The following is a 108,274-nucleotide window of genomic DNA, read 5'->3' as shown; positions in this document are numbered from 1 at the left end:
CCGCGTTCAACCGGTTCTGGATCGTCGCCTGCGACATCGACGGATCGAACACCGACACATTCGGACCCAGGTCCGGATTGTTCGGGTTGTTCGGCGGGGTGCTGGTCGGCGGGTTCGTGGTGCCTCCCGGGAGCGTCCACTGCTGGTTGGCGCTCGCGAAGCAGTCCCACAGCTGCAGCTTGGTGCCGTCGGCCGAGCTCGGCCCGGTGGCGTCCAGGCACTTGCCGAGCGAGCGCAGCGTGCCGTCGCTCTGCTTCGACCACTGCTGGGCGTTCGTGCCGTTGCAGTCCCAGATCTGGATCTTCGTGCCGTTCGCGGTGCTGGCGGCGTTGACGTCGAGGCACTTGCCGAGCGCGCGGATCGTGCCGTCGTCGCCGACGGTCCACTGCTGGGCGTTCGTGCCGTTGCAGGTGTACAGCTGCACCTGGGTGCCGTTGGCGGTGCCGGCCGCGGCGACGTCGACACACTTGCCGCCGTAGCCGGTGATCTGGCCGGTGGTGGCGGCCGAGGCGGTGGTCATGGCGATCACGCCGGTGCCGGCCACCGCGAGCACGGTCGCGGCGATGGCCAGCCCGAGGCGTCGTCTGGAGATGGGCTTCACGGGGGTCCCTTCTGGGCGGGGCGCCCGCGCAGGACCCGTTTCGGGGGTGGGGTACCGGGGCGGGCGGGAGCCGTCCTCCGCCGCGTCGGTGGGTGACGACGGAGGAACAGATCTGTGAAGTTGCCTTACAGATCCATCGGAGGCTATTCCTGCCCCGGTGCGCAAGTCAATACGCGACCCGAATTAAGGGAGTGAGCTGCGGATTTAAGACTTCGCCAGGATATCGCCGGCGCCGCCCGCGGTCTCCTGCACAGCCTCCAGGTACGCCTTCATGTCGGTGTTCGGCAGCCCGGTGCCGGCCACGACGACCGTGTTGCCGACGATGAGGACCGGGTACAGCTTCGCCTCTTCCTGCGCGTACGCCTTCGCCGCGTTCGCCGCCTTGAACTCCACGAAGATGGCCTGCTGGCCACGGGACGGCATGAAGTCGCCCTTCTTCTTGTAGCAGTCGAACTGCTTGAAGTTCGCCACGGCCGAGCGGTACTTCGACGGCACGCCCGTGGAGTTGTTGTCCCACTTGCCGACCGGGCACAGCTCGTCCTTGGTGAACAGGTCACCGGTCAGCTGCGCGATCTTCTCGAACTGCAGGCCCTTCCCGGCGGCCGCGCTGCCCGACGGCTTCGCGCTCCCGGACGGCTTCGCGCTCCCGGACGGCGCGGCGCTGGCATCGGCGGAGGCGGCCGCGGGGCTCGCAGCGGCCTTGTCGTCGGTCTTCTTGTCGTCGCCCCCGCAGGCGGCGGTCATCAGCAGGGTGGCACCGGCAACGGCGGTCGCGATCAGCAGACGCTTCATGGGGATCCGATTCCTTTATGTGGTGGCGCGATGGGGGTTCTTGCCTTGACGCCCAAGAACTTATTCGCGCCGCCCCGCCGTTGAATCCCGGATGTATGCCACCCGACAACCAACGTGGCGACGGTCACTTGGTTCGCGGGCGACGGCTCGGGCGGGTTGTCGACAGTTGCGGCCCGGACGACCACGGTGACCCGACATCATGTGGGCATGGAGCAACCGGACTGGCATGGACCGCTCACCGAGGCGTACCAGCACGCGACCCGCTTCCTGGCCGGCCTTCCGGACCGCCCGGTCGGCAGCCGCGCCACCCTGGAGGAGCTGCGGGCGGCGCTCGGCGGGCCGCTGCCCGACGGCGGCACCGACGCGCGGGAGGTCGTTGCCCGGCTCGCCGAGGCCGCCGACCCGGGGATCGTCGCGTCACCGAGCGGGCGCTTCTTCGGGTTCGTCATCGGCGGGGCGACACCGGCCGCGCTCGCGGCGGACTGGCTGACGGCGACCTGGGACCAGAACGCCGGCCTGTACGCCGCCGGACCCGCCGCCGCCGTCGTCGAGGAGGTAGCCGGAGGATGGCTGCGGGACCTGTTCGGGCTGCCGGCACAGGCGTCGGCCGGGTTCGTCACCGGGGCGCAGATGAGTCACGTGACGGCGCTCGCGGCGGCCCGGCACGAGGTGCTGCACAGGGCCGGCTGGGACGTGGAGACGGGCGGCCTGCACGGCGCCCCGAGGATCGCGGTGCTCGCCGGCGCGGACCGGCACTCGACGGTCGACCGGGCCCTGCGGTTCCTCGGCATCGGCACGGCGGCGCTGGTACCGGTGGACGTCGACGACCAGGGCCGCATGACCCCCGGCGCGCTGCGCGACGCCCTCGCCGGCCTGGACGGTCCGATCATCGTCTGCGCCCAGCTGGGCAACGTGAACACCGGCGCGTTCGACCCGATCGGCGAGCTCTGCGACATCGCCCACGCCGCCGGGGCGTGGGTCCACGTCGACGGCGCGTTCGGGCTGTGGGCCGCGGCCAGCACCCGCCTGCGCCACCTCGTCACCGGCCTCGAACGCGCCGACTCGTGGACGACGGACGCCCACAAGTGGCTCAACGTCCCGTACGACTCCGGCCTCGTCTTCTGCGCCCACCCCGCGGCGCACCGGGCAGCCATGGGCGTCCGCGCCGCCTACCTGGTCCACGCCGGCGGCGACGAGCGCGACGCGCTGGACTACAACCCCGAGTTCTCCCGCCGTGCCAGAGGTTTCTCCGTGTACGCCGCGCTGCGCGCCCTCGGCCGCACCGGTGTCGAGGCCCTGATCGACCGCGGCTGCGCACTCGCCGCCCACTTCGCCCGGCGCATGACCGGCCACGTCCTCAACGACGTCGTGCTCAACCAGGTCCTGGTCGGCTTCGGCCCCGACACCCCCGCCCTCGTCCGCCGCGTCCAGGCCGAAGGCACCTGCTGGGTCAGCGGCACCACCTGGCACGGCAGCCCGGCCATGCGCTTCTCCGTCAGCAACTTCACCACCGACGAGTCGGACATCGACCGCGCCGCCGACACCATCCTGCGCCTCGCCACCTGATGCTGCTGCCCGCACCCCGAGCGCAGGGTCACCGGCTTCACCCGACGGGCACCGGCGCCTCCTGCCGCTCGACCGCTGGCTGGGCCTCGTCGTGCAGCTCCAGCAGATGGTTCTGCGCGGCCCGCCTCAGGTCCAACGACGCCGTGATGAGCTGACGGCTCACCGACTCCGCGGCCGGGTCGCCGCCGGCCCGCTCCGCGATCCACTCCGCGTGCAGCAGGTAGCAGTGCACCAGCGGCTGACCGTAGTAGTAGCTCATCTGCCGCAAGGTCATCTGGTACGCCCGCAGGAACGTGACGCTGAGGAACCCGGACAGCGCCGTCCCGACCGCGGTCAGCACACCCGAGGTGACCTGCACGCTTGCGCTGCCGGCGGCAAGGATCGCCGCGGACCCTGTGAGCAGCACGACCAGGGTCGCGCCGACCGCCACGAGGCACGCCACGAACGACACCCGCGCCTGGCCGAGCGCCGTCGAGCTGAATCGGTCCATAAGCCTGAAGGTGGCCGCGCGAGGTGAACCGGCCTGGACGTGGCGGGCCGGGCAGGCCAGGTGGACTACGGTCGGGAGGCGCGGCGGAGCAGTTCGGCCATCGGCAGGGTGGCCGCGCCGAAGGCGACCGCGTCCGGGCCCAGCTCGCACAGCTCGATCGACACCTGGCCGAACGGGTGCTCCAGGGCCTGCTCCCCCGCCGCCGCGCGGATCTGGGGCAGCAGCCGGGCGCCGAGGGCCAGGCCGGCCCAGCCGCCGAGGACGACCCGCTCGGGGTTGAACAGGTTGACCAGGTTGCCGATGCCGGCGCCGAGCATGCCGGCGGTCTCGGACAGGATGGCGTCGGCCTCGGGGGTGCCGGCGTCGATGAGGGCCGCGACGTCCGCGAGCTCGTCGGCGCTGCGCACGAGGTTGGGGTCGAGCTGCAGGTAGCGGTCGAGGATGCCCTCGGCGCCGACATACGCCTCCAGGCAGCCCTTGGCGCCGCAGCGGCACTGGCGGCCGCCGTAGACGACGGTGGTGTGGCCCCACTCGCCGGCGCTGCTGCTGGCGCCGCGGTAGAGGGTGCCGTTGGTGATGACGGCGGCGCCGACGCCGGAGCCGACGAGGACGATGACGGCGTTGGCGGCGCCGCGGCCCGCGCCGAACCACATCTCGGCCTGGCCGAGGGACTTCGCGCCGTTCTCCACGAAGAGCGGGGCGGTCAGGCCGCCGTCGCGCAGCAGGCCGTCGAGGGTGATGCCGCGCCAGCCGATGGTGGGGGCGTGCACCCGCACTGGGTCGGACTGCTCGACGGTGCCGGGCACGCCGATGCCGATGCCGATGACGTCGGCGGGGTCGGTGCCGCCGAGCACCTCGCGGATGCCGGCGAGCAGTTGCCCCGCGACGGCCTCCGGGTCGGGGCGGGACGACGGCAGCGGCTCGTCGACGGTGGCGAGCCGGGTCATCGACAGGTCGAACAGCTCGACCTTGACGCCGGTCTCGCCGACGTCGGCGCCGACCAGCCGGCCGAAGTCGGGGTTGACCCGCAGCAGCACGCGCGGCCGGCCGCCGTCGGAGTCGATCTGCCCGGCCTCGATGATGAGGCCCTCCTGGAGCAGCTCGCCGGTGACGCTGCTGGCGGTCGCGGCGCTCAGCCCGGTGATCCGGCTCAGGTCGTGCCGGCTCAGCGGCCCGCGGAAGAACAGCTCGGACAGCAGCGTCGACCGGTTGCGCCGGCGCATGTCACGGGTCGTGGCCCGCTCGACCTCGATGCGCACCACCGCCGCGAACCCCTCCCCCGACCACTGCCACTTGTCGGTAAATCGTGTCATGTGGGCGTTCCCGCGTCGACACCGTGGGTCCTCAACGCCTCCTGGCACGTCTGGCGATCGCCGCGACCAGCATCAACGTGACCACGGTGAAGGCGCCGAGCAGCAGCGGGGCACGCGGCGCCGACAGGGCCGGGGGCGCCGGCGGTGCCGCCCCGAGCGGGCTGGCCGGAGCCGCGGCCCTGCTGGGCGGCGCCGGTTTCAGCCCGCTCGGGTACCGCAGGATCACCGCCGGACCGTCCTGGTCGGAGACGGTCAGCAGCCCCGTCGCGTCGGGGGTGTAGGCGATCGCCTCCCCCTGCGGCTCGTCGGGCAGCGGCGTGACCGTCGCCTTGCCCGACGTGATCGCCTTGGCGACGTCGCCGCCGGTGACCTCGAACTCGTACGCGTCGGCGTAGGTGCGCACCACGGCCCGGGTGCCGTCGGCGGACACGGCTGCGCCGGTGACCCAGGCGACGCCGAGGAAGCCCCACGGGTTGGACGTGCCGGTGCGCCGCGGCTCGAACGCGCCGACCTTGGTCAGCTTCGCGCCCTCGGTGTTGTCGGTCGGCAGCGGCGTGTTGAGGCGGAACACCTCCCCGCTGGCGTCCTTGGTGACGATCACCGGGCGCCCCTGCCCGTCGATGAGCAGCGCCTCGGCGTCGCGGGGCACTCCGTCGGGATACACCAGGCGGTGGATCTTCAGGGCCTTGGAGCCGGCCGCCATCGTCCACAGCGCGACGGTGCTGCGGCGGGTGCCGGAGCCGCCGGTCATGGGCCCGTTGTCACCGATGTCGGCGATCCACACGGTGCCCTTGCGGTCGACCGCGAGGTCCTCGGGGTCGCGGGCGGTGCGCGGGTACGGCACGCTGCCGGTCACCCTGCACGCCTTGTCCAGCGTGAACACGCGGGTCTTCGCCGGGTCGGGATTGCTGTCGTTCTGCACCAGGAAGCCGGTCGCGGTGACCGCGAGGCCCGACACCTCGGTCACGGTGGGGTCGGTGATCCGGCAGACCTCGACCGGCGCCCCGGAGACCTGCGTCGGCGCATGCGCCGAAGCGGGCGCCGGCGCACTCAGCACCGGCAACGCCGGCGCGCTCAGCACCAGCAACGCCGCCGCCCCCGCCGCAACCCGCATGCCTGCGAGTCTCCCAGAATCGCGCCGCCGATGACCGGCCATCCGGTTTGGGTGACGATGCGTCAACCATTCGGTTACCGAATGCAGCCGACACGTCGGGGGAAATGCGCGGAGGCTACGGCCCAGATATGACACATTTCGGGCATGAAGACATGGGGGAACACGCATGGCGGCCGCATGAGCGGCCCGCAGCGCAGCGGAGGGCTGCGAATCATGGGCTCAGGGTGGAGCTCAGGCCGGCGCCGCAGCGCAGCGGAGGTGACGGCATGAGCGGGCCGCAGCGCAGCGGAGGGCTGCGAATCAGCAGCTCAGGGTGGAGCTCAGGCCGGCGCCGGAGCGCAGCGGAGGTGACGGCATGAGCGGAGGTGCCGGCAGAAAAGCCGTCCGGCCGGCAGTCCTGGCAGCCGCGGCGCTCGGGGTGACGCTCAGCGCGCTCGGCGGTGCCGGCCCGGCGTCGGCCGCGGCCCACGGTTCCGCCGCGGCGAGCCGCCCCGCCGCGGAGCCGCCGGCCCAGGCGGTCCAGCCGGCGGAGGCCACCGCGCCGGTGATCGTCGCCCGGTACACGTTCGACGCCGCCAGCAACGGCGCCACCGTCGCCGACGACTCCGGCCACGGCCACACGCTGACCTCGTCGGCCGGGCACGGCGGCAAGGTCCGTCTCGCCGAGCGCCTGACGGGCCGGGCGGCGGACTTCCCGGCCCGCTGCGCGGGCGCCAAGTGCCCGCACGCCGTATTGCAGACGCCCGACGCCCCGGAGCTCAACCCCGGCACCGGCCCGATCCGCTACGGCGCGACCGTCCGCCTGACGAAGAAGGAGACCGGCTCCGGCCAGAACATCGTGCAGAAGGGGTACTCGGCCTCGGGCAGCCAGTACAAGCTGCAGATCGACGGCGCGGCCGGCCGCCCGAGCTGCGTGTTCGCCGACGCGGCGGTCCGCGCGATCCACGTGGCGCTGTCCGACGTGTCCGTCTCCGACGGCGCCTGGCACCGCCTGGAGTGCCGCCGGGCCGGCACGTCGCTGACCCTGCTGGTCGACGACGCCGTCCACGGCACGACCACGCTGCCCGCGGAGCTGTCGGTGGTCAACACCGTGCCGCTCAGCATCGGCGGCAAGGGCAACGGCAGGGACAACGACCAGTTCCACGGCACGCTCGACGACGTCTGGATCGCCCGCGGCTGACCGCGATCGGGCTGCAGAGGGCGCCCCGCCCGGGGCGCCCCCTGCGGTCATGCCCGGCGGGCCCGCGGCACGAAGATCGCGATCACCACCGCGGCCGCCAGCATCGCGGTCAGCACGGCGAAGGCGTACGTGTACCCGGACTCCAGCGGCACGCCCGCCGGGGTCTCGTGGGAGGTGATCGCGGCGCTGGCCACCGCCGCGCCGAGGGAGCCGCCGATGGTGCGGATGTTGGTGTTCATGCCGCTGGCCACGGCGGTCTGCCCGGCCGGGACGGTGTGCACGATGAGGTTCACCATGGCGGTGAAGGTCAGGCCGAGCCCCACGCCGAAGACCCCGGTCGCGACGGCGACCTGCCAGTACGCGTCGTGAAACAGGGTGAGCCCGCCGCAGGCCAGCGCCGCGGTCAGCGTGCCGAGCAGCAGCTGGACCTTCGTCGGCACGTACGCGGTCAGCGGGCCGCTCACGAACCCGGCCACGGCCATCGTGACCAGCATCGGCAGCATGGCCAGCCCGGCGCCGGTGACGGTGGTGCCGAACCCGTACCCGGTCGAGCGCGGGGTCTGCAGGAACTGCGGCAGGAAGGCGTACGTGGCGAACATCCCCGCGCCGAACAGCAGCGCGACGAGGTTGGTCGTCCACACCGCCGGCAGCCGCATCATGTGCATGTCGATGAGCGGCTCCGCGGAACGCAGCTCCACCAGTACCCACGCGACGATGAGGATCAAGGCGGCGATCAGCGGCACGACGACCTTCGCCGACGTCCACCCCCAGGCCGGGGCCTTGCTCAGCGGCAGGATCAGGGCGACGAGCCACCCGGACAGCAGCGCCCCGGCGAGCCAGTTGATCCGGCCGGGCGCGCGCACCGGCGACTCGGCGACGAACCGCAGCGCGAGGGCGAACGTGCCGGCCACGACCACGGTCGGGATCCAGAACAGCGCCCGCCAGCCCAGTGCGGCGACGATCGGCCCGGCCAGGACCACGCCGAGGCCGCCGCCGGCGGCGATCACCGCGGAGAGCCCGCCGATCGCGGACACCACCCTGGCCGGTGGCAGTTCGTCGCGGAGGATGCCGAACGAGATCGGGAACACCGCGCCGCCGAGGCCCTGGATGACCCGCCCGATGATGAGGACGCCGACGTTCGGCGCGGCGGCGGCGATCACGCAGCCGACCGCGATGGCCGCGAGCGCGACGAGGAGGGTGCGGCGCTTGCCGTACATGTCGCCGATGCGCCCCATGATCGGGGTGGCGACGGCGGCGGAGAGCAGCCACGCGGTCAGGACCCAGATGACCGTGCTCTGGCTGGTGTGCAGGTCCCGCTGGATCGTCGGCAGCACCGGGCTGACCAGCGACTGCAGCATGGAGAACGCGGCCGCTGCGGCGGCGAGCGCGACGAAGGTGAACCGGCTTGCGGTCACCGGCGCGGTGGCGACGGGTGGCGGGCTGAGGGTGAGTGCGCGTGTCATCGGATTTTCCCCCGGACGCGGTACAGTAGTGGAGGTACGCCTCCACATTATCGGAGGGGTGCCTCCGGATCCAACCGATGCCGCGTGCTGGAGATCACGATGTCCGCCGAGTCCCCCGTGGCCGTCCGCCGGCCGCAGCGCGCCGACGCCCGGCGCAACTTCGACGCCCTGCTGGCCGCGGCGCGTGAGGCGTTCGGCGAGCACGGCACCGAGGCCTCCCTCGAGGACATCGCCCGGCGCGCCGGGGTGGGCATCGGCACGCTGTACCGCAACTTCCCCACCAGGCAGGACCTGTTCGAGACCGTGTACATCGGCGAGATCGAGCAGCTGTGCCGCACGGCCGACGAGGTCGCGGACCTGCCGCCATGGGAGGCGCTGGTGTCGTGGCTGCACCGGTTCGTGGCGTACACGGCGACGAAACGGGCGATCTCCGAGGCGCTCAACCGCGACTCGGCGATGTTCCGCCACTGCCGCTCGGAGATCTACCGCGTCGGCGAGCCGCTGCTGGCCCGCGCCCAGGCGGCGGGCACCGTGCGCCCCGACGTCACGTTCGACGACACCCTGCGCATGATCAGCGGCCTGACCGCCGCGGGGTTCGTCGACGCCGCCCAGCGCGAGCGGGTGTTGGGCATCGCCCTGGACGGCCTGCGCACCCGCTGACCGTCCGGCCTCCGGGCGGCGGTCGCCGACCTCACGGAGCCGGTCAGGAAGCGAGGTCAGAAACGGGCCAGGAAACGGGACCAGAAACGGGGCCAGGAAGCCGGTCAGGAGGCGGGGTCAGCGGTGCGGGCGGTGATGAGCCACAGCGCCGACGGGATGCGGTAGCCCGTGCCGGGCTCGCGGAAGCGGGCGAGCAGCTTCGCCGCGCCCGCGCGGGCCGCACCCTGGGCGTCCGGGGTGGCCTTCCGGTACGGGGCGCCGGCCGGGCCGAGCTCGATCAGCCACTCCGCGACGTCGTCGGGGTCGTCGGGGGCCGTCATGACCACGTCGTGCGGTTGCGCGGCGATGCCGGTGAACCCGGCGGCCGTCAGCACCCGCGCGATCCGCTCCGGGTCGGCCAGGGCGAACGGCCCGGGCTCGGCACCGACCGGCAGCGGGGGCAGCGCGTCCAGGTGCGGCGCGGCGCCGAGCATCGCCGCGGGCATCCAGGCGTTGCCGGGGCCGGCCCGGAAGACGGTCGCCGCGAGCCGGCCGCCGGCGCGCAGGCAGCGGCGGACCGTGGCGCAGCCAGCGACCGGGTCGGCGAGCAGCATCAGGACCATCCGCGAGTACGCGGCGTCGAACGGCCCGCCGGGCACGACGTCGAGGGCCTCGATGTCGGCAGCGACGAACCGCGGCCCCGGGAACCGGGCGCGGGCCGCGTCCACCATGGCGGCGGAGAGGTCGACCCCCACCGCGGCGCCGGACCGTCCGGCGGCGGCGGCCAGCTCGGCGGTGGTGCCACCGCAGCCGCAGCCGACGTCCAGGACCCGCTCCCCCGGCCGCACCGCCAGGGCCCGCAGCGCGACCTCGCCGAGCGGGCGGCCGCGCAGGTCGTGCCGGTCGGCGTGCCGGATCCAGCCCGGCGCCGCCGCCTCCCAGAAGGCGGCCGGGTCCATCAGAACGGCATCTCGTCGCCGACCACCGCGAACGAGCTGAAGCCCGCCGCCTTGCCCGGGTCGAAGCCGTCCTCCTGCGCGGCGAGTCCGGCCGCCTTCATCAGCCGCTCCGATTGGAACCGGCGGAACGCGGCCTCGTCGACCCAGATGTTGAGCACCCGCCAGCCCTCCTCGTACGGGCCCGAGACGTGCGCGACCAGGCCCGGTGGCCGGTCCGGGCCGAGGTGGCGCTCGACCATGCGGTACTCGCGCTCGGACACACCGGGCATCTGCTGGACGACTCCGTACACCGCGCGTCTCTTTTCATTGGAGGAAACCTCTATCGAATAGAACACTACCCTGACGTGATGGTTGTCAAGAGGCGGTACGACGCATCGGGGCGGCAGCGGCAGGCGCTGCGGACGCGGTCGGCGATCCTCGACGCGGCCGGCCGGCTGTTCGTCCGCGACGGCTACGCCGCGACCCCGCTCACCGCCGTCGCTGCCGAGGCGGGCGTGGCGGTGCAGACCGTCTATGCGGCGTTCGGCACGAAACGGCAGCTGCTGTCGGACCTCGTTGACCGCACCATCGCCGGCGACGACGAGCCGGTCGCGCTGCCGGACCGGCAGTTCGTGGCGGACATCCAGGCGCTGCCCGACCCGCGCGACAAGCTGACCCGCTACGCCCGGCACCTGACCGAGACTCATGCCCGGCAGGCCGAGGTGATGCTCGCCCTGGCCGGCGCCGCCACCGCCGACCCCGACGCGGCCGCGATCCTGGCCAAGAACGAGCAGGAGCGCCGCATGGGCATGACCCGCTTCGCCGCCGAGCTGGCCGGCACCGGCCGGACCGACCCGGCGCTCACCGTCGAGCAGATCGCCGACGTGCTGTGGCTCGCCATGGACTGGCACAACTACGACTGGCTCGTGCGGCGCCGCGGCTGGTCCACTGTGGACTTCGAGCGCTGGTACGTGCGCACCACCGCCGCGGCGATCCTCGTCGACTGAAGTCGTCCGGGCGACCCGGCGCGGGGCGGCGCATCCTCCGTCTGTCCAATGTAGATGTCCGCAAGGCGACAACCACGCGGGGGGCGCAGGCGCAAGGATTCCGCGTGTGATGACACGAGCGCTGCTCCCGATCGCCGTCGCGGCGATCGCCCTCGCCGGGTGCTCCTCCGAGGACCCGGCCGACACCACCGCAGCACCAGCGAACACCGCCGCGTCGAGCGCGGCGCCGGCGGCCGGCCCGTCGAGCGCCGCGGCGCCGTCGAGCGCGGACCCGGCCAACGCCGGCGAGGGCTGCCCCGTCGACGCCACCACGCTGCAGAAGGCGTTCCAGGCCAACGCCGAGGTCGCCGGGTCCATCCTGCTCGGCAAGGGTTTCAAGGACATCAGCTGCTACCAGGGGTACGCCACCGCCCTGACCCAGCCGGAGGCGATGGACACCGCCGTGGTCGTGTTCAAGTACGACGCGGCGAAGAAGACGTGGGCCGCCGTCATGGGCGGCACCGACAACGTGTGCCAGGCCAACGTCCCGGCCGAGATCCGGCCGCACCTCAAGAACTGCAACTGACCACCCATCGGCGGCGCAGGCCGGGGGCTGCGCCGCCGAGCTACCCGCCCGCGCGCTCGCGGGCCGGGGAGACGCTCGGCGTCAGCCCGGTCGCGAGGTCGGCTGCGGCGTTCTGGGCCCCTCGCCGGCGGTCGGCTCGCCGGTGCAGGTGGCGCCGGCGGTCAGCTCGCCGGTCTACGTTGGTGGCATGGATGGCGCCGAGGCGCGGCGGTTGTTCGAGCGGTTCCGGCTCGAGCTGTGGCACGACCGCCACTGGGACAGCGAGTTCACGCCGTCGCCGCACGCCCCGGGCGCCGCGCTGCGCGAGCTGGTCGACGTCGTCGCGCGGGTGGCCCCGCACCCGGCCGGCGACCGGCTCGTCCCCCGCTGGCTGCGCGACGACGCCCTCGACCGCGCCGCCGACCACCTGACCCGCGTCCGGCAGGCCGTGCCGCCACGGCCCTGAACGTCAGGACCGCGAGCCTGCGGCTACGAGCGCGGGCGGGTGGTGGAGTACAGGTGGCTGTCGGGGAACTCCTCGGCGGTGAGGACGCGGCCGACGACGATGACCGCGGTCCGCAGGATCCCCGCCTCCCGGACCTGCTCCGCGATGTCCGCCAGCGTGCCGCGCAGGATGACCTCGTCCGGGCGGCTGGCGCGGGCCACGACCGCGGCCGGGCAGTCGGCGCCGTACCAGGGGATGAGTTCCTCGACGAGCACGGCGATGCGCTGCACGGCCAGGTGCAGCACGAGCGTGGCGCGGCTGGCGGCCAGGGCCGGCAGCTCCTCGCCGGGCGGCATCGGGGTGGCGCGGGCGGCGGTGCGGGTGAGGATGAGGGTCTGCGCGACCCCGGGCACCGTCAGCTCGCGGCCCAGGGAGGCGGCCGCGGCGGCGAAGGCCGGCACGCCGGGGACGATCTCGTACGGGACCCCGGCCGCATCGAGGCGGCGCAGCTGCTCGGCCATGGCGCTGAACACGGACGGGTCGCCGGAGTGCAGGCGGGCCACGTCGTGGCCGGCGGCGTGGGCGGCGGTCAGCTCGGCGAGGATCTGGTCGAGGTCGAGGTTCGCGGTGTCGACGAGGCGGGCGCCGGGCGGGCACACGTCGAGGAGCTCGACCGGCACGAGGCTGCCCGCGTACAGGCAGACCGGCGTGCGGGCGAGCACGTCACGGCCGCGGACCGTGATCAGGTCGGCGGCGCCCGGTCCGGCACCGATGAAGTACACCGTCATCTCCACACCACCCATTGCGTCACCGGCATCATCGGCCGCCAGGCGAGGAACCCGCCGACGGGCGCGGCGCGCTGGACCGCGAGCCGGGTCAAGGTGCCGCCGTGCACCGCGTGGAGATCGGCCACGAGCCGCTCCGACTCGACGGTGACCGCGTTGACGACGAGCCGGCCGCCGGGGCGCAGCGCCGACCAGCAGCGCTCGAACACCCCCGCCGCGGTGAAGCCGCCGCCGATGAAGACGGCGTCGGGAGGTGCCAGGCCGTCGAGGGCGTCGGGGGCGGCACCGAGCACGGTGGACAGGTGCGGCACGCCGAGGGCGCGGGCGTTCAGAGCGACCCGCTCGGCGCGGACAGGGTCGCGTTCGACGGCGACGGCGCGGCACGAGCGGTGCGCGCGCAGCCACTCCACGGCGATGCTGCCGGAGCCGGCGCCGACGTCCCACAGCAGTTCGCCGGGGCGCGGGCCGAGGGCGGCGAGCGTGACGGCCCGGATCTCGCGCTTGGTCAGCTGGCCGTCGGAGGTGTACGCCCCGTCGTCGAGCCCCGGCACGACCGGCAGTCCACCGGTACCCCGGCAGGCGACGGCGACCACGTTGAGCGGTCCGGCGGCGGTGACGTCGTGGTGGACGCGCTCGTCCGGGCCGCCGAGGGACTCCAGGACGGTGACGTCGCTGGCGCCGAAGCCGGTCTCCCGCAGGATCTCCGCCACCTGCGGCGGGGTGCCGGCGCCGGCGCTGAGGACCAGGATCCGCCGGCCGTCGTGCAGGACCCGGCGCAGCGCGTCGACGCAGCGGCCGACGGCGCTGACCACCTCGACGTCGTCGAGGGGCCAGCCGAGCCGCGCGCACGCCAGGGACACCGAGGACGGGTGCGGCACGACGTGCACGTGCCCGGCGCCGAGCAGCCGCACGAGGGTGCCGCCGATGCCGTGGTACATGGGATCGCCGCTGGCCAGGACCACCACCCGGGCGGCGTGGTGCGCGGCGAGGAGCCGGGGCAGCGAGGGCACCAGCGGCGACGGCCAGGCCACCCGCTCGGCCGTGGTGACGCCGCCGACGAGGTCGAGCTGCCGGGCGCTGCCGAACACGACGGTGCCGGCGGCGATCGCGGCGCGCCCGGCCGGGGACAGCGAGCCGGCGCCGTCGGCGCCGATGCCGACCACGGTCACCGGCGGGGCGAGGGCCGCGACGGCCACCGTGGCGACGTCGGACGCCCGCTTCGCCGTGACGAGGACCGCGGGGCCGCCCGAGGCGGCGGCGGTGAGCAGGGCCGCGGCCTCGGCGACGCTCGGGGTGCCGGCGTGCGCGGCGACGGCCGCCGACGGGTTCGGCACCGCGACGTCGGCGAGCGCCCCGGCCGGGTGGGTGACGACCTGCCAGCCGTGCCGGTCCGCGACCCGGCGGGCCAGGTCGGCCCGGGTGTCCACGGTGGACAGTGCGATGACGGTGCCGTCCCGCGGCGGCAGGAGCGCCTCGACGTCGTCGGCGGTCGCGGTGGAGCGGGCGCCGAACCCGAGCACTAGCCGCATGCCGAGACCAGCCGGTGGGCCAGCTGCGGCGTGCCGGCCCAGTGCAGGTGCAGGTACGACGCGTGCACCGAACCGGCGGTGAACCCCTCCCGCACGGTGCCGGCCTCGCCCCGCCACGCCCACGCCGCGGTGGCGCCGGCCGGTGGGGTGACCGCGGTGCGGTGGAACTCGTGGCCGCTGACCCTGGTGCCGGCGGGTGCGAGGACGCTGTCGCCGACCGCGACCGCATCGCGGTAGCCGAGGGTCAGCTTCGGGGTCATGGCGGCGTCGACGGGCAGCACGCCGCACATCGGCCGGCCGTCCAGGGACCGGGCCAGCCACAGCAGCCCGGCGCACTCGGCGGCGACCGGCCCACCGGCGGCGGCCAGTGCGGCGACCGACCCGCGCAGCGGCGCGTTGGCGGACAGCTGCTCGGCGTACACCTCGGGGAAGCCGCCGCCCACGACGAGCCCGCGGGTGCCGGGCGGCAGCGCCTCGTCGCGCAGCGGGTCCACGGTGGACACCTCGGCGCCGGCGGCGGCCAGCAGCTCGACGGTCTCGGCGTAGCCGAACGAGAACGCGGGGCCGCCGGCGACCGCGACGACCGGCCGGCCGGCGACGGGCTCGGCGGTCAGCGGCGTCCACGGCGTGACGGCGAGCGGCGGCGCGCTGCGGGCGGTGGCGAGGACCGCGTCGAGGTCGACGCCGGCGGTCACCACGGCGGCGAGGGCGCGGACCGACTCGACGGCCTCGGCCTGCCGCTCCACCACGGGGACGAGCCCGAGGTGCCGCGACGGCGCGGCGACCGCGTCGTGGCGGCGCAGCACGCCGAGCACCGGCGTGCCGACCTCGGCGCACGCGTCGCGCAGGATCTGCTCGTGCCGGTCGGAGCCGACCCGGTTGAGCACCACCCCGGCGATGCGTACGCCGGAGCCGAACGAGCGGAAGCCGTGCACGACCGCGGCGATCGAGCGGGCCTGCGCGGTGGCGTCCACGACGAGGACGACCGGCGCGTCGAGCAGCTTCGCCACGTGCGCGGTCGAGCCGAACTCCCCCGCGCCGGTGCGGCCGTCGAACAGGCCCATGACACCCTCGACGACGGCGATGTCGGTGCCGGCCGCGCCGTGCGCGAACAGCGGGCCGATGCGCTCCTCGCCGACGAGGACCGGGTCGAGGTTGCGGCCGGGCCGGCCGGCGGCGAGCGCGTGGTAGCCGGGGTCGATGTAGTCGGGGCCGACCTTGAACGGCGCCACCCGCAGCCCGCGCGCGGCGAACGCGGCGAGCAGGCCCGTCGCCACGGTCGTCTTGCCGTGGCCGGAGGCGGGTGCGGCGATGACGACCCTGGCTACCACTCGATGCCCTGCTGGCCCTTGCGCCCGGCGTCCATCGGGTGCTTGACCTTCGTCATGTCGGTGACGAGGTCGGCGAGGTCTACCAGGTCGGGGTGCGCGTCCCGGCCGGTGATGACGACGTGCTGGTTGCCGGGGCGGTCGCGCAGCGTGGCGACGACGTCGGCGACGTCGACCCAGCCCCACTTCATCGGGTACGTGAACTCGTCGAGCACGTAGAACCGGTACGCCTCGGCGGCCAGGTCCCGCTTGATCTGCTGCCAGCCCTCGGCGGCCTCGGCGGCGTGGTCGCGCTCGGTGCCGGGCCGCTGGATCCAGGACCAGCCCTCGCCCATCTTGTGCCAGACGACGTCGCCGCCCTTGCCGGTCTCGCCGAGGGCCTTGAGGGCGGTCTCCTCGCCGACCCGCCACTTCGGGCTCTTCACGAACTGGAACACGGCGATCGACCAGCCGGCGCTCCACGCGCGCAGCGCCATGCCGAACGCGGCGGTGGACTTGCCCTTGCCCTGGCCGGTGTGGACGGCCAGGACGTGCTGCCGGCGGCGCTGGCGGGTGGTGAGGCCGTCGTCGGGCACGTGCTCGACCTTGCCCTGCGGCATGTTCAGCTCCCCGGGTGGATGGCGGCGGTGGACAGGGCCGACAGCGGGACGCAGTCGGCGGACAGGGCTCGGGCGAGGCGCCGGGCGAGGCCGAGCCGCACATGCCCGGACTCGCAGTCCACGACGACGGCGGGGACGCCGGCGAGCGCGGGGGCGACGGTCAACGGGTCCGGGCCGCTGGTGGCCCGCCCGTCGGTGACGACGACGAGCAGCGGCCGGCGGCGGGCGTCGCGGCGGCGCTCGCCGTGCAGCGTGCGGGCGGCCTGCAGCAGGCCGGCGGCGAGGGGGGTGCGGCCGCCGGTGCGCAGCTCGGCCAGGCGCAGGACGCCGACCTCGTGGCTGGCGGTCGGCTCCAGGACCGTCGTGGCCGACGCGCCCCGGAAGGTGATCATGCCGACCTTGTCCCTGCGCTGGTACGCGTCGCGCAGCAGCGACAGCACGGCGGTCTTGACCACGGTCATGCGCTGCCGGGCGGCCATCGAGCCGGACGCGTCGACGACGAACAGCACCAGGTTGGCCTCGCGGCCGACCTTGACCGCCTCGCGCAGGTCGCGGGCGTGCACCCGGGAGGCGCCGCGCAGCGCCGCGGCCCGCACCGTGTCGGGCAGGTGCAGCGTGACGAGCTTGCCGCCGCCGGGTTGCCGGGAGCGCACGACCCGGCCGTGCCGCCCGTGCGCCGGGGAGCGGCGGCCGGCGTGGGCGCCGTGCTGCCGGTTGGCCCGGCCGCCGATCTTCAAAAGCCTGGTCTTGTACGGTGCCTGCGCGAACGCCAGTTCCCCGGCGGGCTGTGTGACGGGCCCGCCGGACGGCGCCGGCGGCTCTGTGCCGGCGGGCGGCGGGGTGGCGTCGCCGCGCTGGTCACGGGGGTCGCCGTCGGGCGGTCCGGCCGGCCCTTGCGAGCCACCGTCCGCATCCCCGCCGCCGCTGCCGTCCGCGCTGCCGTCCGCGCCGCTGCCGCCGCTGCCCTCGGTGCCGTCGCCGTCCGGCGGGTCGCCGGCCGAGGACGGGCCGCCGGTGTCGGGGTCGCCGTCGGGGCGCTCGCCGCCGCCGTCGTCGTGGTCGTCGTCGGGGCCGCCGAGCTCCTGCTCCAGGATCTCCTCGAGGCGTTCCTGGTCGGCGCCGGGTGGGTCCAGGGGGTCGCGGCGGCGCCGGTGCGGCAGAGCGAGCCGGGCCGCGTCGCGCAGGTCGTCCTTCGTCACCACGGTCCGGCCGTGCCAGGCCGCCAGCGCGACCGCGGTGCGGGCCACCACGATGTCGGCGCGCAGCCCGTCGACCCGGTACGCCAGGCAGATCCGCGCGATGCGGTCGAGCTGGCGGTCCGGCAGCGACACCCCGGGCAGCGCCCGCCGGGCGGCGGCGATGCGGGCGGCGAGGGCGGCGTCCTCCTCGACGAAGCGGGCCGCGAAGGCTTCGGGGTCGTGCTCGTACGCCAGCCGCCGCCGCACCACCTCGGCCCGGGGCGCGGCGGTGGTCGGCGACGTCACCCCGACGACCAGGCCGAACCGGTCGACGAGCTGCGGGCGCGGCTCGCCCTCCTCCGGGTTCATGGTGCCGACGAGCAGGAACCTGGCGGCATGCTGGACGGAGACCCCGTCGCGCTCGACGTGGGCGCGGCCCATCGCGGCGGCGTCGAGGAGCAGGTCGACGAGATGGTCGGGCAGGAGGTTGACCTCGTCGACGTAGAGCACGCCGCGGTGGGCGGCGGCGAGCAGGCCGGGCTCGTAGGCCTTGACCCCGTCGCCGAGGGCCCGCTGCAGGTCGAGGGTGCCGACGACCCGGTCCTCGGTGGCACCGACGGGCAGCTCGACCAGGGCGGACCGGCGGCGCACGGCGCTGCTCAGGGGCGCGTCCACCGGATGCGGGCCGTCGGGGCAGGACCGGTCCGGCGCGGCGGGGTCGCAGGCGAACCGGCAGCCGGCGACGACGTCGACCTCCGGCAGCAGCGTGGCGAGGCCCCGCACGACGGTCGACTTGGCGGTGCCCTTCTCACCCCGGACGAGCACCCCGCCGATCGCCGGGGACACGGCGGTGAGCAGCAGCGCGAGGCGCAGGTCGGGCAGGCCGACCACGGCCGAGAACGGATACGGCGACGTCACGGGCACATCCTCCTCGAGCGGGTCCGCGCCCGCTGGGTCATGGAGCACGAGCGGCCGGAGTCTCCTGACTCCCGGATCGCCGCCGTCCCCCGACCTTCCGACCTGTGGCCGTGGCCCGTGCGCTGGAGGACGACTCCCCGGTCACAGTGGCGGGACCGTCCCAGAATCGCACTGGGTTCCTCCCTGTGACCGCTCGGGGTTCATCCTGTCCCAGGGCTCCCAGTGACGTCAACGTGACCCAAATCCTTGGCCGGCGGCGCGCGGGGCCGAACAGGGGACGTGTGGAGGACCGCGGCGCACGCCGTCCTGTGTGCCGTGCTGCGCCGGGCGGGGAAGGCGGCCAAACCGGCCCGGCTGGGCGCGGAGACGCAGCCGCTCGGAGGGCCTTACCCAAGGCTTTACCGGAGGGCGGCCTTGCGGCGTTTCTTCTCCGGCGGCACTGGAGCGCGGCGGGCGGCGAGCCAGACCATCGCGCCGACGCCCACGATGAGCAGCGCCGGGATCAGCCAGTCGGTGAGCACGAACGGGGTCGCCGGGGCGGGCGGCGGCGCGGCCTGCTGGGGGCCGGCGGTGGGTGCCGCGGCCGCTGGCGCGCTCTCCTTGCTCAGCGCCCGGGTCAGCGCCTCGGACGGCCCGGCCGTCGGGGCGGTCCAGCCCGCCGGCGCCGGCGTCACCGGCCCGCCGTACGTGAACCGCAGCTGCCCCTTCACCGCCTCGCCGTCGGAGGCGACCGACTGGTACGCCACGACGTACAAACCCTGCTCCGGCCAGTGCGAGACGGCCACCAGCGCCGGGAAGCCGGTGTTGTAGACCTTCGGCTCGAACTTGCCGTCGACGAGGAAGTACTCCTGGACCGGCTTGTCGAGGCGCTTGGGCTCCCCGCCGCGCCAGCCGCCGTCGACCCGCTGCCCGGACGGGGCGGTCACGGTGAACCACGCGAAGGACGCCGGCTGCTCGGTGAAGTACAGCGCCACGTCGGCCCGCGGCTGGTCGACCGTGCTGTCCTGGACGGGGTCCGACATGGCCAGCTGCCCGTGCGCGGCGGCGGGCACCGCGGTCACCACGAGGCCGAGCGCCGCGACGACGGCCAGCACCGCAACCCTGACGGCATTGACCGCAATGACGCTGCCCGATCGCATCGGCACATGATGCCGGGTTCCCCCATAGCCGACAAGACGCTAAATTCACGATCCTGACGAACCCCGCCGCCCCGGGAGCCTCCTTCGTGCCTGCCGCCCGCGCCACCACCACCGCCGCCGCCGTGTGCCTCCTGGCGCTCCTGGCCGGCTGCGACTCCTCCCCCGCCCCCGTGCCGTCACCCTCCGTCGCGCTGCCTTCTCCCACGGCCGCCGCCGTGCGGTCCGCCGCCTCGTCGCCGCCCGCCGCCTCGTCGCCGCCCGCCGCCTCGTCGTTGCCCGCCGTCGACAAGGAGGTCGTGGTCACCGTCGTCAAGCGCAAGGTGTCCCCGCCGACCAGCCGGGTCGAGGTCGCCAAGGGCAGCCTGGTGCGCATCACCGTCACCTCCGACGTCGCCGACGAGCTGCACGTCCACGGCTACGACAGGACGCTGCCCCTGCCGGCCGGGGCGCCCGCCTCGCTCGACCTGCGGGCCGACCGGACCGGGCTGTTCGAGGTCGAGACGCACGCGTCGCACCTCGTGCTGTTCCAGCTCGTGGTCCGTTGAACGCCGCTCTCCAGCCGGTCCTGGCGCACGGCGTCGGCGGCCGTCAGGACCTCCCGCTGACCCTCGGCCAGCTCCTCGCCGGTGCCGCCGCCGCGCTGGTCGTGTCGTTCCTGGTCCTCGGCGTCGCGTGGCGTTCGCCGCGGCTCGACCCGGCCGCCGGCCGCCCGCTCCGGCTCCCGACCGTGCCGCCGCTGGTCCCGCGCCTGATCGGCATCGCGCTGCTCGGCGTCCTGGCGTGGACGTTCACGCTGCCCGACACCGCCGACAACCCCGCGGCCGGCATCGTGTACGTGCTGTTCTGGGTCGGACTGGTCCCGCTGTCGCTGCTGCTCGGCCCTGTCTGGCGGGCGCTGAACCCGCTGCGGACCCTGTCGCTGGGCTTCACCGCCCGCCGGCCGTTGCCCGAGTCCGTCGGCTACTGGCCCGCCGCGGCCGGACTGTTCGCGTTCGCCTGGCTGGAGCTGGTCGCCCCTGACCGGGCGACCCTGCCGGTCCTCGGCACCTGGCTCGCCGTGTACGCCGTGGCGATGCTCGCCGGCGCCTTCGTCTACGGCCCCGGCTGGTTCACCCGCGGCGACGCGTTCGAGGTGCTCAGCGACCTCGCCGGCCGGCTGGCGATCATCGGCCGCCGCCCCGACGGCACCCTCGTGCTGCGCAACCCGCTCGACGGCATGGCCGGCCTGCGCCCCGCACCCGGCCTCGTCGCGGTCGTCGTCGTGCTGCTCGGCGCGACCTTCTACGACGCGATGTCCGGCGCCCTGTTCTGGCTGCGTTTCACCCAGGAGAACGGCCTGCCCGCCCCCGTCACCGGCACCCTCGGCCTGCTCGGCGTCGTGGGCGCGGTGGCTCTGGCGTACACCGTGGCCACCCGCACCGCGGGCCGGCGCGGCCACACGTCAGCGGAGCGCACCCCCGGCGAGCTGGCCCACTCGATCGTGCCGATCGTCGTCGGCTACGTCGTGGCGCACTACTACTCGCTGTTCGTCCTGGAGGGCCAGCGCACGGTCGCGCTGCTGCTGGGCGAGCCGGACTTCGACCCGTACAGCGGCGTCATCACCCCGACGGGCGTCGCCAACGTCCAGGTCACCGCCATCATCCTCGGGCACCTGGTCGGCACGGTCCTCGCCCACGACCGGGCCCTGAAACTCTTCCCCCGCGCCCAGGCCATGACCGGCCAGGTGCCGCTGCTGGGGCTGATGGTCACCTACACGGTCGCCGGCCTGCTGCTGCTCTTCACCGGCTGAGCCACCCGGGGTCACCGGCCCGGAAATGCTTGGTAGAGCGGCGCGAGGGAGGAGCGCCGCTCTACCAGTCCAGCGATATATGTATATCGAAGGGGGGCCTTCGAGCTAGTCCGTGCGAGGGCCTGTCCGGCCCTTTCGGTTGCTGCTGAGAAGAGCATGCCCCCCGTCACTTGGCGCCCACTTGGCGAACACTTGCGCCGTCGTGTCACCCACCCGACACTCGTGTCCGGTATCACCGCATCCTCCTCAGCCCTCCGCGACGGGGCCGGGCAGCGCGAAACGCCGGCCAGCCCGAAGGCTGACCGGCGTTCCTAGCGCAGTCGAGACGCACCCGAGCGCGCGGGTCAGGCGCTGCTGTCGGAGATCTCGTAGTTCGGGCCGTCCATGATGTCACCGAGGAAGCTCTCGAAGCGCTCGGTCAGCGACATGACCTGCGAGTCCGACGCCTCCTCGGAGGCGCCGAGCTCGGCGGCGCCGAAGCCCGCGGAGCCCTCCTGACCGTACGCGGCGAAGGTGTGCTCCGACTCGATCTCGGTGTGCTCGTAGCGGGTGTACTCGGTGATCTCGTAGTGGTTGCCCGCGGCATCCGTGTACTCGATGTGCTTGACGTTCTCGTACTCGGTGTGCTCGATGCTCTGGTGGTCCTGCTCGAGGATCCCGTACTGCGAGCTGTAGTCCTGCTCGCTGCCGCTCTCCATGTGGGCCTCCGCGAGGCCGCTGTGGGTCTCGCCGGTCTCGATCTCGCCGTACTCGCTCATGGGGGTGGTCCTCTCGGATTTCATCTCGGTGTTGCGCTGTTGGACCTAACGGTACGGCCACCCGACATGACCAAAATCCCGGAAACGTGCCACCCGCACATCAGCCGAACCGCCCGCCCCCAACACGTGACCGGCCGGCGGCCCGGACCGCCGGGTCAGCGGCCGAGACCCGCCTCGCGGGCCCGCACGATCGCTTCGGAGCGGTCGGCGACCTGCAGCTTCGCGAACACGTTCGAGACGTTGTTGCGGACCGTCTTCTGCGACAGGAACAGTGCCTGCGCGATCTGGGCGTTGGAGCGGCCGGCGGCCAGCAGCTCCAGGATCTCCCGCTCGCGGGCGGTGAGCTCGGGAAAGGCCGTTGTCGCGGTCGGCGGGCCGGCGGCGAAGAACTCGGCGATGCGGCGGGCCAGGGTCGCGCCGAAGACCGCGCCGCCGGAGGCGACGGTGTTGATGGCGCGCACGATCTCCTCCTGCTCGGCGCCCTTGACGAGGTACCCGCGGGCCCCGGCACGCACGGCGCTGAAGACGGTCCCGTCGTCCTCGGACATGGTGAGCACGACGACCCCGACGGAGGAGGCCTCGGTGGCGAGGCGGCGGGTCGCCTCGATGCCGTTGAGGTCGGGCATCTGCACGTCCATGACGACGACGTCGGGCAGCAGCTCGACGGCGAGGGCGACGGCCTCCGCCCCGGTGGCGGCGGTGCCGACGACGTCGATGCCGTCGACGGAGCCGAGCAGCACGGCGAGGCCGTCGCGGAAGATCGGGTGGTCGTCGGCGACCAGGACCCGGACCGGTTCATCGGCCATCGGGCACCTCCTGTTGTGCGCGGGTGGCAGATCCTAACGGCAAGGTGGCCCGCACCGTGGTGCCGCCGCCGGGCGGGCAGGAGATCTCACACCGGCCGCCGAGCTCGGCGGCCCGTTCGCGCAGCGAGATCAGGCCGACGCCGGACGGCGTGCCGACCGCGATCCCGCCGCCGTCGTCCACCACCGACACCACCAGGCTGTCGCCGGAGGACGAGACGGAGAAGTCCACCACGCACGACCCGGCCCGCGCGTGCTTCGACACGTTGGTCAGGGCCTCCGACGCGATGCGGTACGCCGCCACCTCCACCGCCGCGGCCAGCCCGGCCGGCAGGTCGCCGGTCACGCGGATCGTCAGCGCGGGCGTGCGCAGCCGGTCGGCGACCTGGTCGACCGCGCCGATCAGGCCCACGTCGTCGAGCGCGGGCGGGCGCAGGTCGTGCACCAGCCGGCGTACGTCCGCCAGGGCCGTCGACACGTCCTCCCGCGCCTGCCGCAGCACGTCGTCGGCGCGGGCCGGCGTGGACTTCAGCAGGTTGCGGGCGGTGTCGATGCGCAGCGCCACCCCGCCGAGCGCCGGGCCGAGGCCGTCGTGCAGGTCGCGGCGCACCCGGCGGCGCTCCTCCTCGCGCGCCCCGACGAGACGCTCCCGGCTGCGCTGCAGCTCCGCGGCCAGGTGACTGGAGCGGGCCGCGGCCGCCGCCTGCCGGACCACGTCGGCGAGGAGCCGCTCGTCGCGCGGCGACAGCACGGTGCGGGGACCGCCGGCGGGCAGGATCAGCCGTCCCACGGTTTCGCCACGGTACGTGATCGGCAGCGTCTGCGTGTCGGGGACCGCGTGCCCGTGCTCGGCGAGCAGCGTCGAGTCCCCGCCGCGGTGGACCTCGACGGCCACGTACGGCGCGTTGAACGCCTCGGCGACGCTGCGTGCCACGGCCAGCAGCTGGTCCTCGGGGCTGTCGGTGCGCTCCAGCTGCTCGGCGAGGCCGGACACGACGCGGTACGGGTCGTGCCGCCGCCCGAGCACCACCCGCTGCACGAGCTGCCAGAGGCGGTGGCGCAGCGGGCCGTACACGAGCATCACGACGAGCAGCCCGGCCAGCGCCGCACCCTGCTCGTCGAACAGTGTCGTCGCGGCGGCCAGCAGGACCGCGTCGACGGCGACGACGAGCGTGGCCAGGGCGCCGTAGAGGACGGTGCCGCCGAGCAGCCGGTCGATGTCCACGAGGCGCGGGCGCAGGATGCCGATCGAGATGGCCGCGCCGGTGACCATGATCGCCACGAACAGCCCCGCCGACAGCGCCGACTGCGGCAGCAGCAGCGCCGAGAGCATGACCAGCACGTCCACCACGCCGGCCCAGACGAGCCAGCGCATGCGGGCCTTGTCCAGGCCGGTGGCGTGCCGGTACCGGCGGAACACCACCACGAAGGGGACCAGCATGCTCAACGGCAGGGCCGCGTAACCGACCCGCAGCAGCGCCTCCCAGACGGCGTCGGGCAGCGGGACCGGGAGCAGATCGACGGACAGCTGGCGCAGGTGCGCCGGCTCGACCTCGGCGTCCGCGGCACCGGCGATGCGCGTCGGCACGAACAGCAGCGTCACCGGCAGGATCGCGGTGAAGCCGAGGCTGACGTACGAGGCCCAGCGCCACCGTCCGGCGGGCGGGCGGCCGTCGGGGTAGAAGATCAGCAGCAGCGGCAGCGAGAACAGCAGCGCCGCGCCGAGGCGCTGGTAGAGCCACCACGAGATGGTCACGCCGGGCAACCACGGGTCGTGCGCGGTGGCGTAGGCGACCCAGGCGGCGCAGGTGCCGTCGGCGGACCAGTGCAGGCCGGTGACGCACAGGATCCAGGCGACCGCGTTGCGCGGCACCTTGCGGGCCAGCAGCGCCCCCGGCACGGCGAGGGCCAGCCCGGCGACGCCCGAGATCCAGCCTGCCTCGATGCCGTCGGTGGCGCGGCGCTGCGCGCCGATCGCGACCTCCAGGACGATCGACATGACCGTCGCGGCGAGCGCGAGCAGGGCGAAGAGCCCGCCGGCGAGGGTGGTCAGGCGCATGCGCATGCGGCACATCGTGTCAGCCGCGGCGTCCCGAGGTCCCGAGGACCGGTGTCCCGTCCCGGCCGGGACACCGAAGGGGACGCGACCGGGGGCGCCGGGCCCTGCCGCCCGGGTCGCCGCGGGACGCAGGATTCTCGGCATACCCGGCGAGCCGCGCCGTTCACATAAAGGATCTGACATGAGCATCCGCACCGAACCCGTCCCCGCCCGCACCGACGTCCGCGACCTGCCGCAGCCCCCGGCCGCCATCTCCGTCCGCGGCGTGCGGGCCCTGGGCCTGGCCCTCACCGCCGGCACCGCGGCGTGGGCGACCAGCATGTTCACCGTCGGCAACAACCCGACGGACTCGCTGGGCTTGACCATCACCGACGTCACCGGCGGGCTCTTCCAGCTGGGGCTGTTCGCCCTGCTGGCGATCCAGGTCCGGACCCGCGCGACCGGCCTGACGAAGGTCGCTCGCGGCATGCTGGTCGTCGAGCACGTCCTGCTCGCCATCGCCACCGTGTGGAGCTTCCTGCACGCCGTCCCCGCGCTGCGTGACGCGGTGTGGCTGATCCCGATGGACGTGTTCTGGCCGCTGTCGATGCTCGGCATGGCCGTCATCGGCGTGAAGATCCTGTTCGCCGGCCGCTGGAAGGGCGTGGCCCGGGTGTGGCCCACGGTCGCGGAGAGCTGGGCCGTGATCACCGTGCCGGCGTTCGGGATCTTCGGCTCCCCGGTGGCGGACTACATCGGCGGCACCCACCTGGTCGTCGGCTACGCCGCGCTCGGCGTCATCCTCATGCTGCGCCCGCGGCTGACCGGTGCCCGCTGACCGCCGCCTGCTCCCGCACATCGTCACCCAGGAAGCCCTTGCCGGTCTCGGCGAGGGCTTCCTGCATGACGTCGATCAGCGGGGTGCCCCCGGCGCCGTCGGCGAACGCCTGCACGGCGACCCGCAGCGCGGTCAGGAACGCCGCGGCCGTCAACCGGGCGCGCAACGGTGTGCCCACCCCGCGCGCGGACAGCTCGGCCGTCAGGCCGTCCTCCATCGAGGTGTACGTGGTGACCTGCTGCGCGGCGAGTGCCGGGTGCCGCCGCACCAGCCGGACCTGGGCGATCCAGCCCGGATCGCGGGTGCTGAGCTCCTGGAACACCTCGACGGCGGCCGCGGTCAGCACCGGCCACGGCGCCTCGCTCCCCGGGCGGGAGCGCACCACGTCCAGCAGCCGCCGCATGCGGGCCAGGTCGCCGTGCAGGAGGGCCTCCTCCTTGCTGGCGAAGTAGTTCGAGAACGTCCGCCGCGACACCTCGGCGGCGTCGGCGATCGCCTCGACGGTGACCCGCTCCAGGCCGTGCTCGATCGCCAGCCGCACGGCAGCGTCATGCAGGGCCTGCCGGGTAGCGGACTTCTTGCGTTCGCGCAGCCCGGTGCTCACACCCCGAATGTTACCCAGTTCTCACCGGGCAAACTTGCGCACTGGGCAACTTTTACAGATGCTTGTAGAAGGCAAGTATTTGAGGAGGTGTCCGATGGAGCTGCGCGACGAGTTGTACGAACTGGTGAAGGCCCTGCGCGTGCTCAAGCAGCAGCGGCACCCGGTGCTGCCGGCGGGGACCGTCGGGCTGCTGCAGGCGATCGACCGGGTGCGCAGCGCCACCGGTGGTTGCCACCTGAAGCAGGTCGCCGCCGCCATCGCCCTCGACCAGTCCACCGCCAGCCGGGCGGTCAGCGCGGCCGAGCGCTCCGGGCTCGTGCGCCGGGTCGCCGACCCGCACGACGGGCGGGCCAGCCTCCTCGAGCTCACCGACGCCGGCCGCACCACCCTCGCGGACGCCGTCGCCTGGTACAGCGCCCTGCTGTCCGACGCCCTGCGCGACTGGAGCGACGAGGACCTCGAACGGTTCGGCGGCTACCTGCGCCGCTTCACGAACGACCTGCACGCTTCGCACCTGGAGGCAACACGATGAGTCAGACGAAGACCGAGGAGCCGATGAGCCATCGGCAGATCCTCGAGGCGCTGAGCGGCCTGCTGCTCGTGCTGTTCGTGGCGATGGTCAGCTCGACCATCGTCTCCACCGCCCTGCCGAAGATCATCGGGGCACTCAACGGCACGCAGAGCCAGTACACCTGGGTCGTCACCGCCACCCTGCTGACCGCGACCGCCTCCACGCCGATCTGGGGCAAGCTCGCCGACCTGTACAACAAGAAGCTGCTCGTCCAGATCTCGATCGTCGTCTTCGTGGTCGGCTCGATCCTCGCCGGGCTCGCCCAGAACGCCGGCGAGCTGATCGCCGCCCGCGCCTTCCAGGGCATCGGCGTCGGCGGCCTGCAGGCCCTCGTCCAGGTCGTCATCGCCGCGATGATCCCGCCGCGGGAGCGCGGCCGGTACAACGGCTACCTCGGCGGCGTGATGGCCGTCGCCACCGTGGGCGGCCCGCTGCTCGGCGGTGTCATCGTGGACACCTCGTGGCTCGGCTGGCGCTGGTGCTTCTTCGTCGGCGTGCCGATCGCCGTCATCGCGCTGTTCGTGCTGCAGAAGACCTTGCACATCGCCACCCTGCGCCGCGACAACGTGAAGATCGACTACCTGGGCGCCTCGCTGATCGCCGCCGGCGTCAGCGTCCTGCTCATCTGGGTGTCGTTCGTCGACGGCTCGTTCGCGTGGCTGTCCTGGCAGACCTTCGCCATGGTCGGCGCCGGCCTGGTGCTGCTCGCCCTCGCCGTCTGGGTCGAGGCCCGCACCGCGGAGCCGGTCGTCCCGCTGGACATCGTCCGGCAGCGCACCACCGCCCTGTCCATCATCGCCAGCCTCTCCGTCGGCATGGCCATGTTCGGCGGCGCGGTCTTCCTCGGCCAGTACTTCCAGATCGGCCGCGGCTACACCCCGACCGAGGCCGGCCTGCTCACCATCCCGATGATGGCCGGCGTGCTCGGCGCCTCCATCGTCGTCGGGCGGCTCATCACCAGGTCCGGCAACATCAAGCCGTACATCGTGGCCGGCACCGTCATCCTCGTCCTGGGCTTCGCCGCCCTGGCCACCATCGACCACCAGACGTCGCTGGTCTACGTCGGCGCGGCCATGTTCCTCGTCGGCGTCGGCGTCGGCTCCTCCATGCAGAACCTCGTCCTCGCCGTGCAGAACACCGTCCCGCTGAAGGACATCGGCGCCGCCAGCTCCACCATCGCCTTTTTTCGCTCCCTGGGCGGCACCATCGGCGTCTCGGTCCTCGGCGCCGTCCTCGCCCGCCGCGTCACCGACAACATCACGCACGCTCTGGCCGCCGCGGGGGTCCCGGCCGGCTCCGGCGGCGGCGCCAGCAACCTCAACCTCAACGCCCTCCCGCCCGCCGTGCAACACATCGTCCGGGCCGCTTACGGCGACGCGACCGGCCACATCTTCCTCATCTCGGCCGGCATCGCGCTCGTCGGCGTCCTCGCCGCGGCACTGATGCGCCCGACCGCGCTGCGCAGCACGCTCGACCTGGCCGCCCCGGCCGAGAAGGTCCCGGTCACGACGCGCTGAGCCCGCTCCGACGTGGGCGGGGCGGCCAACCCCTCGGGCCGCCCCGCCCACCACATCCACCGGCAGCCGCCCGTGCCCGGCTGCCGGTTCCCGTTTCCGCAGCCGCGGTGGTGCCGGCGGCGGTTCGCTCTGCTCTTGCGACGCCCGGCGCCGATCGGCATTGATCTTGCCCGGGTTGATCGAAGTCGCACGGTGGTCATCCAAATGGCCGCGGCGCGACTTGGATCACCACGGCTGTTCGGCGAGGCGGTGACCGCCGGGTGCCGCGGGCAGCCCTGCTGGCCGCTCACCCCGCCCGCGACGCCCGGCGCAGGCTCGCCGCAGTCCTGCAGCGCCGGCGCCGGTTCCCTTGATCTTGCGGGGTTGATCGAGGTCCCGTGGTGGCCATCCGGATGGCCGCGGCGCGACCTGGATCACCACGGGGGTTCGGCCTCGGCGGCGAGTTCCTGCGGCCGGTGCACGTACGCGGTCGTGAAGCACCTGCGACCGAGAAAGTCGTTGACGTGCCGGCCCTCCCGCAGCACCCGCCGCACCAGCGCCGGGAAGCCAGGGTCGTCGCGGCGCACCACCAGCAGCGGCGGCGCACAGCCCTACGGTTTGCGGCCGACGACGCCGTAGATCTGCAGGTCGGCGCTGACCGGGCGGTCGGTGGTCTCGTCGGGGCGCCAGTCGCCGACCGGGACGATGCCGGGCTCGACGATCTCCAGGCCGGCGAAGTACTGCTCGATGGCCGACCTGGGGCGGGCGCGGACATCGGTGCCGCCGGCGGCGAACATCTTCTCGTAGGCGGCGACGCCGTCGGGGGTGCTGAAGTCCATCGTGCCGTGGGTGACGACCAGGTGGCTGCCGGAGGGCACCGCGTCGAGCAGGCGGCGCACGACGGCGGCGACCTGCTCGTCGTCGTGGACGAAGTGCAGCGTGGTGACCAGCAGGATGCCGACCGGCCGGGTCAGGTCGAGGGTCTCCAGCAGGCTCGGGTGGGTCAGGATCGCCTCGGGGTCGCGGACGTCGGCCTCGATGTAGGTCGTCTTGCCGCGCGGGTCGCCCTGCAGCAGGGCGCGGGCGTGGACCATGACGATCGGGTCGTTGTCGACGTAGACCACGCGGGCGTCGGGGGCGACCCGCTGCGCGACCTCGTGGGTGTTGTCCGGGGCGGGCAGGCCGGTGCCAAGGTCGAGGAACTGCCGGACGCCGGACTCGGCCAGGAAGCGCACGCTGCGGCCGAGGAAGGCGCGGTTGGCCCGGGCCAGGGCGACCACGGCGGGGAACCGCGCGGCGATCGCGTCGCCGGACTCACGGTCGGCGGCGAAGTGGTCCTTGCCGCCGAGCCAGTAGCTGTACCGCCGGGCAGGGTGCGGGACGGTGGTGTCGATCCGACTCTGCTCCGTGCTGTCCACCCGGCGCGTCCTCTCCACCGTCGACCATAACGCTGCGTATCGAACCTAGTGGATCAGCGGACGGGACGCCAAGGCACGGAACGGTCACCGTGATGTGATCGAAGAGATGAGGCCGTAGTCGAGGGCCTCCTGCGCGGACAGCACCCGGCCGGTGGACAGGTCGTCCTCCACACGGGAGCGGGGCTGGCCGGTCGCGCCGGCGATGCGCAGGACCAGGTCCTCCAGGTCGCGCAGGTACCGGCCGGCCTCGGCGACGACCTGGTCGGCGGTGCCGCCCGGGCTGCTGACCTTCGGCTCGGACAGCCGGAACCTGGCGTGCGCGAACGCCGAGCGGGTCGCCGCGGCGCAGAACACCCCGATGGCGGCCCCGCCGACCTGGCCGACGGCGGTGGCGTGCACCGGGGCGTGCACGGCGTCGAGGGCGTCGACCAGGGTGAAGACCGCGGCGAGCTGGCCCTCCTCGGCCGCCAGATGCAGGCTGATCGGGTCGGGGCCGATGGCGTCGAGGGCGAGCAGCGTCGCCGCGACCCGCCCGGCCATCTCGGGCTCGATCGCGCCGCGCAGGAACACCATGCGGCGGCCGAAGAGCTGCTCGTCGAGCCAGGGCGCGGGCTGGGGCGGCGGCGCCGGCGGGTCGTCGTCCGGGCGCCGGTCGTAACGGAACCGCGAGCTGTGCTCCATGCGAGCGACCCTAGGCGACCGCGCGGCAGGTCACCGAGCGGCGCGGGGCCATTCCGCTGCCAGCGGAAGGACCGGCGCTCCACGCGAGGCGGATTTACCTGTTTTTCCCGACCTGCCACTTTCGGCTGGCACCATGCGGGGGTAGGTACAGCCCCACGACTTCTGGAGTGCGCATGGACGCCTCGCTCACCGAGTCCGGCCTCGCCCACCGGGACCTCGCCGAGATCGTCAACGAGGTCTGGGACGCGTACCTGCAACAGCCCGAGGCCCAGCCCACGGACCACGAGCCGGCCCTGGACGTCCGGCCGATCACCGCCGCGGTCTCGATCACCGGTGCGTGGGAGGGGCACGTGCGGGTGCTGGTGCCGCCGGCGGCGGCGCACGACATCACCGGGCTGATGCTGGCGATGGAGCCCGACGAGGTCAGCGACCGCGACGTCACCGACGCGATGGGCGAGCTCATCAACATCGTCGGCGGCAACCTGAAGAACCGCGGCGCGCAGCCGGCGAAGCTGGGCCTGCCCGTCGTCGCGACCGGCAAGATGCTCTTCCCGGCGACCCGCGAGACGCTCCGACTCGCCGTCGGCTGGCAGGACAAGCCCGACCAGCCGATCACGTTCAGCGTCCTGCACGTGCACCGGGAACGGCCGGTCACCACCCGGCTGCCGTGACCGCCGCTACCAGGGTGCGCTGCCGCACCAGGGCGGCCTCGATGCGTTCCGCCGGTGCCGGCGTGCCGTAGTAGTGGCCCTGGCCGTAGCGGCAGCCCGCATTCCGCACGACCTCCAGGTGCCGCTGCGCCTCCAGACCGGCGCGAGGTACGCCGCGACCGGGGTGGCGACCGCGGAGACACCGGCGGTGAAGACGCCCGCGGCGAGCGCGACGAGGCTGAACACGGCGCCGCGCGGCGCGGACCCGCCGGGCGCGGCACCCGCCGACGCCGGGACGGCCGCCGCAACGGCCTCCACCGCGCCGCCCGGCTCCGGGGCGGTCTGCGTCACGGCACCCGCCGACACCGGGACGGTCGGCTCCGCGGCACCCGGCTCCGGGGCGGTCCGCGTCCCGGCGGCTTCCACCGCGACGGTCTGCACGGTGGCAGCCGGCTCGAAGGCGGTCCGCGTTACGGCGGATTCCACCGCGGCGCCCGGTCCGGGAGCGGTCCGTGCCGGGGCGGCGCGGGCGAGGCGCAGCAACCAGCCGGCGTGCAGCGCGGCGGCCGCGGCGGCGGCCACGAGCACGACGGCGTTGGCGGGCAGCCCGAGCGGTGGGCCACCGAGCAGGACGGCAGCGGCCACGGTCAGTGTGAGCGGTGCGGAGGCCATGAGCATCCGGTTTCGTGATCTGTGCGCGCCACCGATACCCGGTCTCATCGCGTCGGTCCGTTCGCTCAGCGGGGGCCTTCTGGCTGCCCCACGCAACGACGAGCACCGACCCCGGTGACGTCACCGTCACCCGTTCGGACGAACTTCCGCCCGCTTTGCCCATTTTTATGACGATGCCTTGCCGGCCGGATGTGCGGCCGCCCGCCGGCTGGGTAAAGGGCCCGGGTTCGACCCAGAGTTGATCTTGGCCCGGAAGCGTCCGCGCCCCCGCCGGCACCCCGGCATGGCAGCATAGGCGGATGGGGACCGTCGATGAGGTGCGCAGCGTGGCGCTGAGCCTGCCGCGCACCACCGAGCACCTGATCCGCGACCGGGTCAAGTTCAGGGTCGGCAGGATCGTCTATCTGGCGTTGTCGCAGGACGAGACGACGCTCGGGTTCGCGTTCCCGAAGGAGGAACGCGACGCGCTCATCGCCACCGACCCCGCCCGGTTCTTCCTGCCGCCGGTGTCGGACCTGCGCTTCAACTGGGTCTGCGGGCACCTGGCCACCCTCGGCGGCGCCGAGCTGCGCGACCTGATCGTCGACGCGTGGCGCATGGTCGTGCCGAAACGCGTCTACGCCACCTGGGCCCGCTGACCACCCGCCCGCCGCCGGCACTCGGGCGCGCGCGGCGGGCGCCCGGCTGCCTAGACTCGCCGGGTGGAACTGGCCGTCCCGCCGTTGTTCGAGGCGCTCGCCGGCGCCCGCAGCATCCTCGTCGCCGGTGCCGGCGGCGGGTTCGACGTGTATACCGGCCTGCCGCTCGCGCTGGCCCTGCGGGCCCAGGGGCGCATCGTGCACCTGGGCAACCTGTCGTTCGCGTCGCTGGAGGTGCTCGACCTCGACACGTGGCTCGCGCCCGGCGTGGCGGTGGTGACCGCGCGGAGCAGGTCCTGGCCCGCATCGAACAGTTCCGGGCCGGGATCACCCCGCGGGTCCCGCGCGGCTACCCGCACTGACGCTCCGGGGTACCGTGCGGCCATGGAGTTCGACGGCGCGGACGGACGCGACCTGATGGCGACGGCGGCCGGCGAGCTGGCCGCGCGGGAGCCGGACCTGCACCTGCTGGAGGCGGCCTGCACCGCCCTCGCCGGCCGGATCGACCGCGGCGACATGATGATCGGCATCCTGCCGACCGGCGCCGCCGCGGTCGTCGTCGCCGGGCTGAGCACCGTGGCCACCGCCACCGCCTGGTCCACCCTCGGCCGCTGCTACCTCGGCGTCGACGGGGCGCTGCTGCCGCCGGTCGCGTCCCTGCCCGGCCACGCGCAGGGCTCCCCGCTGGACCGTGCCCGGGCGTGCTTCGCGCAGGCCGCCGCCCTCGGCGACCGCGACGGCGCGCTGCTGTTCGCCCGCGCGTGCGCCGACGGCCCACCGGACGCGCAGCGGGCCGCCCGCGAGCACCTGCGCCCGCACGCCGCCACCGACCCGGAGGCCCGCTACCGGCTCGGCCTGGTCGAGCAGTGGCTCGGCGACCCGTCCGCCGCCGTGCCGCACCACGAGTGGGCCGCCGCCCGGGGCAACGCCGACGCCGCGTTCGAGCTGTACGTCCTGCACTCCACCGGCGCCGGCGTCCCCCTCGACGAGGACACCGGCCGCACCTGGCTGCTGCGCGCCGCCGACCTCGGCCAGCACCGCGCCCTCTACAACCTCGGCGCCGCCCACGCCACCGGCTCCGGCTTCCCCGCCGACCTCACCGTCGCCGCCGCGTACTACCGCCGGGCCGCCGAGGCCGGCAACCCCAGGGCCGCCGCGACGCTCGGCTACCTGTACCTGACCGGCGGAGGCGTCCCCGAGGACGAGACCACCGCGGCCCGCTGGTTCGACATCGCCGACGCGCTGGGCTACCCGGTCGACGAGTGGCTCGACCAGCTCGGCCTGGACCGCCCTCAACCTCAGGGCGCCTGAGGAGGACCCCTATCGACCCCTGAACGGCCGGGGGGAACAGCCGGACGGGGTGCATCGGTGAGATATTGAGTTGGTGGACCATTTCACAACGGTTGCGGGCGCGCTGTCACACGCCCTTAACATCCGTTCATGACTGAGGCTGGCCGGTCGGGGCCGCACGAGCCTGACGAGTTGCGGCTGGGGGCAGACTTCGCCGGCGGCGACCTGGAGCAGTGGCAGAAGCTCGCCCTCGCGGTGCTGCGCAAGGCGGGCACCGCCGATGACGGCACGCCGCCGGAGGCGGTGCGGGAGCTGCTGGGCAGCGTCACGTACGACGGGATCGCCGTCGCGCCGCTGTTCACCGCGGGCGACGCCGCGGCGTTGCCGGCGGTCGGGTGGCCGGGGCAGACGCCGTTCATCCGGGGTGGCAGCGCGGCCCCGCGGGCGTGGGACGTGCGGCAGCGGCACGCCGACCCCGACGCGAAGGTGACCCGCGAGGCGATCCTGGCCGACCTGGAGAACGGCGCGACCTCGATCTGGCTGGACGGGATCGCGCCCGGCAGCATCCCCGAGGTCCTCGACGGCGTGTACCTCGACCTCGCCCCCGTCGTGCTGGACTGCGGCGCCGACACGGAGGCCGCCGCGGCGGTGTTCCTCGGGCTGCCGGGTGAGGACAAGCGCGGCAACCTCGGCGCCGACCCGCTCGGCTGGCAGGCCGAGACGGGGCACCCCGCCGACCTCGGCATGCTCGGCCGGCTGGCGAAGTCGCCGGTGCCGGTCGCGACCGTCGACGCGACGCCCTACCACGAGGCCGGCGGCAGCGACGCCGAGGAGCTCGGGTTCGCCGCGGCGACCGGGCTGGCGTACCTGCGTGCGTTCGTCGACGCCGGGCTGAGCGCCGGGATGGCACTGCGCCAGCTGGAGTTCCGCTATGCGGCTGGCGGCGACCAGTTCGCCACCATCGCGAAGCTGCGCGCGGCGCGGCGGATCTGGGCGCGGATCGCGACGGTCTGCGACGTGCCGCACCTCGGCGCGCAGGTGCAGCACGCGGTGACGAGCGCGGCGATGATGACCGCCCGCGACCCGTGGGTGAACCTGCTGCGCACCACCGTCGCCTGCTTCGCCGCCGGGGTCGGCGGCGCCGGCGCGGTGACGGTGCTGCCGTTCGACGCGCGGCTCGGGCTGCCTGACGGCTTCTCCCGGCGGATCGCGCGCAACACCTCGACGCTGCTGATCGAGGAGGCGAACGTGGCCCGGGTCGTGGACCCGGCCGGCGGCTCCTGGTTCGTGGAGTCGCTGACCGACGCCCTCGCGCACGCCGCCTGGGACGTGTTCACCGAGGTGGAGCGGGCCGGCGGGATGCGCGCCGCCCTCGACAGCGGGCTGGTCGCGGACCGGGTCGCGGCGACCTGGCAGCGCCGCGCCGAGCGGATCGCGCACCGCCTCGACCCGGTCACCGGCGTGAGCGAGTTCGCCAGCCTCGAGGAGCGCCGCCCCGCCCGCTCCCCCGCGCCGCCGCCACCGACGGGTGGACTGCCGCGGCACCGGTACGCCGAAGCCTTCGAGACCCTGCGCGACGCCGCCGACGGCTCCGGAGCGACGGTCAGCCTGGTGACTCTCGGCCCGGTCGCCTCGCACACCGCCCGCGCGTCGTTCGCGGCGAACCTGTTCGCGGCCGGCGGCATCCGTACCGTCCACAATGGACCGAACCCGGAGGTCGCCTGCATCTGCGGGTCCGACCGGGCCTACGCCGAGCAGGCCGAGGAGACCGCGCGGCGGCTGAAGGCCGAGGGAGTGCGCACCGTCTGGCTGGCCGGGAAACCCGCCGGGTACGCGCACGTCGACGACTACCTGTACACCGGCTGCGACGCCCTCGCGGTGCTGCGCCGCACGCACTCGGACCTGGGACTGGTGACACCGTGATCCCCGACTTCTCCGAGGTCGCCCTCGGCACGCCCCGCGTCGACCCGGCCGCGCCCCAGCCGGGCGAGGCCTGGCAGACCCCCGAGGGCATCGACGTCGCCGGCGTCTACGGGCCGCCGGACCTCGCCGGGCTCGACTTCCTCGACACGTACCCGGGCGTCGCGCCGTACCTGCGCGGCCCCTACCCGACGATGTACACCACCCAGCCGTGGACGGTGCGCCAGTACGCCGGGTTCTCCACCGCCGAGGAGTCCAACGCCTTCTACCGGCGCAACCTCGCCGGTGGCCAGAAGGGCCTGTCGGTCGCGTTCGACCTCGCCACGCACCGCGGCTACGACTCCGACCACCCGCGCGTCGCCGGGGACGTCGGCATGGCCGGCGTCGCCATCGACTCGATCCTCGACATGCGGCAGCTCTTCGACGGCATCCCGCTGGACAAGATGAGCGTGTCGATGACGATGAACGGTGCCGTCCTGCCGGTCCTCGCCCTCTACATCGTCGCCGCCGAGGAGCAGGGGGTCGCGCCGGAGCAGCTGTCCGGCACGATCCAGAACGACATCCTCAAAGAGTTCATGGTCCGCAACACCTACATCTACCCGCCGGCACCGTCGATGCGGATCATCAGCGACATCTTCCGGTACACCTCGGAGAAGATGCCGAAGTTCAACTCGATCTCCATCTCCGGCTACCACATCCAGGAGGCCGGCGCGACCGCCGACCTGGAGCTCGCCTACACCCTCGCCGACGGCGTGGAGTACCTGCGCGCCGGCCGCGACGCCGGGCTCGACGTCGACGTGTTCGCGCCGCGGCTGTCGTTCTTCTGGGCCATCGGCATGAACTTCTTCATGGAGGTCGCGAAGCTGCGCGCCGGCCGGCTGCTGTGGGCCAAGCTCGTGCGCGACTTCGGCGCGAAGAACCCGAAGTCGCTGAGCCTGCGCACGCACTGCCAGACGTCCGGCTGGTCGCTGACCGCGCAGGACGTGTTCAACAACGTGGTGCGCACCTGCGTCGAGGCGATGGCCGCCACCCAGGGCCACACCCAGTCGCTGCACACCAACGCCCTCGACGAGGCGCTCGCCCTGCCGACGGACTTCTCCGCCCGCATCGCCCGCAACACGCAGCTGCTGCTGCAGCAGGAGTCCGGCACGACCAGGGTCATCGACCCGTGGGGCGGCAGCGCGTACGTCGAGAAGCTCACCCACGACCTCGCCACCCGCGCCTGGCAGCACATCCAGGAGGTCGAGGCGGCCGGCGGCATGGCCCGCGCCATCGACGAGGGCATCCCGAAGCTGCGCATCGAGGAGGCCGCGGCCCGCACCCAGGCCCGCATCGACTCCGGCCGGCAGCCGGTGATCGGGGTCAACAAGTACCGGCCCGACGCCGACGAACCCATCGAGGTGCTCAAGGTCGACAACTCCTCCGTGCGCGCCCAGCAGCTGGCGAAGCTCGCCCGCCTGCGCGCCGAACGGGACGACGCCCGCACGCGGGCCGCCCTGGACGCGCTGACCGAGGGCGCCGCCGGCGGCGGCAACCTGCTCGAGCTGTCCGTCGAGGCGGCCCGCGCGCACGCCACCGTCGGCGAGATCTCCGACGCCCTGGAGAAGGTCTTCGGGCGGCACACGGCGCAGATCCGTACCATCTCCGGGGTGTACCGCGACGAGGCAGGCGACGACCGGCTCATCGGACGGGTGCGGGCCGCGACCGCCGACTTCGCCGAGGCCGAGGGGCGCCGCCCCCGCATCCTGGTGGCGAAGATGGGCCAGGACGGTCACGACCGCGGCCAGAAGGTGGTCGCGACCGCCTTCGCCGACCTCGGCTTCGACGTCGACGTGGGCCCGCTGTTCCAGACCCCGGCCGAGGTGGCCCGCCAGGCCGTCGAGGCCGACGTGCACATCGTCGGCGTCAACTCCCTCGCCGCCGGGCACCTCACCCTGGTCCCGGCGCTGCGCGACGAGCTCGCCGCGCTCGGCCGCGACGACATCCTCGTCATCGTCGGCGGCGTCATCCCGCCGCAGGACTTCGACGAGCTGCGCGCCGCCGGCGCCGCCGCGATCTTCCCGCCCGGCACCGTGATCGCCGAAGCCGCGCTGGACCTGCTGGCTCAGCTACGCTCCCGGCATGGATGACGCCGCCCTCCGCGACGGCGTCCTGGCCGGGCAACGGGCCGCGATCGGGCGGGCGATCACCCTCGTGGAGTCGACCCGCCCCGACCACCGCGCCCGCGCGCAGGAGCTGCTCGTCGCGCTGACCCCGCACGCGGGCCGGGCCCGCCGGATCGGCATCACCGGCGTCCCCGGCGTCGGCAAGTCCACGTTCATCGACGCGCTCGGCGTCACCCTGACCGGCGCCGGGCACCGCGTCGCCGTCCTCGCCGTCGACCCGTCCTCGACCCGCACCGGCGGCAGCATCCTCGGCGACAAGACCCGCATGGCCCGTCTGGCCGTCGACGACGCGGCGTTCGTACGCCCGTCGCCCACCTCCGGCACCCTCGGCGGGGTCGCCCGGGCCACCCGCGAGGCGATGACGGTCGTCGAGGCCGCCGGGTACGACGTCGTCCTCGTCGAGACCGTCGGCGTCGGCCAGTCCGAGACCGCGGTCGCCGGCATGGTCGACACGTTCCTGCTGCTCGCCCTCGCCCGCACCGGCGACCAGTTGCAGGGCATCAAGAAGGGCGTGCTGGAGCTCGCCGACGTGATCGCCGTCAACAAGGCCGACGGCCCCGGCGAGGCCGACGCCCGCAAGGCCGCCCGCGAGCTGGCCGGCGCGCTGCGCCTCCTGCACGGCACCACCGCCCGCCGCGGCACAGACCGCGCGGCACCGGCCGGCGGCGCCGACTGGCAGGTGCCGGTCGTGACGTGCAGCGGCCTCACCGGCGCCGGGCTGCCCGAGCTGTGGGCGCAGCTGGAGGCCCACCACGAGCACCTGTCCCGCTCCGGCGGCCTCGACCGCCGCCGCGAGGCGCAGCGGGTCGCGTGGATCTGGGAGACCGCCCGCGGCACGCTGCTGGACCGCCTGCAGGCCGACCCCGCGGTCCGCGAGCTCGCCCCGGACCTGGAGCGTCAGGTCCGCGCCGGGACGATGACCCCCGGCCAGGCCGCCGACGCGATCCTCGCCGCCTTCCACCTGCCGCGCTGAGTGCGGGCCGGTCCCGCCGCCGGACCGTCGCGGGCCGGGTCAGATCTCGACGGGCCTGCCCGTGGTGAGGTCGACGACGCTGATCGCCTCCATGGGGCACGACGCCACCGCGTCGAGGACGGCCTCGTCGTCCGGGGCGACGTCCGGCGCCACCGGGTGCGCCCGGCCCTCGGCCTCGTCCAGCTCGAAGCGGTCCGGGGCGATCCCCGCACAGCTGCCCGACCCGATGCACGTGTGATCCACGGTGATCCGCCACATACGTCCAAGTTATCGAACCGCGCCATTGTCCGCAGATCCTGCACCGGACCCAGCTGCTGTACGAGCCGTAGACGGACTCCGGCACGGGTGGCCGCGACTGATCCACGGCAGCGGGACCGCCCCGGGGCGTTGCGCACGGTCCGGGGCGGTCCTGCGGGCGGGAGCGGTCAGGCCTGCGCCGCGAGCGTGATCGAGCCGAGCAGCGCGGCGTCCTGCGCGAAGTCGGAGAGGACCACCTCGGGCGGGTACGGCAGCGCGTGGGAGAGCCGGTCGATCAGCAGCTCGCGCACCAGGTCGTCGCGGGCGACACCACCGACGAGCACCAGGCGCTGCGGGTCGAGCAGCAGGCAGCACGTCACGACGTGGCGGGCCAGCTCGTCGACCCGGGCGACCAGCGCGTCGCGGACCGGCCCGGGTGACGCCGCGGCCGTGCAGAGCCCGGCCGCGCCATCGGGCAGCGCGAGCCGGTCCGCCAGCTCGTCGAGGGCCCGCCCGGAGAAGTCGGTCTCCAGCAGCGGCTCCGGCGACGCCGGCCAGTCCGGCCCGGTGACGGCGTACGCGATCTCACCGGCCGCGCCGCGGTACCCGGGCACGACGGCACCGTTGACCGTGATGGCCGTGGCGACTCCCGTGCCCAGCCCGATCACGAGGCCCGGGTCGGCGTCGCGCAGCGCTCCCCGGTGCAGTTCGGCGAGGGCCGCGGCGTTGAGGTCGTTGGCGACCCGGACGCGGGAGACGCCCAGGTGCTCGCGGACGGCCTCGGCCAGGCGCAGTCGCTCCCAGCCCGGCACGTTCGGCGCGAGGTCGATGCCGTCCTCGCGGATCACGCCGGGCGAGGCGATCCCGACCGCGTGCAGGGTGCCGCCGGTGTCGGTGACGAGCTTCTGCGCCAGGTCCAGGGCGCGGTCGAGCGCCTGCCGCGCGCCGCGGGCGGCGAGGGTCGGCAGGCGCTCCGAGGCGAGCAGGCGGCCGTCGGCGTCGCCGATCCCGATCGCCATCTTCGTGCCGCCGAAGTCGATGCCCAACAACCGCCGGTCGGTGGGGGCTTCGAGGTTCACTGAGCGACCCTTTCCGCGACCGCGGTCGCGAGCTTCGTGTCGGCTGCGAGCAGCCGCTGCCGCAACGCGGCGACCTCGGCGAGCGTCGTGTCCAAGGTGGATCGCAGCTGGGCGACCTGGGCGCGGACGGCGGCCTCGCCAGGGCCGTCCGGCTGGGCGCGGCGCAGCACCAGCTCCGGACGCAGGGCCGCGTCGAGAAGGTCCTGCACGGCGGCGTCGCCGAGCGAGTCGATCCCGGCGACGGCGTGCGCCGCCTCCCGGATGCTGTCGGCGGTCCAGGCCGCGGGCGGCCCGGACCGGACCAGGCGGCCGATGACCGAGTGGGCGGCGCGGAACGGCAGGCCGTGCCGGGTCAGCGCGTCGGCCGCGGCGGTCGTGGTCGCGCCGGTCGCGACGATCGTCTCACCGTTCGGCGGCCGCAGCGGCTCCAGCCGCTCGAACAGGCCGCCGAGCAGGGCGAAGAACCGGTACGCGCGGTCGTTGCTCTCCCACAGCCGCACCTGCACGTCGGTGGTGGCGTTGTTGGAGTCCTCCCACCACGCCGCACCGACGTTGTTGAACACGGACGCGGCGTCGGCGGCCGTCGCGCCGGCCATCGAGACCAGGTGCTCCAGCACGACCGGGTTGCGCTTCTGCGGCATGATGCTGCTGCCCTGCGTGAACTCCTCGGGGGTGCGCACCCATTCCCAGGTCAGCCAGTCCATGAACGTGCGGGCCACGCGCGCCCCGGTGGCGAGCGCCTGCGCGTTGAGCGCGGCCGTGCGCATGAGATGGTCGGCGCCGGCCACCGCCTCGTACGAGTTGACCACCACCTCGTCGAAGCCGAGCAGCTCGGCCACGCGGTGGGAGTCGATCGCCAGGTCCGTGCCGGCGAAGGCGCAGGAGCCCAGCGGCGACCGGTTCATCTCGGCGAGCAGGCGCGCGTAGGCGGCGGCCTGGCCGGCGAGGGCCTCGGCGTATCCGGCGAGCACGTGCCCGATGCTGGTCGGCTGGGCGGGGCGGCGGTGGGTGTACCCGACCACGACCACGCCGGCGTACCGGTCGGCGCGGTCCAGCAGCACGGTGCCCGCCTCGCCGATCGCGGCGAGCACGCCGAGCAGCTGGTCGCGCAGGACCATCCGGAACACGCCCGAGTCCAGGTCGTTGCGGCTGCGCGCGAGCTGGACGCTGAGCTGCCCGGTCGGGATGCCGCATGCCTCGGCGAGCCGTTTCTCCAGCGTGAAGTACACGTCCTCGACCGAGCCGTCGTAGTCGAACGTCCCGGGCCGGTCGTCGCGGAGCTTGACCAGCCCGCGCAGCATCTGCGCCGCCGCGTCGGCGGGCACGAGGCCCTGCTCGGCGAGCATCACCACGTGCGCCTCGCTGGCCTTCACCATCGGCCCGTAGAGGTAGGTGGCGTGATGGTCGAAGACGACGCGGAGGTGGTGCTGCTGGTAGGTGGTCAACGGGTGATGCGTCATGCGTTCCCCTCGTGTCGTTGTGATGCCGGATCCGCGCCGGGCGGGCCGGGCAGCGGCGCCGCGACCCATGCTCGCGCGACGTCACCGAGCCGGGCGGCGGCCATCTCGCGCACCCGCCGGCCGGTCGTCCCGGTGGCCAGCGAGACGTGGCCGGACCAGCCCTGCCACGGCTCGGGTCGCGACTCGACCAGGACGTACGGATGGGCCGTCGGCAGCTTCGGCCGGGGCGGCAGGTCGGGTGCGACGCCCAGGTGCACCGCCGCCGCGTCGAAACCGAGCACGGCCGACGTCTCGTAGGCGCCGCCGTGGCCGCGGGAGGGCAGCTCGCCGAACAACGCAGTCGTCTCCCCGGCGTCGATGAGCTGGAACCAGTTCATCAGTAGCAGGCTCGCCAGCCGCCGGCCGGACACCCACTCCATCGCCGCCCGTACGGTGGACATGTTGGCGTCGTGCCCGTTGACCACGAGCACCCGCGGGAAGCCCGCGGTGACGATGCCCTCGATCACGTCGCACAGGTACGCCACGGCGATCTCGGGCCGCACGGCGATGGTGCCGGGCCACGGCCGCGTCTGTCCCGGGCACGCCGTGTACGGCACGGCCGGGAACGACACGGCCCGCAGCCCGGCGCCGTCCAGTTCGCCCGCGAACCCGTCGGCCAGGATCAGGTCGGTGCCGAGCGGCAGGTGCGGGCCGTGCCACTCGACCGCGCCGACGGGCAGGACCGCGAAGTCGGCCGCCGCGGCGACGCGCGCCAGCTCGTGCCCCGGCAGCCGGCTCACCGGGAGGAGCCCGCCGTCCGCCTGCCAGGCTTCGATCAGTTCGTCCATTGCTCCGCCTGTCGCGACGCGCCCCGGCCGCCGCTCTCCAGCCGGCCGGAGAACCACATCACCACGAAGATCAGCAGGACCTGCAGCATGCCGTACGCGGCGGCCGTGCCGATCTCGAAGGAGTACATCCGGTTGTTGATGGCCACCGAGATCGGGACGGTCGAGGACGTGTAGATGAGCACCGACGCGACGAACTCGCCCACGCCGTGGACGAACGCCAGCAGCGCGCCGACGATGACGCCCGGCAGCATCAGCCGGACCGTGATGTTGAGGAAGGCCCGCAGCCACGTCGCGCCGAGGCTGCGCGCGGCCTCCTCCAGCGACGGGTCGATCAGCGCCAGCGACGCCGAGCTGGCCCGGAACACCAGCGGCAGGAACCGCACGAAGTACGCCAGCGGCAGGATCCAGAACGTGCCGATCAGGGCCTGCCCGAAGCTGAACGAGTTGCCGGTGCTGAACGCCGAGATCAGGTTGATCGCCACGACGGTGCCGGGCAGCGCCCAGGCGATCATGACGCCGATGTCGAGCAGGCTCCTGCCGACGAACCGCAGCCGCCGCACCGCGTAGGCGATCAGCACGCCGATCACGACGCACCCGGCGGTGGCGAGCAGGCTCATCTGCAGGGAGTTCAGGATCGGCTGGAACGCCTTCGGCTCGGACACGATCGTGACGAAGTTGTCGACGGAGTACGCGGACGGGATGATCTCCGTGGTCCACGACCCGTCCTCGGAGAACGCCACCAGCGCGATCGTGGCGACCGGTGCCAGCAGCACGATCGTCGCCAGCACGGAGGCCACCGGCGCGAGCCAGCGCCCGATCGGGCTGGAGATCTCCCGGCGGCGCGCGGAGATGCCCTTGGACTGCGACAGGTAGCTGCGCCGCCCCTCGTACCAGCGCATCAGCAGCAGGAAGGCGATCGACACCAGGCCCAGCGCCGAGGCGTACGTCGAGGCCATCGGCAGGTCGCCGTTGGTGCGGTTGATGTAGATCTGCATCGTCATGGTCTGGTCGACGCCGAACAGCAGCGGCGCCGTGTAGGACGCCAGCGACGTCATGAAGACCAGCAGCGACGCGGACACCAGCGCGGGGGTCAGCATCGGCAGCAGCACCGTGCGCCACACCCGGACGCGCCCGGCGCCCAGGTTGTACGCGGCCTCCTCGACCGACGGGTCCATTCCCGCCAGCGCGGCGGACGCGGCCAGGTAGAAGAACGGGTACATGGTGAAGGTGTGCACGACGAGCACCCCGGCGATGCCGTCGAACGCGAGCACCGGCTTGTCGGCCCCGAACAGGTGCTGCAGGCCACGCGGCAGGATGCCGATCTCGCTGTACAGCAGCTGGAAGGAGATCGCACCGATCAGCGGCGGCAGCGCGGCGGGCACCAGGATGAACGCCTCGATGAGGCCGCGGCCGCGGAAGGAGAACCGCTTGAGCAGGAACGCCATCGCGACACCGACGACGGCGCACAGCAGCACGCTGGCCGCCGAGATGACCAGCGACGTGACCAGGGAGGTGCGCGCGACACCGGACGAGGTGAAGAACTGCGTGTAGTTGCTGACGCCGTCCTCGCTGACGCTCTCCACGAACGTGGCGAGCATCGGCTGCACCACGTAGCCCCAGAGGATCAGCACGAGCGGGGCCACCATCAGGTACGGGAACCATGCCGCGTTCGCGCCACCGGCCAGACGGCGGGCCAGCACGGCCCGGCGGGACGAAACAGTGGTCGACGCCGCGGTCACGGCCGGACCACCCACAGCCGGTCGGCGGACAGCCGCAGGCCGATCCGGTCGCCGACGTCGACGCGGTCGGGCACGTCGACCGCCGCGACGGTCACCTCACCGCCCTCGTCGGTGCCGATGTCGACCGTCAGGTGCGTGGCCATGCCGGTGAACTCGACGGCGGTCACGCGTCCGCGGATCACGCCGGGGTCGTCGGCGCCGGCCAGCGCGATGTGCTCGGGCCGGGCGGAGACCAGCGCGGTGTCGCCGGCGCGCAGCCCGTGCCCGTCCGGCGCGCCGGCCGCGATGTGACCGCCGCCGGGCAGCGCCACCTCGACCCGGGTGGCGTCGGCGGTGGTGACCGGCAGCGACAGCACGTTGCTGCGGCCGATGAAGCGCGCGACGAACGCGTTGGCCGGCTGGTGGTACACCTCGCGCGGCGCGCCGATCTGCTGCACGCGACCGGCCTGCATCACGGCGATGCGGTCCGACATGGCCATCGCCTCGGCCTGGTCGTGGGTCACGTAGATGGACGTGGTGCCGGCGGCGCGCTGGATGCGCCGGATCTCCGTGCGGGTCTCCTCGCGCAGCTTCGCGTCCAGGTTGGACAGTGGCTCGTCGAGCAGGAGCATGCGCGGGCGGATCACCAGCGCGCGGGCCAGTGCGACGCGCTGCTGCTGGCCGCCGGAGAGCTGCTCGATGCGCCGCGACCCGTAGCCGTCGAGGTGCACCTGGGCCAGCGCCTCGGCCACCTGCCGGTTCCTGTCGGCCGCGGAGATCTTGCGTACCTTGAGCCCGTAGGCGACGTTCTGCGCCACCGTCATGTGCGGGAAGAGCGCGTAGTTCTGGAACACCATGCCGGTGTCGCGCTTGTTGGGCGCGAGCCGGGTGACGTCCTGACCGCCGAAGCGGATGTGCCCCAGGGTGGGGAAGTAGAACCCGGCCACCATGCGCAGCGTGGTCGTCTTGCCGCACCCGCTCGGCCCGAGGAGCGTGAAGAACTCCCCCGCGCCGATGGTGAGGTTCACGTCGTCGACCGCGGCGGCCTCGCCGGACGAGGCGAAGCGTTTGCTCACCGACTCCAATTCGACGTCGATCATCTTTCCCTCTCTGCACTTCCATCGATGCCTGGCGGTCAGCCGGCGCGGAGCATCCGGTGGGCCGGGCCGTCACACCGCGACGGCCCGGCCCGCAGGCTGGTCAGCCCTTGTTCTTGATCTCGGCGTTCCAGTGGGTGATCCACTGGGTCTCGTTCTTGGCGATGACGTCCCAGTCGACGTCCATCGGCTTCAGGTTGAGGTTGGCCAGCCACTGCGGCTGCTCGGAGATCGGCACGGCGGGGATCTGGAAGAAGTCCTTCGCCAGGTTGGCCCGCAGCGCACTGTCGAACAGGAACTCGATGAACGTCTTGGCGCCGTCGGTGTTGCCACCCTTGATCACGGCCACGCCGTCGACGAGCACCGGCGCGCCGGACGCCGGCATCACGTACCCGAACGGCATCTTCGACTGCTCGGCCTGCAGCAGGATGTCCTGCAGGTTCCAGGCGCTCACCACGCCCTGCTCGCGGGACATCTTGACGTACAGGTCCGTCGGGTTGGCGGCGTATTCGCCGGTGTTGGCGTCGAGCTTGCGCAGCCAGTCGTAGCCGGGCTGCGGGTTGCTGCCGTCCTTCGACAGGCGCTGGATCATCGAGGCGTAGATGGACCGCATGGTGCCCGACGCGGCCACGTCCCGGATGATGATCTTGTCTTTCCACTTCGGGTCGATCAGGTCGTCCCAGTCCTTCGGCGCCTGGTCGGCCGGGATCGCCTTGTTGTTGTACATGATGACCTCGGGCAGCAGGATCTCGCCGAACCAGCGGCCCTGCGCGTCCTTGTACCGCGCGTCCATCTGCGCCGCGAAGGACGGCTGCCACGCCTCGAGGAGGCCCTCGCCGGCACCGGAGGAAAGGCCCTGCTGCGTGCCGCCCCACCAGACCGAGCCCTGCGGGTTGGCCTTCTCGGCGCGGGTCCGCTCGAGCACCTCCTGGGCGCCCATGTTGAGCACCTCGACCTTGCCCTTGTACTCCGGGTACTTCGCCTCGAACTTCTCGACGACGAAGTCGGTGACCTTCTTGTCACGGGCGCTGTAGACGACGAACTTCTCCGCCTTCTTCGCCGGGGTGCCCGACGCAGACGCAGCAGGCGAATCGTCGTCTCCGCTACCGCAGCCGGCCAGGCCGGCCACTAAGGTGCCGAGCGCAAGGGTGAGGGCAACGCGACGTCTCATGACTTCCTCCGCATGCAGAAATGGGGTGCTACCGGTGGCTTGTGGTGAGGGAAGGGCCGGGTAGTCGTACCGCGGCCGACAAGGCGTAACTGATCGCGCCGTGCAGTGCCGCCTGGTCTCCGAGCACGGCCCGGCGCACCTCGGTGGGGGCGGGAACCCTGGCGGAGACCAAGTCCTGGATGTATTGCAGTGCCGCGTCGTCGAGCTGCGCCGCCGCACCGCTGAGCAGCACCCGGCCCGGATCGACGACGCAGGCGCAGGAGATGATGAGCCGGGCCCAGGCTTGCAGCACCTCGTTGAGGTAGGTGCGGGCCGCGGCGGAGGTGGACGCGAGCTGGATCAGCTCGCTGACCGGCGCCTCCGGACGCCGGCCGGGATGCAGCGCGACGACCTGCTCCGCGATCGCGTTGGCCGACCAGCGTGCCTCGAAGGGGCCGACACCGCTGTAGGCGCGGCCCACCTCCTGATCCAGCGGGAGGAAACCCACTTCCCCCGCCGCGCCGCTCGCCCCCCGCCGCACCCGGCCGTCGAGGATGAGGCCGGCGCCGATGCCGTCCGCGACGTGCAACAGCAACAGGTCGTCGACGTCCTTCCCGGCGCCGGCCATCCGCTCCCCCGCCGCCATCAGGTTGACGTCGTTGTCGACGACCACCGGCACGCCGAGCTCCTGCTGCACCGACTGGCCGATCGGCCGCGCCTCGACGAGGCCGACCGAAGGTGCCAGCCGGACCGCGCCGTCGGACGACACCCCCGGCACGGCGATCGCGACCCCGCACAGCGAGGGCCGGTGCTCGGCGACCAGCTCCGCCACGAACTGGCAGACCGTCTCGACGACATCGAGGCCGAGGCGGGACGTGCGGTGGGCGATCACCGTGCCGTTGCTGTCGGCGATCTCGCAGGTGATGCGGGGTGGCTCGAGAGAAACCGCGGCCACCAGCTCGGCGCGCGGGTTGAATTCGAGCATCGCGCGGGGCCGCCCGGTCGTGTTGCCGCCCGGGCCGCGCTCGATCAGGTATCCCTCGGCGATCAGGTCGCGCACGAGGGCCGTGAGCGTCGCCGCGGGCAACCCGGTGAGCTCGGCCAGATCGACCCGGGACAGCACGCGCGCCTCCCGGGCAGCCGAGATCACCGACTGGCGCTTGATCTCACGCGACCGCTCCCGGCTGACCGGGCTGATCGGTGCTCTCCCCACGGTGATCACCCTTTCTTACTAGTGCGAAGAAAATCGAGGGTCAAGTCACGGAACGATCTCGAAGGGCCACCCAGGGCCCGTGGGCAGCAGCGCGCCGACCACGGCATGATGGCCGTCCATTCGTATAAACGGACGGTAATGCGGACAGATCACGAAGGCAAATATGGACACATGTGGGCGCATCGCCACTCTGTCCAGCATCGTCGGCAAGTGATTCTTTTTATAGTGAAGAAAATGCCCGCGTGGGTGTTGACAGCACTTTCGGAAGATCCCTAGCGTTACGCCCAACACCCTCCCAGCGCTGACGGGCCTTTCCGGGCACTGCGACACCTCTGCTGACCGTCCATTGTGGACGGTCACTTTGCGCGCGATGGCTCTGTGTTCGCGCACTTATTTTCAAATCCGAATTATCCCCGGGCAACCCGCCAGCGGACCAGGAGTACCCCCGCATCCACCACTCAGGAGGTATGACCCTATGAGATGGCGCGCCAAAACCGTGATCGCCGCGTGCGGTCTGCTACTGATGGGCCTGGCAAGCCCTGTGCAGGCCAAACCGGGCGCACCGATCGACCTGGACATCATGTTCATCGGTGCGCACCCGGACGACGAGGCCGGACAGCTCGGCATGTTCGGGTACTGGAACGAGTACCACAACATGCAGGCCGGGGTCATCACGATGACCCGCGGCGAGGGCGGCGGCAACGCGGTCGGCCTCGAGGAAGGACCCGCGCTCGGCATCCTGCGTGAGGCCGAGGAGCGCAAGGCCGTGGGCTGGGCCGGCGTCAAGCACGTCTACAACCTCGACGCGCTCGACTTCTACTACACCGCGAGCGCGCCGCTGTCCGAGCAGATCTGGGGCTACGAGCGCGCGCTGTCGCGCATCGTGCGGACGATCCGGACCACCAAGCCGGAGGTCATCGTCACGATGAACCCCTCGGCGACGCAGGGCAACCACGGTAACCACCAGGAAGCGGCGATGCTCGCCGTCGAGGCGTTCTACGCCGCGGCGGACCCCAACGCCTTCCCGGAGCAGATCAAGAAGGAAGGGCTGCAGCCCTTCCGGCCCGCCCGTCTCTTCCAGACCGGTGGCAGCGGCACCAGCTCGAACGGCCAGGCCTGCGAGACCACGTTCACGCCGGGACAGTCGACGAACACCATCTTCGGCACCTGGCAGGGCTACGAGTCGGCCCGGTACGACGGCACCCGCTGGAACCAGGTCACCACGTGGGCGCGGCGCGAGTACGTGTCCCAGGGCTGGGGCAACAGCGCGAACCCGCAGAGCAACCCGGCGAACATCGGCTGCAACCGGATCACGATGATCGACAGCCGCACGCCGTACCCGGACCCGAACGTCGGCGGCACCGCCGCGCTGCAGGGCACCAGCATCCGCGCCGAGGGTGGGCTGCCGCTCGGCACCGAGCTGCACGTGCGCTCCGCGTGGGAGGTGCTCGCCGGCCAGTCGTTCGAGGTCAAGACCCACGTGCGGGCGACCCAGGCGATCCCGGGCGCGCAGGTTTCCCTGCAGGCCCCGGACGGCTGGACCGTCACGGGCGACGGCAACATCGGCACCATCACGCCCAACAACAAGGAATCCGTCGCCACGTTCACCGTCACCCCGCCGGCGACGCTGGTGGCCGGCCAGCGGTTCAAGCTCAAGGCGACGATGACCACCCAGAAGGACGGCACCGGGAGCAACACCACGGTGGTCCAGGCCACCGCCCCGGTTCGCGGCACGCTCGAACCGCTGCCGGAGGTCGGTGACTTCCGTGAGTGGACCGAGACCAACCGCGTCCAGTCGCTCGACGCGCTGATCGAGTCGATCCTGAGCATCCCCAGCGGCGGCACCCGGCCGATCCGGGTCGACCTCACCAACCGCAGCAACCAGGTGCAGTCCGGCGCGGTGAAGCTCAACGTGCCCGCCGGCTTCGCCGTGGCCGAGGCGCAGCAGAGCTACAGCGGCCTGCAGCCCGGCACGCGCGGCTCGGTCACGTTCACCGTGACCAACACCGACGCGTCGCTGCCGACCGCCAACCGGGCGCCCAACGACGGGCGCTACCCGGTGCAGATCGAGACCAGCTACGTCGGCGGCAGCGCGGTCGAGGCGGGCGTGCTCAACATCGTGCCGGTCATGAGCATCCCCAAGGCGACGACGGCCCCCGTCGTCGACGGCACGGCGAACCCGGGCGAGTACGGCGGCCAGGTCATCGACATCTCGACCCGCTGGGAGGGCACCGCGACCTCGGCCGCGGACATCTCCGGCAAGGCCCGGCTGACCTACACCGACGACGCGATCTACGCGCTGTTCGAGATCACCGACGACGTGCTCGGCTCGGTGCTGCCGGCGGAAGACTGCAAGCGCCCCCGGCGCAACGACAACATCGAGTTCGGCATCGACCCGCGTGGCGGCTCGGCGAACACCTCCACGGTGTTCAACGTGGCGCTGTTCCCGATCACGAACGACCCGGCGAACGGCAACCCGCCGTGCTTCGCCCGTGAGCGGGACAACCACCAGGGTGGCCCGGAGACCGCGCCCGGCCTGCAGGTCGCGTCCGTCGTCAGCAGCGGCCCCTACACCGGTTACCGCATCGAGGTGAAGGTGCCGTTCAGCGTCCTGCCCGACAACGTGGACGCCTCGAAGATGGGCCTGAACATCCTCGTGAACGACTCCGACACGCAGGACCTGTCGTCGCAGACCCGCGTCGGCTGGTCGACCTGGAGCGGCGTGCGCGCCGACCCGTGGCGCTGGGGCGTCGCCAAGCTCGAGGGTTACCAGACCCAGCCGTCGTCGCCCAAGGCGCCGATCATGCCGGACACCGCGGCGATGAGCGTGAACTCGCCGCAGACTGTCCTGCAGTCGAGCACGGACAAGGTCGCCCCCGGCGGCTGGGCCGCGCTGAGCGACGACACCATCAAGATCAAGGAGGTCACCAAGAAGCAGAACGGCTTCGAGGTCGAGCTCAAGACCCGCCAGGCGGGCACCGCCCGGGTGTTCGTCTGGGACGGCAACGCGATCCTGGCTGAGGCGACGGTCGAGTTCGACCGCAGCGGCTCGCGCGACGTGTGGCTGGCGACCGGCGCCCTGCCGGCCGGCACCACGCTGCTGGTCTCGTACCAGTCCGGTGACGCCACCACCGGCATCGCTCAGCCGCTGAGCTGAGCAACACCACGGAGGGAGGGGTCGGCACCCGCCGCCCCTCCCTTCGTGGTCAGCGCCGCCTGATGTCCGGCGGCGCGCGAGGCTCTCCATGCTCGGCCGCGGCCGCGGGGCCGCGGCTGAGCCGCTCGAAGCCCTCGAACTGCGCAGCAGGCCTGAAACCTGCTCATGGACCTCAGCAACGGTCCAATTCCTGATCCGGGACCGGGATGCCCGGTCCACCGCCGCGACCGTCGAGTGCTCGCCACGTCCTGCCTCCTGTCGCTGCGTCAGCTGACGGCGTGCGACGACTCCCCGCCCGCCCATGGCCAGAAGCCGCCGTCTTCAGGCTGGTCTCAGCTCCGGGCAACCGCCTGCGCAGCGGACGCACCGGCGACGGGCAGGGCAGGCCCGCCACGGCACCGCCTCCAGACATCCACGCAACGACGCAGTGCATTCCGGCCCCTGCGGAGAACAGGCGAGCCGGCCCCCGCCCGCTGGGCGGCAGCCGGGCCGACCCGGCCAGCTCCGGGACACGGAGGCCCGGCCGCCGAGCTGCCGGTGGCCGGGCCGAAGCGCCCGAAGGACGTCCGTGCTCACGCGCCGCGGGCGGCTCCCTCGGCACCGCCGGCGTCCGCGGCGACCGCGGCCTCCTCCAGCGGCGGGGTCAGCTCAGGGGAGATGACGTCGGTAATGGTGTGCTCGCGCAGGTGGCGGTTGCGCCGCGGCTCCTGGCGGGTCTTCGTGTCGTTCAGCCGGCGGCGCAGCTCGTCGCGGACCTCGTTGACGGCCGTGTGCAGGTCCTCCTCCACCGAGGTCGTCACGATCTTCGGGTGGCCGGCGACCCAGCACTCGAGGGTGACCTTCTGCCCGCGGGCACCCCGGTCCTTCACCAGGATCTCCAGGTCGGTGGCGTCGGCGTGGAACGCGGCCAGGCGGCTGTCGAGCGTGGCGAACTGCTCGGCGATCCAGGCCCTGTCCCCCTGGGAGAAGCCGGCGCCGACGCGCAGGCAGTCCTTGATGGTGGCCGGTGCGCTCGTGGCACTTCTCGACATGTCCGAGACCCCTTCCGTTGCTTACCTTGACGATCACCGCATACCCCGCCGCGACCCTCTTCATGTCCCCTAAACCTTCCTAGGAGGCTAGCCTAGCACCTCCGCAACACCGCACCACGCCCCGCAGCACGATGCCCCAGCGCCGTCACAGCGGGTGGGCTGGGGGGTGAAGTCGCAGGTGATTAGGGTTGCCGCGGCCCCGTTCGTAGGCGCTGACCGTGCCGGCGCGGGCCACCGCCGAGCCGTGCGGCAGGGGCCGGGCACCGCATTTCCCGCGGTAGGGGCGACTGTTCCGGCCCGAATCCGTCAGCTCACCCGGCAGGCGGCCGATGGAGGGAACAGTATGTCCAGACCTCCGTGGATCGCCGCCGCCCTCGTGGCGCTCGCGGTCCTTCTGACCCCGACCGTGGTGCTCGGCACGCCCTCACCGGCTGCGGCCAGTGAGGGCGGCGACTCGGCACTGATCAAGAAGCTCGACGAGACCAACCGGGCCTACCTCGACGCGCAGAACGCGCTCGCCGCGTCGCTGGTGCGGCAGAAGGACCTGGCCACACAGCTCGCGGCGGCCGAGCCGAAGTACACCGAGCTGCGCGAGGAGACCCAGTCGCTGTCGGTGGCCGCGTACCAGAACGGTGGCGGGCTGCGCGGCGCGGCGACCCTGCTCAACAGCGGCACGCCCGGGGCGTTCGCCGACCGGGTGAGCACCCTGGAGGTCATCGCCCGGGAGCACGCGGCGAAGCTGCGGCAGGTCGAGGTGCTGCGCGCCGAGCTGGTCAAGACGAAGGCCACCATCGACGCCGAGATCGCCACCCAGCAGGCGAGCATGGCGGTGATGTCGAAGCAGAAGGCCGAGCTGGAGCAGGCCCTCGCCGAGTCGAAGAACGCCGTCGACACGTCCACCACCTGGAGCGGCAACGTGCCGGCCGGTGCCGCGCAGCCCGCCCCGCGCCGGGCCGACGGCTCGTGGCCGGCCGAGTCGTGCGGTGCCGACGACCCGACCACCAAGGGCTGCCTCACCCCGCGGACGCTGCACGCGCTGCAGCAGGTACAGAAGGCGGGGTTCAAGCACTTCGTGTCGTGCTGGCGGGCGCCGGGCGACCCGTACGAGCACCCGAAGGGCCGCGCCTGCGACTTCGCTGCCGACGCCGGCGGCTTCGGCGGGGTCGCCACCGGCTCCTCGAAGGAGTACGGCACGCGGCTGGCCGCCTGGCTGGTGAAGAACGCCTCCGCGCTCGGGGTCATGTACGTGATCTGGTTCAAGCAGATCTGGACCCCGGCGGGCGGCTGGCACGCGTACCACAGCGGACAGGGCGACCCGAGCAGCGACCACACCAACCACGTCCACCTGTCGATCTACTAGCCGGCCCGGGCACGCAACGCGGCCAGCAGCGCCTCCACCGCCGGCAGGGCCGCCCTGCCGGCGGTGACGAGGGCGTCCAGGCGGCGCGCCCCGGCGACCGGCAGGTCGGTCACCCGCAGCCCGTCCGGCGGCACCCCCCGCAGCGCCAGGTCGGGCGCGATCGTGGCGCCGTGACCGGCGGCGACCAGGGCGAGCACCGCGGGGTAGTCCACGCACAGGTGCACCCGCCGCGGGGTGAAGCTGCGCGAGCTGCTGCGACACCGCCGACGGCGTCACGTGCAGCGCGGCGGCGGCGCCGGCGAGGGTGCCGCGGCGGGCGATGGCGGCGAGCACCGCGAGGCGGCGCGGATCCAGGTTCAATGTGCAGCCCAGCTTCAGTGCAACTGTAGGAATTCTCGTTCACACGTTAGCTGTGCTGTCTGCAACGATGCATTGCGTGAGCGGCCGCAGCGCAGCGGAGAGCCGCTCGCCATTGGAACAGTGCTGGCGCCCGTCGGCGCCGGAGCGAAGCGGAGGTGGCGGCGTGAGCCGCTTCATCGAACTCAACCATCCGATCCACGCCGGCCTGGAGACGTATCCGGGCATCCCCGGGCCCGTCATCACCGACTTCCTGTCCCGCGAGGACGCCCGCGGCCGGTACGCGCCCGGCACCGACTTCCAGATCGGCCGCATCGAGCTGATCGCCAACACCGGCACCTACCTCGACACGCCGGCACACCGGTTCGAGGGCCGCGGCGACCTCACCGACGTGCCCCTCGACCGCGTCGCGGACCTGCCCGGCCTGCTCGTCGACGCGACCGGCGAGCGTGGCGTCGGCGCGGCGCTGCTGGCCAAGGCCCTGGGCGACGGCACCGATCTCGCCGGTGCCGCGGTCCTCGTGTGCACGGGCTGGTCCCGGCACTTCGGCACCCCCGCCTACGGCGCCCCCGACGCGCCGTTCCTCACCCGTGACGCCGTCGAGTGGCTGGCGCAGCGGCGCCCGGCGCTGGTCGGGATCGACTCGGTCAACATCGACGACGTCGCCGACCTGACCCGCCCCGCGCACACCGGCCTGCTCGACGCCGGCATCTACGTGGTGGAGCACCTCACCGACCTGGACCGGCTGCCGCTGGACGGGTTCCGGTTCTCGGCGGTGCCGCCGCGCATCGCCGGCATGGGCACGTTCACCGTCCGCGCGTTCGCGGTGCTGTCATGATCGCGCTGATCGGCTGGGCGGGCGCGGCCGGCCTGCTCGCCGCGTACGCGCTGGTCTCCGCGAAACGGATCGCCGGGGACGGCGCGGTGTTCCAGACGCTGAACATCGCCGGCGGCGGCGCCCTCGCGCTGAACTCGGCCGTCAACGGCGCGTGGCCCTCGGCGGTGCTCAACGTGATCTGGGTGGCGATCGGCGCGGTGGCGATCTTCCGGCTGGCCCGGCGCCGATCGCGTCAGAGCCGCCCGGAGTACCAGGGCGCCCTGACCCGGTAGAACACGAACTGTCCCGGCCCCGAGGCGCAGGCCACGTACGTGTGGCTCCAGGTGCAGGTGGAGGGCTCAACGTCGACGTCGCCGAGCTCGCGGGTCGCGCCGTCGTCCGCCTGCACGCCCAGCCAGGGGAAGGCGCCGGCCGGCGGGTCGGTGGGCAGCAGCAGGTAGCTGCCGTCGTCGAGGCGGGCGGGCCGCTGCCCGGGCCAGCGGCGCATCACGTGCCCGGTGTCGTCGAGCAGGACCGCGCCGGTGGCGTCGCGCAGCATGAGCCGCTGCCCGACCGGCAGCAGGGTCCTGGCCCCGTCGATGTCGATGCGGTACTCCACCCGGCCGGTGCGGATGTCCAGCGCGGTCACCCGGCGCGCCTCGACCGCGCAGACGAGCCGCTCGCCGCAGGTGACCAGCTCGCCGAGCTTCGCCTGCTGGTCCGGTGACGTCCAGGTCCACTGGGCCTTGCCGAGCTTCAGGCGGTCGTGGGCGTGGACCCGGTACCCGGTGCCGTTGCCGGCGACGAAGACCTGCTCGGCGTAGGGGTACACGATGTCCTCGGGCCCGGCGACGCCCTGCGCGGTGTCGTCGGGCTTGCCGCTGGACAGGCTGAGCACCTCGACGCCGTCCCCGGCCACCGCCCTGACCAGGTGCGGGTCGACGGTGATCGGCTCGTCGATCGCGGCGCCGTCCAGCGAGGTCGGGACCTGCTGGTGGCTCCAGTTGTCGGTCAGCCAGAACCGGTGCTCGCCGGCCGGCTGGTCGAGGGCGGAGATCTGCTTCTGCGTGCCCACGTCGGTGGTCACGAGCTTGTGGTCCGCCGCACGGTACCGGACGAAATACTTCCCGACGAGCTCCCACCGGTCGTCCCGGTTGACCTCCAGGTTGATGAACGGCACCCCGTTGGAGGCGTTGAGCAGGGTGATCGTGCGCAGGCCGGCGCGGTCGGGGCGGCTCACCACGACGACCGAGCCGCGGGCGTAGGAGAACGACTCGACCCCGGTCAGTGACGTGTTGGTCCAGATCGGCGCGCCAGCCGGCTTCTCGACGTCGACGGCGCGCAGGTGGAAGTGCCCGCCGGCGGCCGGGTGGCCGATGAACGCCCGGTTGCCGTCCAGGAACGCGCGGATGCCGGGCTCGTCGGCGGCGCCCGGGAACGTGACCTCACCGATGCGGGTGAGCCGGTCGAACGCATACGGGTGCTGGTTGAACCGGTAGACGACCGCGCCGGCAGCCACGGCGACGACGAGGACCGCGACCACGGCCGCCGTCCACCGGGCACGCCGCGAGAGCCAGAGCGACCGACGCGGGCGCAGACCGTCGGCGAGCGTGTGCGTCCGCACCCGCCGACCCTACCGCGCCCGCGCCACGCCCTGGATGCGCGGGGTGGACCGCCCCGTGCTCCGCGCGGCCTGATCAGGAGAAGCTGTTGGGGCCCAGCAGCGCCTTGAGGTCGCCTTTGAGCGCGGTCGTCGGGTTGACGTGGTACGGCCCGAGCCGCAGCAGCGTGATCCGCGAGCCGTGGCTGAGCTTCACGTGCACCTCGGCCTTGCCCGGGTGGTTGAGCAGGATCTCCTTGAGCCGGTCGACCAGCGGCGGCGTGCACCGGTTCGCCGGCAGCGACAGCACCACCGGCCGGTTCTCGTCGGCGGCGGTGACGTCGGGCATCGACAGGTCCATCGCCATGAGGCGCGGCGTCTCGTCCCGCCGGTCGACGCGGCCCTTGACCACGACGATCGCGTCCTCGGCGATGTACTGCCCGACCAGCTCGTAGGTGTTGGGGAAGAACAGCGCCTCGACGGCGCCGCCGAGGTCCTCCAGGGTCGCCGACGCCCACGGCTTGCCCTGTTTGGTGATGCGCCGCTGCACGCCGGTGAGCATGCCGGCCAGGGTGATGACGGCGCCGTCGGGGACCGCCCCGTCCTCCGACAGACTGCTGATCGCGGTGTCGGCGGCCTTCGCGAGCACCGACTCCAGCCCGAACAGCGGGTGGTCGGACACGTACAGGCCGAGCATCTCCCGCTCGAAGGTGAGCAGCTCCCGCTTGTCCCACTCGATCTGCGGGATGGCCGCGGTCATGGCCGGCCCGGCGCTGCCGGCGTCGTCGCCGGCGAACGCGTCGCCGAACAGGTCGAACTGGCCGATCGCCTCGTTCTTCTTGATGTCGGCGTACGCGTCGATGGCGTCGGCGTGGATGGCGAGCAGCCCGCGGCGCGGGTGTCCCATCGAGTCGAACGCGCCGGCCTTGATGAGCGACTCGACGGTCTTCTTGTTGCAGGCCACCGCGTCGACCTTGGACAGGAAGTCGTGGAAGTCCTTGTACGGCGCGGCCTGCCGGCACCGCACGATCGCCTCGACGACGTTGTTGCCGACGTTGCGCACGGCGGCGAGGCCGAAGCGGATGTCCTTGCCGACCGGGGTGAACGGGCCCGCGGAGGTGTTGACGTCCGGCGGCAGCACCTCGATGCCCATGCGCCGGCACTCCGACAGGTACAGGGCCATCTTGTCCTTGTCGTCGCCGACGCTGGTCAGCAGTCCGGCCATGTACTCCGCCGGGTAGTTCGCCTTCAGGTACGCCGTCCAGTACGACACGAGCCCGTAGCCGGCCGTGTGCGCCTTGTTGAACGCGTAGTCGGCGAACGGGACGAGCACGTCCCACAGCTTCTTGATCGCCTCGTCGCTGTACCCGTTGGCGCGCATGCCGTCGCGGAACGGCACGAACTCCTTCTCCAGGACCTCTTTCTTCTTCTTGCCCATGGCCCGGCGCAGCAGGTCGGCCTGGCCGAGGGTGTAGCCGGCCAGCTTCTGCGCGGCGCGCTGCACCTGCTCCTGGTAGACGATCAGCCCGTACGTGGGGCCGAGGATCTCCTTGAGCGGCTCCTCCAGCTCCGGGTGGATCGGGGTCATCTCCTGCTGCCCGTTCTTGCGCAGCGCGTAGTTGGTGTGCGAGTTGGCGCCCATCGGGCCCGGCCGGTACAGCGCCAGCACGGCGGAGATGTCCTCGAAGTTGTCGGGCTTCATCAGCCGCAGCAGCGAGCGCATCGGGCCGCCGTCGAGCTGGAACACCCCGAGCGTGTCGCCGCGGGCGAGCAGCTCGTAGGCAGCCTTGTCGTCCAGCGGCAGGCCCAGCAGGTCGAGCTTGATGCCGTGGTTGCGCTCGATGTTCTTGACCGCGTCGTCGATGATCGTCAGGTTGCGCAGGCCGAGGAAGTCCATCTTCAGCAGCCCGAGCGTCTCGCACGTCGGGTAGTCGAACTGCGTGATGATCGCGCCGTCGGCGTCGCGGCGCATCAGCGGCACGTGCTCGATCAGCGGCTCGGCGGACATGATGACGCCGGCGGCGTGCACGCCCGTCTGGCGGATCAGGCCCTCGATGCCCTTCGCCGTCTCGACGACCTTCTTCACGTCGGGGTCGCTGTCGTACAGCGCGCGGAACTCGACCGCCTCGGAGTAGCGCGGGTGGTTGGGGTCGAAGATCCCCGACAGCGGGATGTCCTTGCCCATGACGGCCGGCGGCATCGCCTTGGTGATCCGGTCGCCGACCGCGAACGGGTAGCCCAGGACCCGCGCCGAGTCCTTGATGGCGGCCTTCGCCTTGATCGTGCCGAACGTGGCGATCTGCGCGACCCGGTCCTCGCCCCACTTCTCCGTCACGTACCGGATGACATCGCCGCGCCGGCGCTCGTCGAAGTCGATGTCGATGTCGGGCATCGAGATGCGGTCGGGGTTGAGGAACCGCTCGAAGATCAGCCCGTGCGGCAGCGGGTCGAGGTCGGTGATGCCCATCGCGTACGCGACGAGGCTGCCCGCCGCCGAGCCACGCCCCGGGCCGACCGCGATGCCCTGGTTCTTCGCCCACAGGATGAAGTCGGACACGACCAGGAAGTACGCCGGGAAGCCCATCTTGACGATCATGTCGGCCTCGTAGTCGGCCTGGCGCTGGTGCTCCTCGTCGATCCCGTCCGGGAACCGGCGCGCCATGCCCCGCGCGACCTCGGCCCGGAAGAACGACTCCTCGGTCTCGCCCTCGGGGACCGGGAAGCGCGGCATCAGGTTGCGCTCGACGAACATGCCGTCGATGTCGACCCGCTCCGCCACGACGAGGGTGTTGCGGCACCCCTCCTGCCACAGGTCGGAGCTGTCGACGGCGCGCATCTCGTCGGCGGACTTCAGGTAGTAGCCCGACCCGCCGAACCGGAACCGGTTCGGGTCGTTGATGTTCGCCGCCGTCTGCACGCACAGCAGCACGTCGTGCGCCTCGGCCTGCGACTGGTGCGTGTAGTGCGAGTCGTTGGTCACCACCGGCGGGATGCCCAGCCGCTTGGAGATCTCGGTCAGGCCCTCCCGGACCCGCCGCTCGATGTCCAGCCCGTGGTCCATGACCTCCAGGAAGTAGTTCTCCTTGCCGAAGATCTCCTGGTACTTCGCGGCCGCCTTCAACGCCTCGTCGAACTGGTCGAGGCGCAGCCGGGTCTGCACCTCGCCGGACGGGCAGCCGGTGGTCGCCATCAACCCGTCGGCGTGCTCGGCGATGATCTCCATGTCCATCCGGGGCCACTTGACGAAGTGCCCCTCGATCGACGCCCGCGAGTTGAGCCGGAACAGGTTGTGCAGGCCGGTCTTGTTCCTCGCCCAGATGGTCTTGTGCGTGTACCCGCCGGAGCCGGACACGTCGTCGTCCTTCTGGTCCGGCCGGCCCCACTTGACGCGCTGCTTGTGCAGCCGCGACTCGGGCGCCACGTAGGCCTCCACGCCCAGGATCGGGGTGACCCCGGCGGCCTTGGCCTGCTTGTAGAAGTCGTACGCCCCGTGCATGTTGCCGTGGTCGGTGATCGCGACGGCGGGCATGCCGAGGCGGTTCGCCTCCTTGAACATGTCCTTGAGCCGCGCCGCTCCGTCGAGCATGGAGTACTCGGTGTGCACGTGGAGATGCACGAACGAGTCAGCCATGCTGCGCCCCCTATTTTGCTGTCCCCGATGGTTCCGGCGGGTAGCCTAGCCACCGATCAAGATCGACACGCCGACGAGGCGATGTGATCCCTCTTCCGTCAAGCACAGACCCGGGCAAATCGACAGTGCCAATTTTCGCGACCTGTCCCCCTGTCCCGACAAGTTTCCGCTGCTCATCAACGATCCGTGACGATCACTTCAGCACAGCGCGGTGGCTGCCGGTGCCTGCCGTCGGTGCCTGCCGCCGGGCACCGCCGGCGGGCGGCTGACGGCGCTCGGTGACGGTGCTCGCCATGGGCGCCGCCGGGCCCGGGATCCGGAACTGGACGACGCTCGATGACCGTCTTCATCACCGGGACGCACCGCCTCACGGCACGTTCCTGCGTCGCCGCGGGTGCCCGGTCACTGCAGTTCGAGCGTGACCAGGAGGCGTACGTACGCGTCGACCCACAGGCCCGCCGTCGCGGTGTCCGGGTCGGGTCCGAGGCCGGCCCGCAGCGCACCGACGGCGGCGGCGCAACGGTGCAGGCCGACCCGGGTGAGGGCGTCGCCCGCGTCGCGTAACCGGTCACCGAACGTCGGCGGCAGCATCCGCAGCCCGCGGTGCGGCACCTCGGCCAGCAGGGCCACCGCCGCGTCGACCGCGAGCCGCAGCGGGTCCGCGCCGGGGACGGGTGCGCCGTCGACGCGGAACCCGCTCGCCGGTGCCAGGTCGGGCACGACGACGTCGCCGTCGCCGACCGCGAGGGCGAGCGGTTCGATGAGGATCTCGCCGCTGGCCCTGCTGACGGTGCCCGCGACGGCACGCACGGTCCCGGACAGCGCCGCCGCGATCGCGTCCAGGGCGCCCGGCGCGGCCGCCGAGTGGGTCGCGGTGACCGTCGCGACGCCGCCGGCCGGGTCGGCGACGAGCGCGTCGAGCCGCTGGGCGCCAGGGGCGTACCGCAGCGACCGAACCTCCGCGACCTGCAGGACGCGGACCAGTTCGGCCTCGACACGGGGGCGCACGACCCGCGGCGGCAGCCGGTCCAGCTGCGCGGCGAGGACCCGCAGGTCCCGCACGACGAGGGACTCCGGCAGCGACGTCCACAACCCCTGCGACGGCGTGACGGTCGTCTTCGCGACCCGGCTGGTGGCGAGCCGGACCGTGCGGCTGGCGCTGCGGATCGCGGACTCGGTGACGACGTTGCCGGCCGCGAGCTGCGCGACCGTCGCCCCGCCGAGGCGCCGCCCGCCGATCCCCGCGCTGGTCCCCGCGCCCGCCGCCGCGTCGGGGAACGTCCGGCGCAGCACGAGCACCGTCGCGCTGCCGGCGTGCGCGAAGTAGAGCTCCACCTGCCGGCCGGTGTCGCCCGCCGCGCGGACCCGGCAGCCGAGCCCGTCGAGGCGGGCCCGGCGCATCGGTGTCTCCGCCGCCTCCTGGGTACCGAGGACCCTGGCGCGCAGGCTCGCCCCGCGGTTGGTCACCGCGCGGTGGCGGGCGTGCAGCTCGGCGACGAGCCCGGCGAGCCGTTCGTGGCTGTACGACCCGGCGCGCTGCCCGTACGCGGCGAGCTGCTCCTCCAGATCACCGACGGCGAGCAGCGGCCACCGCAGCCCGGCCCGGTCCAGGCGCTGCCGCACCTCGGCGACCGTGCCGGCGAGGCCGGGTCCGACGTGCGCCGCGCCGGTCAGCAGGACCTCGTCGGCGAGGCGCAGCGCCGCCTCGAGGGACCCGTCGACCGCACCGCCGGCCGTCTCCGGCCCACCGACGTCGACCTGCACGTCCTGCCCGTCCGGGGCCGTGACGTCCGCGACCCGGAACGCCCACACCGCGAGCGCCAGCACGTCGTCGCGGACCCCGGCGACGGCGTCGGTGTGCACGAACCCGAGGTCCCGCGGCACGAGGAACCGCACCGTCGCCGAGCCGAGCTCCACGCGCGGCGCAGGGTCGGCGGCGGTGGGGCGGTGGATGCGGGCGACGTACCCGGCCCGGTGCGCCCGCCGGGCGGCGGCCAGCCGGCGGGTGCCGATCCGGGCCTCGAGCTGCTCGTCGGTGAAGGTGCCCGGCGACCACGCCTCCAATGGGACGGCGGGCTCAGGCCCGGCCGCCTGTGCGTCGCCGCTGCGTGCAACGCCCGTGTTTGTGTCGTCGGCCGTCTGTCCACCGCCCGGTCCCGCGCCGCCGGCCGCCTGCACGCCGCCGGGGCCCGCGCCGCCGGCCGCCGTCTGTGTGGCGCCCGTTCCCGCGTTGCCGGCCCTCTGCGCGCCGCCGCTCTGTGCGACGCCCGGCCCCGCGTTGCCGGCCCTCTGCGCGCCGCCGCTCCGTGCGACGCCCGGCCCCGCGTCGCCGGCCACGCCCGTCGCAGCACCGTCCCCACCCGCGCCGCCGACCGTGGCAACGCCCGTCTGAGCAGCGCCCGTCCCGGCAAGGCCCGTGGTGGCACTGGCCGTCTGGTACGCCAGCACCAGCCCCACCACATGCCGGCACACGCCGGTCGCGCCGCAGGTGCACGTGCCCCGGTCCAGGCCGCCCGGCGGCAGCGCCGTCTCGGGGCCGTCCTGGTACACCCCGCGCACCGTGCCCTCGGCGTCGGCCGTCACCGCGGGCGGCGCGGCCTCCACCTCGCGGGTCGCCCGTTTCACCAGGCCGCGGTTGGTCAGCGCGGCCAGCGCGTCCGGGGTCAGCGCCAGCAGATCCGCTCTCACCGGCCCACCTGCTCCGCCACGAACGCCGCCAGCTCCCCCGGCGTCATCGCGCCGACGGCCGCGCCGGCGTCGGCGAGGCGCTGGCCCATGTCCCGGTCGTACGCGGGATCGGCGTCCTCGTCCAGCGCCGCCAGGCACAGCACCTTCGTGCCCTGGCCGGCAAGGTCCCGGACCAGACGCACCAGGCGCTCGCCGCGGCCGGCTCCCTCGTACAGGTCGCTGATCAGCACCAGGATCGTGCGCCGCGGCTGCTCGATCAGCCCGGCCCCGTAGGCCATCGCCTGCGCGATGTCGGTGCCGCCGCCGAGCTGGACCTTCATCAGCAGCTCGACCGGGTCGTCGACGTCGGCGGTCAGGTCCACCACGGCGGTGTCGAACGCGACCAGGTGCGTCTTGACGCCCGGCAGCCCCCACAGGCACGCCGCGGTGACGGCGGAGTGGATGACGCTGCCGGTCATCGACCCGGACTGGTCGACCAGCAGGATCACCTGCCACCGCTCCAGGTGCCGGCGGGTCCGTGCGACGAAGTAGGCCGTCTCGACGTACACCTTGCGCTCCTGTGGCCGGTAGTGCCTCAGGTTGGCCCGCAGGGTGCGGCGGATGTCGAAGTTGCGGGCCACCTTGAACCGGCTCGCGCTGCGGGACCGCGCCCCGGAGAACGCGTGCCGCACCTGCGTGGCCAGCCGCTCCATCAGTTGCCGCACCACCGTCTCGACAATCCGGCGGGCCAGCAGCAGCACGTCGGGGTTCATCAGGTGTTTCGTGCGCAGGACCGCCTTGAGCAGGGTCGGGTTGGGCTCGATCCGGGCCAGCACCGCAGGGTCGGTGACCACGTCGTGGATCTGGTACCGCTCAACGGCGTCACGCTGCAGCCGCTCGACCGTCTCCTTGGGAAACAGCGTCGTGATCCCGTCGAGCCAGTCGACGGTGGTCACCAGCGACGGGCCGTCACTGCCGTGGCGGGGCTGGCGGATGCCGCGGCGTTCGAGGTCCTCGTCGCGGCCGTACAGCCAGTCGAGTGCCGCGTCCCGCCCGGCGCCGGCGGCGCTGAGCTGCCCGCCGTCCATGACGGACCGGCCCGGCTCGCCGAGGACCAGCCGCCACCGCTCCAGCGCCGCGGCGTCGCTCTCGGGCTCTGAGATCGTCATGCCAGCAGCCCTTCGCGGGTGAGGACCTCGTCGACGCGCGCCTCCAGCTCGGCCGCTGCGGCGGTGAGCACGGGGTCGACGGCGGGTGCCCGCAGCAGCGACCGCCCGGAACCACCCAGCCCGCGGCGGGCGAGCAGGTGCCCGGCGACGGTCTCGCGTTCCCGCGGCGGGAAGTACGCGAACGCCTGCCGCAACGCCGGCAACGCGACCAGGAAATCGGCGTCGCCCATGCCGCTGACGAGGTCGTCGAGCACATCCAGCACCCGCGGCGTGTGCAGCACCTCCTCCCGCGCGACGCCGAACAGCCCGGCGAGCCAGTCACCGACCGTGCCGGGCACCGCAGCGCCGCGAACCGCCCGGACCGGATCATCGACACCGTCGCCGTTGTCGTTGTCGCCGTTGCCTGTGTCGCCGTCGTCGTTGTCGTTGTCGGTGCCGCCGTCGCCGGTGTCGGTGCCGTTGTCGTCGCCGGTGTCGTCGTCGCCGCTGTCTCCGTCGTCGCCCGTGCCGTTGTCGGTGCCGTTGTCGGTGCCGTTGTCGGTGCCGTTGTCGTCGCCGGAGCCGGCCGCGCTGACGGACTCGAGCTCGGCGGCCGGGCCGACGGACCAGCCGAAGCCGTACGCGGCCCCGCGCAGGTCGGGCGGCGCCTCACGGTCAGCGGCCACCCGCCGCATCACGTCCAGCGCGACCTCGCGGTCCAGCCCGAGCCGCCGCCCCGCGTGCACCATCGTGTCCCGCAGGGCGATGATCGCGTCGATGCGGGCGGGTTCCGCCGGGGCGGTGCTGCCGCGTACCCCTTCCGCGAGCCACAACGCCCGGCGCTGCGCGGCGCCGATCACCGTGCCGAGGGGTGCGCTGCCGGCGGTGCCCAGCAACCGGTCGTGCCGCCACAGGGTGAGCACGACCGCGAGCAGGCGGCCGAGCGCGCCCAGGTCGGCGGCGGCGCCGACGGCGGCGTCGAGGTCGCGCAGGACCTGGTCCGACAGCCGGACGGTGCCGCACAACGCGGCGTCGAACAGTGCGTCGGCGAGCCCCGCGACGTCGGCGCCGCGGATGCGTTCGGCCAGCGCGGACGCGGCCGCCTCGGGCAGGGTCGCGCCGTATGCGCCGGCCTCGATCAACGCGACCAGCCGGTGCTCGTGCACGCTGACGTCCCACCGCTCCTCCAGCACCGGCTCGACACCGGTGCGCGGTCCACGCCGCCGGGTGAACCCCGGGATCCCGAGCACCCGCAGGCAGTGCAGCAGCCGGCTGCGGCGCAGGCCGTCGACCTCGGTGAGGGCGAAGGTGACGGTACGCTCACCGCTGAGCCCTTCGCGCTCCAGTTCGGCGTCGGCGTCGTGGACGAGCGGCGGCAGCGGTGTCGACGGGTGCAGCCGGCCGACCCGGGACCCGCTGAGCGCGGCGACCATCTCCACGACGACCGGGTGGGTGCCGGCCCGCAGCCGCCCGCGGGTCGCCCACGGCAGCGGTTCGTCGAGCGCGTCGTGGACGAGCGCCCCGGCGAGTCCGTCCAGGACGTCGGTGCGGCCGGGGTGGTGGTGCCCGCGTACCAGCGCCAGACCGGCCGCGGACGCGGACGCGGCGATGAGGTCCGCCGTCGACGCCCGCTGCCGCCGTTCGCGCAGCCGTGCCACGACGGCGGTGACGAGCTGCTCGGCGGCGTGCCGTGGCCCGCCCTCCCACAGCTGCTGGTAGTACTCCGGCGAGGGCATCCCCGACTGGTACCCGTCGAACGCGTCGAGCCGCCGGAACGAGTACGGCACCAGGTAGCTGCCGCCGACCGCCCCCTCCGGCAGCCGCGGCACCTCCGGCCAGGCGGCACCCTCTCCGGCACCGTCCCCGGCGACGGCGCCCTCCCCGGCGGCGGCACCGCCCCTGGTTCCGGCTTCGGCTTCGGCGGTGAGCCGGATCAGGGCCGGCCGGTGGAAGCCGCCGGTGACCACGACGACGGGCCGGTCCCCCGCGTCGGCGGCCGCCGCGCGGATCCAGCGCGCCATGTACGCCTCCCGGCTCGCGTCGCCGTCGCTCGCCGGGGTCTCGCCGCGCAGCAGGTCGAAGTAGGCGGCGAGACGTTCGGCGAGCCCGTCGTCGGGCGGGATCTCGAACAGGTGGTCCCACAGCGCGTCGACGTTGTCCACGGCGAACTCGACGCACAGCCGGTCGACGACCTCGGCGTAGCGCTGCTCGGCGTCGGCGTAGCGGTTCTCCCGCTCGGCGAGGGCCGGGTCCCACGACGGCAGGTCGATGAACCGGACCTGCGCGCCGGCGCGGTGGCCCTCCTGCAGCGCGACCCACTCAGGGGAGTACGCGCAGAACGGCGCCCACGAGCCGGACTGCCGGTCGTCGTCGCGGTAGCTGCTGAACACCGCGACCGGCAGGTCATGGCCGAGCAGCAGCTCGCCGACCCGGTCGTTCATGTCGGCGGGGCCTTCGACGAGCACGTGCGCGGGCCGCAGCGCCGCGATCGTGCCGGCGACGAGCCTCGCGCAGGCAGGGCTGTGGTGCCGCACGCCGATGAACGTCGTGGTCATCGTGCCCACCTCACCCCGGCAGCTGGTGCCGGGCGGCGTGCAGCGCCTTCCACTGCGCGCCGGGCCGCCAGGTCACCTGCTGCTCCAGGTACCGGCGCAGCTTCGCGAGGTCCTCGCCGTTGTCCTTCGCGGCGGTCCCGGCCAGGCACGACACCAGGTCCTCAGCCGTGCCGGGCTCACGGCGCAGGAACCAGCCGCGCAGCCCCACGGCGTGCGCGACCGACACCGCCTCGGCCGTGCTCATCACGGCCGACAGCCGCTCCATCGTGTCGCCGCGCGCCGTCTGCCCGGCCCGCAGCTCCCGGAACGTGGTGACGAGCACTTCCAGCACGTCCCGGCGGGGCGCGGCGGTGACCCCGGAACGGCGCAGCAGCGCACCCGCCTCGGCCTCGACGAGCGAGAGCTCGGTGTCGAAGTCGGCGATCGGGAACACCGTCTCGAAGTTGAACCGGCGTTTCAGCGCGGCGCTCATCTCGTTGACCCCGCGGTCGCGGGTGTTCGCGGTCGCGATGACGTTGAACCCGTCCCGGGCGAACACCATCGAGTCCGGGCCGGTGAGCTCGGGGATCGCCAGTACCCGATCGGACAGGGGCGACAGGAGGCAGTCCTGGACCTCGAGCGGGCAGCGGGTGATCTCCTCGAACCGCACGATCTTGCCCTCGGCCATCCCGCGCAACAGCGGGGCGCGCACGAGCGAGCGCTGGCTGGGCCCCTCGGCGACGAGCAGCGCGTAGTTCCACGAGTACTTGATCTGGTCCTCGGTCGTCGCCGCGCCACCCTGCACGGTCAGCGTCGACTCCCCGCTCACGGCCGCGGCGAGCAGCTCGGACAGCAACGACTTGGCGGTGCCGGGCTCGCCGACGAGCATCAGCCCGCGGCTGGTCGCGAGAGCCACAAGGGCCCGGTCGATGAGCGACGGGTCGCCGACGAACTTGCGGCTGATCCCGGCGCCCGGGTCACCGACGATGAACCGCCGCGCGGCGGTGAGGCTCAGCGCCCAGCCGGGCGGCCGCTCACCGGTGTCGGTGTCGCGGAGAGTGGCCAGCTCGTCGGCGTACCGGACCTCGGCCGGCGGCCGCTGCACGGTGGCGCCGTCACGTTGCTCGGGCCCGGGGTCCGCTTTGGGGCTCACTGCACGACCTCCCGCAGGTCTCTGATGATCTCGGACACGGTAACGGAGTGGAGCCCGCCGAACGTGTGCGGCCGGTCCCGGGTCCACCTGGTCCCGCCGGCGCCGACGGTGGGGGCATCCAGCAGCGACTGCTCCGCGAACTGGGTCACGGCTTCAACCTCGCCGACGACGATGCCCGGAGGTCCGCTCGTGTCGCGGCGCCGCCTGTCGCCGCTCGCCGGGCTGTCGAGCTCGGCGAGCAGCAGCGCCCCGCCCGGCCGGGGCGGTTCCATCGCCGGTTCCCTGTCGCCGCCCCGCCCCGGTGCCGCCCCGCCGTCGTGGCCCGCCACCGGTCGGTACGCAACCGGCAGGCCGCCGCGTCTCGGCAGGACGCTGCGGCGCCAGGCGGCTGGGGTGACGTGCGTGTCCTCGCTCATGCGGTCGCTTCCTCCAGGTCGCGGACGAGCTCGAACGCGCCGACCGGGTCGAGCTCGGCGATGGGCACGGGGCACCGCCCGTCGCCGCTCGGATGGCGGGCGTCGACCCACACGCCGGCGATGGTCTGGAACGGATCGACGGACACATCGCCGAAGTGCAGGCCGGGGTCGAGTTCGACGACGGCGGCACGGCCGCCGGGAAGGTCGCGCTCGATCCAGCCCCCATAGCCGTGGCGGTGACCCTCGGTGCGGCGCCAGGCGCCGCGGGTGAGGGCAGCGATCCGGCCCGTCGGCACCTTCACCCCGGTGAACCTGGCGAGCGCGTCGCGGTCGCGCTCCTCGGCGGTGAGGCTGTAGTCGCCCCGGCCGAGCTGCGGGAACGGCTGCACGATCGCGTAGTCGGCGAACAGCTCCGCCCACGCGCCGAGGGCCTCGCCGAGCTGCAACGGGTGCGCCACCCCGATCAGCGCGTCGTCGGCCACCGTCACCGGCGTGTCGTCAACCCCGGCGAAGGTCCTGTCCTCGGCCACCCGCACCGCGCCCGCCGCACCGGACCCCGCGACCACGCCTGCGACCGAAGGCGCATCGGAGGGGGTCGTCGCGTCATCGGTACGCAAGCCGCCACCGACCGACGAACCACCCGTGGGACCCGCGGACGAGCCGTCGAGGACCACCCATACGAGCCGGCGCGCGACGTGCCAGACCAGGGGGTGCCCGACGATGAACCGGCGGAACTCGGCGCCCGTCCAGCGCCGCCCCATGACCATCGCCCGCTCGAACCGCGGGATCTGCTCCGCGGCGACGGCACGCACGTCGCGCTTGAGCACGGTGAACCGTTTCGCGGCCGCGGGCGCCAAGGCTGGGTCGTCGCGCACGCCCGGGCGGGGCAGGTCGCGGCGCCTGGCGCCGGTCTCGTCGGCGACGAACGGCTGGAGCCGCTCGTCGAAGCCGACCGTGAACCGGCGCGACCCGTAGTCGATGGTGAGCGTGCCGGCGGCATCGAGGCCGAGGTCGGGCACGAGCCGGTCGGCGAGCTGCTCCGGCGACAGCCGCAGGGCCGTGGCCACCTCGGCGAGCCGCTCGTGCGCGCGGGCGCGTACCGACGGGGTGCGGACCTTCGTGGCGAGGCGGTGCAGGTGGGTGAGGGCGCCCTCGGTGCCGATCCGGGCGATGACGTCGACGGCCGCGACGGCCCTGACCAGCGCGCCTTCGGACGGCCAGGCGCGGACGTGCTCGGCGAGTCGGCGGGCGGTCTCGTCGTCGCCGAGGAACGCCTGCGCCTCGAGGACCCAGCCGGCGCGCGCCGGGGCGCCCGCGTCGAGCCAGCGCTCCAGCAGCGACACGGCGAACGCGCCGAGCGACGCCTCGGTGCATGCCTGCCGCACGACGGCCAGCCCCGCGTACGGCTCCGGCCCCGCGTACGGCTCGGCCGGCCCGGACATGGCGAGCATCGTCAGCACGTGCCGGACGGCGTCGACCGGCAGCGTCCCAGCGCCGCCGCGCAGTTCGACCGGGGCGAGCGCGGCGGGGTCGACCCAGCCTGGCAGCGCCGGTGGCCTGGCCGGCAGCACGTCGAGCGGGTCGGTGTCCAGCAGCTCGGTGACCGCCGCCGCGGCCTCCGCGCCGTAGGACCGGGCGGCGGCCTCGACCGCGTCGCGGCGGCCCAGGTCGGCGACGACGCGCAGCGCCTGCCAGGCGTGGCGGCGGGCAGGGCCGGCCGGGCCGAGCGCGGCGGGGACGAGAGCCCGGGCGGCGGACCCGGGGTGCCGGCGCAGCCAGTCGACGGCGTGCCGCCGCGCGGGCCGGCCGCCGCCGAGCCGCCGGGCGACGACGGCGGCGACCTCCGGCCCGGTGAACGGCATCAGCAGCGGCGTCGTGCTCGCCCGGCTCACCCGGTCGACGTCGAGGATCAGTGGCAGCACCAGCACCCCGAACCTGGCGATGAGGGCGGGCGACCAGCGCTCCTCGTCCCAGCGCCGGTTGGGCCGCCAGCGGGCCGCGACCGGCGCCGCCACCTCCATCGGGGCGTGCATGAAGAACCCGAACGTGTCGACCCACGAGCAGGTGCCGGCGTCGATGTCGCGGGCGAGAGCGGCCCAGTCGGAGCGCAGCGGCCCCCACTGGCCGGCGGTGCCCGCCCGGTCGAGCCACTCGGCCTGCTCCCCTGGCTCCCAGGCGATCCCGGGCGGATCGGTGCAGCACAGGCCGGCGACCACGACGGGTTTCCGGGCGGGGGCCGCCCACGGCGGGGTGACCAGCAGCGGTGGCAGCGCCTCGGGCGGTGCGACCGTGCGGCGGTCGAGCGCGCCGAGGGCGGCGGCGACCCGGGTGGCGGCCGCGCCGCGCAACGCCGGCAGCACCTCGGCTGCGATGTCGCGGTGCGCGGCCACGTGGGCCCGCAGCCGCTCGGCGATGCCGCGCCGGCCGGCGGCCTCGGCGAGGAGCCGCACGGCCCGGCGGGGGAACCGGTCGCTCGCCGCCGCCAGGGCGGCCGGGACGTGGCGGGTGTCGACCCGGTCGGCCAGCGCCTGGAACGCGGCGTCGGTCGGCATCGCGGCGATGATCGGCGGCAGGGCCCGCCGGGCGTCGGCGGACCCGCCGAAGCGCTCGAACCACCCGACGAACAGCGGCGCGGCGCCCGTCCCGAGCCCGTCGGCGATCGTGTGCAGCAGCGCGGTGTCGGTGAACAGCTCCTGCGGCGGATACGCGCCGGCGAGCGTCTCGGCCTGCGCCTCGGTGGTCACGGAAGCGAGCAGCAGCAGGGTGCTCCAGTCGTCGCCGACGACACGCCCCCGCACCTCCCGCTCGACCCAGGCCGCCTCGGTCGGCGCGAGGTGGGCGGCCACGATGCGGTGCGTCGCCGAGCGCTCCCGCCACGCCCCGAGCAGCTCGACGACGGCCCGGTGCTCGTCGTCGGGCGCGGCGGCGAGCGCGGCCCGCACGGGTCCCAGGGCGGCGCCCGCCCTTTCGCTGCCCCGCACGCGACGCACGACGGGCTCGCCGGCTCGGCTCGTCGGGCGCCAGTCTGCGCCATACCCCAGACCCTGCAGCTCCATGACCGCCTCCACGGCGAACCGCAGCCCGTGGCCGGCGACCCACCCCTCGGCGAACACCGCTGCGGCGGCCCGGCTGCGGTCGTCGGGTGGCCCGGCGTAGGCGGCGACGACGGCGGCCGCGCCGAGCGGGGTGGCGCCGCCGTCGAGATGCGCCAGCCCTGCGTCGCGGATGTCAGCAGGGGTACGGGCATCGCCGAGCGAGGTGCGCAGGCTGGGGCGTTTGGCCACCAGCGTGGCGACATCAGCGGCCCAGGTCGGCGAGGGCCGGAAGTCTGCGGGAGCGCCGCCCCGCCGCGGCCGGATGGCCCGCAGCCAGGCGGACGGCATCACGAACGCGTCCTCAACCGTGCCCATCCGCCGCCTCCCCGTGGTGCAGATCTGGATGGGCGACACACTAGCGACGCCCACCGACAATTTCGGTCGGACGCCCGTACGCTGCGGCAACGCCTTTGATCATGAAACTTGGCAAATGGGGAAAATCGGATCCCCGGAAAAGTGTCGGACCCTCCTGTTACACCTACAGTCATGGGATTGCGAACCAGCCGCGGAGTGAGCGTCGCCGAGGCGCTCCGCATGGTCCTGACGCTGCCCGAGGTCGAGCAGCGCCTGCACGGCAACCATCTCAGCTTCCGGGTGCGCGACCGCGGGTTCGCCTATCTGTGCGAGGACGACTGGACGATGCTGGTCAAGACGTCCCGCGAGGAGCAGGCGGCCCTCGTGGAGGACGACCCGCGTGCGTACAAGAAGTCGCACGTGTCCGGCCGGTTCGGCTGGGTGCAGGTTCGCCTGCGCAAGGCGCACGAGGACGAGCTGTGCGACCTCATCACCGAGGCCTGGCGGATGACCGCGCCGAGGCCGATCGTGGCACGCCTGGATCTCGCTTTACGTTGACGAATGAGGGGGTACGTGCAAGCTTCCGGCGACCGCCGGGGCTACCGCAGCACAGACACGATCATGGTGACGGCGCCCGCGCCGAGCGCGGCGACGAAGCAGGCCGCGAGCGCGATGCGAGACGAGAGGCGGACCACCGGGGCGACCCGGGCCATGATCTTCATACGGTGCAGGAGATCACGCCGGCCTGAAGCCCGCCTGTGGCCCGCCTGAACGCAGCGAGATCACGACGAGCCGAAGCCGACCATGACGACGGCCATGGCCGTGGCCGGGCAGAGGCCAGGACGGTGGCCATGACGGGGGCGACCTGGCCAGCAAGAACCGGGCTGTGCTGGCACCTGGCCGGCGGGAACCGTGGCCGTGGTGGGACCGCGATCGTGGCCGTGGTGGGACCGCGATCGTGGCCGTGGTGGGACCGCGACCGTGGCCGTGGTGGGACCGCGACCGTGGCCGTGGTGGGACCGCGACCGTGGCCGTGGTGGGACCGTGACCGCGGCCTGCCCGGCGCCAGCCTCGATGCCGTTACGGTTGCCCGCCCGCTCCATCACCCAGTGATCGAAGTCGCCGGGTGGTCACCGGGACGGCCAATCCTGTCCTTGGATCACCCCGAGGCACGGCAGCCGGTGCACAACCAGAGCCGCCGGACGGCCATCCACTCGCATCCAACCGCGTGGCTGGCCTTTGCGTTGCCGCGTTGCCGCGGTCCGCGTCCGAGCTTCCTCGCCGGTCCGGCCCACCCGGCGCCTGCCCGGGTGCCGTTACGGTTGCCCGCCCGCCCCACCACCCAGTGATCGAAGTCGCCGGGTGGTCACCGGGACGGCCAATCCTGTCCTTGGATCACCCCGAGGGCCCGGCGACCTGCGCCCGGCGGCGCACTACCGGCGAGCGGCGGGTTGTGACCTGTGCGTGCCGGAAGGGAACCGCTCAAGCTGTGCCGGGGGCTGCCGATTGCGGCGGCTGTGGACGTGCGCGTGCTGGGGCAGATCGAGATCATCGACGGTGACGGCCGGCGGATGACCGGGGACGACCTGCCTCGGCGGGCGCGGCAGGTGCTTGGGGTGCTCGCCGCGCGGCATGACCGGGTGCAGTCGAAGGACGCCCTGGCCGACGCGGTCTGGGGGGCGGACCTGCCCGGCAACGCCACGGCCGCGTTGGAGCACTACGTGTCGGTACTGCGGCGGGCGCTGCAGCCGGGGGTGCCGACGAGCAGGTCGTTCATCGTGACGAGGGCCGGCGGGTACGTCTTCGCCACCGACCGGGCGCGGCTCGACCTCGCCGAGCTGCGGGCGGCGGCGAAGATCGCGGAGCGGCGGCCCGGGCAGCTGGACGTGCGGGAGAGGATCGTGGAGCTGGCGCCGGAGCTGCCGTTCGCCGAGGACGAGTACGCCGACTGGGCCGCACCGGCCCGCGCCGAGGTCAAGGCGGTCCTGGTCGCGGCGCTGCTCGATCTGGCTGAGCCGGCCGCGGCGGCGGACCCGGGCCGGGCGCTGCGCCTGGCGCGGGAGGCGACGGAGCTGGAGCCGTTCACCGAGCGCGGGTACCGCCTCGCCATGCTCGCCGGTGCCAGGCTGGGGCGCGCGGACGAGGTGGTGCGCTGGTTCGACCTGTGCCGCCGGGCGCTCGCCGACGACCTCGGTATCTCCCCGTCCGCCGACACGACGTCGCTGCGCGACCGGCTCCTGGCCGAGCTGTCCACCGTCACCCGGGAGCCGGCCGCCGGCCCGACCAGCACGACCCGCCCGACCAGCACGACCGGCCCGAGCGGCACGACCGGCCCGACCGGGGACCGGCGCCGCGGCGACCGCCGCAAAGCCGACCGCCGCGCCACCACCCAGCCCGACCCTCACCGCACCACCCAGCCCGGCCCGCAGCTCGAACCACAGCCCGCCGCCGCATCACCCTCAGAGCACGAACGACCCGCGGACCACCCGACCACCGCGCCCACCACCCCCGCGGCTCCCGCGCTCGAGCGGCGCCTCTCCGTGGTCCGGGCGACCAACCCGGCACCGGGCGCCAGCACCGCAGCCGAGGGGTTCGTCGGGCGCGCCGCCGAGCTGGCCGTCCTCGCCGGCGGCCCCGGGGTCGTCCACGTGGTCGGTCCCGCAGGCGCCGGCAAGTCGGCGTTGCTGGGGCGGCTGCGCGAGCTGGAGCCGGGCCGCGTCGGGCTGGGACGGGGTCCGGGGCCTGGCGGCGCGCTGCGGCTCGGCTGGCTGCGCGCCGCGCTGCACCAGCTCGGCCGGGCCGCTGACGAGGTCCTCGACGCGGCGATGCGCGAGCGCCGCTGGCTGCACCCCGCCGAGCTCGACGGGATCGCCGGCGGGCTGGACGGCCTCACCGTCGCCGTCGACGACGCGGAACACCTCGACGCGCACTCGGTCAGTGAGCTGCGCTGGCTGCGGGAACGCGGGTTGCGGGTGGTCGTGTCGTGCCGGTACCCGTCGGCGATCGCGGACCGGCCGCTGCACGCGCTCGACGCGGACCTGGTGCTGCGGCTCGACCCGCTCGGCGAGCAGGACCTGCCGGTCGACGTCCTCGCGGCGAGCGGCGGCATCCCGGCGCTGGTCCCGGCCGCGAGCGGAGGCGACCCGGCGCTCGCCGAGGCGGTCGCGATGCACCTGGCCAGGCAGCGGACCCGGTGGATGCCGCCGGCGGCGTGGGACGTGCTGCGCCTGACCGCGGCGCTCGGCACGCTGCGGGTCGAGCAGCTCGCCGCGACCGGCGGCCTCGACCTCGACGAGGTCCTCGCCGCGGTGGACCGGCTCGTACACGCGCAGCTGCTGGTCGAGGGGCCCGGCGGCAGCGTCCGGCACCGCAGCGACCTGGTCAGGTCCGCGGTCGCCGCGCAGATCTCCGCCGCGCACGGCCACCACCTCCGCGACCGCCTCGCCACCGCGTAAAGAGACCGCCTCGCCACCGCGTAAAGACCCGCATAGAAGACCGCCTCGCCACCACGCAAAGGCGGCCAAGCGCACAGCAAGAAAAACGTCATTGCGCCCCCGGTACCCCGCGACGTATGTTCTTCTCAGATAGAGAACTACTCAGTCTGAGAAGGACCCAGGGTGAACGACGCCGACTTCCTCGCCAGCTACGACCCGCGCGCCTACCCGCCGGTGGCGGTGACCGTGGACATCGTGGCGTTCACGATCCGCCAGGGCGCGCTCAACGTGCTGCTCGTGCGCCGTGCGTGCCCGCCCAGCGAAGGCATGTGGGCCCTGCCCGGAGGGTTCGTCGGGCAGTGGGAGGACCTGCCGACCGCGGCCGCCCGGGAGCTCGCGGAGGAGACCGGCGTCGCCACCGCGCACCGGCGGCTGCACCTGGAGCAGCTCGGCACGTACGGCGCACCCGACCGTGACCCTCGCATGCGGGTGGTCTCGGTGGCGTACGTGGCGTTCGCGCCGGACCTGCCCGACCCGGTCTCCGGCAGCGACGCCCGCGAGGCCGCCTGGGTGCCGATGGACGAGCGCCCCGCGGAGCTCGCGTTCGACCACAGCACGATCGTCGCCGACGGCCTCGAGCGCGCCCGGTCGAAGCTGGAGTACACGCCGCTGGCGACCAAGTTCGTCGGTGAGGAGTTCACGATCGCCGAGCTGCGCGCCGTCTACGAGACGGTGTGGGGCGAGCCGCTGCACGCCGGCAACTTCCACCGCAAGGTGCTGTCCGTCCCCGGGTTCGTCGAGAGCACCAACACGACCACCGAACGCGGCGGCGCCCGCGGCGGCCCCCGGGCCAAGCTCTACCGCGCCGGCGACGCCCGGCTGCTGCACCCGGCACTGCTCATGCCCAGCAGGGAGGAGACGGTCCGGTGACCACCACCGCCGAGGCCATCGAGCTCATCATGAACCGGGGCAGCGCGCTGTTCGACGGCGACGACCCGGCCGGCACGTACCGGCGGCTGGCCCGCCTCACCCACCCGGACACCGCCGGGCCGCAGGGCGCCGCCGCGTTCGCCCGGCTCAGCGACCTGTGGCGCAACCGGGGCACGATCCGCAGCGCCGCGGGCATGTACCCCACCACCACCCTCGCCTTCGAGGGTGACCTCGCCAACCTGTACACGGTGCCCGACGGCCACCTCAAGCTCGTGCGGGACCCGGCGTGCAACGACCTCATGGCGCGCGAGGCGGCCGCCCTGCGGCAGCTCGCCGAGCGCGGCGACCCGCGCTACCTGCCGTACGTGCCGCGACTGGTCGACTCGTTCCGCCACAAGGACGGCACCGTGACGCGGCGCGGCAACGTCATCGCCGCGACCGCAAAAGGGTTGCACAGCCTGGCCGAGGTCGCCGAGCGCCGGCCCGGCGGGCTCGACCCGCGCGACGCGGCATGGATGTGGCGGCGCCTGCTCGTCGCACTCGGCCTCGCACACCGCGCCGGCGTCGTGCACGGCGCGATCGTGCCCGAGCACGTCCTCATCCAGCCCGACGACCACGGCGTCGTGCTCGTCGACTGGTGCTACAGCGTCACCGAGCCCGGTGACCGTGTCCCCGCGATCGTGCCGCACCGGCGCGACCACTACCCGGCCGAGGTCCTCGCCCGCGAGACCCCCGGCCCGTACACCGACCTGGCCATGGCCGCCCGGGTCATGGCCGACCTGATGGGGGATCTCGCCCCGCCGGCCTTGCGGCGCTTCGCCGACGGCTGCCGGCTCAGCTCGCCCAGGCAGCGTCCCGACGACGCCTGGAAGCTGCTCGGCGAGCTCGACGACCTGCTGCACCGGCTGTACGGCCCCCGCAAGTTCCGACCGTTCACCCTGTAGAAGCCTGTACAAGGAGGAGCCCCATGGGAAGTGGGATCTGGTCGACCGACGTCTACGACGCCGCCGACCGCTACCGCCGCGCCACCGGCGCCAGCGCGTTCGCCTACAGCGACTCCGGCGCCCGCACCGTCCACACCGCACTCGACCCGAAGGGCGTCGGCAAGCGGGAGAGCCGCGACTCCGACGAGCACCCCGACTCGGTCGCCATCGCCGTGCTCTTCGACGTGACCGGCTCGATGGGCTCGGTGCCCCGGGTGCTGCAGCAGAAGCTGCCGCAGCTGCTCGGCCTGCTGCTGCGCAAGGGGTACGTGAAGGACCCGCAGATCCTGTTCGGCGCCATCGGCGACGCCACGTGCGACCGGGTGCCGCTGCAGGTCGGGCAGTTCGAGTCGGACAACCGCCTCGACGAGGACCTCGGCCGGTTCGTGCTCGAGGGCGGCGGCGGCGGGCAGATGACCGAGTCCTACGAGCTGGCCATGTACTTCATGGCCCGGCACACCAGCATCGACTGCTACGAGAAGCGGGGCAAGCGCGGCTACCTGTTCATCATCGGCGACGAGCAGGCGTACCCGCGGGTCAAGCCCCGCGAGGTCAGCGCCGTCATCGGCGACAGGCTCGGCGAGCCGATCGCGCTGCGGGCGATCGTCGACGAGGTCCGGCGCATGTACGACACGTACTACATCCTGCCGGCGGGCACGGCGTACACGGGCAACACCACCATCCTCGACTTCTGGAAGGACCTGCTCGGCCAGAACGTCATCGCCCTGGACGACCTCGACGCGGTCTGCGAGACGATTGCGCTCACCGTCGGTCTCGGTGAGGACAGCATCGACCTGGACGAGGGCCTCGAGGACCTGCGCAAGGTCGGCTCGGCGGCCACCGCGACCGTCGGCAAGGCCCTCGCGCGCATCGGCGGCGGCCGCGCCCCGGTCGCCACCGGCACCGCCCCCACGATGACCGGCACCACCAGCGTGGAGCGGTTGTAGGCCATGCGGCACGTCATCGTGGTGGACCTCGGATACGGCGACTGCGGCAAGGGCACCGTCGTCGACCACCTCTGCGCCACGCGTGACGTGCACACCGTGGTGCGCTTCAACGGCGGCGCGCAGGCCGCGCACACCGTAGAGCTCGCCGACGGGCGCAAGCACACGTTCGCACAGTTCGGGTCGGGCACGTTCCGGCCCGGCGTGCGGACCCACCTGTCCCGGTTCATGGTCGTGGACCCCCTCGCCCTCGCCGCCGAGGCCGACCACCTGATCGGCCTCGGCGTCGGCGACGTGTGGCAGCGGCTCACCGTCGACCGCGCCGCGCTGCTGTCCACCCCGTACCACCGCGAGGCCAACCGGGCCAAGGAGATCGCCCGCGGCGCCGACCGGCACGGCTCCTGCGGGATGGGCGTCGGCGAGACGATGGCGTACGCACTGTCCCATGTGGACGACGCGCCCCGGGTCGGCGACTGCCTCTCGCCGGCCGTGCTGCGGGCGAAGCTGCACCGGCTGCGGGCCACGCTCGGCGTCGGCGGCCCACCCGTGGACGCCTGCGTCGAGGCGTACACCGCATTCGCCGCCACGGTGTCCATCGTGGACGGTCTGCGCATCGAGGGGCCGTGCGTCTTCGAGGGCGCGCAAGGGGTACTGCTCGACGAGTGGCACGGCTTCCACCCGTACACCACCTGGAGCACGACGACGTTCGCCAACGCCGAGACCCTCCTGGCCGGCGAACCCGCCTACCGCCTCGGGGTGCTGCGCACCTTCACGACCCGCCACGGCGCCGGCCCCCTCGTCACGGAGGACCCGGCGCTGCCGGTCACCGACCCCAACAACCCCGCCAACCCGTGGCAGGGCGCGTTCCGGGTCGGCCACTTCGACGCGGTCGCGCACCGCTACGCCCTCGACGTCTGCGGCGGCGTCGACGGTCTGGCCCTCACCCACCTCGACACCGCCGAGCGCACCCCGCAGCTGCGCATGTGCACCGGCTACGACGGCACCGTCCCGACCCGCGGCGCCACCGGCGACCTCGAGCGCCAGGAGCGGCTCACCCGCGCACTGCTGACCAGCCGGCCCAGGTTCACTCCCGTACCCGACTGGACCGCCGCCGTCGAGGAGCAACTGGCGACCCCCGTCGTGCTCGAGTCCCGCGGCCCCCGCTCGGAGGACAAGACGTCCACCGATCCGGCCCTCGCGCCCACCACCCAGCTGACATGCTGAACGTCGCACCTCAGCCGCACCACAGCTGATCCTCAGAGCGCTGTGTGACGCTGCACCCCACACGAGGCGCGACGGAGGGGCACACGGCATGGGACTCGATCGCGGCACGCTCAACGCGGTCCTGCTCGCCACCACCGCGGGCCTGGCCATCGGCGGCGCCGCCGGGATCGTCGCCCCCACGTTCGCCGAGGCCGGCCCCGCCGCGCCGCACCGGTCGGCAGCCCCACCGACGGTCGTGACCGACGTCGACGTCCTCGGCGCCGGCCACATGACCATCACGATCCGCTTCAGCAACACCGGCCACGTGGTGCGCCACGTGGCCGCGACGGACCTCACCGTGTCCGCCGGCCCTGTGGTCCTCCGCCCGCGTACGCCCACCGCCGTCGACATCTTCCCGGGCGCCGTGGTCAGCTCGACGTTCGCCTTCGACGCGCCCCCAGCGGGCGCCGACCTGACGCTGCACCTGCCGGGCGAGGCCCTGGCCCTGTAGCGCCGGTGCCGCTGTGCGGGTGCCCGCGCCAAGGAGCCCGCGGCGCCCAGAGCTGCCAGTTGATCTGTGCGGGCCAAGCCTGAGCCGGTGGGCAGGATCGTGTGACCGCGGGCGGCGCCCACCGGATGCCGCGCGCACGCGCGTGAGGCTGCCGCGCGCAGCGCAGGCAGTGCGAGCGCAGCGAGCATGGGGGCTCCGGGGTGGGAACCCCCCGGCCGGCCGCGGCGGCAGCCGCCCGAAGCTAGAAACTGCCCGAAACTAGGAACTGAAGCGCTCCCGGCGCACGACGGGGCGGCGGCCCTTCAGGGTGGTCCGGCGCAGCGTGTCGATGACCTCGTCGACGGCGCCTTCCGGGACCTCCACCAGGGAGAACCGGTCCGTGATCTCGATCGCGCCGATGTCGCGGCCGCTCAGGCTCGACTCGCCCGTGATGGCGCCGACGAGGTCCTGGGGGCGGATGCCCGCGGCCCGGCCGGCGCCGACGAAGAGCCTGGTCATGCCGCCCGCGGGGACGCGGCGGCCGCCCGCCTCGCGGCCCCGGCCGCGGCCGTCGGCGTCGCGGACGGCGACCCGGCGACCGGGGCGGTCCCCCGAGGCCGGGCCGTAGCCGGGGCGGTCGCCCTCGCGCGGGGCGCGCAGGGTGATCTCGGGGATCTCCTCCTCGTCGCCGTCGCCGATGGCGGCGGCGTCGTGGGCGATCTTGACCGCGGCGATGGCGATCTCCATCAGGTCGAACTCGTCGCTGAGGGTCTCGACCACCACGCGGAACTGGGAGAGGGCGGCGTCGTCGGCGACGAGGCTCTCGTGCAGCGCGGCGCGGGTCAGCTCGAGGCGGCGGGCGCGCAGGTCGGCGACGGTCGGGACCTTCTCGATGAGGATGCGCTGCTTGGTGATGCGTTCGATGGTCTTGAGCATGCGGTGCTCGCGGGGCTCGGCGAGGGTGATCGCCACGCCCTCGCGGCCGGCGCGGCCGACGCGGCCGATGCGGTGGACGTACGACTCGGGGGCCGACGGCACGTCGTAGTTGACGACGTGGGTGAGGTGCTCGACGTCGAGGCCGCGGGCGGCGACGTCGGTGGCGACCAGCAGGTCGGCGGTGCCGTTGCGCAGGCGTGCCATGACCCGGTCGCGCTGCTCCTGGCCCATGCCGCCGTGCAGGGCCTCGGCACGGTACCCGCGGCCGTTGAGGGTCTCGGTGAGCTGGTCGACCTCGTCGCGGGTGCGGCAGAAGACGAGAGCGGCGCCGGGGGCCTCGACGTCCAGGACGCGGCCGAGGGCAGCGGGCTTGTGGGCGCGGGGCACGACGTAGGCGACCTGGCGCACCAGCGGGGCCTCGCCGGCGGCGGTCGGGGCGCGGCCGATCTGGATGCGGACCGGGTCGTTGAGGTGGCTGCGGGCCAGGCCGTCGATGCGGGGCGGCATGGTGGCGGAGAAGAGCACGGTCTGGCGGTCCTCGGGGGTCTCCTGCAGGATCGCCTCGATATCCTCGGCGAAGCCCATGTCGAGCATCTCGTCGGCCTCGTCGAGCACGACGACGCGCAGGTCGTGCAGGTGCAGCGTGCCACGGCTGATGTGGTCGAGGGCCCGACCCGGGGTGGCGACGACGACGTCGATGCCCTGCTCGAGGGCGCGCAGCTGGCGGCCGATCGGCTGGCCGCCGTAGATCGGCAGGACGCGGGTGCCGAGGTCCTTGCCGTACCGGTGGATCGCCTCCGACACCTGCACGGCCAGCTCGCGGGTGGGCACGAGGATGAGCGCCGAGGGGTTGTTGCCGCCCGGGGAGGGGATGCTCTGCAGCAGCGGCAGCGAGAACGCGGCGGTCTTGCCGGTGCCGGTGGCGGCCTGGCCGAGCAGGTCACGGCCGGCGAGCATCGGCGGAATCGCCTCGCGCTGGATCGGGGTCGGCTCCTCGTAGCCGAGGGTGGTCAGTGCCTTGAGCAGCTCGTCCCGCAAGCCCAGTTCGGCGAAGCCGGTATCGTCGTTGGTGCCTGCGGTCACGGTGGAGCTCCTCAATCGTGGCATTCGTGGCGTCTCTAGCATCCCAGGCCGCGCCGCCCGGCGCCGGGGCGGTGCGCTCCGTTGTGATCTGCGACCAGCCCGGACAGGTCCCCGCGGCAGCCGCGGGGCGGCCGACTGGTACAACGAGCGGGTGGCCGACGACGACTGGCAGTCCCAGCGCGCCCGTGCCGTGGCGCACCACGGTGCCGAGCTCGACCGGCGGCGCGCCGCCGAGGCCGCGCAGGCGACGGGGCTCATCGAGCGGTTCGTGGCGGACGCCCGGGCGGCGGGTCTGCCGACCGCGCCGTTGCGGGCCCGGTCGTACAACGGACGCTCCTACCGTACGCCCCTGCACGGCTGGTACCTCAATAGTGACCGGACGATCGCGGTAAGTGACGACGGGCGGTACTACTCGCTGCTGGTGCCGCCGAGCGCCACGGGCTGGCTGACCGGCGTGACGCCGCAGCCGCAGGCGCCCAGACTCATCGTCGGCGAGGGCGCCCGCGACGGCGAGTCACTCCCCCTGGCCAGGCTGCTGCAACAGCGGCTCGAGGCAGGCTGAGAGCGATCACAGCCTGATGAACTCCGGCGGCACCTCGTCGGTGAGCCACACACCGTTGCCGGAGACGTAGAACACGTGCCCGGCCCGCGCCATCTCCCCGGCCAGGACGGTGAGGACCGCGACGGCCCCGCCGCGGCGGGTGCCGACCCGGCGCGCGGTCGCGGTGTCCGGTGACAGGTGCACGTGGTGGCGGCCGCCGCGGTTGAGCCCGGTCGCCTGGATCGACGGCAGCGCCGCAGCTCCCGTGCCGTGGAAGAGGACCTCCGGCGGCTCCTGCGGGGTGAGGCCGAGGTCGACCGGGACCGAGTGGCCCTGGTTGGCGCGGATGCGCTCGACGCCGTCGGGGCCGGTCCGCACCGCGTAGCGCTGCTTGTCGTTGCCGGCGACGACCTCGTCGAGGTCCGCCCGGGTGATGCCCATGGCGGTCAGGAACTGCTCGACGGGCACCCAGCCGCCGGCGTCGAGGGCCAGGCCGAGCCGCGCGGGGTCGTGGCGCAGCGCCTTCGACATCCGCTTGCTGATCTTCACGAGCTGCTGGTGATCCATCGCAGCTCTCATTGTGCGACAGGCGTCCAGCCATTTCCGGCCACGACCCGGTCGGGGCGCAGCAGCACCGTACGCCGGCGGCCCATCCAGCGCCGCAGCGCGCCGCTCGGGTCGAGGTCCGGCGTCACCCGCACCACCCGGGCCGAGCCGTGCTTGATCAGCACGCCGGGGCGGCAGAGCACCGCCCAGCCGTCGCCGAGGACGTCGTCGAGCGGCACGTCGCGGCCCTCCCAGCGCACGACCGGCTGTGGCGCCAGGGTCCCCGCGCGCCGCCCCCGCCCCACACCCTGCAGCGGCGGGCTGGTCGAGCGCAGCGCGAGGCCCTTCAGGCCGGGCAGCCGCCACACCGCGCCGAGCACGACCCGCCGCACCGACGCCGCGCGGTCCTGTCCCCCGGTCATCGCCCAGCCGGCCACGACTGCGAGCCTGATCTGGGCCCTCGCGTGGGGTTTGCGTTCGCGCTGGTACGACTCCAGCAGGGCCGGACGCCCGGATGCCAGTTTCCAGGCGAGGTTGTACGCGTCGCGCAGCCCGGCCCCGAGCCCCTGGCCGATGAACGGCGGGGTCTGGTGTGCCGCGTCGCCGAGCAGGAACACCATGCCCCGCCGCCACGCGGACGCGAGCCTGGCCTGGAACGTGTACTCCGCCTCGCGCAGCACCGTCACCCCGGCCCCGCCGAGCCACGGCGTGAGCAGCGCCGGGACGTCGAGCGTGGACTCGCCGTCGTGCAGCCGGAACTCCCACCGGTACCGCCGCGGCCCCAGCTGCATGAAGGTCGCCGCGCGGCGCGGGTCGCAGACCTGGTGCACGCCGCCCCACGCGTCGAGGTCGCGGTCGGTGCGGCCGTCGACGACCAGCCACCGCTCCTGGAACCCGAGGTCCTCCAGGGTGGCGCCGATGAGGGTGCGGACCGTGCTGTTGGCGCCGTCGCAGCCGAGCACCGCCGACGCCGCGAGCGTCTCCTGCCCGGCGGGACTCGTGCAGGTGACAGTGCAGGTGACGGAGTCCGAGGTGACGCCGGTGACCGTGACACCGCCGCGGAACTCGATGAGGGGCAGCTCGGCGACCCGCTCGCGCAGCAGCCGCTCCAGGTCGGGCTGGTCGAACATGTTGGCCTGCGGCCAGCCGTGCGGGCCGGGGGCGGGGTCGCGGCGGAACTCGGCCATCACCCGGTGCCGGCCGTCCAGCAGCCGCAGGCCGAGGCCGGGGCGGCTCACGGCGGCGAACCGCTCCGCGATCCCGAGCTGCTGCAGGATCCGCATCACCTCGTCGTCGACGTGCACGGCGCGGGGCAGCGGATACGGCGTGGCGTAGCGGTCCAGCAGCAGGCACGGTACGCCGCGCTGGGCGAGCAGGATCGCGGAGGCGGCACCGACCGGTCCCGCCCCCACGATCACCACGGGGTCCATGCCCGCGACCCTATGTCATGTGCAGCGCGTCCCGTTGAGCGTGAACACGGCCGGCGCGGTGTTCGAGCCGGTCCAGTTCGACAGGAACCCGATCGTCACCGTGCCGCCGGCGGGGATGTTCGCGGTGTAGCTGGCGCTGGTCATGGTGACCGCCGCGCCGGACTGGGCGTACGTGGCGCCCCACGACTGGGTGAGCACCTGTCCGTTCAGCCAGCTCCAACTCAGCTGCCAGCCGTTGACGGGGGTGGAGCCGGTGTTCGTCACCTTCACGTCGCCCTGGAACCCGCCGGGCCACTGGCCGGCGACGCTGTACGCGACCCGGCACGCGCCGGACGGCTGCGGTGACGAGGACGCCGAGCGCGACGGCGAGACCGACACCGACGGCGACGGCGAGGACGAGGAGCGCGACGGCGACGGCGAGGTCGTCCCGCCGTAGACGGTCGCCTCCCTCGACGTGGCCCTGATGCCGTTGGCGCCGTTGAAGATGCGCTCGCCCCAGCTGGTGAGCTGGGCCGGGTTGAAGCCGGTCACCATGTCGAGGTACTCCACGCCGCCGCCGTTGCCGCTCCACGACCAGCCGAGGTAGCCGATGCGCAGCGACTGCGCGGTCGCCATGATGGTGTCCTCGTCGGGGTTGCCGTCGGAGTGGTTGAAGCCGAACTCGCCGACGACGATCGGCAGCTTCGCGGTGACGAACCGGTTCAGGTAGTCGTTGATCTCGGCGGCGGTGTCGAAGACGCCGTACATGTGGATCGAGAACACGGTGTTCTTCAGCGGGTCGGCGGCGAAGACGCCCGCGGCGTTGTCGCGCATGGTGAAGGACCAGTCCTGGCCCCAGTTCGGCGCGTCCACCATGATCGTGTGCTCGAAGCCGTTGCTGCGCAGGCGTTTGATCGCGTTGCCCGTGTCGGTGGCCCAGTTGGCGACGGTCGCGGCGTTGTTGCCGTACGGCTCGTTGCCGATGTTCACGATGACGTACTTCTCCTGGCCGGCGAGGGCGCTCTTGACGCTGAGCCAGTAGTCGACGGCCTTGTCGAGGGTGATCGCGCCGCTCTGCTCGCCGTAGCCGGTGGTGTCGTGCGCCTCCAGGACGCAGATGAGCCGGTTGGCCTTGCACAGCGACACGACGTTGGCGACGTCGGCGGTGTCGTTCTTCGCCCACCGGTCGCCGGTGGCGAGCACGACCCGGACGCTGTTGGCGCCCAGCGCCTTGATGTTGGCGAACGAGCTGGTCTGCGTCTGGTACCAGGTGTGCGCGTGGCTGACGCCGCGCATGACGAACTCGGTGCCGTTGGCGTCGTACAGCCTGCCGTTGCTGACGGTGAAGCCGGTCGCGGCCTGCGCCGGTTGCACGGCGACGAGCACCGAGACCACGACCGCCAGCGCTGCGGCCGCCGCGAGGGTGATCCGCGTTCTCATGATGGGTTGCCTCCTAGGGGGTCGGGGGCAACGTATGAAGCGCTTCAGTTCGCCGTCAACGATGTCAGTCCCGGGCCGCAGGTCGGCGGCGCCGACGGTGTGAAACTTGCAGCGCCGGGTAGCTGGCGCCCCGTACCGCACGCTTCCCACCCAGGCAGGAGAAGTAGATGCCGATCGACAACCCGTCCGACCTGTTCCTGTACGAGCTGGCCGGCATGTACGACGCCGAGCGCAAGAGCAACCACCTCGTGGGCGAGATCCTCAGCCAGGCCGAGCAGAGCCCCCTGGCCCAGATCCTGCGCGCGCAGCAGCAACAGGGGCAGCAGAAGATCCAGAACATCGAGACGTGCTTCGCGATGATGGAGATGGAGCCGACGGAGGTGCCGTGCGCGACCCTGGACGGGATGCGGGCGGAGTTCCAGGCGTTCGCCGGCCAGCGGCCCTCCACCGAGGCGATGGAGATCTACGCCGTGGACACGGAGACGAAGCTGGCCCACTTCGGCATCGCCGGCTACCGGGGGCTCATCGACAAGGCCCTGCTCATGGGCGAGATGCAGTGCGCGCAGATCCTGCAGACCAACCTGGTGCAGAAGCAGGAGAACGCGGGCACGTTCGAGCGGATCAGCCACGAGCTCGGGCAGCGCGTGGTGATGAGCGTCTGAGGACCCCGCAGACCCTTCAGAACAGCCGGAGGGGGCCCCGACATCGGGCCCCCTCCGGTCCTGCGACCGGCCTTGACGTGCGACGGCCGGCCCTCGGCGCGGGTCAGCCGCCGAGCGAGGCGGCGGCCGACGCGATCGCCGATGCGAACGTGCTCACCTGCGTGTACACCCCCGGGTAGTTGGGGCGGGCGCAGCCGTTGCCCCAGCTGACGATGCCGACCTGGATCCAGGCGTTGGACGCGTCCCGGCGGAACATCGGGCCGCCCGAGTCACCCTGGCAGGTGTCGGTGCCACCGGCGGCGTAGCCGGCGCAGATCTCCTCGTTCGGGATCAGGTCGGGGTACGAGTTGTCGCAGGTCGAGTCCGGCACATAGGGCACGGTCGCCTTGAGCAGGTACCGCTGCTGCGCGCCGCCCTCCCGCGCCGCGCCCCACCCGGCGACGGTGAACGTGCCGGTGTCGTACGTGGTGTTCGTCGCGATCGGCAGCGTGGCCAGGCCGCTGACCGGCGACGCGAGCCGGATGAGCGCCCAGTCCTTGCCGTTGCCGTTGTACCCGGGAGCCCGGTACACATAGTTGGACCGCACCTGGATCCGGCTGGACGACTGCAGGTCGACCACGCCGAGGGTGGCGGTGATGCTGGTGTTCGTGCCGGTGCGGCCGACGCAGTGCGCCGCGGTGAGGACCAGCCGCGGGCTGTAGAGCGCGCCGCCGCAGCCCATCGACAGGCGCACCATGAACGGGAACTCGCCCTGCGCCGCGCGGGTGCCGCCGACGACGTCCTGCTGGGCGTGCGCCACGCCGGGCAGGACACCGACCACGGCGATGACGGCGGTCAGGACCGCCAGGAGCCTTCTTACCATCCGGGAGCCTCCCCAACGAGTTGGATGATGGGAAGGATGATATCCATCGATATGATGGCTATGAATATATCGTCCGGCTCATACTGCCGACGACGATGCTGGTCTCCGTCTCGGGGTCGGTGACGGTCCGCGGCCACAGCCCGGCCTCGCGCAGGACCGCGTGCGCGGTGTCCAGTTGCGCGTCGCCGGCCTCGGTGAGCAGGTGCCCGCCGGGCGCGAGCCAGCCGGGCGCCTGCGCCGCGAGCCGTCGCAGCACCCGCAGCCCGTCGTCGCCGCCGTCGAGGGCGGCCCGCGCCTCGTGCACCCGGAACTCCTCCGGCAGGAACGCGATCTGGTGGGTCGGCACGTACGGCACGTTGGCCAGCAGCACGTCCACCCGCCCGCGCAGGTCCGGCGGCAGCGGGTCGAACAGGTCGCCCTCGTACACCTCGACGCCGGGGAGATTCCGCCGGGCGCAGGCGACCGCGGCCGGGTCGATGTCGGCCGCCACCAGCCGCACGCCCTGGCCACGGGTGGCGGTCGCCCCGAGCGCCCCGGTGCCGCAGCACAGGTCGAGCACCGTCTGTCCACTGTGGATCAACTCGCGGGCGGCGGCGGCGAGCAGCTCGGTGCGGTGCCGCGGGATGAACACCCCGTCGGCGATGGCGAACCGTTCACCCGCGAACGACGCCCATCCCACGAGGTACTCGACGGGATGCCCGGCGACCCGCCGCTCGACCAGGCGGTCGAGGGCGGCGGCGTCCCCGGCCGCGGCCTCGGTGAGCAGCGCCGCCTCGTCCTCGGCGAACACACACCCGGCGGCGCGCAGCCGGTCGGTCACAGTGGGCACGCCGCACTGTAGCCGCTGATACGGTGGCTTGTGCGCGCAGTCATGCTGTCCGGGCCGGGCCCGGTCGAGAACCTGCAGATCGTCGAGGTGCCGACCCCAGAGCCGCCGCCCGGGTGGGTGCGGATCCGGGTGCGGGCGTTCGGGCTCAACCGCTCCGAGCTGCACACCCGCCTCGGCTACGCCGATGGGGTCGTCTTCCCCCGCGTCCCGGGCATCGAGGCGACCGGCGTGGTCGACGACCCGGGCACCTCCGACCTCACCCCCGGCCAGCAGGTCGTCACGATGATGGGCGGGATGGGCCGCACGTTCGACGGCGGCTACGCCGAGTACACCGTGGTGCGCCGCGCGCAGGTCATCCCGTTCGTGTCCGAGCTGCCCTGGCCGGCGCTCGGCGCGGTGCCGGAGACGCTGCAGACGGCGTACGGCTCGCTCACCACCGGCCTGGACCTGCGCGCCGGGCAGACGCTGCTGATCCGCGGCGGCACGTCCTCGGTCGGCCTGGCCGCCGCGGCCCTCGCCCGCGACCTCGGCGCCACCGTGCTGTCCACCACCCGCTCCCCCGCCCGGCTGGACGCGCTCACCGCCGTCGGCGTCACCCACCCGCTGGTCGACGACGGGGCGGTCGCCGCGCAGGTCAGGGCCCTCGTCCCCGACGGGGTCGACGCGGCCCTGGAGCTGGTCGGCACCCCCACGCTGCCCGACACCCTCGCCGCGACCCGGGTGCACGGCACCGTCTGCTTCACCGGCATGCTGTCCAACGAGTGGCTGGTCCGCGACTTCTACCCGATCGGCTACCTGCCCACCGGCGTGCGCCTGACCGCGTACGGCGGCGAGGCGAGCGACCTGCCCGCCGCGGTCCTGCAGCGGTACCTGGACCGCATCGCCGCCGGCGAGGTGACGCTCGGCCCGGTGCACCCGTACGCGATGGACGACATCCGCGCCGCCCACACCGATCTGGAGCTCGGCACGAAGGTCGGCAAGCTGGTCGGCCTGCCGTGACCGGCGTGAGCGTTCGCCGCAAGGCGTGTACAACTCGTCCGTGGAGTATCCGGACCTGTCGCCGTACACGTACTACGCCTTCCCGTTGCCCATGGTGAACGTCGGCTGGCTCGGCACCGCCCGCGGCATCCCCGCCGGTCCGCCACCGGACGCCACCGCCGTGCAGCACCTGCGCGCCGCGTCGCGCCGCCTGTCCCAGGTGATGCTCGGCGTGCACCACTGCGACTGGTGCCCGCGCGGCGCCGCCTACCAGGGCAACGGCGAGTACCACTACTACGCCCCGGACGGCACGGTGTACGCGGCGCCGGAGATGCTCCTGCACTACGTCGAGGCGCACGGCTACCACCCGCCGCAGGTCTTCCTGGACTGCCTGCCGGCCCTGGACGACCTGCCCTGGGACGGCCGCGCCGACCACCTCGCCACGCTGCTCACCGACGACACCGCCGATCTCGAGGATCGCGCATCAGTGATCATCGACCTCGCGTCGTGGAAGGACCCGCGGACCCTGGCCGCGCTGTTGTACGCCGCCCACCACGACGGCCTCGCCGGCTGCGCCGGCGGCGACATCGGCATGGCCCTCGCCGCGCTGCAGCCGTGCGCCTTCGCCCCCGACCTGCACGCCGAGCCGCTCCCGGAGTGGGTCCGGTGGGGCTTCGAGCGGGCCTTGCCGCAACCCTGACCACCCGGCGGGCACGCACCGCTGGTCAGCGCGGCGCAGGTGGCCGGTGTCGTTGAAGGTGATCAGCACCGGCGGCCGGCCGGTCTCCGACGCCACGACGGTCAGGGCGCAGTTGTCCTGGTCGAGGGTGCCGAGCTTCGCGCCGACCGCGCCGGTGGTGATCGTCGTCACCCACGCCGCGAGTGCGATGCCCGCCACGAACTGCACGACGGCCAGCACGTAGAACCCGGCCAGCATCACGATGGACAAGAGGGCACGCGCAGCGACGGCCACCGGTGTTCCTTCCCCGTGTCACCACGACGATAGCGGCCGTGGCGGACGGGACCCTATAGTTCGGGACCACTGACCGCAACGGGGAAAGGAACAGATCGATGTGGCCTTTCAGGCGAAGAGCGGCCGGCCGGGTCGAGCGGCTCGACATCGACCCCGCGCAGGGCGACCCTGAGGCCACCCGGCTCATCGCGGCCGCGAAGCGCGGCGACTGGCGGGCCGCGGCGGAGTTCCTGCGCGGCGTCGAACACCCCGACGACCGCTCCTTCTACTGCCGCGTCCTCGGCGAGCACGCCGGCGGGGGCTCCGGCGGGGGCGCCTGGATCGACGAGTGGATCGCCGCCGAGACCGGCCCGGGCCGAGCGACGGCGCTCACGGTCAAGGGCCAGCACGCGATCGCCTGGGCCTGGCAGGCCCGTGGCAACGGCCGCGCCTCGACGGTCAGCGAGGAGGCGTTCAAGCTCTTCTTCCGGCGCCTGAAGGTCGCCGAGGACTGCCTCGACGACGCCACCGAGCTCGACGCCGACGACCCGACGCCGTGGGCGGGGCTCGTCACGCTCGGCCGGGCCCGGCAGGTCGGCGTGGCCGAGACGCGGCGCCGCTTCGACGAGGCCGTGCGGCGGTACCCGTGGCACCGCGACGCGCACTCGCAGCTGCTGCAGCAGCTGTGCCGCAAGTGGAGCGGCTCGCACGAGCTGATGCACGAGTTCGCGGAGTCGGCCGCGGCGGCCGCGCCCCCCGGCTCGCCGCTCGGGGTCCTGGTCGCCGACGCGCACATCGAACACTGGCTGGACCTGCCCGAGGGCGAGGACGGCGAGTACATGCGCAGCCCCGAGGTCGGCGAGCGGCTGCGGCTGGCCGCGGACCGGTCGGTGCGCCACCCCCGCTACGAGCGCCGCCCCGGCTGGGCCGCCGGTGACAACGCGTTCGCGATGGCGTTCACGCTCAACGGGGACCGGCCCGCCGCCGCGGAACGCTTCGACGCCCTCGGCAACCGGGTCACCCGCTGGCCGTGGTCGTACATGGCGGTCCCGGACGTCGCGTACACCAGGGCCCGGCTCCTCGCGCGGGAGCACGCGTACGTGGACCGGGGGTAGGGCTAGACCCACTGCCTTCCGCCCGCCCTCGCCGGACAATGGCTGGCATGAGGGTGAAGGCGTTCGTGCGGTCCGGGGTCACCGCCATCGGCCGGGTGGCCCTGCTCGGACTGCTGTCGCCGCCGGTGAAGCTGGTCCTGCTCGTGCTGTCGGTGGTGTCGCTCGCCCTGACCGTGGTCGGGTTGGGGCTGGTCCTGGCGCCGCTGGTCGCGATGCTCGTGCGCGCCTACGCCGACCTGCACCGCCGGGCCGCGCGCAACTGGTCGTGGGTCGACATCCCCCGCCCGTACCGGCCGCTGCCCGCCGGCGCGTACGTCGGCACCCCGCGCCGCTGGCTGTGGCTGGTCCGCGACCCGGCGACCTGGCGGGACCTGCTGTGGCTGCTCGCCGGCGCGCCCGCCGGGCTGCTGCTGGGCGTCGCCGGTCCGGTGCTGCTCGGGTACGGCCTGGAAGGGCTGCTCGGCGTCGCCCTCATCATCGACGCCGCGACCGGCCGGTACGGCTACGGCGTCACCTGGCCGATCGAGGACGCCCTCGACGTGCTCAGCGTCCCGCCGCAGGGCGCCCTGGTCACCGCCGGTGCCCTGTACGCCGGGCCGTGGCTGCTGTGGACCCTCGCCCAGTTCGACCGGACGCTGCTCGGCCCGACCCGCGGCGCGGCCCTCGCCCAGCGCGTCGACCGGCTCACCGAGACCCGCACCCAGGTCGTCGACGCGCAGGCCGCCGAGCTGCGCCGCATCGAGCGGGACCTGCACGACGGCGCCCAGGCCCGCATCGTGTCGCTCGGCATGAGCCTCGGCATGGCCGAGGACCTCGTCATCCGCGACCCGGCCGCCGCGCAGGCCCTCATCGCCGAGGCCCGGCAGGCCAGCGGCCTCGCCCTCGCCGAGCTGCGGCACCTGGTCCGCGGCATCCACCCGCCGGTCCTCGCCGAACGCGGCCTCGACGGCGGCCTGCGCGCCCTCGCCCTGACCCTGCCGATCCCGGTGACCGTCGACATCGACCTGCCCGGCCGCCCCGACGCGCCGGTCGAGTCCGCGGCGTACTTCGCCGTCGCCGAGGCCCTCACCAACGTCGGCAAGCACGCCCGGGCATCGACGGCCTGGGTATCGTTGACCCACCTCGGGGGCGCCCTGTTCATCACCGTCGGCGACGACGGTGCCGGCGGTGCCTCGCCGGGCGGCTCCGGGCTCACCGGCGTCGCCCGCCGCCTGGGGGCGTTCGACGGCACGCTGCACGTCGACAGCCCCACCGGCGGCCCGACCGTGCTGACCATGGAGCTGCCGTGCGCGTTGTCATCGCCGAGGACCTCGCCCTCCTCCGCGACGGGCTGATCCGGCTGCTGAGCGCGTACGGCTTCACGGTGGCCGCGGCCGTCGAGACCGGCGAGGCCCTGCGCGAGGCCCTGCTGGAGCACCGCCCCGACGTCGCCGTCGTCGACGTGCGCCTGCCGCCCACGTTCACCGACGAGGGCCTGCGCGCCGCGATCGCCGCCCGGGCCGAGGCGCCGGGCCTGCCCGTGCTGGTCCTCTCCCAGCACGTCGAGCAGCTGTACGCCCGCGAGCTGCTCTCCGACCGCCGCGGCGGCGTCGGCTATCTGCTCAAGGACCGGGTCGCCACCGTCGGCGAGTTCATCGACGCGGTCCGCCGCGTCGCCGGCGGCGGCACCGCCATGGACCCCGAGGTCGTCTCGCAGCTGCTGGCCCGCAGCGCCCCGATCGCGGCGCTGACCCCGCGCGAGCGGGAGGTGCTGGGCCTGATGGCGGAGGGCCGCTCCAACGCCGCGATCGCCGCCCGCCTGTTCGTCACGGACAAGGCGGTCGGCAAGCACATCAACAACATCTTCGCCAAGCTGGGTCTGCCCCAGTCCGAGGACGACAACCGCCGGGTGCTGGCGGTGCTGGCGTACCTGAGGCTGTGACGGTGTTGGCGCGCACCACGCTGTACCTCGTCCGCCACGGCCACGCCGACGGCCACACCCCTGGCAGCAGCCTGTCCGCCGCGGGCCGGGCGCAGGCGGAGCGGCTCGGCCACCGGCTGCGCGGCGTGCCGTTCACGTCTGTGCACCACAGCCCCCTGCGGCGCGCCGCCGAGACCGCCGCCATCGTCGCCGCCCACCTGCCCGGGGCGCCCGCCCACGCCTGCGACCTCGTCACCGACCGCACGCCGGTGCCGTCGCCGGGGCGGGAGACCGACTACCCGGAGCGGTACCGTCCCTGGCTGGACCAGGTCCCGCCAGCCGAACGCGACCCGGACGCGACCGCCCTGCAGGCCGCGGTCGCCCGGCTCCTCACCGTCGGCGACGATGACCGCACCGAGCTGCTGGTCACCCACAACTTCGTCATCGGCTGGTTCGTCCGCCACGTCCTGGACGCCCCCACCTGGCGATGGCTCGGCCTCAACCAGGACAACTGCGCCCTCACCGTCCTGGCGTGGGAAACCGACCGGCCACCGGCGCTGGTCGCGTTCAACGACACCGGCCACCTGCACCACGCCGGCTGACCCGTACCTGCCCGAGCCGCCAGCACACCGGTGACCTCGCCGCTGACCACCCGCGGGACATCCCCGCGTGGCGACGGCCCCGCCAGAACTGCGCCCTGACCGGAGCACGGCCGGGATCGCCTTCAACCTGGTCGGGGCCACGTCGGCCCCCGAGGTGCGCGGCGTTCGCCGACTTCCGGCCGCGCCTGGACCGGTAGAGGCCGCTGATCAGCGCTCCCGGGGTGCCGTGGGTGCGGATCGGGCAGCTCACCCGCTGGTGGTGCCGGCATCGGCCAGAAGTCGCCCGGCGGCAGGTCGGCCGCTCGACCTTCACGAGCGCTCCGCCGCCGCGCCGATGTCGTCGGGGTACCGGTGGCCGGCCCGGCCGCCGGCCGGGCGCAACAGTGTCGGGCCGGCGGTCAGGGGGAGGCGGGCCGTTCAGGTGTACAGGTTGCGGCTGTAGCGGCCCTCTTCGTAGTACTCCTCGAGCTGCTCGACGGTCTCCACCGTGTCCTGCACGCTCTTGATGAGCTTCGCGTGGGAGGGCAGCACCTCGGGGGTCCAGGTCTCGGGCTTCCACAGCTGCGAGCGCATGAAGGCCTTCTGGCAGTGGAAGAAGATCGTGTCGATGTCGACGACCAGGGCCAGGACCGGCTTGTGGCCCTCGACGACCAGCTCGGAGAACCACGGGGCGTCGGTGAGCAGGCGCGCGCGGCCGTTGACGCGCAGGGTCTCGCGGCGGCCGGGGATGAGGAAGATCAGGCCGACGTGGGGGTTGGCGAGGATGTTGTGGAAGCTGTCGGCGCGGCGGTTGCCCGGGCGTTCGGGGATCACGATCGTACGGTCGTCGAGGACGTGCGTGAAGCCGGGCGGGTCGCCCTTCGGGGACACGTCGCAGTTGCCGTCGGCGTCGGAGGTGGCCACGAGGACGAACGGCGACAGCGCCAGCCAGTCCCGGTCGGTGGCGGTGAGGGTGCTGCGTTCCTTGCTTGCGGCCCGGGGCATCGGCGACCCGAGCAGGTCCTCCAGTTCGGCGATCGAGGTGATCTGCATGGTCTCAGCATAGGGCGCGTAACAAGCTGTAACAGTGGAGGTATTGTACGGGCGCACGTGTGCCATTAGCGTCGGCTCATGACGGGACACACCTCCGAAGCCGACGCCTACCGCGACGACCGCGCGCACGTCTTCCACTCCTGGTCGGCGCAGCGGGCGCTGGACCCGGTCGTCGTCACCGGCGGCCTCGGCAGCACGTTCTGGGACGCCGGCGGCGCCCGGTATCTCGACTTCTCCTCGCAGCTGGTCAACCTCAACCTCGGCCACCAGCATCCCAAGGTCGTCGCCGCGATCCAGGAGCAGGCGGCGCAGTTGTGCACGATCGCGCCGAGCTTCGCCAACCCGGCGCGCAGCGAGGCCGCCCGCCGGATCGCGGAGGTGGCGCCCGGCGACCTGTCACACGTGTTCTTCACCAACGGCGGCACCGAGGCCAACGAGCACGCGGTCAAGATGGCCCGGCTCACCACCGGGCGGCACAAGATCCTGGCCGCGTACCGGTCGTACCACGGCGCCACCACAGGGTCGATCACGCTGACCGGCGACCCGCGCCGCTGGGCCAACGAGCCCGCGATGCCGGGGGTGGTGCGGTTCTTCGGGCCGTACACCTACCGCTCGGCCTTCCACAGCGACAGCGCCGAGCAGGAGACGGCCCGCGCCCTGCAGCACCTCGAAGAGGTGTTCATGTTCGAGGGGCCGCAGACGATCGCCGCGGTCCTGCTCGAGTCGGTCGTCGGGACCAACGGCATCCTCGTGCCGCCGCCCGGCTACCTCGCCGGCGTGCGGGAGCTGTGCGACCGGCACGGCGTGCTGCTCATCTGCGACGAGGTGATGAGCGGTTTCGGCCGGTGCGGCGAGTGGTTCGCCGTGGACCGGTGGGGTGTGGTGCCGGACCTCATCACGTTCGCGAAGGGCGTCAACTCCGGCTACGTCCCGCTGGGCGGTGTCGTGCTCGGCGAGAAGGTGTACGACACGTTCGCCGAGCGCCCGTTCCCGGGTGGGCTCACCTACTCCGGGCACCCCCTGGCCTGCGCGGCGGCGGTCGCGACGATCGACGTGATGCATGAGGAGCGCATCCCCGATCGGGTCCGGGACCTCGGCGAGCGGGTCGTCGGGCCGCGGCTGGAGAAGCTGCGCGACCGGCACCCGTCGGTCGGCGAGGTCCGCGGCCTGGGCCTGTTCTGGGCGATCGAGCTGGTCCGCGACCCCGACACCCGCGAGATGCTGGTGCCCTACAACGCCTCCGGCGCCGCGGCGAAGCCGATGGCCGACGTCGTCGCCGCCTGCAAGGCCCGCGGCGTGTGGCCGTTCACCCACTTCAACCGGGTGCACGTGGTGCCGCCGCTGGTCATCACCGAGGAGGAGCTGCTGCAGGGCATCGACGCGATCGACGACGCCCTCGACGCCGCGGACGTGTACGTCGCCTGACCACGCGACAAGCAGGCCGCGCGACAAAGCAGACCACGCGACAAGCAGACCACGCGACGGGCCGATCACGTGCGGGGCGGTGGCCGAAGGGCCGCCGCCCCGCGTTCGTCTGCGAACGGCCACACCCGTGCACGCCCCCCGCGCGGGTTCCCTCCGGCGGCGGGGCGCGGTGCGTCAGTACCGGTGAGGGGAGGCGACGGGTTGACGTTCGAGGACTTCGTGCGCGGTGAGATCGACGCGCTGACCAGGACCGCGTACCTGCTGACCGGGGACCGGCAGGACGCCGAGGACCTCGTGCAGACGGTGCTGGCGCGGCTGGCGGTGCGGTGGCTCCGGCTCGACAACCCGGGCGCGTACGCGCGGCGGGCGCTCTACACGCAGTCGGTGAGCTGGTGGCGGCGGCGTCGGTCGCGGGCCGCCGAGACGTTGACCGGGGACGTGCCGGAGCGGGCGGCGCCGCCGGGCGGTGAGCCGGAGCTGGCGGTGATGATGCGGCGGGCGTTGGCGAGGTTGACGCCGAAGCAGCGGGCGGTGCTGGTGCTGCGGTTCTACGAGGACTGCACGGAGGTGGAGACCGCGGCGCGGCTCGGGGTGCGGGTCGGCACGGTGAAGAGCCAGACCCGGCACGCGCTGGAGCGGCTGCGGATGCTGGCGCCGGAGCTGACGGCCGAGCTGGAGGTGCGCTCATGAACGGCATCCGGGCGGGACTGCGGGTCCTCGCCGAGCAGGCGCCCCGCGGCACCCTGCCCGACGGGTTCTACGAGGCGGCCCGGGCCAGGCACCGCGGCCGGCGGGCGGCGGCGCTGGCCGCGGTCGCCGTGCTGCTCGTCATGGCCGGGGCCGGCTGGGTGGCGCGTCCCGGCCGCGACGGCGCCGCCGTCCCGTCGCAGGGCTCAGGGCAGGGCATCGCGACGCGGTTGCCGGTGCCCCCCTGGTACACCGGCGGCGCAGGCAAAATCGGGGTGACCGCGGCGATCTACGCCGGCCCCGCGACCACCAACGACTGGCAGGAGGGGCGGTTCGCCGCGCTCAGCGCCGACGGGGACCGGTGCCGGGTCTTCACCGACGCCATCTATGCCAGCCCCGGCTTCGAGGCGCTGCTGTCCCCGGACGGCACCCGGATCGCCCGCGACGGCGCGGTGACGTCGCTGGTCACCGGGCGGCGCACGACGGTGCCCGGCGAGGTCCGGGCGTTCTCCCCCGACGGCACGCTCGTCGTCTTCCAGGACAGCACCGGAGCCGGGGTCTTCGACCTCGCCCGCCGCACCGTCACCGCGCGCGTCGACACCGGCGACGGATGGCTGGTGCCGGGCTTCGCGGTGGCGGTCGCCCCCGGCAACGACCGCGTCGCGTTCATGGTCGACGGCCGGTTGACGGTGTACGACCTGCGCGCCGCCCGGCCCGCGTACACGGTGCCGCTGGACGGCGCGGCGCTCGCCGGGGCCGGGGCGTGGCTGCCGGACGGGTCGGCGTTCGCGACGGCGGTGCGGACCGGTGCCGACACGTGGACGGTCGTGCTGCGGCGGGCCACGGACGGGGCGGTGCTCGACGACCACCGCCTGGCACCGGTCCCGGACGCCAGGTATCTGCGGCTGCTCGGCTGGCGCGCCGACGGCACCGCCGTCGCGGTGGTGGGTGTGCCCGGCGCCCGCACCGAACCCGTCGAGGCGTCGTGGCGGGAGGCGTGGTTCCCGTACCGGGACCTGGGTTCGGCGGGGGCGAAGGTCGTCGAGATCGGGCCGGGCGGCTCCCGGGAGGTGCTGCGGACCCCGGCCGAGGTGCATGAACTGGACGTCGCGGCCGATTTCGCGGTCGCGGGAGCGTTCCGGCCGCCGGGCGACCCGGGTTTCGGCGCCACCTCCAACCCAGTGGTGTTCCTCGGCAGCATGTGCGGGTTCGTCGCCGCCGCGATGCTCGCCGCCGCCGTGCGCCGCCGCACCGCGCGGCCGGACCGGCGCCGGGGCGCGTGAAGCGGCGGCGCGGCGGGTAACAGCGCCGCCATGGATGCGGTGGTGGTCGGGCAGCTGGCCCGTGATCTCGTCATGGTGATGGAGCGGCTGCCGGACGCCGGGACGTCCGGCGCGGTCCGGGACCGGCTGGAGCAGCTCGGCGGCAAGGGCGCCAACCAGGCCGTCGGCCTGGCACAGCTCGGGGTGGCGACCGCCCTGGTCGCGGTCGCCGGCGACGACCCGGTCGGCGACGCGCTCGTCGCGCAGGCCGGCGTCGACGGCATCGACGTCTCGCACGTGGTGCGCCGGGCCGGCACCCCGACCGGGCTGATCGTCGAGGTGCTCGAGGACGGCGGCCGGTGGCGGTACCTGGAGCACCTGCCGCTGGGCGTGCTGCTGACCGAGGCCGACGTGCGGGCCGCGGCCGGCCTGCTGGGCGGCGCCCGCGCGGTCCTCGTGCAGCTGCAGCAGCCCCTGGACGCGGTCCGTGCCGCGGTCGAGCTGGCCGGCGGCCTCGTCGTGCTCGACGGCGCCGTCACCGACCGCGGGATCCTGCGCGACGCCGACGTGCTGCGGGCCGACGCGCACGAGGCGGCGCTGCTGCTGGGGGTACCGGCGCGGGAGAAGGACGTCCTGGAGGCCGCGCCCGCCCTGCTGGACGCGGGGCCGGGGTTGCTCGCGTTCGCCCTGGAGGAGGGCGGTGACCTGTTCGTGTGGCGGGACGGCCACGAGCTGGTCCCGCACGCCGGCGGTGACGCCGTGGACAGCACCGGCGGCGGTGACGCGCTCACCGCCGCGCTCACGGCGGCCCTGCTGGAAGGGGCGTCGCCGCGGGAGGCGGCCCGGTTCGCGGTGTCGGCCGCCGGTGACGTCGTCACCCACGCCGGCGGGCGCCCCGCGCTGCACGGGCGCCGCTCGCCGAAGCGGTGACCGACCGGCCACCCCACCGGCGGTCAGGTGCGAACGCCGGCGGGGTGGCCGTGGAACTTACGCGCCGCCGGCCGTCAGGGTGACGGTCTGCGGGGTGGCCGTGGAACTTACGCGCCGCCGGCCGTCAGGGTGACGGTCTGCGGGGTGAACGACGAGCCGAGCACGTCGACACCGGCGGCCTTCGCCGCGTCGACCGCCTTCTGCATGTAATCGTTGGTGTACGACAGGCCCTCGGGCTTCTTCTTCAGCACCGTGTCACCGACCTGGTTCTTCGTCGTCAGCGAGATGTCGACGGTCTGGTCCCAGGCGGCCTCGTCGATGATGCCGATGCCCTTCGCGGCCGGCCAGACGAGCTTGTTGACCTCGTTCATCTGCCACAGCTGGTGGCTCTTGCCGAGCTTGGAGCCCCTCGCGACGACCATGTCACGGCACTCCTCGGGCTTGTCGCGGCAGTACGCCCAGCCCTTGATCGTGGCGGTCAGGAACTTCACCGTCTGGTCCTGGTACGCCTTGTCCTTGAGCTTGTCGGTGTTGGCCCACACCGCGTCCTGCAGCATCGACGTGCCGACGGTCTTCCAGTCGATGATGGAGAAGTCCTCCGCCTTGTACAGCGCGCCGGTCGCCGGGTTCGTCGCCTCCAGCAGCTGCGCGTACTCGTTGTAGGACATCGCCTGCGCGACGTCGATCTCCTTCTTCAGCAGCGCCTGCATGTCGAACTGCTGCTGCACGAGCGTGACGTCCTTGCCCGGGTCGAGCCCGGCCTTCGTCATGCCGGCGAACAGCTCGAACTCGTTGCCGAAGCCCCAGTTGCCGACCTTCTTGCCCTTGAAGTCCGCCGGGGACTTGATGCCGCTGCTGGCGAACGCGACCTGGTACGTGCCGGAGCGGGCGAAGATCTGCCCGACGTCGGTGATCCCGGCGCCCTGCTCCCGCGACGCGAGCGCCTTCGGCACCCAGGCGACGGCGTAGTCGGCCTTGCCGGTGGCCAGGACGGTCTGCGGCACGATGTCGACGCCGCCCTCGAGCAGCTGCACGTCGAGGCCCTGCTCCTTGTAGAAGCCCTTGTCGACGGCGGCGATGTACCCGGCGAACTGGGCCTGGAAGAACCACTGCAGCTGCAGCTTCACGGTGGTGACGCCGCCGCTGGTGGTGGTCGTCGGTTTGTCGGTGTCGGCGGTGCCGCAGCCGGCCAGGACGAGTCCTGCCGCGGCGACGGCGCCGATGAGGCGCACTCTTTTCATGGGGGTTCCTCCGGGGGTACCGCGTTATGAACGGGACTTCCAGGGCGTTGCGAGCCGCTCCAGCAGGAGCGTGGTCAGGTAGAAGACGAGCCCGAGGACGCAGGCGCCGACGACGAACGCCCACGCCCGCGGGTACGCGGTGAACGCGGCCGCCGACGTGATCCGCGCGCCGAGCCCGTCCTGCAGGCCGCCGAAGTACTCGGCGACGACCGCGGCGATGACCGCCAGGGACGACGCCTGCCGCAGCCCGGTGAAGACGTACGGCAGCGCGCCCGGCAGGCGGACCAGGCGGGCGAACGTCCACCCGCCCGCCGCGTAGCTGTCCATCAGCTCACGGTGGGTCGGGTCGACCTCCCGCAGTCCGCGCAGCGTGTTGATGAAGACCGGGAAGAACGCGATGATCCCGGCCACCACCCGCCGCGGCAGGCTGCTGGTGGAGTCGAACATGTTGTTGAGGATCGGGGCGAGGGCGATGATCGGCAACGCGTTGACGACCGCCGCGTAGGGCACCGCGATGTCGCTGAGCAGCTTCGAGCGGCTGAACAGCAACGCGGCGAGGACCGCCACGACGGTGCCGCCGACGAGCCCGACAAGGGCGTTGGTGCCGCTGGCGAGGGCCGCGTCGACGACGTTGTCGCGCTGCTCGACCAGCTGGTCCCAGATCGCCGACGGGGCCGGCAGGATGAACGGAGCGATCCGCCCCGCGGTGACGACGACCTCCCACAGCACGACGGAGAGGACACCGACGAGCACCGGGGGCAGGACCGAACGGACGTACCTCATGCCCGCAGCGCCTTGCGGACCGCGGTCACGTACTCGAAGTAGGCCGGGGACTGCCGGGCCGCCTCGTCGCGGCCGGGCAGCTCGATGTCGACGGTCGCGGTGATCCGGCCGGGCCGCGCCGACATGACGACGACCTTGTCGGACAGGAACACCGCCTCGGAGATCGAGTGGGTGACGAACACCGTGCTGGTGCCGGTCTTCGCGCAGATCTGCAGCAGCTCGCCCTGCAGCCGCTCCCGGGTCATCTCGTCCAGTGCACCGAACGGCTCGTCCATCAGCAGCAGCGGCGGGTGTACGGCCAGTGCCCGCGCGATCGCGACCCGCTGCTGCATGCCGCCGGACAGCTGGGCGGGGTAGTGGCCGGCGAAGTCGGCGAGGCCGACGAGGGTGAGCATCTCCTCGGCCCGGACCCTGCGCTCCGCCTTGGGCACCTTGCGCAGTTCGAGGGGCAGCTCCACGTTGCGGCGCACGGTGCGCCACTCGAAGAGCCCCGCCTGCTGGAAGGCGATGCCGTACTCCTGGTCGCGGCGGGCCTGCGCGGCGGGTTTCCCGGCGACGGTGACGGTGCCTGCGGTAGGGTCGATGAGGTCGGCGATGAGCCGCAGCAGGGTGCTCTTGCCACACCCCGACGGGCCGATCAGCGACACGAACTGTCCACTGTCGACGGTGAGGTCCACGTCGGACAGCGCGGTCACCTCGTCGGGCCGACCTTGGTTGAACACCTTGCTGACCCCAGCAATCGACACAGCGGTCATGCCGCCACCTCCGCTGCGCTCCGGGCCGCTCATATGACGTTCACCTCGACCCTGCGCCGGTGCCGCATGAGGGGCAGTTCGAGCAGGCTGACGGCGCCGGCGACAACGAGGCCGAGCAGGGCGGCGCCGAGCATGGCGGTGTAGACCTTCGCGGGGTCAGAGGTGGCCTCCCGGGAGTATTCGATGACGAGCCGGCCGATCCCGCCGCGGGTGCCGGTGGAGATCTCGCCGACGACCGCGCCGACGACCGCGGCCGCGCCGGCCAGCCGCAGCGCGGGGAACAGGAACGGCAGCGCCGCGGGCAGCCGCAGCTTGCCGTAGGTGCGCCACCAGCCGGCCGCGTAGCTGCGCATCAGCTCGACGCCGCTCGCCGACGGCGACTGCAGCCCGCGCAGCAGCCCGACGGCGACGGGGAAGAACGCCAGGTACGCGGCGATGACCGCGACCGTCATCCAGTCCTGCCACGGGTAGGGACCGAAGGACAGGGCGCCGCTCCAGCCCGCGACCAGCGGCGCCAGGGCCACCAGCGGCACGGTCTGCGACAGCACCACGTACGGCAGCAGACCCCGCTCCACCACCCGGAAGCGTTGCATCAGGGTGGCCAGGACGAACCCGATGGCCGTGCCGGCGAGAAACCCGACGGCCGTCACACCCAGCGTGAACACGCAGGCGTCGAACACCACCTGCCACACCGGCCGGCCACCGGTCAGCTCGGGCCGGCCCAGCCGCTGCACCACGGTCCACAGGTGCGGCATCGACAGGTCGTCGGCGCGGGGCAGGACCTTCACGCCGAGGACCGTGGTGCCCTCGGGGTCACCGACCGCCTTGTACCCCTCCCACAACAGGGCGAAGACGACCAGCCCCCCGAGGGCACCGAGGGCCTTCCTCATTTCGTGACAGCCGGGATGATGTGCTCGCCGTACGCCCGCAGCGTCGATTCCTTCGCGTCGTGCTGCAGGTACACGGCGAACTGGTCGACGCCGAGTTCCTTGAGCTCGTTCAGCCGCTTCAGGTGCTCCTCGACCGGGCCGAGGATGCAGAACCGGTCGACGATCTCGTCGGGCACGAAGTCGGTGTGCGTGTTGCCGGCCCGGCCGTGCTCGGCGTAGTCGTAGCCCTTGCGACCCTTGATGTAGTCGGTGAGGGCGGTCGGGACGGCGCCGGAGCTGCCGTACCGTTCCACGATGTCGGCGATGTGGTTGCCGACCATCCCGCCGAACCACCGGGTCTGCTCCCGCTGGTGGGCTCTGGATTCGTCTGTGTCCTCCCCCACGTACGCGGGCGCGGCGACGCAGAACGTGATCGCCGCCGGGTCCCGGCCTGCCTTCTGCGCCGCCTCGCGCACCGCCTTGATCATCCACGCGGCGATGTCGGGGTCGGCGAGCTGCAGGATGTACCCGTCGCCGACCTCGCCGGTGAGCGCGAGGGCCTTCGGCCCGTACGCGGCGACCCACACCTCGAGCCGGCTGTCGGGCGCCCACGCGAACTGCAGGTCACGGTCGCGCAGGTGGACCTCCCGGCCGTTGCCGAGCTCCCGGATCACCTGCACGCACTCGCGCAGCTCGGCGAGGGTCGTCGGCCGGCTGCCCAGTACCCGCACCGCCGAGTCGCCGCGGCCGATGCCGCAGACGGTGCGGTTGCCGTACATCTCGTTCAGGGTGGCGAACAGCGACGCCGTCACGGTCCAGTCGCGGGTGCCGGGGTTGGTCACCATCGGCCCCACGATCACCCGCTCGGTGTCGGCGAGGATCTTGCTGTAGATGACGAACGGCTCCTGCCACAGCACGTGCGAGTCGAACGTCCACACGTGGCTGAAGCCGGCCGCCTCGGCCTGCTTCGCGAGCTCCACGGTGCGTGTCGCAGGCGGGTCGCACTGCAGCACCACCCCGATGTCCATCGTCGTCACCGCACCTTCGGGAAGCCGAGGTCGACCTCCGAGGTGGCCGGGTCCGGCCAGCGCGAGGTGACGACCTTGCTGCGCGTGTAGAACTGGATCCCTTCGGGGCCGTACATGTGCAGGTCGCCGAAGAGCGAGGACTTCCAGCCGCCGAAGCTGTAGTAGGCGACCGGGACCGGCACGGGCACGTTGACGCCGACCATGCCGCAGACCACGTCGTACTGGAACCGCCGGGCGGCGCCGCCGTCGCGGGTGAAGATGGCGGTGCCGTTGCCGTACTCGTTGTCGTTGACGAGTTTGACGGCCTCGTCGTAGCTGTCGACCCGCACGACGGACAGGACCGGCCCGAAGATCTCGTCGGTGTACAGCGCCTCGTCGGTGCTGACCTTGTCCACCAGTGACGCGCCGAGGAAGAAGCCGGGCCCGCTGCTGACGGGTGCCTCGCGGCCGTCGACGACGATCTCGGCGGCGGTGCCGGCCAGGTACCCGGCGACCTTGTCGCGGTGCTCGCGGGTGATGAGCGGGCCCATCTCCGCGGCCGGGTCGCTGGCCGGGCCGACCGCGATCCGGCCGATCCGCTCGCTGATCGCCGCGACGAGCGGGTCGGCGACGGCACCGACGGCCACGACGACGGAGATCGCCATGCACCGCTCCCCCGCCGAGCCGTACCCGGCGGAGACGGCGGCGTCGGCGGCGCTGTCGACGTCGGCGTCGGGCAGCACGACCATGTGGTTCTTCGCGCCGCCGAGCGCCTGGACCCGCTTGCCCGCCCTGGTCCCGGCCTCGTAGACGGCCTTGGCGATCGGGGTCGAGCCGACGAAGCTCAGCGCCTGCACGTCAGGGTGGCTCAGCAGGGTCTCCACGGCCTCCCGGTCGCCCTGCACGACGTTGAACACGCCGTCGGGCAGCCCGGCCTGCCGCAGCAGGTCGGCCAGCAGCAGCGAGACCGACGGGTCCTTCTCGCTGGGTTTGAGCACGAACGTGTTGCCGCAGACGAGCGCGTTGGCGAACATCCACATCGGTACCATCGCCGGGAAGTTGAACGGCGTGATCCCGGCGACGACCCCGAGCGGCTGGCGGATCGAGTACACGTCGACACCGTTGGACGCCTGCTCGCTGTAGCCGCCCTTGAGCAGGTGCGGCGCGCCGGTCGCGAACTCGATGTTCTCCAGGCCGCGGGCCAGCTCGCCGGCGGCGTCGGCGACGGTCTTGCCGTGCTCCTGGCTGACCAGCGCCGCGATCTCCTTGCGGTTGGCGTCGACGAGCTCGCGGAACCGGAACATCACCTCGGCGCGGCGGGACAGCGACGCGGCCCGCCACGCGGGGAACGCCTTGAGGGCGCTGGCGACCGCCCGGTTGGTCTCCTCGGCGGTGGCGGCCACCACGTACGCCTGCTGTTCGCCGGTCGCCGGGTCCCAGACCGGCAACTGCCTGCCACTGGTGCCCTCGACGGCGGCGCCGTCGAGCCAGTGCTTGATCTCACGCATGCTTCTTGCCTCAGTTTCAGATCAGGTAGTCGGAGAGTCCGCGGCGGACGAACTGCCCATGGCCCTTGGCGCCGTGGTACGCGCCGTCCTTCACGATCACGCGACCGCGCGACATGACGGTGTCGACCTTCCCGGCGATCTCGTAGCCTTCCCAGGCGGAGTGGTCCATGTTCATGTGATGCGTCTCGACGCCGATGCGGGTGCGGGCCGCCGGGTCGTAGAGCACGATGTCGGCGTCGGAGCCGGGCGCGATGACGCCCTTCCTCGGGTACAGGCCGAACATGCGCGCGGGGGTGGTCGCGATCGTCTCTACCCAGCGGGCGAGGCTGAGCTTGCCGTCCACGACGCCCTGGTACAGCAGGTCGACGCGGTGCTCGACGCTGCCGATCCCGTTGGGGATCTTGGAGAAGTCGCCGATGCCGAGCTCCTTCTGGTCCTTGAAGCAGAAGGGGCAGTGGTCGGTGGACACGACCGACAGGTCGTTGGTGCGTAGCCCCTGCCACAGGTCGGCGCGGTGCGTCTCGTGCTTGCTGCGCAGCGGCGTCGAGCACACCCACTTGGCGCCCTCGAAGCCGGGCGCGCCGAGCTGGTCCTCGAGCGTCAGGTACAGGTACTGCGGGCAGGTCTCGGCGAACACGTTGCGGCCGAGGTCGCGGGCGGCGGCGACCTGCTCGAGGGCCTTGCTGGCGGACAGGTGCACGATGTACAGCGGGCAGTCGGCGGCGACTCCGGCGAGCCAGATGGCGCGGCTGGTCGCCTCCGCCTCCAGGGCCTCGGGGCGGGTGAGGCCGTGGTGGATCGGGTCGGTCTCGCCGCGCTCCAGGGCCTGCTTGACGAGCACGTCGATCGCCGGCCCGTTCTCCGCGTGCATCATGATCATGGCGCCGTTGTCGCGGGCCTTCTGCATCGCGCGCAGGATCTGGCCGTCGTCGCTGTAGAAGACGCCCGGGTACGCCATGAACAGCTTGAAGCTGGTGATCCCCTCGTCGGTGACGAGGGTGTCCATGGCCTTGAGCGACTCGTCGTCGACGCCGCCGAGGATCATGTGGAACGCGTAGTCGACGTGGCAGTTGCCGTCCGCCTTGCCGTGCCAGGCGGCCAGGCCGTCCTGCACGACCTCCCCGGTGCGCTGCACCGCGAAGTCGATGATCGTGGTCGTGCCGCCCCACGCGGCGGCGCGGGTGCCGGTGTCGAATGTGTCGCTGGCGAACGTGCCGCCGAACGGCAGCTCCATGTGCGTGTGCGCGTCGACGGCGCCGGGGATGACGTACTTGCCGGTCGCGTCGAGCGTCTCGAAGTCGCCCTCCTGCGGACCCTGTCCCGGGGCGAAGATCGCTGAGACCTGCTCGCCGACGACGAGCACGTCGGCCGGGTACGCACCCGTGGGACCGATCACGGTCCCGCCCTTGATCAGGATCATCGCGCCGCCTCCGCTTCACTCCGGCACCGCTCAACGAACTGCGTCTGCTGGTGAGCGGCTTCTCCGCTCCGCTGCGAGCCGCTCACGGTTTCACCAGGTCCCCGTACGCGTCCGGGCGCCGGTCCCGGTAGAACTGCCATCGGTCCCTGACCTCGGCGAGCAGGCCCATGTCGAGGTCCCGGACGATCAGCTCGGGGTTGTGCGCGTCGCCGACCTCACCGACGAACTTGCCCTCGGGGTCGACGAAGTAGGACGTGCCGTAGAAGTCGTTGTCGCCGAGGTCCTCGATGCCGGTCCGGTTGATCGCGCCGATGAAGTACTCGTTGGCCACCGCGCTCGCCGGCTGCTCCAGCTGCCACAGGTAGGCCGACAGGCCGCGGCTGGTCGCGGACGGGTTGAACACGATCTGCGCGCCGTTGAGGCCGAGCGCCCGCCAGCCCTCCGGGAAGTGCCGGTCGTAGCAGATGTAGACGCCGACCTTGCCGACGGCCGTGTCGAACACCGGGTAGCCGAGGTTGCCGGGGCGGAAGTAGAACTTCTCCCAGAAGCCCTTGACCTGCGGGATGTGGTTCTTGCGGTACTTGCCCAGGTAGCTGCCGTCCGCGTCCAGCACCGCGGCGGTGTTGTACAGCACGCCCGGCTGCTCCTGCTCGTACATCGGCAGCACCATCACCATGCCCAGCTCTTTGCTCAGAGCCTGGAAGCGCTCGGTGGTGGGGCCGGGGATGGACTCGGCATACTCGTAGTAGGCCTTGTCCTGCACCTGGCAGAAGTAGGGTCCGTAGAAGAGTTCCTGGAAACAGATCACTTTCGCGCCCTGCGCCGCGGCTTGCCGCGCATAGTCCTCGTGCGCCTTGATCATCGACTCCTTGTCGCCTGTCCAGCTCGTCTGGACGATGGCGGCACGGATGACATCTGCCATGGCTGCCCCTCTCTGGTCAGTCCACTGTGTCCTTCCGGCGCTCGGGCCTGCGGGTGACCTTGTGCCGGGTCGGATGCCGTAGGACACTAACGACACAAATCTAGGCGGACAATGGTCCAAGCGTTACAGAATGTTTCGGAGATGTAATTTGCTCGCGCTCATCGCCGGGGCGGTCGACGACCGCAGCGCCCGGGGCATCGCCGCCGCCGTCAGCCGTCTGGTGACCGCCGGGACACTGCCCGCCGGCTCCCGCCTGCCCACCGTGCGGGACGTCGCGCGCGAGCTCGGGATCAGCCCCACCACCGTGTCCGAGGCGTGGCGCAGCCTGGCCCGCGCCGGCGCCATCCAGACCCGCGGCCGCTCCGGCACGTTCGTGGCCGGCCCGTCGCTGCCGCGGCAGCGGCTGCGGTACGCCCAGCTCGGCGGCCGCGTCGGCGAGCTGGGCGCGGGTCTCGTCCGCGACTATTCGACCGGTGTGCCCGACTACGACCTGCTGCCGTCGCTCACCGACGCCCTGCGCCGCATCGGCGACGCCCGCCTCACCACCAGCTACCTGGACGGCGCGGTCCTGCCCTCCCTGGAGACGGCGCTGCGCGCCCGCTGGCCGTTCCCACCCGAGCAGCTCACCGTCGTCGACGGCGCGCTGGACGCGCTCGACCGGATCACCGGCACCGTGGTCCGCTTCGGCGACCACGTCCTCGTCGAGAACCCCGCGTTCCCCCCGGTGCTGGACCTGCTCGAAGCCGTCGGCGCCACCGTCGCGGGCGTCGCCATCGACGAGCACGGGATGCGCCCCGAGGCCCTCGCCGCCGCCCTGCAGACGTACGAGCCGGTCGCCGTGTACCTGCAGCCCCGCGCCCACAACCCGACCGGCGCCAGCATGACCCAGGCCCGCGCCGACAAGCTCGCCCGCGTCCTGGCCAAGCACCCCGCCGTCACCGTCATCGAGGACGACCACGCCGGCGACATCGCCACCGCACCCCCGGTCAGCCTCGGCCGCCGCCTGCCCGACCGCACCGTGCACGTGCTGAGCTTCTCCAAGAGCCACGGCCCCGACCTGCGCCTCGCCGCGATCGGCGGCCCGGCCGACGTGGTCACCGCCGTCACCGACCGCCGCCTGCTCGGCCCCGGCTGGTCCAGCCGCCTGCTGCAGGCCGTCCTCGTCGACCTGCTCACCGATCCGTCCACAGTGGACCAGATCGCCCACGCCCGCGACGAGTACGCCCGCCGCCGCACCGCCCTGCTCGACGCCCTCGACGCCCGTGGCGTGACCGCAACCGCCGGCGACGGGATCAACCTGTGGATGGCCGTGGCCAGCCAGCAGGTGGCAATGTTGACCCTGGCCGCCCACGGCATCGCGGTCGCCCCCGGCGCCCCGTTCGAGGTGAGCCACCTCGACAGCGACCACGTCCGCGTGACGGCTGGCCTGGTCCGCGACGGCTTCGACGAGCTCGCCGACGTCCTCGCCGAGGCCGCGGGATCAGCCGCCCGCGGCAGCGGCCCCCGCGCCGCCAACCACCCCCGCGGCTGGCGCTGAGATGTAATGCTGCCACGCCTTCGGCGTGGCGGCGGGGGTTCCCACCCGCACCCTAGTGCGGGGCGGGGGCGGGGCGCCGCGGGGTGGGGGGGGGGGGGGGGGGGGGGTGGGGGGGGGGGGGGGGGGGGGGGGGTGGGGGTGGGG

The 108,274-nt window shown here is 73.3% G+C and carries 98 protein-coding genes, 1 pseudogene and 1 riboswitch; of the genes and pseudogenes, 42 read left to right on the top strand and 57 right to left on the bottom strand.

Annotation, left to right across the window (positions count from 1 at the left end; genetic code table 11):
* Both AB0H83_RS30315 and AB0H83_RS30310 read right to left on the bottom strand, forming a co-directional pair.
* The coding region (locus tag AB0H83_RS30315) for a ricin-type beta-trefoil lectin domain protein (protein ID WP_360100618.1) at nucleotides 1-601 on the bottom strand (601 nt) is incomplete at its 3' end.
* Nucleotides 602-805: 204 nt separating this feature from the next.
* Nucleotides 806-1,393 carry a hypothetical protein gene (locus AB0H83_RS30310; protein ID WP_360100615.1) on the bottom strand — a complete coding sequence of 196 codons (588 nt, stop codon included), beginning with the start codon at nucleotides 1,391-1,393 and terminating at the stop codon, nucleotides 806-808.
* A 207-nt stretch (nucleotides 1,394-1,600) separates the two neighbouring features.
* On the opposite strand from AB0H83_RS30310, the gene AB0H83_RS30305 reads away from it, so the two are divergent.
* Nucleotides 1,601-2,959: an aminotransferase class V-fold PLP-dependent enzyme gene (locus AB0H83_RS30305; RefSeq protein ID WP_360100612.1), complete on the top strand. Its 1,359-nt coding sequence runs from the start codon at nucleotides 1,601-1,603 to the stop codon at nucleotides 2,957-2,959.
* Between the two features lie 37 nt (nucleotides 2,960-2,996).
* Here the strand turns inward: AB0H83_RS30305 and AB0H83_RS30300 are convergent, their stop codons facing one another.
* The 3 genes from AB0H83_RS30300 to AB0H83_RS30290 all read right to left on the bottom strand — a co-directional run bounded on the left by AB0H83_RS30300 (nucleotide 2,997) and on the right by AB0H83_RS30290 (nucleotide 5,876).
* Nucleotides 2,997-3,449, bottom strand: coding sequence for a hypothetical protein (locus AB0H83_RS30300; RefSeq protein WP_360100609.1), 453 nt, complete (start codon nucleotides 3,447-3,449; stop codon nucleotides 2,997-2,999).
* Between the two features lie 65 nt (nucleotides 3,450-3,514).
* Nucleotides 3,515-4,762, bottom strand: a complete 1,248-nt coding sequence (locus tag AB0H83_RS30295; RefSeq protein ID WP_360100606.1) for an ROK family protein — start codon at nucleotides 4,760-4,762, stop codon at nucleotides 3,515-3,517.
* A gap of 31 nt (nucleotides 4,763-4,793) precedes the next feature.
* Nucleotides 4,794-5,876: a hypothetical protein gene (locus tag AB0H83_RS30290; protein WP_360100603.1), complete on the bottom strand. Its 1,083-nt coding sequence runs from the start codon at nucleotides 5,874-5,876 to the stop codon at nucleotides 4,794-4,796.
* Between the two features lie 355 nt (nucleotides 5,877-6,231).
* Between AB0H83_RS30290 and AB0H83_RS30285 the strand changes: the two genes are divergently transcribed.
* Complete coding sequence (locus AB0H83_RS30285; RefSeq protein WP_360100600.1) at nucleotides 6,232-7,056, top strand: laminin G domain-containing protein; 825 nt, start codon at nucleotides 6,232-6,234, stop codon at nucleotides 7,054-7,056.
* Nucleotides 7,057-7,103: 47 nt separating this feature from the next.
* On the opposite strand, the gene AB0H83_RS30280 is transcribed toward AB0H83_RS30285, so the two are convergent.
* Complete coding sequence (locus tag AB0H83_RS30280; protein WP_360100597.1) at nucleotides 7,104-8,519, bottom strand: MFS transporter; 1,416 nt, start codon at nucleotides 8,517-8,519, stop codon at nucleotides 7,104-7,106.
* Between the two features lie 84 nt (nucleotides 8,520-8,603).
* Between AB0H83_RS30280 and AB0H83_RS30275 the strand changes: the two genes are divergently transcribed.
* Nucleotides 8,604-9,179 (top strand): helix-turn-helix domain-containing protein, encoded by a 576-nt coding sequence (locus AB0H83_RS30275; protein ID WP_360100594.1) that lies wholly within the window; start codon nucleotides 8,604-8,606, stop codon nucleotides 9,177-9,179.
* A gap of 104 nt (nucleotides 9,180-9,283) precedes the next feature.
* On the opposite strand, the gene AB0H83_RS30270 is transcribed toward AB0H83_RS30275, so the two are convergent.
* Together AB0H83_RS30270 and AB0H83_RS30265 are read right to left on the bottom strand one after the other, a co-directional pair.
* Nucleotides 9,284-10,117, bottom strand: a complete 834-nt coding sequence (locus AB0H83_RS30270; protein WP_360100591.1) for a methyltransferase domain-containing protein — start codon at nucleotides 10,115-10,117, stop codon at nucleotides 9,284-9,286.
* Complete coding sequence (locus tag AB0H83_RS30265; protein WP_360100588.1) at nucleotides 10,117-10,407, bottom strand: hypothetical protein; 291 nt, start codon at nucleotides 10,405-10,407, stop codon at nucleotides 10,117-10,119. The genes AB0H83_RS30270 and AB0H83_RS30265 overlap by 1 nt, the downstream gene beginning before the upstream one ends.
* 57 nt (nucleotides 10,408-10,464) lie before the next feature.
* Between AB0H83_RS30265 and AB0H83_RS30260 the strand changes: the two genes are divergently transcribed.
* The 3 genes from AB0H83_RS30260 to AB0H83_RS30250 all read left to right on the top strand — a co-directional run bounded on the left by AB0H83_RS30260 (nucleotide 10,465) and on the right by AB0H83_RS30250 (nucleotide 12,113).
* Entirely contained in the window at nucleotides 10,465-11,103 is a 639-nt protein-coding gene (locus tag AB0H83_RS30260; protein WP_360100585.1) for a TetR/AcrR family transcriptional regulator, read from the top strand.
* Between the two features lie 109 nt (nucleotides 11,104-11,212).
* Nucleotides 11,213-11,668, top strand: coding sequence for a hypothetical protein (locus AB0H83_RS30255; protein ID WP_360100582.1), 456 nt, complete (start codon nucleotides 11,213-11,215; stop codon nucleotides 11,666-11,668).
* 187 nt (nucleotides 11,669-11,855) lie between these two features.
* A complete protein-coding gene (locus tag AB0H83_RS30250; protein ID WP_360100579.1) occupies nucleotides 11,856-12,113 on the top strand; it encodes a hypothetical protein in 258 nt (85 codons plus the stop codon).
* A 23-nt stretch (nucleotides 12,114-12,136) separates the two neighbouring features.
* Here AB0H83_RS30250 and cobM read toward each other — a convergent pair whose 3' ends face one another.
* The 6 genes from cobM to AB0H83_RS30220 form a co-directional block, all read right to left on the bottom strand.
* Complete coding sequence (cobM, locus tag AB0H83_RS30245) at nucleotides 12,137-12,880, bottom strand: precorrin-4 C(11)-methyltransferase (protein ID WP_360100576.1); 744 nt, start codon at nucleotides 12,878-12,880, stop codon at nucleotides 12,137-12,139.
* Nucleotides 12,877-14,406: a precorrin-6y C5,15-methyltransferase (decarboxylating) subunit CbiE gene (gene cbiE, locus AB0H83_RS30240; protein ID WP_360100573.1), complete on the bottom strand. Its 1,530-nt coding sequence runs from the start codon at nucleotides 14,404-14,406 to the stop codon at nucleotides 12,877-12,879. Before cbiE ends, cobM begins: the two co-directional genes overlap by 4 nt.
* On the bottom strand, nucleotides 14,397-15,737 hold the full coding sequence (locus AB0H83_RS30235) for a cobyrinate a,c-diamide synthase (RefSeq protein ID WP_360100570.1): 1,341 nt from the start codon (nucleotides 15,735-15,737) through the stop codon (nucleotides 14,397-14,399). The genes cbiE and AB0H83_RS30235 overlap by 10 nt, the downstream gene beginning before the upstream one ends.
* Entirely contained in the window at nucleotides 15,731-16,333 is a 603-nt protein-coding gene (cobO, locus tag AB0H83_RS30230) for a cob(I)yrinic acid a,c-diamide adenosyltransferase (protein ID WP_360100567.1), read from the bottom strand. Before cobO ends, AB0H83_RS30235 begins: the two co-directional genes overlap by 7 nt.
* Nucleotides 16,334-16,335: 2 nt before the next feature.
* Nucleotides 16,336-18,429, bottom strand: coding sequence for a VWA domain-containing protein (locus AB0H83_RS30225; protein WP_360100564.1), 2,094 nt, complete (start codon nucleotides 18,427-18,429; stop codon nucleotides 16,336-16,338).
* Nucleotides 18,430-18,486: 57 nt separating this feature from the next.
* Nucleotides 18,487-18,611, bottom strand: a riboswitch (cobalamin riboswitch).
* Between the two features lie 216 nt (nucleotides 18,612-18,827).
* Nucleotides 18,828-19,568, bottom strand: coding sequence for a copper resistance protein CopC (locus AB0H83_RS30220; protein WP_360100561.1), 741 nt, complete (start codon nucleotides 19,566-19,568; stop codon nucleotides 18,828-18,830).
* Nucleotides 19,569-19,654: 86 nt separating this feature from the next.
* Here AB0H83_RS30220 and AB0H83_RS30215 point away from each other — a divergent pair, with 86 nt between their 5' ends.
* Entirely contained in the window at nucleotides 19,655-20,113 is a 459-nt protein-coding gene (locus AB0H83_RS30215; protein ID WP_360100558.1) for a hypothetical protein, read from the top strand.
* Entirely contained in the window at nucleotides 20,110-21,357 is a 1,248-nt protein-coding gene (locus AB0H83_RS30210; RefSeq protein WP_360100555.1) for a hypothetical protein, read from the top strand. Before AB0H83_RS30215 ends, AB0H83_RS30210 begins: the two co-directional genes overlap by 4 nt.
* A 344-nt stretch (nucleotides 21,358-21,701) precedes the next feature.
* Here the strand turns inward: AB0H83_RS30210 and AB0H83_RS30205 are convergent, their stop codons facing one another.
* The 3 genes from AB0H83_RS30205 to AB0H83_RS30195 form a co-directional block, all read right to left on the bottom strand.
* The gene (locus AB0H83_RS30205) at nucleotides 21,702-22,115 is read right to left on the bottom strand and encodes a hypothetical protein (RefSeq protein ID WP_360100552.1); all 414 of its coding nucleotides are present in this window, start codon (nucleotides 22,113-22,115) and stop codon (nucleotides 21,702-21,704) included.
* Nucleotides 22,116-22,270: 155 nt separating this feature from the next.
* Nucleotides 22,271-22,921 (bottom strand): response regulator transcription factor, encoded by a 651-nt coding sequence (locus AB0H83_RS30200; protein ID WP_033365347.1) that lies wholly within the window; start codon nucleotides 22,919-22,921, stop codon nucleotides 22,271-22,273.
* On the bottom strand, nucleotides 22,911-24,983 hold the full coding sequence (locus AB0H83_RS30195) for a sensor histidine kinase (protein ID WP_360100548.1): 2,073 nt from the start codon (nucleotides 24,981-24,983) through the stop codon (nucleotides 22,911-22,913). Before AB0H83_RS30195 ends, AB0H83_RS30200 begins: the two co-directional genes overlap by 11 nt.
* Before the next feature lie 175 nt (nucleotides 24,984-25,158).
* On the opposite strand from AB0H83_RS30195, the gene AB0H83_RS30190 reads away from it, so the two are divergent.
* The gene (locus AB0H83_RS30190) at nucleotides 25,159-25,794 is read left to right on the top strand and encodes a hypothetical protein (RefSeq protein ID WP_360100545.1); all 636 of its coding nucleotides are present in this window, start codon (nucleotides 25,159-25,161) and stop codon (nucleotides 25,792-25,794) included.
* On the opposite strand, the gene AB0H83_RS30185 is transcribed toward AB0H83_RS30190, so the two are convergent.
* Nucleotides 25,760-26,398: a TetR family transcriptional regulator gene (locus tag AB0H83_RS30185; protein ID WP_360100542.1), complete on the bottom strand. Its 639-nt coding sequence runs from the start codon at nucleotides 26,396-26,398 to the stop codon at nucleotides 25,760-25,762. The genes AB0H83_RS30190 and AB0H83_RS30185 overlap by 35 nt on opposite strands.
* 94 nt (nucleotides 26,399-26,492) lie before the next feature.
* On the opposite strand from AB0H83_RS30185, the gene AB0H83_RS30180 reads away from it, so the two are divergent.
* Together AB0H83_RS30180 and AB0H83_RS30175 are read left to right on the top strand one after the other, a co-directional pair.
* Nucleotides 26,493-26,930, top strand: coding sequence for a MarR family winged helix-turn-helix transcriptional regulator (locus AB0H83_RS30180; protein ID WP_360100539.1), 438 nt, complete (start codon nucleotides 26,493-26,495; stop codon nucleotides 26,928-26,930).
* Complete coding sequence (locus AB0H83_RS30175; protein ID WP_360100536.1) at nucleotides 26,927-28,486, top strand: MDR family MFS transporter; 1,560 nt, start codon at nucleotides 26,927-26,929, stop codon at nucleotides 28,484-28,486. The genes AB0H83_RS30180 and AB0H83_RS30175 overlap by 4 nt, the downstream gene beginning before the upstream one ends.
* A 413-nt stretch (nucleotides 28,487-28,899) precedes the next feature.
* Here the strand turns inward: AB0H83_RS30175 and AB0H83_RS30170 are convergent, their stop codons facing one another.
* The 3 genes from AB0H83_RS30170 to AB0H83_RS30160 form a co-directional block, all read right to left on the bottom strand.
* The gene (locus AB0H83_RS30170; RefSeq protein ID WP_360100533.1) at nucleotides 28,900-29,052 is read right to left on the bottom strand and encodes a hypothetical protein; all 153 of its coding nucleotides are present in this window, start codon (nucleotides 29,050-29,052) and stop codon (nucleotides 28,900-28,902) included.
* 24 nt (nucleotides 29,053-29,076) lie between these two features.
* Entirely contained in the window at nucleotides 29,077-29,883 is an 807-nt protein-coding gene (locus tag AB0H83_RS30165; RefSeq protein WP_360100530.1) for an SAM-dependent methyltransferase, read from the bottom strand.
* 84 nt (nucleotides 29,884-29,967) lie between these two features.
* Nucleotides 29,968-30,564: an ATP-dependent Clp protease proteolytic subunit gene (locus AB0H83_RS30160; RefSeq protein ID WP_360100527.1), complete on the bottom strand. Its 597-nt coding sequence runs from the start codon at nucleotides 30,562-30,564 to the stop codon at nucleotides 29,968-29,970.
* Nucleotides 30,565-30,737: 173 nt separating this feature from the next.
* Between AB0H83_RS30160 and AB0H83_RS30155 the strand changes: the two genes are divergently transcribed.
* Nucleotides 30,738-31,235, top strand: a complete 498-nt coding sequence (locus AB0H83_RS30155) for a chemotaxis protein CheX (RefSeq protein WP_360100524.1) — start codon at nucleotides 30,738-30,740, stop codon at nucleotides 31,233-31,235.
* A gap of 6 nt (nucleotides 31,236-31,241) precedes the next feature.
* Here AB0H83_RS30155 and AB0H83_RS30150 read toward each other — a convergent pair whose 3' ends face one another.
* The gene (locus AB0H83_RS30150) at nucleotides 31,242-31,859 is read right to left on the bottom strand and encodes a hypothetical protein (RefSeq protein ID WP_360100521.1); all 618 of its coding nucleotides are present in this window, start codon (nucleotides 31,857-31,859) and stop codon (nucleotides 31,242-31,244) included.
* Nucleotides 31,860-32,185: 326 nt separating this feature from the next.
* Between AB0H83_RS30150 and AB0H83_RS30145 the strand changes: the two genes are divergently transcribed.
* From AB0H83_RS30145 to meaB, 5 genes are all read left to right on the top strand, one after another.
* Nucleotides 32,186-32,524 (top strand): MmcQ/YjbR family DNA-binding protein, encoded by a 339-nt coding sequence (locus AB0H83_RS30145; RefSeq protein WP_360100518.1) that lies wholly within the window; start codon nucleotides 32,186-32,188, stop codon nucleotides 32,522-32,524.
* A 63-nt stretch (nucleotides 32,525-32,587) separates the two neighbouring features.
* Complete coding sequence (locus AB0H83_RS30140; protein WP_360100515.1) at nucleotides 32,588-33,835, top strand: hypothetical protein; 1,248 nt, start codon at nucleotides 32,588-32,590, stop codon at nucleotides 33,833-33,835.
* Between the two features lie 129 nt (nucleotides 33,836-33,964).
* Nucleotides 33,965-35,737 (top strand): methylmalonyl-CoA mutase subunit beta, encoded by a 1,773-nt coding sequence (locus tag AB0H83_RS30135; RefSeq protein WP_360100512.1) that lies wholly within the window; start codon nucleotides 33,965-33,967, stop codon nucleotides 35,735-35,737.
* On the top strand, nucleotides 35,734-37,863 hold the full coding sequence (gene scpA / locus AB0H83_RS30130; RefSeq protein ID WP_360100509.1) for a methylmalonyl-CoA mutase: 2,130 nt from the start codon (nucleotides 35,734-35,736) through the stop codon (nucleotides 37,861-37,863). The genes AB0H83_RS30135 and scpA overlap by 4 nt, the downstream gene beginning before the upstream one ends.
* Nucleotides 37,856-38,872 carry a methylmalonyl Co-A mutase-associated GTPase MeaB gene (gene meaB / locus AB0H83_RS30125; protein WP_360100506.1) on the top strand — a complete coding sequence of 339 codons (1,017 nt, stop codon included), beginning with the start codon at nucleotides 37,856-37,858 and terminating at the stop codon, nucleotides 38,870-38,872. Before scpA ends, meaB begins: the two co-directional genes overlap by 8 nt.
* Nucleotides 38,873-38,911: 39 nt before the next feature.
* Here meaB and AB0H83_RS30120 read toward each other — a convergent pair whose 3' ends face one another.
* From AB0H83_RS30120 to AB0H83_RS30085, 8 genes are all read right to left on the bottom strand, one after another.
* On the bottom strand, nucleotides 38,912-39,130 hold the full coding sequence (locus tag AB0H83_RS30120) for a ferredoxin (RefSeq protein WP_360100503.1): 219 nt from the start codon (nucleotides 39,128-39,130) through the stop codon (nucleotides 38,912-38,914).
* A gap of 167 nt (nucleotides 39,131-39,297) precedes the next feature.
* Complete coding sequence (locus AB0H83_RS30115) at nucleotides 39,298-40,188, bottom strand: ROK family protein (RefSeq protein ID WP_360100500.1); 891 nt, start codon at nucleotides 40,186-40,188, stop codon at nucleotides 39,298-39,300.
* Complete coding sequence (locus tag AB0H83_RS30110) at nucleotides 40,185-41,648, bottom strand: lyase family protein (RefSeq protein WP_360100497.1); 1,464 nt, start codon at nucleotides 41,646-41,648, stop codon at nucleotides 40,185-40,187. Before AB0H83_RS30110 ends, AB0H83_RS30115 begins: the two co-directional genes overlap by 4 nt.
* Nucleotides 41,645-42,475 carry a creatininase family protein gene (locus AB0H83_RS30105; RefSeq protein ID WP_360100494.1) on the bottom strand — a complete coding sequence of 277 codons (831 nt, stop codon included), beginning with the start codon at nucleotides 42,473-42,475 and terminating at the stop codon, nucleotides 41,645-41,647. The genes AB0H83_RS30110 and AB0H83_RS30105 overlap by 4 nt, the downstream gene beginning before the upstream one ends.
* Nucleotides 42,463-44,214: an iron ABC transporter permease gene (locus tag AB0H83_RS30100; RefSeq protein ID WP_360100491.1), complete on the bottom strand. Its 1,752-nt coding sequence runs from the start codon at nucleotides 44,212-44,214 to the stop codon at nucleotides 42,463-42,465. The genes AB0H83_RS30105 and AB0H83_RS30100 overlap by 13 nt, the downstream gene beginning before the upstream one ends.
* Nucleotides 44,211-45,293 (bottom strand): ABC transporter ATP-binding protein, encoded by a 1,083-nt coding sequence (locus AB0H83_RS30095; RefSeq protein ID WP_360100488.1) that lies wholly within the window; start codon nucleotides 45,291-45,293, stop codon nucleotides 44,211-44,213. The genes AB0H83_RS30100 and AB0H83_RS30095 overlap by 4 nt, the downstream gene beginning before the upstream one ends.
* Before the next feature lie 100 nt (nucleotides 45,294-45,393).
* Nucleotides 45,394-46,461, bottom strand: a complete 1,068-nt coding sequence (locus AB0H83_RS30090; RefSeq protein WP_360100485.1) for an extracellular solute-binding protein — start codon at nucleotides 46,459-46,461, stop codon at nucleotides 45,394-45,396.
* Between the two features lie 28 nt (nucleotides 46,462-46,489).
* Complete coding sequence (locus AB0H83_RS30085) at nucleotides 46,490-47,653, bottom strand: ROK family protein (protein WP_360100482.1); 1,164 nt, start codon at nucleotides 47,651-47,653, stop codon at nucleotides 46,490-46,492.
* Nucleotides 47,654-48,128: 475 nt separating this feature from the next.
* Here AB0H83_RS30085 and AB0H83_RS30080 point away from each other — a divergent pair, with 475 nt between their 5' ends.
* The gene (locus AB0H83_RS30080) at nucleotides 48,129-50,810 is read left to right on the top strand and encodes a sugar-binding protein (RefSeq protein WP_360100479.1); all 2,682 of its coding nucleotides are present in this window, start codon (nucleotides 48,129-48,131) and stop codon (nucleotides 50,808-50,810) included.
* A gap of 572 nt (nucleotides 50,811-51,382) precedes the next feature.
* Here the strand turns inward: AB0H83_RS30080 and AB0H83_RS30075 are convergent.
* Nucleotides 51,383-51,841, bottom strand: coding sequence for an HPF/RaiA family ribosome-associated protein (locus AB0H83_RS30075; protein WP_360100476.1), 459 nt, complete (start codon nucleotides 51,839-51,841; stop codon nucleotides 51,383-51,385).
* Nucleotides 51,842-52,184: 343 nt separating this feature from the next.
* On the opposite strand from AB0H83_RS30075, the gene AB0H83_RS30070 reads away from it, so the two are divergent.
* Nucleotides 52,185-53,201 (top strand): hypothetical protein, encoded by a 1,017-nt coding sequence (locus AB0H83_RS30070; RefSeq protein ID WP_360100473.1) that lies wholly within the window; start codon nucleotides 52,185-52,187, stop codon nucleotides 53,199-53,201.
* On the opposite strand, the gene AB0H83_RS30065 is transcribed toward AB0H83_RS30070, so the two are convergent.
* Both AB0H83_RS30065 and AB0H83_RS30060 read right to left on the bottom strand, forming a co-directional pair.
* Nucleotides 53,198-53,413: a LysR substrate-binding domain-containing protein gene (locus tag AB0H83_RS30065; protein WP_360100470.1), complete on the bottom strand. Its 216-nt coding sequence runs from the start codon at nucleotides 53,411-53,413 to the stop codon at nucleotides 53,198-53,200. The two genes, AB0H83_RS30070 and AB0H83_RS30065, sit on opposite strands and share 4 nt — an antisense overlap.
* Nucleotides 53,414-53,435: 22 nt before the next feature.
* Nucleotides 53,436-53,534, bottom strand: a pseudogene (locus AB0H83_RS30060) (LysR family transcriptional regulator); the annotation flags it as partial.
* Between the two features lie 190 nt (nucleotides 53,535-53,724).
* Here AB0H83_RS30060 and AB0H83_RS30055 point away from each other — a divergent pair.
* Both AB0H83_RS30055 and AB0H83_RS30050 read left to right on the top strand, forming a co-directional pair.
* The gene (locus AB0H83_RS30055; RefSeq protein ID WP_360100467.1) at nucleotides 53,725-54,396 is read left to right on the top strand and encodes a cyclase family protein; all 672 of its coding nucleotides are present in this window, start codon (nucleotides 53,725-53,727) and stop codon (nucleotides 54,394-54,396) included.
* A complete protein-coding gene (locus tag AB0H83_RS30050) occupies nucleotides 54,393-54,668 on the top strand; it encodes a hypothetical protein (RefSeq protein ID WP_360100464.1) in 276 nt (91 codons plus the stop codon). The genes AB0H83_RS30055 and AB0H83_RS30050 overlap by 4 nt, the downstream gene beginning before the upstream one ends.
* Here AB0H83_RS30050 and AB0H83_RS30045 read toward each other — a convergent pair.
* The 8 genes from AB0H83_RS30045 to AB0H83_RS30010 all read right to left on the bottom strand — a co-directional run bounded on the left by AB0H83_RS30045 (nucleotide 54,629) and on the right by AB0H83_RS30010 (nucleotide 70,934).
* Entirely contained in the window at nucleotides 54,629-55,999 is a 1,371-nt protein-coding gene (locus tag AB0H83_RS30045; RefSeq protein ID WP_360100461.1) for a hypothetical protein, read from the bottom strand. The two genes, AB0H83_RS30050 and AB0H83_RS30045, sit on opposite strands and share 40 nt — an antisense overlap.
* A 73-nt stretch (nucleotides 56,000-56,072) precedes the next feature.
* The gene (dnaE, locus tag AB0H83_RS30040; protein WP_360100458.1) at nucleotides 56,073-59,606 is read right to left on the bottom strand and encodes a DNA polymerase III subunit alpha; all 3,534 of its coding nucleotides are present in this window, start codon (nucleotides 59,604-59,606) and stop codon (nucleotides 56,073-56,075) included.
* A 402-nt stretch (nucleotides 59,607-60,008) separates the two neighbouring features.
* A complete protein-coding gene (locus AB0H83_RS30035) occupies nucleotides 60,009-62,294 on the bottom strand; it encodes a hypothetical protein (RefSeq protein ID WP_360100455.1) in 2,286 nt (761 codons plus the stop codon).
* Nucleotides 62,291-63,436, bottom strand: coding sequence for a VWA domain-containing protein (locus tag AB0H83_RS30030; RefSeq protein ID WP_360100624.1), 1,146 nt, complete (start codon nucleotides 63,434-63,436; stop codon nucleotides 62,291-62,293). Before AB0H83_RS30030 ends, AB0H83_RS30035 begins: the two co-directional genes overlap by 4 nt.
* A 2-nt stretch (nucleotides 63,437-63,438) precedes the next feature.
* Nucleotides 63,439-65,976 (bottom strand): DUF5682 family protein, encoded by a 2,538-nt coding sequence (locus AB0H83_RS30025; protein WP_360100452.1) that lies wholly within the window; start codon nucleotides 65,974-65,976, stop codon nucleotides 63,439-63,441.
* Between the two features lie 10 nt (nucleotides 65,977-65,986).
* On the bottom strand, nucleotides 65,987-67,108 hold the full coding sequence (locus tag AB0H83_RS30020; RefSeq protein ID WP_360100449.1) for an AAA family ATPase: 1,122 nt from the start codon (nucleotides 67,106-67,108) through the stop codon (nucleotides 65,987-65,989).
* Nucleotides 67,105-67,524 (bottom strand): hypothetical protein, encoded by a 420-nt coding sequence (locus AB0H83_RS30015; RefSeq protein ID WP_360100446.1) that lies wholly within the window; start codon nucleotides 67,522-67,524, stop codon nucleotides 67,105-67,107. Before AB0H83_RS30015 ends, AB0H83_RS30020 begins: the two co-directional genes overlap by 4 nt.
* The gene (locus AB0H83_RS30010) at nucleotides 67,521-70,934 is read right to left on the bottom strand and encodes a DUF4132 domain-containing protein (RefSeq protein ID WP_360100443.1); all 3,414 of its coding nucleotides are present in this window, start codon (nucleotides 70,932-70,934) and stop codon (nucleotides 67,521-67,523) included. The genes AB0H83_RS30015 and AB0H83_RS30010 overlap by 4 nt, the downstream gene beginning before the upstream one ends.
* Before the next feature lie 171 nt (nucleotides 70,935-71,105).
* On the opposite strand from AB0H83_RS30010, the gene AB0H83_RS30005 reads away from it, so the two are divergent.
* Nucleotides 71,106-71,471 carry an MmcQ/YjbR family DNA-binding protein gene (locus AB0H83_RS30005; RefSeq protein WP_360100440.1) on the top strand — a complete coding sequence of 122 codons (366 nt, stop codon included), beginning with the start codon at nucleotides 71,106-71,108 and terminating at the stop codon, nucleotides 71,469-71,471.
* Between the two features lie 41 nt (nucleotides 71,472-71,512).
* On the opposite strand, the gene AB0H83_RS30000 is transcribed toward AB0H83_RS30005, so the two are convergent.
* A complete protein-coding gene (locus AB0H83_RS30000; protein WP_360100437.1) occupies nucleotides 71,513-71,635 on the bottom strand; it encodes a hypothetical protein in 123 nt (40 codons plus the stop codon).
* 807 nt (nucleotides 71,636-72,442) lie between these two features.
* Between AB0H83_RS30000 and AB0H83_RS29995 the strand changes: the two genes are divergently transcribed.
* From AB0H83_RS29995 to AB0H83_RS29970, 6 genes are all read left to right on the top strand, one after another.
* Nucleotides 72,443-74,368: a BTAD domain-containing putative transcriptional regulator gene (locus AB0H83_RS29995; protein ID WP_360100434.1), complete on the top strand. Its 1,926-nt coding sequence runs from the start codon at nucleotides 72,443-72,445 to the stop codon at nucleotides 74,366-74,368.
* 162 nt (nucleotides 74,369-74,530) lie between these two features.
* Entirely contained in the window at nucleotides 74,531-75,277 is a 747-nt protein-coding gene (locus AB0H83_RS29990; protein ID WP_360100431.1) for an NUDIX domain-containing protein, read from the top strand.
* Nucleotides 75,274-76,221 carry a serine/threonine protein kinase gene (locus tag AB0H83_RS29985; protein ID WP_360100428.1) on the top strand — a complete coding sequence of 316 codons (948 nt, stop codon included), beginning with the start codon at nucleotides 75,274-75,276 and terminating at the stop codon, nucleotides 76,219-76,221. Before AB0H83_RS29990 ends, AB0H83_RS29985 begins: the two co-directional genes overlap by 4 nt.
* 23 nt (nucleotides 76,222-76,244) lie before the next feature.
* Nucleotides 76,245-77,207: a hypothetical protein gene (locus AB0H83_RS29980; protein WP_360100425.1), complete on the top strand. Its 963-nt coding sequence runs from the start codon at nucleotides 76,245-76,247 to the stop codon at nucleotides 77,205-77,207.
* Nucleotides 77,208-77,210: 3 nt separating this feature from the next.
* On the top strand, nucleotides 77,211-78,428 hold the full coding sequence (locus AB0H83_RS29975; RefSeq protein WP_360100422.1) for an adenylosuccinate synthetase: 1,218 nt from the start codon (nucleotides 77,211-77,213) through the stop codon (nucleotides 78,426-78,428).
* Nucleotides 78,429-78,516: 88 nt separating this feature from the next.
* Nucleotides 78,517-78,918 carry a hypothetical protein gene (locus AB0H83_RS29970; RefSeq protein WP_360100419.1) on the top strand — a complete coding sequence of 134 codons (402 nt, stop codon included), beginning with the start codon at nucleotides 78,517-78,519 and terminating at the stop codon, nucleotides 78,916-78,918.
* 258 nt (nucleotides 78,919-79,176) lie between these two features.
* Here AB0H83_RS29970 and AB0H83_RS29965 read toward each other — a convergent pair whose 3' ends face one another.
* The gene (locus tag AB0H83_RS29965; protein ID WP_360100416.1) at nucleotides 79,177-80,916 is read right to left on the bottom strand and encodes a DEAD/DEAH box helicase; all 1,740 of its coding nucleotides are present in this window, start codon (nucleotides 80,914-80,916) and stop codon (nucleotides 79,177-79,179) included.
* Between the two features lie 151 nt (nucleotides 80,917-81,067).
* Here AB0H83_RS29965 and AB0H83_RS29960 point away from each other — a divergent pair, with 151 nt between their 5' ends.
* On the top strand, nucleotides 81,068-81,478 hold the full coding sequence (locus AB0H83_RS29960; RefSeq protein ID WP_360100413.1) for a hypothetical protein: 411 nt from the start codon (nucleotides 81,068-81,070) through the stop codon (nucleotides 81,476-81,478).
* 6 nt (nucleotides 81,479-81,484) lie between these two features.
* Here the strand turns inward: AB0H83_RS29960 and AB0H83_RS29955 are convergent, their stop codons facing one another.
* Genes AB0H83_RS29955 through AB0H83_RS29945 form a run of 3 tightly spaced genes read right to left on the bottom strand, consistent with a single transcriptional unit; the run spans nucleotide 81,485 to nucleotide 84,852 of the window.
* On the bottom strand, nucleotides 81,485-82,024 hold the full coding sequence (locus AB0H83_RS29955) for an RNA 2'-phosphotransferase (protein ID WP_360100410.1): 540 nt from the start codon (nucleotides 82,022-82,024) through the stop codon (nucleotides 81,485-81,487).
* Nucleotides 82,025-82,032: 8 nt separating this feature from the next.
* Entirely contained in the window at nucleotides 82,033-83,433 is a 1,401-nt protein-coding gene (locus AB0H83_RS29950; protein ID WP_360100407.1) for a bifunctional 3-(3-hydroxy-phenyl)propionate/3-hydroxycinnamic acid hydroxylase, read from the bottom strand.
* Nucleotides 83,434-83,448: 15 nt separating this feature from the next.
* Nucleotides 83,449-84,852 carry a cellulase family glycosylhydrolase gene (locus AB0H83_RS29945; RefSeq protein ID WP_360100404.1) on the bottom strand — a complete coding sequence of 468 codons (1,404 nt, stop codon included), beginning with the start codon at nucleotides 84,850-84,852 and terminating at the stop codon, nucleotides 83,449-83,451.
* Nucleotides 84,853-85,019: 167 nt separating this feature from the next.
* On the opposite strand from AB0H83_RS29945, the gene AB0H83_RS29940 reads away from it, so the two are divergent.
* Nucleotides 85,020-85,514: a DUF892 family protein gene (locus tag AB0H83_RS29940; RefSeq protein WP_360100401.1), complete on the top strand. Its 495-nt coding sequence runs from the start codon at nucleotides 85,020-85,022 to the stop codon at nucleotides 85,512-85,514.
* Nucleotides 85,515-85,617: 103 nt separating this feature from the next.
* On the opposite strand, the gene AB0H83_RS29935 is transcribed toward AB0H83_RS29940, so the two are convergent.
* Nucleotides 85,618-86,376: a serine protease gene (locus tag AB0H83_RS29935; RefSeq protein WP_360100398.1), complete on the bottom strand. Its 759-nt coding sequence runs from the start codon at nucleotides 86,374-86,376 to the stop codon at nucleotides 85,618-85,620.
* Nucleotides 86,377-86,434: 58 nt separating this feature from the next.
* On the bottom strand, nucleotides 86,435-87,205 hold the full coding sequence (locus AB0H83_RS29930; protein WP_360100395.1) for a putative protein N(5)-glutamine methyltransferase: 771 nt from the start codon (nucleotides 87,203-87,205) through the stop codon (nucleotides 86,435-86,437).
* 30 nt (nucleotides 87,206-87,235) lie between these two features.
* Between AB0H83_RS29930 and AB0H83_RS29925 the strand changes: the two genes are divergently transcribed.
* From AB0H83_RS29925 to AB0H83_RS29895, 7 genes are all read left to right on the top strand, one after another.
* Nucleotides 87,236-88,204, top strand: a complete 969-nt coding sequence (locus AB0H83_RS29925) for a zinc-binding dehydrogenase (RefSeq protein WP_360100392.1) — start codon at nucleotides 87,236-87,238, stop codon at nucleotides 88,202-88,204.
* 40 nt (nucleotides 88,205-88,244) lie between these two features.
* Nucleotides 88,245-88,883: a hypothetical protein gene (locus AB0H83_RS29920; RefSeq protein ID WP_360100389.1), complete on the top strand. Its 639-nt coding sequence runs from the start codon at nucleotides 88,245-88,247 to the stop codon at nucleotides 88,881-88,883.
* Between the two features lie 46 nt (nucleotides 88,884-88,929).
* A complete protein-coding gene (locus tag AB0H83_RS29915) occupies nucleotides 88,930-89,106 on the top strand; it encodes a hypothetical protein (RefSeq protein ID WP_360100386.1) in 177 nt (58 codons plus the stop codon).
* A gap of 148 nt (nucleotides 89,107-89,254) precedes the next feature.
* A complete protein-coding gene (locus tag AB0H83_RS29910; protein WP_360100383.1) occupies nucleotides 89,255-90,250 on the top strand; it encodes a hypothetical protein in 996 nt (331 codons plus the stop codon).
* A 47-nt stretch (nucleotides 90,251-90,297) separates the two neighbouring features.
* Nucleotides 90,298-91,584, top strand: a complete 1,287-nt coding sequence (locus AB0H83_RS29905; protein WP_360100380.1) for a sensor domain-containing protein — start codon at nucleotides 90,298-90,300, stop codon at nucleotides 91,582-91,584.
* The gene (locus AB0H83_RS29900; protein ID WP_360100377.1) at nucleotides 91,536-92,171 is read left to right on the top strand and encodes a response regulator transcription factor; all 636 of its coding nucleotides are present in this window, start codon (nucleotides 91,536-91,538) and stop codon (nucleotides 92,169-92,171) included. The genes AB0H83_RS29905 and AB0H83_RS29900 overlap by 49 nt, the downstream gene beginning before the upstream one ends.
* A 2-nt stretch (nucleotides 92,172-92,173) precedes the next feature.
* Entirely contained in the window at nucleotides 92,174-92,752 is a 579-nt protein-coding gene (locus tag AB0H83_RS29895; protein WP_360100374.1) for a histidine phosphatase family protein, read from the top strand.
* A gap of 417 nt (nucleotides 92,753-93,169) precedes the next feature.
* On the opposite strand, the gene AB0H83_RS29890 is transcribed toward AB0H83_RS29895, so the two are convergent.
* Complete coding sequence (locus AB0H83_RS29890; protein ID WP_360100371.1) at nucleotides 93,170-93,784, bottom strand: pyridoxamine 5'-phosphate oxidase family protein; 615 nt, start codon at nucleotides 93,782-93,784, stop codon at nucleotides 93,170-93,172.
* A 78-nt stretch (nucleotides 93,785-93,862) separates the two neighbouring features.
* Here AB0H83_RS29890 and AB0H83_RS29885 point away from each other — a divergent pair, with 78 nt between their 5' ends.
* The 4 genes from AB0H83_RS29885 to AB0H83_RS29870 all read left to right on the top strand — a co-directional run bounded on the left by AB0H83_RS29885 (nucleotide 93,863) and on the right by AB0H83_RS29870 (nucleotide 98,088).
* Nucleotides 93,863-95,209 (top strand): aspartate aminotransferase family protein, encoded by a 1,347-nt coding sequence (locus AB0H83_RS29885; RefSeq protein WP_360100368.1) that lies wholly within the window; start codon nucleotides 93,863-93,865, stop codon nucleotides 95,207-95,209.
* Between the two features lie 201 nt (nucleotides 95,210-95,410).
* On the top strand, nucleotides 95,411-95,899 hold the full coding sequence (locus AB0H83_RS29880; protein WP_360100365.1) for a SigE family RNA polymerase sigma factor: 489 nt from the start codon (nucleotides 95,411-95,413) through the stop codon (nucleotides 95,897-95,899).
* Nucleotides 95,896-97,179: a hypothetical protein gene (locus AB0H83_RS29875; protein WP_360100362.1), complete on the top strand. Its 1,284-nt coding sequence runs from the start codon at nucleotides 95,896-95,898 to the stop codon at nucleotides 97,177-97,179. Before AB0H83_RS29880 ends, AB0H83_RS29875 begins: the two co-directional genes overlap by 4 nt.
* Nucleotides 97,180-97,209: 30 nt before the next feature.
* Complete coding sequence (locus AB0H83_RS29870; protein ID WP_360100359.1) at nucleotides 97,210-98,088, top strand: PfkB family carbohydrate kinase; 879 nt, start codon at nucleotides 97,210-97,212, stop codon at nucleotides 98,086-98,088.
* Nucleotides 98,089-98,195: 107 nt separating this feature from the next.
* On the opposite strand, the gene AB0H83_RS29865 is transcribed toward AB0H83_RS29870, so the two are convergent.
* The 8 genes from AB0H83_RS29865 to AB0H83_RS29830 form a co-directional block, all read right to left on the bottom strand.
* The gene (locus AB0H83_RS29865; RefSeq protein WP_360100356.1) at nucleotides 98,196-99,329 is read right to left on the bottom strand and encodes an ABC transporter substrate-binding protein; all 1,134 of its coding nucleotides are present in this window, start codon (nucleotides 99,327-99,329) and stop codon (nucleotides 98,196-98,198) included.
* 24 nt (nucleotides 99,330-99,353) lie between these two features.
* The gene (locus tag AB0H83_RS29860) at nucleotides 99,354-100,112 is read right to left on the bottom strand and encodes an ABC transporter permease (protein ID WP_360100353.1); all 759 of its coding nucleotides are present in this window, start codon (nucleotides 100,110-100,112) and stop codon (nucleotides 99,354-99,356) included.
* Nucleotides 100,109-100,867: an ABC transporter ATP-binding protein gene (locus tag AB0H83_RS29855; RefSeq protein WP_360100350.1), complete on the bottom strand. Its 759-nt coding sequence runs from the start codon at nucleotides 100,865-100,867 to the stop codon at nucleotides 100,109-100,111. The genes AB0H83_RS29860 and AB0H83_RS29855 overlap by 4 nt, the downstream gene beginning before the upstream one ends.
* A gap of 29 nt (nucleotides 100,868-100,896) precedes the next feature.
* Nucleotides 100,897-101,757: an ABC transporter permease subunit gene (locus AB0H83_RS29850; RefSeq protein ID WP_360100347.1), complete on the bottom strand. Its 861-nt coding sequence runs from the start codon at nucleotides 101,755-101,757 to the stop codon at nucleotides 100,897-100,899.
* A complete protein-coding gene (locus AB0H83_RS29845) occupies nucleotides 101,754-102,764 on the bottom strand; it encodes a TIGR03842 family LLM class F420-dependent oxidoreductase (protein WP_360100621.1) in 1,011 nt (336 codons plus the stop codon). The genes AB0H83_RS29850 and AB0H83_RS29845 overlap by 4 nt, the downstream gene beginning before the upstream one ends.
* A 5-nt stretch (nucleotides 102,765-102,769) precedes the next feature.
* Nucleotides 102,770-104,251 (bottom strand): CoA-acylating methylmalonate-semialdehyde dehydrogenase, encoded by a 1,482-nt coding sequence (locus tag AB0H83_RS29840; RefSeq protein ID WP_360100344.1) that lies wholly within the window; start codon nucleotides 104,249-104,251, stop codon nucleotides 102,770-102,772.
* 16 nt (nucleotides 104,252-104,267) lie between these two features.
* A complete protein-coding gene (gene hydA, locus AB0H83_RS29835; protein WP_360100341.1) occupies nucleotides 104,268-105,671 on the bottom strand; it encodes a dihydropyrimidinase in 1,404 nt (467 codons plus the stop codon).
* Between the two features lie 82 nt (nucleotides 105,672-105,753).
* The gene (locus AB0H83_RS29830; RefSeq protein WP_360100338.1) at nucleotides 105,754-106,593 is read right to left on the bottom strand and encodes a nitrilase-related carbon-nitrogen hydrolase; all 840 of its coding nucleotides are present in this window, start codon (nucleotides 106,591-106,593) and stop codon (nucleotides 105,754-105,756) included.
* A 148-nt stretch (nucleotides 106,594-106,741) separates the two neighbouring features.
* Here AB0H83_RS29830 and AB0H83_RS29825 point away from each other — a divergent pair, with 148 nt between their 5' ends.
* The gene (locus tag AB0H83_RS29825; protein ID WP_360100335.1) at nucleotides 106,742-108,130 is read left to right on the top strand and encodes an aminotransferase class I/II-fold pyridoxal phosphate-dependent enzyme; all 1,389 of its coding nucleotides are present in this window, start codon (nucleotides 106,742-106,744) and stop codon (nucleotides 108,128-108,130) included.
* Nucleotides 108,131-108,274 lie beyond the last annotated feature (144 nt).

The sequence above is a fragment of the Dactylosporangium sp. NPDC050688 genome, from assembly GCF_040654515.1.
In the GTDB taxonomy this organism is placed as follows: Bacteria; Actinomycetota; Actinomycetes; order Mycobacteriales; family Micromonosporaceae; genus Dactylosporangium.
The sequence above is the reverse complement of the archived record's forward strand: the minus strand, read 5'-3'. Positions and strand labels throughout refer to the sequence as shown.

Excerpts from the sequence above, each read along its gene's own strand:
- AB0H83_RS30310 (WP_360100615.1), bottom strand. The coding sequence starts at position 1,393 with ATGAAGCGTCTGCTGATCGCGACCGCCGTTGCCGGTGCCACCCTGCTG.
- AB0H83_RS30305 (WP_360100612.1), top strand. The coding sequence starts at position 1,601 with ATGGAGCAACCGGACTGGCATGGACCGCTCACCGAGGCGTACCAGCAC.
- AB0H83_RS30300 (WP_360100609.1), bottom strand. The coding sequence starts at position 3,449 with ATGGACCGATTCAGCTCGACGGCGCTCGGCCAGGCGCGGGTGTCGTTC.
- AB0H83_RS30295 (WP_360100606.1), bottom strand. The coding sequence starts at position 4,762 with ATGACACGATTTACCGACAAGTGGCAGTGGTCGGGGGAGGGGTTCGCG.
- AB0H83_RS30290 (WP_360100603.1), bottom strand. The coding sequence starts at position 5,876 with ATGCGGGTTGCGGCGGGGGCGGCGGCGTTGCTGGTGCTGAGCGCGCCG.
- AB0H83_RS30285 (WP_360100600.1), top strand. The coding sequence starts at position 6,232 with ATGAGCGGAGGTGCCGGCAGAAAAGCCGTCCGGCCGGCAGTCCTGGCA.
- AB0H83_RS30280 (WP_360100597.1), bottom strand. The coding sequence starts at position 8,519 with ATGACACGCGCACTCACCCTCAGCCCGCCACCCGTCGCCACCGCGCCG.
- AB0H83_RS30270 (WP_360100591.1), bottom strand. The coding sequence starts at position 10,117 with ATGGACCCGGCCGCCTTCTGGGAGGCGGCGGCGCCGGGCTGGATCCGG.
- AB0H83_RS30260 (WP_360100585.1), top strand. The coding sequence starts at position 10,465 with ATGGTTGTCAAGAGGCGGTACGACGCATCGGGGCGGCAGCGGCAGGCG.
- AB0H83_RS30255 (WP_360100582.1), top strand. The coding sequence starts at position 11,213 with ATGACACGAGCGCTGCTCCCGATCGCCGTCGCGGCGATCGCCCTCGCC.
- AB0H83_RS30250 (WP_360100579.1), top strand. The coding sequence starts at position 11,856 with ATGGATGGCGCCGAGGCGCGGCGGTTGTTCGAGCGGTTCCGGCTCGAG.
- cobM (WP_360100576.1), bottom strand. The coding sequence starts at position 12,880 with ATGACGGTGTACTTCATCGGTGCCGGACCGGGCGCCGCCGACCTGATC.
- cbiE (WP_360100573.1), bottom strand. The coding sequence starts at position 14,406 with ATGCGGCTAGTGCTCGGGTTCGGCGCCCGCTCCACCGCGACCGCCGAC.
- cobO (WP_360100567.1), bottom strand. The coding sequence starts at position 16,333 with ATGCCGCAGGGCAAGGTCGAGCACGTGCCCGACGACGGCCTCACCACC.
- AB0H83_RS30220 (WP_360100561.1), bottom strand. The coding sequence starts at position 19,568 with ATGCGATCGGGCAGCGTCATTGCGGTCAATGCCGTCAGGGTTGCGGTG.
- AB0H83_RS30205 (WP_360100552.1), bottom strand. The coding sequence starts at position 22,115 with ATGAGCGAGTACGGCGAGATCGAGACCGGCGAGACCCACAGCGGCCTC.
- AB0H83_RS30200 (WP_033365347.1), bottom strand. The coding sequence starts at position 22,921 with ATGGCCGATGAACCGGTCCGGGTCCTGGTCGCCGACGACCACCCGATC.
- AB0H83_RS30195 (WP_360100548.1), bottom strand. The coding sequence starts at position 24,983 with ATGCGCATGCGCCTGACCACCCTCGCCGGCGGGCTCTTCGCCCTGCTC.
- AB0H83_RS30190 (WP_360100545.1), top strand. The coding sequence starts at position 25,159 with ATGAGCATCCGCACCGAACCCGTCCCCGCCCGCACCGACGTCCGCGAC.
- AB0H83_RS30180 (WP_360100539.1), top strand. The coding sequence starts at position 26,493 with ATGGAGCTGCGCGACGAGTTGTACGAACTGGTGAAGGCCCTGCGCGTG.
- AB0H83_RS30175 (WP_360100536.1), top strand. The coding sequence starts at position 26,927 with ATGAGTCAGACGAAGACCGAGGAGCCGATGAGCCATCGGCAGATCCTC.
- AB0H83_RS30160 (WP_360100527.1), bottom strand. The coding sequence starts at position 30,564 with ATGGAGCACAGCTCGCGGTTCCGTTACGACCGGCGCCCGGACGACGAC.
- AB0H83_RS30155 (WP_360100524.1), top strand. The coding sequence starts at position 30,738 with ATGGACGCCTCGCTCACCGAGTCCGGCCTCGCCCACCGGGACCTCGCC.
- AB0H83_RS30145 (WP_360100518.1), top strand. The coding sequence starts at position 32,186 with ATGGGGACCGTCGATGAGGTGCGCAGCGTGGCGCTGAGCCTGCCGCGC.
- AB0H83_RS30135 (WP_360100512.1), top strand. The coding sequence starts at position 33,965 with ATGACTGAGGCTGGCCGGTCGGGGCCGCACGAGCCTGACGAGTTGCGG.
- meaB (WP_360100506.1), top strand. The coding sequence starts at position 37,856 with ATGGATGACGCCGCCCTCCGCGACGGCGTCCTGGCCGGGCAACGGGCC.
- AB0H83_RS30120 (WP_360100503.1), bottom strand. The coding sequence starts at position 39,130 with ATGTGGCGGATCACCGTGGATCACACGTGCATCGGGTCGGGCAGCTGT.
- AB0H83_RS30110 (WP_360100497.1), bottom strand. The coding sequence starts at position 41,648 with ATGACGCATCACCCGTTGACCACCTACCAGCAGCACCACCTCCGCGTC.
- AB0H83_RS30105 (WP_360100494.1), bottom strand. The coding sequence starts at position 42,475 with ATGGACGAACTGATCGAAGCCTGGCAGGCGGACGGCGGGCTCCTCCCG.
- AB0H83_RS30095 (WP_360100488.1), bottom strand. The coding sequence starts at position 45,293 with ATGATCGACGTCGAATTGGAGTCGGTGAGCAAACGCTTCGCCTCGTCC.
- AB0H83_RS30090 (WP_360100485.1), bottom strand. The coding sequence starts at position 46,461 with ATGAGACGTCGCGTTGCCCTCACCCTTGCGCTCGGCACCTTAGTGGCC.
- AB0H83_RS30080 (WP_360100479.1), top strand. The coding sequence starts at position 48,129 with ATGAGATGGCGCGCCAAAACCGTGATCGCCGCGTGCGGTCTGCTACTG.
- AB0H83_RS30075 (WP_360100476.1), bottom strand. The coding sequence starts at position 51,841 with ATGTCGAGAAGTGCCACGAGCGCACCGGCCACCATCAAGGACTGCCTG.
- AB0H83_RS30070 (WP_360100473.1), top strand. The coding sequence starts at position 52,185 with ATGTCCAGACCTCCGTGGATCGCCGCCGCCCTCGTGGCGCTCGCGGTC.
- AB0H83_RS30050 (WP_360100464.1), top strand. The coding sequence starts at position 54,393 with ATGATCGCGCTGATCGGCTGGGCGGGCGCGGCCGGCCTGCTCGCCGCG.
- dnaE (WP_360100458.1), bottom strand. The coding sequence starts at position 59,606 with ATGGCTGACTCGTTCGTGCATCTCCACGTGCACACCGAGTACTCCATG.
- AB0H83_RS30025 (WP_360100452.1), bottom strand. The coding sequence starts at position 65,976 with ATGACCACGACGTTCATCGGCGTGCGGCACCACAGCCCTGCCTGCGCG.
- AB0H83_RS30015 (WP_360100446.1), bottom strand. The coding sequence starts at position 67,524 with ATGAGCGAGGACACGCACGTCACCCCAGCCGCCTGGCGCCGCAGCGTC.
- AB0H83_RS30010 (WP_360100443.1), bottom strand. The coding sequence starts at position 70,934 with ATGGGCACGGTTGAGGACGCGTTCGTGATGCCGTCCGCCTGGCTGCGG.
- AB0H83_RS30005 (WP_360100440.1), top strand. The coding sequence starts at position 71,106 with ATGGGATTGCGAACCAGCCGCGGAGTGAGCGTCGCCGAGGCGCTCCGC.
- AB0H83_RS30000 (WP_360100437.1), bottom strand. The coding sequence starts at position 71,635 with ATGAAGATCATGGCCCGGGTCGCCCCGGTGGTCCGCCTCTCGTCTCGC.
- AB0H83_RS29980 (WP_360100425.1), top strand. The coding sequence starts at position 76,245 with ATGGGAAGTGGGATCTGGTCGACCGACGTCTACGACGCCGCCGACCGC.
- AB0H83_RS29975 (WP_360100422.1), top strand. The coding sequence starts at position 77,211 with ATGCGGCACGTCATCGTGGTGGACCTCGGATACGGCGACTGCGGCAAG.
- AB0H83_RS29970 (WP_360100419.1), top strand. The coding sequence starts at position 78,517 with ATGGGACTCGATCGCGGCACGCTCAACGCGGTCCTGCTCGCCACCACC.
- AB0H83_RS29955 (WP_360100410.1), bottom strand. The coding sequence starts at position 82,024 with ATGGATCACCAGCAGCTCGTGAAGATCAGCAAGCGGATGTCGAAGGCG.
- AB0H83_RS29950 (WP_360100407.1), bottom strand. The coding sequence starts at position 83,433 with ATGGACCCCGTGGTGATCGTGGGGGCGGGACCGGTCGGTGCCGCCTCC.
- AB0H83_RS29945 (WP_360100404.1), bottom strand. The coding sequence starts at position 84,852 with ATGAGAACGCGGATCACCCTCGCGGCGGCCGCAGCGCTGGCGGTCGTG.
- AB0H83_RS29940 (WP_360100401.1), top strand. The coding sequence starts at position 85,020 with ATGCCGATCGACAACCCGTCCGACCTGTTCCTGTACGAGCTGGCCGGC.
- AB0H83_RS29935 (WP_360100398.1), bottom strand. The coding sequence starts at position 86,376 with ATGGTAAGAAGGCTCCTGGCGGTCCTGACCGCCGTCATCGCCGTGGTC.
- AB0H83_RS29910 (WP_360100383.1), top strand. The coding sequence starts at position 89,255 with ATGTGGCCTTTCAGGCGAAGAGCGGCCGGCCGGGTCGAGCGGCTCGAC.
- AB0H83_RS29905 (WP_360100380.1), top strand. The coding sequence starts at position 90,298 with ATGAGGGTGAAGGCGTTCGTGCGGTCCGGGGTCACCGCCATCGGCCGG.
- AB0H83_RS29890 (WP_360100371.1), bottom strand. The coding sequence starts at position 93,784 with ATGCAGATCACCTCGATCGCCGAACTGGAGGACCTGCTCGGGTCGCCG.
- AB0H83_RS29885 (WP_360100368.1), top strand. The coding sequence starts at position 93,863 with ATGACGGGACACACCTCCGAAGCCGACGCCTACCGCGACGACCGCGCG.
- AB0H83_RS29875 (WP_360100362.1), top strand. The coding sequence starts at position 95,896 with ATGAACGGCATCCGGGCGGGACTGCGGGTCCTCGCCGAGCAGGCGCCC.
- AB0H83_RS29870 (WP_360100359.1), top strand. The coding sequence starts at position 97,210 with ATGGATGCGGTGGTGGTCGGGCAGCTGGCCCGTGATCTCGTCATGGTG.
- AB0H83_RS29865 (WP_360100356.1), bottom strand. The coding sequence starts at position 99,329 with ATGAAAAGAGTGCGCCTCATCGGCGCCGTCGCCGCGGCAGGACTCGTC.
- AB0H83_RS29860 (WP_360100353.1), bottom strand. The coding sequence starts at position 100,112 with ATGAGGTACGTCCGTTCGGTCCTGCCCCCGGTGCTCGTCGGTGTCCTC.
- AB0H83_RS29855 (WP_360100350.1), bottom strand. The coding sequence starts at position 100,867 with ATGACCGCTGTGTCGATTGCTGGGGTCAGCAAGGTGTTCAACCAAGGT.
- AB0H83_RS29850 (WP_360100347.1), bottom strand. The coding sequence starts at position 101,757 with ATGAGGAAGGCCCTCGGTGCCCTCGGGGGGCTGGTCGTCTTCGCCCTG.
- AB0H83_RS29845 (WP_360100621.1), bottom strand. The coding sequence starts at position 102,764 with ATGGACATCGGGGTGGTGCTGCAGTGCGACCCGCCTGCGACACGCACC.
- AB0H83_RS29840 (WP_360100344.1), bottom strand. The coding sequence starts at position 104,251 with ATGCGTGAGATCAAGCACTGGCTCGACGGCGCCGCCGTCGAGGGCACC.
- hydA (WP_360100341.1), bottom strand. The coding sequence starts at position 105,671 with ATGATCCTGATCAAGGGCGGGACCGTGATCGGTCCCACGGGTGCGTAC.
- AB0H83_RS29830 (WP_360100338.1), bottom strand. The coding sequence starts at position 106,593 with ATGGCAGATGTCATCCGTGCCGCCATCGTCCAGACGAGCTGGACAGGC.